Annotated in this window: 84 protein-coding genes and 1 other RNA gene (1 of these 85 only partly in view); 65 read left to right on the top strand and 20 right to left on the bottom strand. The window is 65.2% G+C overall.

Translation table 11 applies throughout. From position 1 onward, the window contains the following. Positions 1–288 precede the first annotated feature (288 nt). The 9 genes from BO1_RS02815 to BO1_RS02775 all read left to right on the top strand — a co-directional run bounded on the left by BO1_RS02815 (position 289) and on the right by BO1_RS02775 (position 11,105). A complete protein-coding gene (locus BO1_RS02815; RefSeq protein WP_028216251.1) occupies positions 289–831 on the top strand; it encodes a single-stranded DNA-binding protein in 543 nt (180 codons plus the stop codon). A gap of 133 nt (positions 832–964) precedes the next feature. Then, positions 965–2,230, top strand: a complete 1,266-nt coding sequence (locus tag BO1_RS02810) for a tyrosine-type recombinase/integrase (protein ID WP_028216250.1) — start codon at positions 965–967, stop codon at positions 2,228–2,230. Then, on the top strand, positions 2,205–3,743 hold the full coding sequence (locus BO1_RS02805; RefSeq protein ID WP_043283583.1) for a site-specific integrase: 1,539 nt from the start codon (positions 2,205–2,207) through the stop codon (positions 3,741–3,743). Before BO1_RS02810 ends, BO1_RS02805 begins: the two co-directional genes overlap by 26 nt. Then, on the top strand, positions 3,743–5,755 hold the full coding sequence (locus tag BO1_RS49425) for an integrase (protein WP_043283582.1): 2,013 nt from the start codon (positions 3,743–3,745) through the stop codon (positions 5,753–5,755). Before BO1_RS02805 ends, BO1_RS49425 begins: the two co-directional genes overlap by 1 nt. Further along, positions 5,752–6,186 (top strand): hypothetical protein, encoded by a 435-nt coding sequence (locus tag BO1_RS02795; RefSeq protein WP_028216248.1) that lies wholly within the window; start codon positions 5,752–5,754, stop codon positions 6,184–6,186. The genes BO1_RS49425 and BO1_RS02795 overlap by 4 nt, the downstream gene beginning before the upstream one ends. Continuing rightward, entirely contained in the window at positions 6,186–6,626 is a 441-nt protein-coding gene (locus BO1_RS02790; protein WP_028216247.1) for a VPA1267 family protein, read from the top strand. Before BO1_RS02795 ends, BO1_RS02790 begins: the two co-directional genes overlap by 1 nt. Continuing rightward, entirely contained in the window at positions 6,623–8,869 is a 2,247-nt protein-coding gene (locus BO1_RS49420; protein WP_043283580.1) for an ATP-dependent DNA helicase, read from the top strand. Before BO1_RS02790 ends, BO1_RS49420 begins: the two co-directional genes overlap by 4 nt. 578 nt (positions 8,870–9,447) lie before the next feature. Then, on the top strand, positions 9,448–10,140 hold the full coding sequence (locus BO1_RS02780; protein ID WP_043283578.1) for a helix-turn-helix transcriptional regulator: 693 nt from the start codon (positions 9,448–9,450) through the stop codon (positions 10,138–10,140). Beyond that, positions 10,137–11,105, top strand: coding sequence for a threo-3-hydroxy-L-aspartate ammonia-lyase (locus BO1_RS02775; RefSeq protein WP_028216245.1), 969 nt, complete (start codon positions 10,137–10,139; stop codon positions 11,103–11,105). The genes BO1_RS02780 and BO1_RS02775 overlap by 4 nt, the downstream gene beginning before the upstream one ends. Positions 11,106–11,214: 109 nt before the next feature. Here BO1_RS02775 and BO1_RS02765 read toward each other — a convergent pair whose 3' ends face one another. Then, complete coding sequence (locus BO1_RS02765) at positions 11,215–12,120, bottom strand: LysR family transcriptional regulator (RefSeq protein WP_028216244.1); 906 nt, start codon at positions 12,118–12,120, stop codon at positions 11,215–11,217. A gap of 193 nt (positions 12,121–12,313) precedes the next feature. On the opposite strand from BO1_RS02765, the gene BO1_RS49415 reads away from it, so the two are divergent. The 5 genes from BO1_RS49415 (at position 12,314) to BO1_RS02740 (ending at position 21,218) form a co-directional block, all read left to right on the top strand. Further along, positions 12,314–13,666 (top strand): MFS transporter, encoded by a 1,353-nt coding sequence (locus BO1_RS49415; RefSeq protein ID WP_043283577.1) that lies wholly within the window; start codon positions 12,314–12,316, stop codon positions 13,664–13,666. Positions 13,667–13,939: 273 nt separating this feature from the next. Then, positions 13,940–14,587 carry a response regulator transcription factor gene (locus BO1_RS02755; RefSeq protein WP_028216243.1) on the top strand — a complete coding sequence of 216 codons (648 nt, stop codon included), beginning with the start codon at positions 13,940–13,942 and terminating at the stop codon, positions 14,585–14,587. A 95-nt stretch (positions 14,588–14,682) separates the two neighbouring features. Then, a complete protein-coding gene (locus BO1_RS02750) occupies positions 14,683–15,363 on the top strand; it encodes a response regulator (protein ID WP_028216242.1) in 681 nt (226 codons plus the stop codon). 363 nt (positions 15,364–15,726) lie between these two features. Continuing rightward, positions 15,727–16,467, top strand: a complete 741-nt coding sequence (locus BO1_RS02745; protein ID WP_043283575.1) for an aquaporin — start codon at positions 15,727–15,729, stop codon at positions 16,465–16,467. A gap of 20 nt (positions 16,468–16,487) precedes the next feature. Then, on the top strand, positions 16,488–21,218 hold the full coding sequence (locus BO1_RS02740; RefSeq protein WP_245643688.1) for an ATP-binding protein: 4,731 nt from the start codon (positions 16,488–16,490) through the stop codon (positions 21,216–21,218). A 241-nt stretch (positions 21,219–21,459) separates the two neighbouring features. Here the strand turns inward: BO1_RS02740 and BO1_RS02735 are convergent, their stop codons facing one another. Next, positions 21,460–22,401 (bottom strand): LysR family transcriptional regulator, encoded by a 942-nt coding sequence (locus BO1_RS02735; RefSeq protein WP_028216239.1) that lies wholly within the window; start codon positions 22,399–22,401, stop codon positions 21,460–21,462. Positions 22,402–22,879: 478 nt separating this feature from the next. On the opposite strand from BO1_RS02735, the gene BO1_RS02730 reads away from it, so the two are divergent. From BO1_RS02730 to BO1_RS49410, 3 genes are all read left to right on the top strand, one after another. Continuing rightward, positions 22,880–24,022: a porin gene (locus tag BO1_RS02730; protein WP_028216238.1), complete on the top strand. Its 1,143-nt coding sequence runs from the start codon at positions 22,880–22,882 to the stop codon at positions 24,020–24,022. 245 nt (positions 24,023–24,267) lie between these two features. Further along, positions 24,268–24,702: a CHRD domain-containing protein gene (locus BO1_RS02725; protein WP_028216237.1), complete on the top strand. Its 435-nt coding sequence runs from the start codon at positions 24,268–24,270 to the stop codon at positions 24,700–24,702. 124 nt (positions 24,703–24,826) lie between these two features. Then, positions 24,827–25,861, top strand: a complete 1,035-nt coding sequence (locus BO1_RS49410) for an alpha/beta hydrolase (protein ID WP_063744658.1) — start codon at positions 24,827–24,829, stop codon at positions 25,859–25,861. Here the strand turns inward: BO1_RS49410 and BO1_RS02715 are convergent. Then, on the bottom strand, positions 25,831–26,697 hold the full coding sequence (locus BO1_RS02715) for an EcsC family protein (protein WP_028216236.1): 867 nt from the start codon (positions 26,695–26,697) through the stop codon (positions 25,831–25,833). The genes BO1_RS49410 and BO1_RS02715 overlap by 31 nt on opposite strands. A 110-nt stretch (positions 26,698–26,807) precedes the next feature. Here BO1_RS02715 and BO1_RS02710 point away from each other — a divergent pair, with 110 nt between their 5' ends. Next, positions 26,808–28,403, top strand: a complete 1,596-nt coding sequence (locus BO1_RS02710; protein ID WP_028216235.1) for an MDR family MFS transporter — start codon at positions 26,808–26,810, stop codon at positions 28,401–28,403. A gap of 99 nt (positions 28,404–28,502) precedes the next feature. Beyond that, positions 28,503–28,976, top strand: coding sequence for a MarR family winged helix-turn-helix transcriptional regulator (locus BO1_RS02705; RefSeq protein ID WP_028216234.1), 474 nt, complete (start codon positions 28,503–28,505; stop codon positions 28,974–28,976). A gap of 104 nt (positions 28,977–29,080) precedes the next feature. Here BO1_RS02705 and BO1_RS02700 read toward each other — a convergent pair whose 3' ends face one another. Continuing rightward, positions 29,081–30,367, bottom strand: coding sequence for an amino acid deaminase (locus BO1_RS02700; RefSeq protein ID WP_028216233.1), 1,287 nt, complete (start codon positions 30,365–30,367; stop codon positions 29,081–29,083). Between the two features lie 204 nt (positions 30,368–30,571). Here BO1_RS02700 and BO1_RS02695 point away from each other — a divergent pair, with 204 nt between their 5' ends. The 3 genes from BO1_RS02695 (at position 30,572) to BO1_RS02685 (ending at position 33,597) form a co-directional block, all read left to right on the top strand. Further along, a complete protein-coding gene (locus tag BO1_RS02695; RefSeq protein ID WP_028216232.1) occupies positions 30,572–31,540 on the top strand; it encodes a MurR/RpiR family transcriptional regulator in 969 nt (322 codons plus the stop codon). A gap of 88 nt (positions 31,541–31,628) precedes the next feature. Then, positions 31,629–33,098, top strand: coding sequence for an N-acyl-D-amino-acid deacylase family protein (locus BO1_RS02690; protein WP_028216231.1), 1,470 nt, complete (start codon positions 31,629–31,631; stop codon positions 33,096–33,098). A 109-nt stretch (positions 33,099–33,207) separates the two neighbouring features. Further along, complete coding sequence (locus BO1_RS02685; protein ID WP_028216230.1) at positions 33,208–33,597, top strand: RidA family protein; 390 nt, start codon at positions 33,208–33,210, stop codon at positions 33,595–33,597. 68 nt (positions 33,598–33,665) lie between these two features. On the opposite strand, the gene BO1_RS49405 is transcribed toward BO1_RS02685, so the two are convergent. Further along, positions 33,666–33,986, bottom strand: coding sequence for a helix-turn-helix domain-containing protein (locus tag BO1_RS49405; RefSeq protein WP_043283573.1), 321 nt, complete (start codon positions 33,984–33,986; stop codon positions 33,666–33,668). Next, positions 33,983–34,333 (bottom strand): type II toxin-antitoxin system RelE/ParE family toxin, encoded by a 351-nt coding sequence (locus BO1_RS02675; RefSeq protein ID WP_407669892.1) that lies wholly within the window; start codon positions 34,331–34,333, stop codon positions 33,983–33,985. Before BO1_RS02675 ends, BO1_RS49405 begins: the two co-directional genes overlap by 4 nt. A 478-nt stretch (positions 34,334–34,811) precedes the next feature. Here BO1_RS02675 and BO1_RS02670 point away from each other — a divergent pair, with 478 nt between their 5' ends. The 11 genes from BO1_RS02670 (at position 34,812) to pyrF (ending at position 46,492) form a co-directional block, all read left to right on the top strand. Then, complete coding sequence (locus tag BO1_RS02670) at positions 34,812–35,786, top strand: IclR family transcriptional regulator (RefSeq protein WP_028216228.1); 975 nt, start codon at positions 34,812–34,814, stop codon at positions 35,784–35,786. Beyond that, positions 35,783–36,859: a 2-dehydro-3-deoxygalactonokinase gene (locus BO1_RS02665; RefSeq protein ID WP_028216227.1), complete on the top strand. Its 1,077-nt coding sequence runs from the start codon at positions 35,783–35,785 to the stop codon at positions 36,857–36,859. Before BO1_RS02670 ends, BO1_RS02665 begins: the two co-directional genes overlap by 4 nt. A gap of 60 nt (positions 36,860–36,919) precedes the next feature. Further along, positions 36,920–37,618, top strand: coding sequence for a 2-dehydro-3-deoxy-6-phosphogalactonate aldolase (locus BO1_RS02660; protein WP_028216226.1), 699 nt, complete (start codon positions 36,920–36,922; stop codon positions 37,616–37,618). Next, positions 37,615–38,394 (top strand): SDR family oxidoreductase, encoded by a 780-nt coding sequence (locus BO1_RS02655; RefSeq protein WP_028216225.1) that lies wholly within the window; start codon positions 37,615–37,617, stop codon positions 38,392–38,394. The genes BO1_RS02660 and BO1_RS02655 overlap by 4 nt, the downstream gene beginning before the upstream one ends. A 220-nt stretch (positions 38,395–38,614) precedes the next feature. Continuing rightward, on the top strand, positions 38,615–39,616 hold the full coding sequence (locus BO1_RS02650; protein ID WP_028216224.1) for an arabinose ABC transporter substrate-binding protein: 1,002 nt from the start codon (positions 38,615–38,617) through the stop codon (positions 39,614–39,616). Positions 39,617–39,729: 113 nt separating this feature from the next. Next, positions 39,730–41,241, top strand: coding sequence for an L-arabinose ABC transporter ATP-binding protein AraG (gene araG / locus BO1_RS02645; RefSeq protein WP_028216223.1), 1,512 nt, complete (start codon positions 39,730–39,732; stop codon positions 41,239–41,241). 23 nt (positions 41,242–41,264) lie between these two features. After that, positions 41,265–42,302: an L-arabinose ABC transporter permease AraH gene (gene araH, locus BO1_RS02640; protein ID WP_028216222.1), complete on the top strand. Its 1,038-nt coding sequence runs from the start codon at positions 41,265–41,267 to the stop codon at positions 42,300–42,302. A 19-nt stretch (positions 42,303–42,321) separates the two neighbouring features. Then, the gene (locus tag BO1_RS02635) at positions 42,322–43,161 is read left to right on the top strand and encodes an SDR family NAD(P)-dependent oxidoreductase (RefSeq protein WP_043283623.1); all 840 of its coding nucleotides are present in this window, start codon (positions 42,322–42,324) and stop codon (positions 43,159–43,161) included. Beyond that, a complete protein-coding gene (locus BO1_RS02630) occupies positions 43,158–44,093 on the top strand; it encodes an SMP-30/gluconolactonase/LRE family protein (RefSeq protein WP_043283571.1) in 936 nt (311 codons plus the stop codon). Before BO1_RS02635 ends, BO1_RS02630 begins: the two co-directional genes overlap by 4 nt. Before the next feature lie 341 nt (positions 44,094–44,434). Next, complete coding sequence (locus tag BO1_RS49400; RefSeq protein ID WP_084687739.1) at positions 44,435–45,631, top strand: aldose 1-epimerase; 1,197 nt, start codon at positions 44,435–44,437, stop codon at positions 45,629–45,631. A gap of 45 nt (positions 45,632–45,676) precedes the next feature. Continuing rightward, complete coding sequence (pyrF, locus tag BO1_RS02620) at positions 45,677–46,492, top strand: orotidine-5'-phosphate decarboxylase (RefSeq protein WP_028216219.1); 816 nt, start codon at positions 45,677–45,679, stop codon at positions 46,490–46,492. A 553-nt stretch (positions 46,493–47,045) separates the two neighbouring features. Here the strand turns inward: pyrF and BO1_RS02615 are convergent. The 4 genes from BO1_RS02615 to thiL form a co-directional block, all read right to left on the bottom strand. Then, entirely contained in the window at positions 47,046–47,612 is a 567-nt protein-coding gene (locus BO1_RS02615; RefSeq protein ID WP_043283569.1) for a cupin domain-containing protein, read from the bottom strand. Positions 47,613–47,712: 100 nt separating this feature from the next. Beyond that, positions 47,713–48,213, bottom strand: a complete 501-nt coding sequence (locus BO1_RS02610; protein ID WP_028216217.1) for a CinA family protein — start codon at positions 48,211–48,213, stop codon at positions 47,713–47,715. Between the two features lie 107 nt (positions 48,214–48,320). Continuing rightward, positions 48,321–48,911 (bottom strand): phosphatidylglycerophosphatase A family protein, encoded by a 591-nt coding sequence (locus BO1_RS49395; protein WP_028216216.1) that lies wholly within the window; start codon positions 48,909–48,911, stop codon positions 48,321–48,323. Continuing rightward, positions 48,901–49,965, bottom strand: a complete 1,065-nt coding sequence (gene thiL / locus BO1_RS02600; RefSeq protein WP_028216215.1) for a thiamine-phosphate kinase — start codon at positions 49,963–49,965, stop codon at positions 48,901–48,903. Before thiL ends, BO1_RS49395 begins: the two co-directional genes overlap by 11 nt. Before the next feature lie 185 nt (positions 49,966–50,150). Between thiL and BO1_RS02595 the strand changes: the two genes are divergently transcribed. From BO1_RS02595 to BO1_RS02585, 3 genes are all read left to right on the top strand, one after another. Then, on the top strand, positions 50,151–52,445 hold the full coding sequence (locus tag BO1_RS02595) for an NADP-dependent malic enzyme (RefSeq protein ID WP_028216214.1): 2,295 nt from the start codon (positions 50,151–50,153) through the stop codon (positions 52,443–52,445). Between the two features lie 414 nt (positions 52,446–52,859). Next, on the top strand, positions 52,860–53,255 hold the full coding sequence (locus BO1_RS02590) for a ribonuclease domain-containing protein (protein ID WP_028216213.1): 396 nt from the start codon (positions 52,860–52,862) through the stop codon (positions 53,253–53,255). Positions 53,256–53,271: 16 nt separating this feature from the next. After that, positions 53,272–53,829 (top strand): barstar family protein, encoded by a 558-nt coding sequence (locus BO1_RS02585; RefSeq protein ID WP_028216212.1) that lies wholly within the window; start codon positions 53,272–53,274, stop codon positions 53,827–53,829. A 136-nt stretch (positions 53,830–53,965) separates the two neighbouring features. On the opposite strand, the gene BO1_RS02580 is transcribed toward BO1_RS02585, so the two are convergent. After that, positions 53,966–54,706: a 16S rRNA (uracil(1498)-N(3))-methyltransferase gene (locus tag BO1_RS02580; RefSeq protein ID WP_028216211.1), complete on the bottom strand. Its 741-nt coding sequence runs from the start codon at positions 54,704–54,706 to the stop codon at positions 53,966–53,968. 19 nt (positions 54,707–54,725) lie between these two features. Next, positions 54,726–55,139, bottom strand: a complete 414-nt coding sequence (locus tag BO1_RS02575; protein ID WP_028216210.1) for a VOC family protein — start codon at positions 55,137–55,139, stop codon at positions 54,726–54,728. Between the two features lie 807 nt (positions 55,140–55,946). Between BO1_RS02575 and tkt the strand changes: the two genes are divergently transcribed. Further along, entirely contained in the window at positions 55,947–57,983 is a 2,037-nt protein-coding gene (tkt, locus tag BO1_RS02570; protein WP_043283568.1) for a transketolase, read from the top strand. A gap of 162 nt (positions 57,984–58,145) precedes the next feature. Then, positions 58,146–59,156, top strand: a complete 1,011-nt coding sequence (gap, locus tag BO1_RS02565) for a type I glyceraldehyde-3-phosphate dehydrogenase (RefSeq protein WP_028216208.1) — start codon at positions 58,146–58,148, stop codon at positions 59,154–59,156. Positions 59,157–59,257: 101 nt separating this feature from the next. Here the strand turns inward: gap and BO1_RS02560 are convergent, their stop codons facing one another. Then, positions 59,258–59,989 carry a FadR/GntR family transcriptional regulator gene (locus BO1_RS02560; RefSeq protein WP_028216207.1) on the bottom strand — a complete coding sequence of 244 codons (732 nt, stop codon included), beginning with the start codon at positions 59,987–59,989 and terminating at the stop codon, positions 59,258–59,260. Between the two features lie 260 nt (positions 59,990–60,249). Here BO1_RS02560 and BO1_RS02555 point away from each other — a divergent pair, with 260 nt between their 5' ends. Continuing rightward, positions 60,250–61,593: a C4-dicarboxylate transporter DctA gene (locus BO1_RS02555; RefSeq protein ID WP_028216206.1), complete on the top strand. Its 1,344-nt coding sequence runs from the start codon at positions 60,250–60,252 to the stop codon at positions 61,591–61,593. 178 nt (positions 61,594–61,771) lie between these two features. After that, a complete protein-coding gene (locus tag BO1_RS02550) occupies positions 61,772–62,284 on the top strand; it encodes an ureidoglycolate lyase (RefSeq protein WP_028216205.1) in 513 nt (170 codons plus the stop codon). Between the two features lie 184 nt (positions 62,285–62,468). On the opposite strand, the gene fur is transcribed toward BO1_RS02550, so the two are convergent. Continuing rightward, a complete protein-coding gene (gene fur / locus BO1_RS02545) occupies positions 62,469–62,897 on the bottom strand; it encodes a ferric iron uptake transcriptional regulator (protein WP_028216204.1) in 429 nt (142 codons plus the stop codon). A 135-nt stretch (positions 62,898–63,032) separates the two neighbouring features. Between fur and bamE the strand changes: the two genes are divergently transcribed. The 9 genes from bamE to BO1_RS02500 all read left to right on the top strand — a co-directional run bounded on the left by bamE (position 63,033) and on the right by BO1_RS02500 (position 73,188). After that, positions 63,033–63,971 carry an outer membrane protein assembly factor BamE domain-containing protein gene (gene bamE, locus BO1_RS49390; protein ID WP_043283566.1) on the top strand — a complete coding sequence of 313 codons (939 nt, stop codon included), beginning with the start codon at positions 63,033–63,035 and terminating at the stop codon, positions 63,969–63,971. Between the two features lie 243 nt (positions 63,972–64,214). Further along, positions 64,215–65,012 (top strand): 4-hydroxy-tetrahydrodipicolinate reductase, encoded by a 798-nt coding sequence (gene dapB, locus BO1_RS02535; RefSeq protein ID WP_028216203.1) that lies wholly within the window; start codon positions 64,215–64,217, stop codon positions 65,010–65,012. Between the two features lie 175 nt (positions 65,013–65,187). Further along, positions 65,188–65,919, top strand: a complete 732-nt coding sequence (locus BO1_RS02530) for a MotA/TolQ/ExbB proton channel family protein (protein ID WP_028216202.1) — start codon at positions 65,188–65,190, stop codon at positions 65,917–65,919. Between the two features lie 52 nt (positions 65,920–65,971). Continuing rightward, positions 65,972–66,406, top strand: a complete 435-nt coding sequence (locus BO1_RS02525; protein WP_028216201.1) for an ExbD/TolR family protein — start codon at positions 65,972–65,974, stop codon at positions 66,404–66,406. 314 nt (positions 66,407–66,720) lie between these two features. Further along, complete coding sequence (leuS, locus tag BO1_RS02520; protein WP_028216200.1) at positions 66,721–69,315, top strand: leucine--tRNA ligase; 2,595 nt, start codon at positions 66,721–66,723, stop codon at positions 69,313–69,315. Positions 69,316–69,385: 70 nt separating this feature from the next. After that, positions 69,386–69,937, top strand: a complete 552-nt coding sequence (locus BO1_RS02515) for an LPS-assembly lipoprotein LptE (protein ID WP_028216199.1) — start codon at positions 69,386–69,388, stop codon at positions 69,935–69,937. 33 nt (positions 69,938–69,970) lie between these two features. Next, a complete protein-coding gene (gene holA / locus BO1_RS02510; protein WP_028216198.1) occupies positions 69,971–71,197 on the top strand; it encodes a DNA polymerase III subunit delta in 1,227 nt (408 codons plus the stop codon). Positions 71,198–71,400: 203 nt separating this feature from the next. Further along, positions 71,401–72,672 (top strand): glutamate-5-semialdehyde dehydrogenase, encoded by a 1,272-nt coding sequence (locus tag BO1_RS02505; protein WP_028216197.1) that lies wholly within the window; start codon positions 71,401–71,403, stop codon positions 72,670–72,672. A 99-nt stretch (positions 72,673–72,771) separates the two neighbouring features. Next, positions 72,772–73,188 (top strand): CopD family protein, encoded by a 417-nt coding sequence (locus BO1_RS02500; protein WP_028216196.1) that lies wholly within the window; start codon positions 72,772–72,774, stop codon positions 73,186–73,188. Between the two features lie 93 nt (positions 73,189–73,281). On the opposite strand, the gene BO1_RS58780 is transcribed toward BO1_RS02500, so the two are convergent. Beyond that, entirely contained in the window at positions 73,282–73,434 is a 153-nt protein-coding gene (locus BO1_RS58780) for a hypothetical protein (protein ID WP_156992090.1), read from the bottom strand. On the opposite strand from BO1_RS58780, the gene BO1_RS60100 reads away from it, so the two are divergent. Beyond that, entirely contained in the window at positions 73,420–73,881 is a 462-nt protein-coding gene (locus BO1_RS60100) for a hypothetical protein (protein WP_167338308.1), read from the top strand. The genes BO1_RS58780 and BO1_RS60100 overlap by 15 nt on opposite strands. Further along, positions 73,778–74,341, top strand: a complete 564-nt coding sequence (locus BO1_RS02485; protein ID WP_028216195.1) for a hypothetical protein — start codon at positions 73,778–73,780, stop codon at positions 74,339–74,341. The genes BO1_RS60100 and BO1_RS02485 overlap by 104 nt, the downstream gene beginning before the upstream one ends. Before the next feature lie 157 nt (positions 74,342–74,498). Here the strand turns inward: BO1_RS02485 and BO1_RS02480 are convergent, their stop codons facing one another. Beyond that, positions 74,499–75,356 carry a MurR/RpiR family transcriptional regulator gene (locus tag BO1_RS02480; protein WP_028216194.1) on the bottom strand — a complete coding sequence of 286 codons (858 nt, stop codon included), beginning with the start codon at positions 75,354–75,356 and terminating at the stop codon, positions 74,499–74,501. Between the two features lie 276 nt (positions 75,357–75,632). Here BO1_RS02480 and edd point away from each other — a divergent pair, with 276 nt between their 5' ends. The 4 genes from edd (at position 75,633) to BO1_RS02460 (ending at position 80,606) form a co-directional block, all read left to right on the top strand. Next, positions 75,633–77,534 (top strand): phosphogluconate dehydratase, encoded by a 1,902-nt coding sequence (gene edd / locus BO1_RS02475; protein ID WP_028216193.1) that lies wholly within the window; start codon positions 75,633–75,635, stop codon positions 77,532–77,534. Positions 77,535–77,605: 71 nt separating this feature from the next. Continuing rightward, complete coding sequence (eda, locus tag BO1_RS02470) at positions 77,606–78,247, top strand: bifunctional 4-hydroxy-2-oxoglutarate aldolase/2-dehydro-3-deoxy-phosphogluconate aldolase (RefSeq protein ID WP_028216192.1); 642 nt, start codon at positions 77,606–77,608, stop codon at positions 78,245–78,247. 413 nt (positions 78,248–78,660) lie between these two features. After that, positions 78,661–80,022 carry a GntT/GntP/DsdX family permease gene (locus BO1_RS02465; protein ID WP_028216191.1) on the top strand — a complete coding sequence of 454 codons (1,362 nt, stop codon included), beginning with the start codon at positions 78,661–78,663 and terminating at the stop codon, positions 80,020–80,022. Positions 80,023–80,102: 80 nt separating this feature from the next. Further along, positions 80,103–80,606 (top strand): gluconokinase, encoded by a 504-nt coding sequence (locus tag BO1_RS02460; RefSeq protein WP_028216190.1) that lies wholly within the window; start codon positions 80,103–80,105, stop codon positions 80,604–80,606. A gap of 124 nt (positions 80,607–80,730) precedes the next feature. Here BO1_RS02460 and purB read toward each other — a convergent pair whose 3' ends face one another. Then, a complete protein-coding gene (purB, locus tag BO1_RS02450; protein ID WP_028216189.1) occupies positions 80,731–82,119 on the bottom strand; it encodes an adenylosuccinate lyase in 1,389 nt (462 codons plus the stop codon). A gap of 247 nt (positions 82,120–82,366) precedes the next feature. Here purB and BO1_RS02445 point away from each other — a divergent pair, with 247 nt between their 5' ends. From BO1_RS02445 to BO1_RS02415, 7 genes are all read left to right on the top strand, one after another. Further along, positions 82,367–84,190, top strand: a complete 1,824-nt coding sequence (locus BO1_RS02445; RefSeq protein WP_028216188.1) for a tetratricopeptide repeat protein — start codon at positions 82,367–82,369, stop codon at positions 84,188–84,190. Between the two features lie 33 nt (positions 84,191–84,223). Continuing rightward, positions 84,224–85,174 carry a LysR substrate-binding domain-containing protein gene (locus BO1_RS02440; RefSeq protein WP_028216187.1) on the top strand — a complete coding sequence of 317 codons (951 nt, stop codon included), beginning with the start codon at positions 84,224–84,226 and terminating at the stop codon, positions 85,172–85,174. Positions 85,175–85,397: 223 nt separating this feature from the next. Then, positions 85,398–86,696: a Glu/Leu/Phe/Val family dehydrogenase gene (locus BO1_RS02435; protein WP_028216186.1), complete on the top strand. Its 1,299-nt coding sequence runs from the start codon at positions 85,398–85,400 to the stop codon at positions 86,694–86,696. Between the two features lie 203 nt (positions 86,697–86,899). Then, on the top strand, positions 86,900–87,793 hold the full coding sequence (locus BO1_RS02430) for a glutamate/aspartate ABC transporter substrate-binding protein (RefSeq protein ID WP_028216185.1): 894 nt from the start codon (positions 86,900–86,902) through the stop codon (positions 87,791–87,793). 81 nt (positions 87,794–87,874) lie between these two features. Beyond that, positions 87,875–88,615 (top strand): amino acid ABC transporter permease, encoded by a 741-nt coding sequence (locus BO1_RS02425; RefSeq protein ID WP_028216184.1) that lies wholly within the window; start codon positions 87,875–87,877, stop codon positions 88,613–88,615. Next, positions 88,615–89,292 carry a glutamate/aspartate ABC transporter permease GltK gene (gltK, locus tag BO1_RS02420; RefSeq protein WP_028216183.1) on the top strand — a complete coding sequence of 226 codons (678 nt, stop codon included), beginning with the start codon at positions 88,615–88,617 and terminating at the stop codon, positions 89,290–89,292. The genes BO1_RS02425 and gltK overlap by 1 nt, the downstream gene beginning before the upstream one ends. Next, positions 89,289–90,014, top strand: coding sequence for an amino acid ABC transporter ATP-binding protein (locus BO1_RS02415; RefSeq protein ID WP_028216182.1), 726 nt, complete (start codon positions 89,289–89,291; stop codon positions 90,012–90,014). Before gltK ends, BO1_RS02415 begins: the two co-directional genes overlap by 4 nt. Before the next feature lie 144 nt (positions 90,015–90,158). Here BO1_RS02415 and BO1_RS02410 read toward each other — a convergent pair whose 3' ends face one another. Next, positions 90,159–91,067, bottom strand: a complete 909-nt coding sequence (locus BO1_RS02410; protein WP_084687736.1) for a class II glutamine amidotransferase — start codon at positions 91,065–91,067, stop codon at positions 90,159–90,161. 300 nt (positions 91,068–91,367) lie between these two features. On the opposite strand from BO1_RS02410, the gene pyrC reads away from it, so the two are divergent. From pyrC to rnpB, 3 genes are all read left to right on the top strand, one after another. Next, positions 91,368–92,423: a dihydroorotase gene (gene pyrC, locus BO1_RS02405; RefSeq protein ID WP_043283561.1), complete on the top strand. Its 1,056-nt coding sequence runs from the start codon at positions 91,368–91,370 to the stop codon at positions 92,421–92,423. A 53-nt stretch (positions 92,424–92,476) separates the two neighbouring features. Further along, positions 92,477–93,400, top strand: coding sequence for a DUF3025 domain-containing protein (locus tag BO1_RS02400; protein ID WP_028216179.1), 924 nt, complete (start codon positions 92,477–92,479; stop codon positions 93,398–93,400). Between the two features lie 60 nt (positions 93,401–93,460). Continuing rightward, positions 93,461–93,871, top strand: an RNA gene (rnpB, locus tag BO1_RS56170) — RNase P RNA component class A. 114 nt (positions 93,872–93,985) lie between these two features. Here the strand turns inward: rnpB and BO1_RS02395 are convergent. Both BO1_RS02395 and BO1_RS02390 read right to left on the bottom strand, forming a co-directional pair. After that, positions 93,986–94,408, bottom strand: coding sequence for an OsmC family protein (locus tag BO1_RS02395; RefSeq protein ID WP_028216178.1), 423 nt, complete (start codon positions 94,406–94,408; stop codon positions 93,986–93,988). A 480-nt stretch (positions 94,409–94,888) separates the two neighbouring features. Next, positions 94,889–95,707, bottom strand: the 3' end of a protein-coding gene (locus tag BO1_RS02390; protein WP_167338307.1) for a fimbria/pilus outer membrane usher protein. Its footprint extends 1,542 nt past the window's final position; the window shows 819 of its 2,361 coding nt (coding positions 1,543–2,361); its start codon lies off the right edge, out of view; it ends in the stop codon at positions 94,889–94,891.

Here is a 95,707-nt window from a genome sequence, read left to right as displayed (position 1 = left end):
GAGCGCGGTGTTTTACGCGTGCTCGGGGCTCGTTCTGTGCTGGCTTATAATCGCGGCCTATATGAAGGTGCCGCTGAAGGTGCAACCGAAGCGGGCTTGATGGGGCCAGCCCTCGAACAAGCGCCGCGGGCGGGGTCGCAAGCGCGCCCGCCCTCTGCCTTGAGGCGAACCCGGCGTTCGCCGCAACATTTTTCGCGAGAGGCGGACCGCGCGCCGCGCATCGCAATGTGACGCCGATGCGCGAAATGCGTGGCCGCTCAAACGCAACGGAATCAACAGGAGAAACTCATGGCATCCGTGAACAAGGTGATCCTCGTCGGCAATCTCGGCGCCGAACCGGAAGTGCGCTATCTGCCCAGCGGCGACGCTGTGGCGAACATCCGCCTCGCGACCACCGACCGCTACAAGGACAAGACGTCCGGCGAGTTCAAGGAAATGACCGAATGGCACCGCGTGGCGTTCTTTGGCCGTCTGGCCGAGATCGTTTCCGAATACCTGAAGAAGGGTTCGTCGGTGTATATCGAAGGCCGCATCCGCACGCGCAAGTGGCAGGCGCAGGACGGCACCGACCGCTACTCGACGGAAATCGTCGCTGAGCAGATGCAGATGCTGGGCGGCCGCAGCAGCGGCGGCGCCTCGTCGGGCAGCGACATGGGCGACGACGGCGGCTACAGCCGCGAGCCGTCCGCACCGCGCGGCGGCGGCCGTGCAGCCTCGGGTGGCGGCGCGCCGCGCTCGAGCGGTGGCGGTGCGGGTGCCGGCGGCGGTGGCCGCTCGAACGCGCCGGCCGGCGGCGGCTTCGACGAGATGGACGACGACATTCCGTTCTAGAACTGATTAAACCAATTTTTGTTGGTAAAAGCCCGTTCTCCCCTGTGGAGACGGGCTTTTTCTTTACCCACATATTTTTTTGTGCTTAAATAGGATGAGAACTTAAACCTTACTTGCTGAAAATGGTGGGTAGATGGCCCAGTACATCGCCAAGCGGGTGCGTTTTCGGAACGGGGAGCACGTCTCGGTGCTCAAGGCTCCCAATGGGTTGCCGGTCCACGAAGTTACCTTGTACGTCGACAAATATCGGCGCAAAGGTCGAGCGGCCAACACGATTCACGGTGTTTGCATGGCCATGGCCTTGCTGTATCGCGAGCTTGCGAGCAAAAAGGTGAACTTGTTCGCTCGTCTGGGCGCGGGCAAATTTCTTACAATTCCGGAGCTGGACCGGGTGGCGTCCGCTGCGCAGTATCGAATGGATGACCTCGATGAGGGGGACGACGTCGAGGACAATCCCGCTGTCATCAATCTTGCGCGAATCCGTTTTCGCCGACACACGCGTGAAGCCCCCACCCGGCGAGCGGTTGATGTCGGGACGCAGGCGACGCGACTGCGATACATGGCCGACTTTCTGGAGTTCGCCGTCAACTATGTAAGCGCCGCGCTTACCGCATCCGCGCGAGTTGAGCTGAAGGCCACAAGCGAGCGGGCGCTCACAGCTTTTCGAGCAAACATTCCCAAGGACTCGAAGCGTGCAAAGCTGAATGCCCGTGTTGGTCTTAGCACGGAGGAAGCGGACCGACTACTGGCCGTCGTCAAGCCCGATTCGCCGGATAACCCATGGAAGCATGAGTTCGTCCGGCGGCGCAACTGGCTGATGATTGTGCTCCTGCTGGCGACAGGCATGCGCCGTGGCGAACTCCTCGGGATGCAGACTGGAGACCTCCTGCCAAATCAGCCCAAACTGCGCATCATTCGTCGTGCGGATGCTGCCAATGATGCTCGCCCTAAACAGCCCAACACAAAGACCAGGGACCGAGAGATTGAGCTGCGCCCTGCCATCATGAAACTGCTTTGGGCGTTTATTCAGTCGGACCGCTACGCAATCAAGGCGGCCCGGAAAATTCCCCAAATCTTTGTCTCGGACGAAGGGGATGCGCTCTCGGAGTCGAGCGTCGACCAGCTTTTTGCTGATTTGCGTGCTGCCTGTCCGGGGCTTCCGGTGCGACTGACGAGCCATGTCATGCGCCATACCTGGAATGACCGGTTCTCCGAGCAGGCCGAAGCCCTCGGACTCAGCGACGCGGTGGAAGAGAAGGCGCGTAACGCCCAGCAGGGCTGGACCGACAACTCGGCGATGGCTGCGACCTATACACGTCGACATACCGCCCGCAAAGGGCGCGAGGTAGCTTTGAAGCTCCAGGAGCGACTTGATGAATCACTCAAAAACGATAAATAACGTAGTCTCCCGCGACCTCGCGATTCGTTTGCCCGAAACTGCAGCTACAAAGCGAGGCGTCTCGTTCCGGCCGCAGGAAGATGTCTGGGAGTGGTTTGATGGGCCGTTCCGTCTTCATCTTGACTACCGGCGATTTCATGGGCAGACCGTGTTCCTGCGTGAACCACTCAAGCATGCCCTGATGGTTTTTGCGAAGGGCAGTTCGTCCAGCCATGTCTACAATCTTTTTCAGGCCCTGACCCACTTCCTCTCTTCGAGAGACGAGGCAGCTCCTTTGGCCGATATTACCATCGCGGAGGTATCCAGCTATTCGGCCCGACTCCGCCCACACGAAAAATGGCGGCTGTCGACCCTGAATGTGCTTCTTCAGAAGTGGGTGGCGCTTGCGTTGCCCGGCGTAGACCCTGAATGCGCTAAATATCTGCGCCAGCGTCGGAAGCCCGGGAACACAAAAGGAAGAGCCGTCCTGACGCGAGACCCAGAAGAAGGCCCGTTCAGCGAAGCAGAGTACACGGCACTGTACAAAGCCGTTGATACGGCCTATGGAAAAGGAGAACTGCCCCTGTGGGCCACGGTTCTGACTCGACTGTTGTTCGCTTGTGGCGGGCGCACGTCACAGTATGCGTCCCTCAAGATAATGGACTTCGGTGCTCGTGACGGCACGTTTGTTCTCAACCTGCCACAAGCCAAAACGCGAGAAGCGCACGCACGCTCGTCGTTCAAGGAATTCGACCTAAGCCCGCAGACGGGGCGGTTGGTACAGGAATACATTACCGTGCTTTCCACGTCCGGTTGGCCAGAAGACTCCCCGCTGTTTCCTGACAGTGCCGTGATGACATTTGGGCAGAAGAAACGGACGGCAGACGATATCTTTTTCGGTCACTGCACGGGCGATGCTCTGACTAAGGTCTTCGCGGCCGCCTTGAATCCCATTGCCCCACCTACGCAGCGTCTCAACTACGAGCCGATGCCGCTTGCCCCTAGGAGGTTCAGATATACCTTTGGGACGCGGCTTGCGGAAGAAGGTGCCAGTAAGGTTGTCATCGCCGACCGGCTGGGGCACGTCGACCTGCAACAGGTCGGCGTCTACGTCCAGGCTACGCCCAAAATTGTGGAAAACATCGACGCCGCGATGGGCAAGCAGTTGGCACCTCTCGCGCACGCGTTCAAAGGCCAGTTGGTTGAGGGCGAGGAACAGTCGACTCAAAGGGGTGCATTGGGCAGCAGAATCATTGATTTCCGGGTCTCGAAAGACCCCGTTGGCAGCTGTGCGGGCCGGGGCTGCGGTTTCAGCAAGCCTGACGCCTGCTATACCTGTTTCAAGTTTGAGCCGTGGCTCGATGCGCCGCATGAAAAGGTGTACCACCGCCTGATGGAGCAGAGAAATGCACACGCAGGCGACGAGCGAATCGCAGCCATCAACGACGACGCCATTCGGGCCGTCCAGGAAGTCATGGCTGAGTGTGCTGCAGTGAAGGCGCAGCGTGAGAATGCAGAACAGGAGTCTGCTTGATGGATGCACACGTTCTTCATTTCACCCCCCGCGCTGAACTCGAACCCCAAGTCAACTTGCAGGCTTTTATTGACCTGTGCAGGCAATCGGAAGTGCTCAACGCGCGCAGGCAGTTCGACCGGAACGCTTGGGACTGTGGGCAGCTGAAAGGCCACAACAAGGTTCACAGAGCGGTGTTCAGTACTCTGGAAGCTGCGTTTGCCGACTCGCCCGAGCCGTGTCTGCCTCAGCCGTTCCTTGACTTTGCCAAGGCAATGCTCGTTTATATGCAAGACACGAATGCGGTCGTCTCCCAGTCCACACGAATCGCCGCCTTTCGATGTCTTGAAGCGTCTCTTCGGGAATGGCACAAGGGCTTTCGGCCGACAGCAGTCAACGCCGATATATTGGACACGGCCGTAGAGCTTGCGCAGAAGGACCGCTCCGCGTTGGCTGCTTATCAGATAGGTGGCCAACTCCAGAAAATTGCCGGACTGATGAACTCTTTCGGTTTCATTTCGCTGTCTAAAGAATGGGTTCATCCGTTGACGAAGCCAGCGGAGCATGGGTCGAGGATTTCGAAAGAGGCGTTGACCGCCCGGCAGGAAAAGCTGCCATCGGCAGCGGCCCTGCGCGGCATAGCCGGCATCTTTCGTCAGGCCGTGGAGCCCGCAGATGTGCTGGTTTCCAGTAATGCGGCACTCCTGCTTTGCGCGCCGGAGCGCATCAACGAGGTACTTCGGCTGCAGCGCAACTGTCTCGTCGAAGGGGACGGTGAATTTCGCGGCAAGTTGGGACTGCGTTGGGCCGGGTCCAAGGGATTTGAAGACACAACGAAATGGCTACCCTCCGAGATGGCCCCGGTTGCGAGGGAAGCGGTTGGTAACCTTTTGCGGCTATCCGTCCCGGCGCAGGAGCTTGCAGCCTGGTACACCGCTAATCCCAAAAACCTGTATCTCCATCCGGCAGCAATGCACCTTAAGCACAAGGAGGTGTTGACTGCGAGAGAGATTGCTTTGGTGTTATGGGGCAATGCCGATGGGTCGCAACGTAACGCGGCGAGTCTATGGGCGCGGGACACGCATGGGCTCACAGGCGTGCCCTTGGGGAAGCGAAAGGTCGGCTATCGCTTTCAAGATGTGGAGCGCGCGGTGATTTCGATGCTCCCAGCGATGTTCCCCTTCGTTCCCGGAGCCCCCAATCTCCTCTGCAAGGACGCGATGTCTATCGCCCGGACGAACGAACTTGATTCACAAAAGGCACCCTACCTTTGCATGTTCAGTTGTGTCGATTACAGCACCATCAACTATCGTCTGCGAGCACAAGACAGCCGGGGTTCTATCTTCGACAGATTCGATTACACGGAAGACGACGGCTCCCCTATTGTGCTCAAAAGCCACAGCCTGAGGCACTACTTGAACATGCTTGCCCATATGGGCGGCATGAGCAGTACGGAGATTGCCATATTCTCCGGGCGTAAGGATGTGAAGCAGAACCGGGCCTACGACCATATGACCTCTGACGAGGTTCAGGCTCCCATCAGCGAGGCACTAAAGACCGGCTTTACCGATAATCTTGTAGTCTCGGAGCCGCGTGACCTCATAGTGCGTAGCGATTTCCAGCGAAAAGGGGCTGTTGCCGCCCACACCACCGAGTATGGATGGTGCATGCATGACTTCGCCAGTGAGCCCTGCCCGATGTACCGCGACTGCATTAACTGCGAGGAGCAGGAGTGCGTGAAGGGCGAGGCGCACAAGGAGGCGAATCTCCGTCAGCTTAAAAGTGAGTCCGAGTACCTGCTGAAGGCCGCGCGTGAAGCCCTGAACGACGAAGAGTACGGTGCCGACAACTGGGTGAAGCATCAAACCCAGACGCTTGAGCGTGTCAATTTCCTGCTATCTATCATCGAGGACCCGGCGGTTGCACCCGGGGCACGAATTCGCCTCAAGGTGGTCAATGCCCCTCTCGTTACCGCTGATGGCGAACCGTCCAGTGATGCGCTTGCAGCCTCGCAACCGGAGGTGCTCGCATGAAGAAAACGCGCGCACCTGACCTGACTGAGGAACGAATCAAGGGGGTAATCGACATCCTCGACGGCTGGACTGGCAAGCTCACGTGGGATGCGCTGCTCGATGCCGTAGAAAAGACCATTGGCATCAGGTATTCACGCTTTACGTTCTCCGAGTATCCGGAAATCGCCAACGCGTTCTCCTTCAAGAAGGACACCCTCAGAGGGACAAAGCCGGGTGGCCGAAGCGAGCCACGGGACGAACGGGTTCGGGCTGCGATGCAAGAGGCGCAAAAGTACAAGGACAAGGCGAAGCGCCTCGAGCAGGAAAACCAGCTGTTGCTTGAGCAGTTCGTCACGTGGGCGACGAATGCGGAGCGCAAGGGTGTCACCATGGCGATGCTCAATGCGCCGCTGTCCAAGCCCAAGCGGGACCGAACCGGAGGGGATGAGTGATGGCAAACGGACAGCAGCTGGCCGAGGAGTACGTGCAGCGGTTCGCGACCTGGGTTGCGTCCAAGACCGACGACGACTTCCGGAACATGGTGATGCGAGGCGTTCTGTCGCGCACGGAAATCGCCGCAGAATGCGGCTTTGCCAAATCAGCTCTGGCGCAGAATCCACGTATCCGGAAGGCGCTGAAGGACCTGGAGGACTCACTGCGTGAGCGCCACGTGCTTCCTCCAGTGGTCGAGCCTGTGGAATCTGGGACCGAGGTACCGGGGCAGGCTCGCCGTGCCGAACCCGTACGCGCGGCGCAGGATGCGGAGCGACTGTCACGTCTGGAGCAGGAAAACGCCAGTCTGCGAGCAGAAAATGCCGAACTCAAACAGCTGCTGGCTCGCTATTCTGTGCTGCATGAGGTCCTCGCGGAGACCGGGAGGCTGCCTCGATGACCGAAGCGGCCACCGTCGTACTTCGAGTGACCGGTTTGCGCTCGCAGAATCCTCGAGGATTTGGAGGCGCAATCTTTACGGGCGTTCCTATCGACATTGATGGTTCGGTTACGGATGCGCATTCATACATCGTTGTGAAAGCGAACCGGACGGTGCTCGGTGCCACGCGCGTCGAACGTGGTCAATGGTGGCATGTCAGCGGGCCACTCACGGAACGGCGTGTTGTTGTCGATGGTTTCGAGCTCGTCGAGCAGCAGGTGGATGCCGCACTTGCCCATCTCGCGATGCCTGCTGGCGAACACATCATCAAATATATAGCCGAGAATCCCGCATTTGAGGGTCTCGGCTTTGTGAAGGCCCGACGTCTTTGGGAACGGTTTGGTGAGCGCCTGTATACGATTCTGGACAAGGCGGACTCGTCGGCGCTGACGGATGTACTCACGGAAGATGCAGCGCGAATATTGGTCAGTGCCTGGGCGGCACATGGTCAATCCCAGACTCTGCAATGGCTGCAGGCCAACGGCTTCGATTTACGTATTGGCCGCAAGGTCTTGAAGTACTTCGGCCGGGAGGCGCAGGCGCGTATCGAAGAGGACCCTTACCGGCTCTTGTCGTTCTTCGGGAAATGGTCGGATGTCGACCGACTGGCAATGAGCCGGTTTGGTGTCCAGGCAGATGACCCACGACGCCTGCGTGGTGCCGTGGAAGAAGCGTGCTATCGCACGTTTGCCAACGGCCACACAGTCACGCTCAAGGCTGACCTCGAAAAGCAGCTCGCTCCACTTCTGGGTAAGCCCCTCCCCAATGCAACATGGCGTCAGCTTGCTGCTAAAGCCCTGAACGAAGGGCTGTCCAACGGCACCTTCGTAGAAAGCGCGTCTGGATTGCAACCGTTGGGCGCAGTGGTCATGGAGCGGCAGGTTGCCAAGGCGATTTGCGAGCGGCTGACAGCAAGCTCTCAAGCGTTGCTCAGTAGCGCTGCGGTGGACGGCATTATTGAGGCAGTTCAGGCGGAAGATAACATTAGCCTGAACCGCGAGCAGCAAAGCGCCATTCATCTCGCCGCCGAACACGCGTTTGCCTGTATTACAGGCGGTGCCGGCGTAGGCAAGACGACCGTCCTTAAAGCTGTGTACCGCATCTATGACGCTGCTGGCATCAAGGTACTTCAAGTCGCCCTCGCGGGCCGCGCGGCGAAACGGATGCAGGAGGCGACCGGCCGGGCGGCTGTGACTATTGCCAGCTTTCTCAAGGCAATGCGGGATTCGGATTTCGACGGCCCGACTGTGCTGGTTATCGACGAAGCGAGCATGGTCGACATCATTTCGATGAGTCGCATTTGCCACGTGCTGCCTTCCCATGTGCGCTTGCTGCTAGCCGGAGACCCGCATCAGTTGATGCCCGTTGGGCCCGGATTGGTTCTCCATTCCATCGTAGGGATTCCGTCCATCCCCGCAACAGAGTTGACGACTGTGAAGCGCTACGGCGGAGAAATCTTTACGGTGGCGTCGGCAATTCGCGCCGGAAACTGGCCGTCCGCTGGCACTGACCACACGGCTCCGGTCGCCTTTATCCCTTGCGACGACCGGCTGATTGCCGAGCGCGTGGTCGAGTTGTATGCGCTCGACCCAGCAAACACGCAGGTGTTGTCGCCATTGCGAAACGGTCCGGCAGGAACGAAAGCGCTGAACCAGTTGTGTCAGCAGCGATTCACAAGCGGGCTTGCCGAGGTCGTGCGATGGAATGACGAGTTCGAGCGGCCGGAGTATTGCGGATTCAACTTGGGCGACGTGCTTCTGTGCACGCGAAACATGTGGGACAAGGCTCTGCAAAATGGGTCGCTCGGCAAAGTCGTTCGGGTGGAAGCGCCGCCCATCGAGGCTCCAGGTGAAACGCCTGCGGTCCTCGCGTGGGTTGAATGGGACGACGGCGTCCTTCGCGCATTGACCGACGACATGCTCGAAGACATCGAGCTGGGTCGTGCGGTCACCGTTCACAAAGCTCAAGGCTCGCAATGGCCTCGAATCATTGTGCCGGTGACGGATTCGCGGCTACTGGACCGCACGTTGCTTTACACCGCTATCACTCGAGCACAGGTGCAGGTTCTGCTGGTGGGTAACATGGACGCTGCGCGACTGGCAGTGCTTGCGCCACCTAAGGCACATACGCGCAAGGTAGCGCTGGGCGACGCCTTGGCGAGATATCTCGAGCAAGCCGAAGCCGTTTCTCTCGAGCATGCGTAAAGTTGTTCGACGACATTGAATGGGTCAAGGGCGGGCTTAGCCCGGCGTAGCGAACCCTTGACGCACGCGGGAATTAATACGCTGTGGCCTGGTTGGAAGCTCGGCATTATCGGGCTTCCGACCATGCCATACGACGCGCTCGTAGCGGTACATCGCCACGATTACCTCTACCCACAAACCCCGCGATTTGACGCGCAGTGCAGCACGAAATTTGCTTCTGGCGAGCTTTACCAACAAGTATGCAGTCCGTGGAGGCGCGAAAGCCATTCACTCACTCACACCGAGGGCGTTACCAACATTTTTTAGTGTGGATAACCGTTCTAAAGCCTCGCAACCGCGAAATGCAGAGAAAACCCCGCCCTGGTGCGGGGTTTTTCTTTTCCACAGGCGGCTGCCGGCTTTCCTGAGCCGCGATTCTCCGAGTTCTTGCTGCCCGCCCTCAAACCAATGGGCGCGCATTGACACCACATTTCGACACCACGCTGCGGCGTTTTCGCCTCCCATCGATCGCAGGACAGGATCGGCACTGCCGGCAATCGTCGATTGACATTTCGTCATCAAATGTCAAAATGTCAGTCATGGTGAAACATGCAAAAGCGCTCCAGAGCCCGCTCCCGGACGCGCACTCAAGCGAAAACCAGCTTCTCCTGCGCGAGGGCCGCAAGATCGTCGAGGCGCTCGGCCAGACGCTCGCGCCGCTCGTCGAGGTGGTGCTGCACGACCTCACGGCGCCCGAGCACTCGGTCGTCGCGATCTCGAACAATCTTTCGGGCCGTGAGGTTGGCGATGCCGCCACGGAAATGGGCCTCGCCCGCATCACCGATTCCGGCTTTCCCGAAGTCGTGGCCAACTATCCGAACCGCTTCCCCGACGGGCGCCCGGCCAAGAGCACGTCGATCGGGCTGAAGAACAGCGCGGGCGACTATGTCGCGGCCATCTGCCTGAACATGGACGTGTCGCTGCTCGGCGCGGTCACGGCGGGCCTCGGCCAGCTGATGCAGACCGACGCGGCCGCGCCCGTAGCGGAAACGCTGGTGCCACGCGGCAGCAGCGAGGCGCGCGAGAGCGTGCGCGCGGCGCTCGAGCGCTTTGCCGCCGCGCGCAATACCACGCCCATTGGCATGACCCTCGCGCAGCGCCGCGAAGCGGTGCGCGAGCTGGCCGACAGCGGCCTCCTGAACCTGCGCCACGCGTTGGCCGAAGTGGCGCGCACGCTCGGCGTGGCGCGCTCGACCGTCTACACCTACCTGCCCAGCGAGCACCGACCATGAGCACACTGCCGATCTCCTTCGATGATGTCGCCGCCGCGCACGAGCGCATTCGCGGCGTCGCGCACCGCACCCCCGTCATGACCTCGCGCACGGCGAATGCGCTCGCGGGCGCGGAGTTGTTCTTCAAATGCGAAAACCTTCAGCGCATGGGCGCGTTCAAGTTCCGCGGCGCCTATAACGCCATCGCGCAGTTCACGCCGGAGCAGAAGGCGGGCGGCGTGATCACGTTCTCGTCGGGCAATCACGCGCAGGCCATCGCACTTTCGGCGCAACTGCTGGGCGTGAAGGCCGTGATCGTGATGCCGCAGGACGCACCCGCCGTGAAGGTGGAGGCGACGCGCGGCTATGGCGGCGAAGTCGTCTTCTACGACCGCTACACCGAGGACCGCGAAGTGCTCGGCAAGCGCCTCGCAGCCGAGCGCGGCCTCACGCTCATTCCGCCCTACGACCATCCGCATGTGATGGCGGGGCAGGGCACGGCGGCAAAGGAGCTGTTCGAAGACGCGGGCGAGCTCGACGTGCTGCTCACGCCGCTCGGCGGCGGCGGGCTGCTCTCGGGGTGCGCTACGGCGGCGCATGCGCTCGCGCCGCGCTGCACGGTGATCGGGGTCGAGCCCGAGGCGGGCAACGACGGCCAGCAGAGCCTGCAGACGGGCTCGATCGTCCACATCGACACGCCGAAGACGATCGCCGATGGCGCCCAGACACAGCATCTGGGCGGCTATACGTTCGCGGTGATCCGCGAGCGCGTGAGCGAGATCGTGACGGTCAGCGACGCGGAGCTTGTCGGGACGATGAAATTCTTCGCGAGCCGCATGAAGCTCGTGGTCGAGCCTACGGGCTGCCTCGCCGCGGCGGCCGTCCTGCAGCGCAAAGTGGATGTGCGCGGCAAGCGCGTGGGCATTGTGATCTCGGGTGGGAATGTCGATTTGTTGCGTTTCGCGGAGCTGACGAGCGCACAGTGATGCGGGCTGCGGCGCGCGGCTCGCTGCGCGGGCTGCTCGCACGCATGGTCCAGGCGCTTCGCGCACCGGCCGGCACAGCGCGTCGGACAAACGTGCGCCGCGCCGCCTGCTAGCCGAGCAATGCCGCGAGCGCCGCGCGCGCGTTCGTCACGTGCGCGCTCTCGCCTGGGCGCCCCGGCAGCAGGTGGAATTCAGCCGCCGGCAGCGCGGGCAAGCCGAACGACGCAGGGCAGGCCACGAGCCCCTCGCCGAGCGCCGATTCGTTCAGACAGGAAATCCCGAGACCCGCCTGCAGCGCGAGCTGCAAACCGGCGACGCCCGACGCCGAATGCGAAATCAGATACGGAATGCGCGCGCGCTCGAGTAGCTTCACGACATAGCGCTGCAACTGGCACGTGGCGGGCAGCAGCACGAGTGGCCAGGGCGGTGCGAGCGCCGCATGCTCGCGCAGCGTCTCGCGCGCACCGACCCACAGCAACGGCTCGCGCCGGATCGCGGGGCTCCTGCGCGCATCGGCCTTGTCTGCTTTTGCCTCGCTGCGCTTGCCGCGCGTGTCCACGATGCGCAGGGCGAGACCGATGTCGAAGGCGTCGTCTTCGGCGCTGCTCTCGATCACGGCGCTCGGCAACACGGTCACATGCAGCCGCAGGCGTGGATGCTGGCTCGCGAAGCGCCGGATGATCGCGGCCACGTCGTGCGGCCGGAAGTAGTCGGTGATGGCGAGGCGCACTTCGCCGTCGAGCGAGCGCCCGAGCATGTCGTCGAACGCGGCGTCGCACATCGCCACGATGCGGCGCGCGTGATCGACGAGCTTCGTGCCCGCCGGCGTGGGCGCGACGCCCTGCTTGCTGCGCACGAAGAGCGGCTGGCCGATGCGCTCTTCCAGCTTCTTCAGCTGCTCGCTCACCGAAGATTGCGAGAGAAATACGCGCTCCGCGGCGCCCGAGACGCTGCCCGCCTCCGTGACGGCGAGAAAGGTGCGCAACTGCGCGAGGTCGAGTCCGCGTGCGTTCATATCGTGAGGTTCAATGCCGGTGCCGACGGCGGCGAGATGCATCGACGATGTCGAACAGGAGGCCCCGCCGAAGGTTCTTCAATAGCGGCACGATGTTTCGGATTTTCCGATCATATCGATTGAATATTCCCGCTTTGCCGATAGATGGTGCGCTCGTAGCATGACGGCAGTCAATCCTTTTCTGGAGGCCATCATGAAGGACGTGAAGAAGCGGGGAGCGTCGCATCGCTGGAAGGTGCTGGGTGTTGGCGTGGCGGCGAACGCCAGCTTCGCTGCGGCTTTCTCGGGTATCCCGGCGACGGCGGTGTGGATCCGCTCGGATTACCGTATCGATACCGGCACGCTCGGACTGCTGCTCGGCATGCTCGGACTCGGGATCGTCCTCAGTGAATTACCGTGGGGGCTGCTCACCGACCGATGGGGCGACCGGCGCGTGCTGCTCACGGGGCTCGGTTCGACGGCGGCGGCGCTGGTCGCCATGACGGCCTGGTGCGTGCCCGAGGCGGCGCACGTGCCTGGCGCGCATGCGCTTGGGGCCGGTTTTCTTGCCATCGGCTTGCTCGGCGGTAGCGTCAACGGTTCGAGCGGGCGCGCGGTCATGGCCTGGTTCGGCCCCGGCGAGCGCGGTCTCGCGATGAGCATCCGGCAGACCGCCGTGCCCGCTGGCGCGGGCGTCGGCGCACTGTTGCTGCCGGCACTGGCCGCACACGCAGGTTTCGCATGGGTCTACGGCGCGCTCGCGGCATTGTGCATTTTGTCGGCATTCCTGACGATATGCTGGGTGCGCGAGCCGGAAGCATCCGCGCTGCGCGCACCAGCGCGCGCAGGACAGCACGACATGCCGCGCGCGCACTCGCCGTTGCGCAGCGCTCAGGTTTGGCGCATGGTGGGCGGCATCGCGGCGCTGTGCATGCCGCAAGTCGCCGTGATCTCGTTCGCAAGCGTGTTCCTGCACGACTTCGGCCATGCAGGCAGCGCCGCGACCGGTGCGGCGCTCGTGGCAGTGCAATTGGGCGCGGCGTGCATGCGCGTCTGGAGCGGACGCTGGACCGACCGGCGCGGCAATCTCAATGCGTATCTGCGCGCGTGTGCCGCGGTCAGCGTTGCGCTGTTCGCGTGGCTCGCTGCAACGACAGCGCTGTTTGCGCACGTGACGCACTCCGCGCATGCGCTCCCGCTGCTGGGCGACGCCCGTTTCGTGCGCTTTGTGCTCGTCGCGCTGCTCGTGCTGGGTGGCATCGCGGCTTCGGCATGGCACGGCGTCGCTTTCACCGAGTTGGCCACGCTTGCGGGTCATGGCCGCGTGGGGACCGCGCTTGCGATGGGCAACACCGGCGCCTTCCTGGCATTCTGGCTCGCGCCTTCGGCGATTCCGATGCTGCTATCAGTATCCGGTTGGCCCGCTGTCTGGTTTGCCGCGGCCGCATGTGCGGCGCTGGCGTGGCCCGCCTTTGCGCGCGCGCCAGGTCCGACAGATGCCACCGTCGAAATGGTCGTGCTTTCGCACAAGCCAAAGCGGCAAGCGCGTGCAGGGGCGACGGTTTGACCGTCGCCGCCTGCGGCATAGTCCGACATGCCGTAAGGTCCACGGCGTACTCGCTCAAGAAATCTCTGATTTGATTGGCATAACTGAATCAAAATCTGCGGTTAAAGGAGGTTTGACGTTTCGGAAATCTCTGATTCAGGGAATCTTTAATCGATGTTCAGATGACGGCTCCAGAAGCAATACGCTTCGCGCAACAAGCCCTCGTGAGCCCGGCTGAAAGATCGGGCACGCATAGGCCGATCCGATATCCCTACACATCGAGAGAGAGCCAACTTGAAACTACGAGTCGTCCTTGCCGACGATCACCCCTTCGTCTTACTGGGCGTTCGCTCGGCGCTCGAGGCTGCGGGAGACATCCAGGTGGTCGGCGAAGCGTCCGGCCCGAGCTCGCTCTTGCGCACGCTCGAATGCGTGCCGTGCGACATCGTGCTGACCGACCTCACCATGCCGTGCGACACAGGCGATGCGGAAGACGGTTTGCATCTCGTGAGGCGCCTGTGCCGCGACTGGGCGAAATGCCGCATCGTCGTCTTGACCAGCATCACGAACGTCGCCATCCTGCGTGCCGTGATGGACACGGGTGTCACCGCGCTCATCCGCAAGAGCGAGCCCATCGACGAACTCACTGGCGCGGTGCGCGGCGCGGGCAGCGGCCTGCGCTATGTGAGCCCCCCGATCCTCGCTGAACTGGCTGCCGCAGGCGCGGAGCGTCCGGAGAGCACGCGCGTGCCGCGTCTGTCGCCGCGCGAATCGGAAGTGGTCAGGCAGTTCGTTCATGGCCGTACGATCACGGAAATTGCCCGCGCGCTCGATCGCGACGTGCGCACCGTGAGCCGCCAGAAGCGCGACGCCATGGCGAAGCTCGGCGTGAACAACGATGCTGGCCTTTTCGCCTTCGTGCGAGCCCACGGACTCCTATGAACTCGCCGTCGACCACTCAGGCCCGTGTCTGGCCAGCACACCTGACGTCCGGGTTCGGCCGCGAGAGCGGCGTGCGCAGTCTGCAGGAGCTTGCGCTGCCAGACGTGGACGACAGGACGCTACCCGTGCGTGTCATCGTCGCGGACGATCATCCGCTCGTGCTGTTCGCGCTCGACAATCTGATCGCCACGTTGCCGAACGTGCGGATCGTCGCGCGTGCGCAATCGGTCGCGCAACTCTTTCAGGAAGCCGCGCGGCATGAATTCGATCTCGTGCTGATGGATCTTTACATGCCGGGCGAAGGACGTGAGGAAGGGCATGACGCGATCCGCAGCTTCCAGACCGAGCATGCGGGCAAGCCCATCGTCGTGCTCACCATGGAGAACGATGCTGCGGCGCTGCGCAGTGCGATCGAGCTCGAGGTCGAGGCGGTGCTGAGCAAGCGCGACCGCATCGACCTGATTCCTGTCGCCATCGCCTCGGCAATGGCGCATGAGCAATACGTCGGCCCCGTCGTGCGCGACCTGCTGGAAAAGGCGTCGCGCGCGCAGCGGCGCGCGCATGTGCACCAGGTGCTGTCGCGGCGTGAGTTCGAAGTCTTCACCCACTATGCGGCGGGACTCGGCGTGACCGAAATTGCCGGCCTGCTCGGGCGCAGCGTCAAGACCATCAGCGCGCAGAAGTGCGCGGCCATGAAAAAGCTCTCGCTCAACAGTGACATCGAGCTGTATCGATTCGCGATCGAGTGCGGTGTCGTCCAGGACGAGACGGCCTGACGAAGGCACCGCGCGCGTCACGGCTGTTGCGCGCGCGGTCCGTCTGTTTCTCCGCGGCCATTGGCGCGCGCCGCTCGCAACTTCCCGGGGCCATTCGCGCGGATCCGACGGGCGGCGCATGGGGGCGTCTGTAGGAATTCCTTGCGCTGCGTCCTGCGACGCTGTCCGACTTTTAAGAGTTGTCCTATCCGGCGATGAGACTCGTCTGATCATAATTTCTCATTCGACGCGCGAATAGTCGGACAGCGCGACTCTCATTCGATCCCGCCTCTGATATCGCTGGCGAGCCGCTCTGCACGTAGGCCTGCAAAAGGGTTGCGCACCGGTTTGCAGGTCGCATCGGCAGGGCACGGAGGCAAGGCGATGAAGCTCGGTAGGCGTTTGGCAGTTGAAGGCGCAGGCACTGCGTGGCTCGTGTTCGTGGGCTGTGCGAGCGCCGCGCTCAACGCAAGCGCGCCTGCGCAGGGCTGGAACGTCTTCGACATGGCCACCGCCTTCGGCCTTGCGCTCGCCGTCGCGAATTACGCTTCGGGGCGCCTGTCGAGCGCGCATTTCAATCCCGCTGTCACCATCGGCTACGCCATTTCCGGCCGCTTTCCCCCTCGCGATGTCGCACCGTATGTCGCCGCGCAGACCGCGGGTGCGCTCGCGGGCGCCGCGCTGCTCGCCGCCGTCGCGTCAGGCCGGCCGGGCTTCGCCTTCGTGGTGTCCGACTTCGGCAGCAATGGCTACGACGAGCATTCGCCTTCCGAGTACGCATTCGCCGCGGTGTTTGCCGTCGAATGGATCATGACGTTCGCATTCGTGTTCGTCCATCTCGTCGTGTCGGGTTCGCCACAACGTCGTGCTTCGGCGCCCGCCGCGCTCGGGGCGTGCTTCGCGGCCATCTACCTGATCGCGATTCCTGTGAGCAACGGCGGTATGAATCCGGCCCGCTCGACGGGCCCCGCGCTATTTGTCGGCGACTGGGCGCTCGATCAGCTCTGGCTCTTCTGGGCGGCGCCGATGCTGGGCGGCATGATGGCAGGCGTCTGTCACAGGCTGTCGATCCGACGTCGCGTGCGTCCGAATGTGAGCGCGGACGGGGCGCTCGGCGACGCTTGAGCGGCGCACCCGACGCCTTTATGAAAGTGACGTTGCCCGTCCCGCAGATGGCTCCAGGTGTGCCGCAACGATTGCCGCGCCGTTCGTCGTTGCGTTCGCGTTTCGTCTGGCCCTGGACCTGCCGCCCGCTTGCGCCGGTGCTCGCGCAATGGCTCCGTTTTGCGCTGCTGGCGTGCGTTCTCGGTTGTGTGACGGTGGGCGCGCTTGCGCACGCGGGGCAAGCGCAGGCGGCAGAGTCTGGTGCACCGGCTGGGTCCGCGCTGCCCCGATCCGGACCGGTGGCCGCTTCCGCGGCCCGGGCGGCCGACTCGGGCGGTTTTCCTCCGGTGCTCACGGTCGGCGTTGTCGCGGGCGGGTGGCCCCCGCTCGAAGTGCTCGACGGCAACACGCTGAGCGGTTTCAGCGCCGACTACCTGCGACTCGTCGTGGGTTCGCAGGTGAGGCTCGTGCCGCGCGTCTACCCCAATATGAGCGCCTTGCTCGCGGGCGCGTGCGCAGCCGAAATCGACGTGGTCATGAGCCTCGCGCGCGCACCGCAGCGCGAGCGCTGCCTCTCGTTCACCGTGCCTTATCTGAGCGGCAACGTCGCCTTCGTTACGCGCGTGGGCAACGAGGCGATCGCCACCACGGCGCGCCGCTTTGACCGTGCGCGCATTGCCGTCGAAAACGGCTATGTCCTCGAGCCGTTATTGCGCGAACGCTTTGCTCAGGCGGAAATTCTGTCGTTCACGAACACGGCCGCTGCGATGCACGCCGTCGCGCAGGGCAGCGCCGATGTCTACGCCGGTTTCGCGCCGGCCGTGCGCTATCAGCTCATTCACCATGACGCCTATCGCGGGCTGCGCGTCGCCTACGAGGAGCGCATCAAGGTGCGCGAGCTGCGCTTTGCGGTGCCGGTCTCCAAGGTCGCGCTGCGCGATCAGCTGAACGTGGCCGCGGGCGGCGTGCGCCCGACGGTCGCGGCTGCGCTGCGCGCGCGCTGGCTCGACGGCAGCGAGGGCGCCGGACACGGCGCGCAGCTGCGTTCGCCGCCGTTCGATCTCGACGCCGGCGAGCGCGCGTGGCTGCGCTCGCTGCCGCCGTTGCGGGTTGGCTTCGACGCGGGCTGGCTGCCCTTCAGCTACGCGAGCCGACGCGGATCTACCTCGGGCATGGCGAACGACTACCTCGATTATCTGAGCCGCAAGCTGGGCGTGACGTTCGAGCGCGTGCCGGTGACCAACTGGCCGGATGCGGACAGCGCGTTCCAGCGTGGCGAATTCGCCCTGCTCGCAACCATGGTGGACGATGGCGGGTTACCCGACACCACGCTCTATACCCAGGCTTTCGAACACTATCCACTGGTGATCGTCGGCCGCCGCGACGAGCCGATGGCGCGCAGCCTGAACGACTACGTCGAGCGCCGCGTGGTGCTGGCGCCGCATGCGCCGGCGGTGCACGTGCTGTTTGGCGCGGCACAGCCCGTTCGCGTGCTGCGTGCCGCCACGCTTGCGCAAGGGCTCGCGATGGTCCAGCGCAACGACGCCGATGTGCTGGTGGGCGATGCTGCCGCACTCGACGGACCGCTCAGCCGCCAGTACCTCGAAACGCTCAAGGTGGTGGGCGCGATCGGCACGGATGGAGCGACGGCCTTTGCGGTGCGCACCGACCTGGCACCGCTCAAGATGCTCATCGATCGCGCGCTCGACGCGATGTCACCCGTCGAGCAGCAAGAGATCCGCAACCACTGGACGGCTGTGGCCGCCGAGCGTAGCGGCGGGTGGAGCGTCAATGCGCTGCGGCTCCTGCCGCTCTTGATCGCGTTTGGCGTGGTGCTGCTCATCACGCTGCGCGCCTATGTGCTCCTGCAGCGCGAAATGCGCCGGCGCCGGCGTGCCGAACAGGTGCTCGCGAAGCAAGTCGAGCTGCAGGACACCATGACGGAGATGATTCCGTATCCGCTTGGCGTGCGCGACCTCGAAAATCGCTACCTGGCGGTCAACCGCGCATACGAAGAGATGACCGGCGTGCGCCGCAGCGAGGTGCTTGGCCGTACCGGTGCCGCGGTGGCCGCGTGGGGCGAGCAAAACAGCCAGCGCGTGGAAGAACTCTATAAAAAGACGGTGGAAGAGGGCAAGGGCCAGCGCGTCGAGTTCGCGTTCGATGGCCCCGGCGGCACAGGGTGCACCGGCGGAACCGGTGCCGCCGACGGCGAGAAGCGCCACGGCATTTTCTGGACGCGCCTGTGCCGCGATGCGCGCGGCGCGCCCTTGTGCGTGCTCGGCACGATGATCGACATCACCGAGATTCGCCGCGCCGAAATGCGCGCGCGCGCCTCCGAGCGGCTGCTCTCGGATGTCACGCGCTCGCTGCCCGCGATCGTGTTCCAGTTGCGGCGCGGGCCGGATGGCCGCTACGCGTTTCCGTACCTCGGAGGCGACACGGAGCGCCTGCTCGGCGACGCCGTCACGCAACTCATGCGAGCGCGCTCGCTCGACCTCGCGCGCGTGGATCCGCACGACCGCGCGCGGCTTGCTACGGCGCTCGAGCGCTCGGCGCGCCTGCTCATGCCGGTGAACACCGAGTTCCGCTTTCACGGCGCGGCCGGGCTGCTCTGGGTGCGCGCGGAGTTCGTGCCGCGCCGCACGGAAGATGGCGCGGTCGTCTGGAGCGGCTACGCCGTGGACGCGAACGTCGAGCATGCACGCGCCGACGAGCTCGCGCGCGCACGCGACCTTGCCGAGGCCGCGTCGCGCGCCAAGGACGACTTCCTCGCGATGATGAGCCACGAGATCCGCACGCCCATGAACGGTGTGCTCGGTCTCGTGGAGGTGCTCGAGCGCACGCCGCTCAATCCCGATCAGACGCAGATGGTCGGCATGGTGCACGAATCGGCCGGCGCGCTGCTGCAGATCCTCGACGATTTGCTCGACTACTCGAAGATCCAGGCCGGGCGCCTCGTGATTGCGTCCGAGCCGTTCGACATGCGCGAGCTCGTCGACAACGCCGTAGGCTTGCTCGCGGGACGGGCGCACGAGAAGGGGCTCAAGGTGCGCGTGGGCGTCGAGGCTGGCGTGGCGGCGCTGCTGCGCGGCGACAGCGTGCGCCTGAGGCAGATTCTGTTCAATCTGCTCAGCAACGCGATCAAGTTCACGCCGCACGGCGAAGTGAGCGTGAGCGTGGCGGCGCGCGACGTGGCGGGCGCGCGCGGCAAGCCACCGCGCCAGCGTGTCGCCATTACGGTGTCCGATACGGGCATCGGCATCGCGCCCGAAGCGCAGGCCCAGCTCTTCGAGCCGTTCGTGCAGGCGGAGACCTCGACTACGCGGCGCTTCGGCGGCACGGGGCTCGGCCTGACGATCAGCCGCAAGCTCGCGGCCTTGATGGGCGGCACGCTCGAGCTGCACAGCGAAGTCGGCCGGGGCACCCGTCTCACACTGCATATCGAATTGCCGCTCGAAGCGCAGGCCGGTCACGCGAACGCCTTGCGCGGCAAGCGCGCGCTCGTGATCTGCGACGATGCGCGCGTTGCCGGCGCGCTCATGCATTTCGGCGTCTCGCTCGGCATGAAGATGACGCGTCTCGAATCCGGCCCGCGCGTACTTGCCGCGATGCGCAAGCTCGCGGTGCACGGCGGCGTCGATCTCGTGTTCGTCGCGGAAGCGCTCGCGGGGGCGCTCGACGGGCATGGCATACCGGTCATCCGCCTGACGGACAATCCCAAGCCGAGTGGCTACCGGGTGGTGGAGAGCGGGGTGCGGGTGAGCGTCAACCCGCTTTCGTGGCGGGGTCTCGGCGCGGCTTGTGCGATGGCGCTTACCGGCCTGCCCGCGGTCGCGGCGCGGCCCGCGCACGCGGCGGAAGCCGTCCTCGCGGCACCGGATCGCGAGAAGGAGCGTGCGACGGGGCGCCTGATTCTCGTCGCAGAGGATCACCCCGTGAATCAGGAGTTGATCCGTCATCAGCTCGCGCTGCTCGGCTTCGCGTGCGACGTGGTCGACGATGGCGCACAGGCGCTGGATGCGCTGGCGAAGGAACACTACGGTTGCCTGATCACCGATTGCCATATGCCGAACGTCTCGGGCTATGACCTCGCTCGGCGCGTGCGCGAGATCGAAGCGGCCGGGACGGGCAAAGCACGCAAGACGGGCAAGGCCGCGTGCAGCGTGCCGCGCCTGCCGATTCTCGGCATTACGGCGAACACGGCGCCCGAGAACTTGCGCCTGTGCCGTGAGGCGGGCATGGACGACTGCCTCATCAAGCCCACGCGCGTCGCGACGCTGCGCGATCAGCTCGCGCGCTGGTTCGGCGCAGAGAACGCGCTTCGCACGGCGCACGAGCACGCGCTGCCGAGCCAGGTCGCCAGCGCCGTGACGTGCGACGCGGCTGCGCTACCCGACGACGGCGGCGAGTCCTGCGTGGCGGCCGTGACCGATCCGCTCGACCTCGCGCATATGATCCAGGTGTGGGGCAGCGAGGCGACGGTGAAGACCTTGCTGGGCTCGTTCGTCAGCGCGATGCGCGACGATCTGGATGCGCTGCCGCAACTGCTGGAGGACGTCGATATCGCGCGCCTGCGCGAATGGCATCACCGGCTCGCGGGTGCGGTGGGTGTGCTGCATTATCCGGCGCTGCTCAAGGTGCTCGAAACCTGGCGTCGTCACATGAACAGTCATACGCCGCAGCAATTGCGCGAGGAGGGGTTTGCGCTCATACGCACCTGTCACGCGATGCTCGACGGCATCGAGCAACAGGCCGCGCTGCTCGGCTGAAGCACGCATTCATCGCATCCTGGTCGAACGCGAAACTGGCAGTTTTGCCAGAAAAGAACGAGAGTTCGCCGAGGTCTGCTGGAGGCCTGAGTTTGAGCCGCCCGGACCGCGGGTAAGCAGCAGGCGAAAAAAAACGCGGCCGAAGCCGCGCTCAAGCTTGGAGACCCTTCGATGAAGAGTCACTTCTCGCAAAAAGAAGCATAGTTCGCACGCCGTCAGAAATCGAGACAAAAACGATCAATTAATTATTACCGGATGTATCGATAATCGTCTGGCGAGTAGCCTCCTGATTGCGGAACCAGTCGACCGTGAAGTCGACGAACGAGCGTGTTTTCGCGGGCACGTGGCGCCGCCCTGGATAGACCAGCGAGAGCTCCTTGTCGGCGTCGCGAATGTCGTAGTCGGCAAGCACACGCACGAGCGAACCTTGCGCCAGATCCGTGGCCACCTGGCTCGCCGGCAGGATCGTGATGCCCATGCCGGTGAGCGCGGCCTGACGGAGCATCACCGAATTATTGACGGCATAGGCCGGCTCGATCCGCACCAGCTCGCGCACGCCTTTGGCGCTCGCGAAATGCCATTCGTTGCCGTGAATGTCGGTGGACGGTGCGAGCAGCGTATGGTGCACGAGATCGCCCGGACGCTCGGGCACGCGGTGCTCGTCGAGGTAGGCCGGCGCAGCGACCGCGACCGGCGTGACGATGACAAGCGGACGCCGGATCAACGTGCCGCCGCTCACCTGGCGCGGCGCCACAATGCCGACGTCGTAGCCTTCTTCGATCAGGTCGACGGGGCGGTGCAGCAGCGTGAGCGCGAGCCTGACTTGCGAGAATGCGGCGAGATACTGCTTGAGCAGCGGTGTGAGGTCGTGCAGCGAGAACGACGCATGCGCGACCACGCGCAGTGTGCCCGAGGGCACGGAAACGCCGTGTGCGATCTGCGTTTCAACGCGTTCCAGATCTTCGAGCATGTGTCGGCATGCCTGGGCATACGCGCTGCCTGCTTCGGTCAGCGAAATACTGCGTGTATTGCGGTTGATGAGGCGCGTATGGAGATGCGCCTCGAGCAGCGCGACATAGCGCGTGACTACGGCGTTCGAAAGATTGAGGCTCGCCGCGGCGCGGCCGAATGAGCCGTGTTCGGCAACGCTCACGAACACGCGCATCGCCTGGAGCTGATTCATGGTTTTGGGACGCATCGACATGGAACAGGCGGGATTTACAGCGTAGGGGCGAGGTTAGCCCGCGCATGGACGGCGCTCGACGCAGGAATGCGGCGCGAGCGTTGCCGGATAGTACCGACAGGGATTGCCCCAGGGAATGAGACAGTTCCGAAACCGCTATTTGTCTCGAATTGACGGTGTTGCCTCATGGCAACGCTATATCGGGATATAGCGCGATCCTTGCCCATGCACGGGAATTCAAGATTGAGCGGACGCTTTGACGGTCAAGCGATTGCGGGGTGTATCGCTGAAGCATTCGACTTCTTCGAAAAGGCTTTTGCCATAGCACGGGATGGCCGCCTTGAAAGTGACGACCATAAACTTTGGCCTGCATATCAATGCGGCGCTGTGTTTGCGGTGCCAAGGGATCAAGCGAGCCGGCATGACGCCGGCCGCGGCGTCCACTTTTTGCCGAAAGGCTTTGCATCGAAGGAAGTCTATGAAAAAGAGTCTCGCTATTGCGGCCGCAGTCGCCGCGACATTCGCATCGGCGTCATACGCGCAAAGCAGCGTGACGCTCTACGGTATCGTCGATGCCGGTTTTACGTACACGACCAACGTGAACAACAACGCTAACTACGCGTTGACGAGCGGGAACATTCAGGCAAGCCGTTGGGGCTTGCGCGGCGTGGAAGATCTCGGTGGCGGCCTGAAGACGATCTTCACGCTCGAAAGCGGCTTCAACGTCGCGAACGGCCAGCAGAATGGCGGCCTGTTCAATCGGCAGTCGTTTGTCGGCCTCACGCATCAGAACTACGGCACGCTCACGCTCGGTCGTCAGTTCGACTCGATGATCGATTACGTCGGCCCGCTGACGGCGGTCGGCACCTGGGGTGGCAACTACATGGCCCACCTCATGGACAACGATGACCTCAACGGCACGTTCTCGCTCAACAACTCGGTCAAGTACACGAGTCCGAATCTGTCGGGCTTCCAGTTTGGCGGCCTCTATGCGTTCTCGAACAACGCCAACGGCTTCGCGGTCAACCGCGCATATAGCGCCGGTATGAGCTACGCGTTCGAAGGTCTGCGCCTCGGTGCGGCCTACACGCAGGTCAATGGCGCGGACGCCGGCGGTACCGGTGCGGTCCAGGGCTCGCCGCTCGTCAGCGCGTTCGGTGCGGGCAATGGCGTCATCGGCGGTGTCGGTGTGAACAACCGTCAGCGCAACTGGGGTGCAGGTGCAAGCTACACCTACGGTCCGCTGGTGGGCGGCGTCGTGTTCACGCAGTCGCGCCTGAACGACTCGTTCGGCAACTCGGTGCGCTTCAACAACATCGAAGCCAACGCGCGCTACAACCTGACGCCGGCGCTCGGCATCGGCGCGATGTACACGTACACGAACGCGAACGGCTCGATGCTCGACGCGAACGGCAGCAACTCGGCGCACTGGCACCAGTTCGCGCTGCAGGCCGACTACGCGCTCTCGAAGCGCACCGACGTCTATCTCGAAGGCGTCGGCATGTGGGGTGCTGGCGAGAACGCCGTCGGCATCACGCAGGTCGGCTACCAGGGCTCGAACAACTTCTCGTCGTCGAAGAACCAGGGCATCGTCACGACGGGTATCCGTCACCGCTTCTAATGAGGCGGGCGGCCCGGCGCCAGGCCGGGTCGTGGAATCAATCAAGAAGTGAAGTAGTAGAAGGTAGTACTTGGGTTAAGAGCGCCGCTCCCGGCGCTCTTTTTTTTCGCCTGTCATTTTTTCGTCTGAAGCCTTCGCTACCGTTCGTCATGTCGTATCGGACGCTTTTATCGGATTTGCTCTAGCATGTGACGAGGCGGCTGTCGCCTGATGGTGCAGCGCGTCACAACAAACGGAGAAAACCCATGAAAGCGCTTCGTCCGCTGCAGTTTGCTCTCGCTCTGTGTGTTCTTGCTTCCAGCGCCGCGTTCGCCGACACTGTCGCGCTGAAGGCCGATCTCGAACCTTCCAGCGAAGTGCCGCCGCGTGTGAGCCAGGGGCACGGCATGGTCAATGCGACGTTCGACACATCCACGAAATCGCTGAACTGGACCATTACTTACGAAGGCCTGTCGGGCCCGGTGGTGGCCGCGCATTTTCACGGACCCGCGCCGGTCGGCCAGAACGCAGGCGTGCAGGTGGGGATTCCGAAGGATGAACTCGCCAGCCCGATCAAGGGTTCCGCAACCCTCAACGAAAAGCAGGTCACCGATCTGATGGGTGGCCAGTGGTATTTCAACATTCATACGCAACAGAACCCGTCTGGCGAGATTCGCGGCCAGGTGCTGCCGGCGAATTGAGCACCGGCGGGTTGCGCGTCGCCTGGGTTGAGCACCGCGTGAGTGCTTGATGAGCGCGTGGGCGCGCGTCATGTCGATGGCGATGCGTCCGAGGGCAAAGCGCGGTGCGAGGAGCCCATACTCCATGAGTCTGCAAGGCAGGTTGATATGCTGGTTCTTGCGCCGCCGCTTTCTTCCGGCGACGCGCGGGCCCATCGACGTCGCACGCGTGCGCGCGCAAACTGCGAAGCGCGTGTGGCTGCCTCCGGTACCCAAGGGTTGGCAATTGCGCGAGCAGTATCGCGTTGCGGGCGCTCCCGACGCTTCCGATGCTCCATTGAGTGGCGAATGGTTCGTGCGTGAAGGCGGGGCGCCGCGCACGATCCTCTATCTGCATGGCGGCGGCTACTACTTCTGCTCGCCGAAGACGCACCGTGCAATCGCGTTCGGCCTCGCCGCGCGCGCCGAGGCGGACCTCTTTTCGCTCGACTATCGTCTCGCGCCCGAGCATCCGTTTCCAGCGGCGCTCGATGACGCACTGGCCGCCTACCGTCGCTTGCTGGCCGACGGCGCGCCTGCGCAGTCGCTCGTGATCGCGGGCGACTCGGCGGGCGGCGGGCTTGCGCTGGCTACGCTCGTCGCATTGCGCGACGCTGGCGATCCGCTGCCGGCCGGCGCCGTGCTCTATTCGCCGTGGACCGACCTGGCGGTCACTGGCGCGTCGATTCACGAAAACGACGGTCGCGACCCGATGTTCTGCGGCGACGTATTCGCGCGCATTGCGCCGCTCTACCTGGGCGCGGCGAGCGCGACCGATCCTTATGCCTCGCCGCTTTACGCCGACCTGCACGGCTTGCCGCTGCTTTTCATGCTGGCGGGCAGCACCGAGACGCTGCTCGACGATACGCGTCGGGTCGCGCAGCGCGCCCGTGCGGCAGGCGTGAGCGTCGAGTGCGGGATCGAGCGCGATCTGCCGCATGTCTGGCCGATTTACGCGCCGTTCATGCCCGAGGCGCGGCGGGCGCTCGACGACTCCGCGCACTTCGTGAAGCGCGTGACGACGGCCGACGACAGTGCCCGCTCGCAGCGGTCCGTGCACGGGCAGGCGGGACCCGGGGCGGATGCGCAATCGAATGCGCAGCGCGCGGCTCAATCGAGCGCAACGTCGAGCCCGTCGTAGGCCGCGTGCACCGCGGCCTCGCCATAGCGGCGCTCGAGCTTGCGCACCGTGAAATGGCCGTGCGCGACGTTCTGGAAGTGATCGATGAACACCGTGTTCACCATGGCGCCGAGTACCGCGCCGATGGCCGGAATCGACTTCGCGGCCACCTGCTCGCTGACCTGCACGGAAAAACGCGCGGCCACGGTTTGCATGAGCTTGAGCAATGCGGTCGAGCCGTGCGCGGCGAAGCCCTTGGTCGCCATTTCCGATGAAGCTTTCGATACCGCCTGCGCGAGCGCGCCACGCACGATGAAGTAGCCGAAGTCGGCTTCGTCGTCGGTGGCCGAGCGTCCGCCCATGCCGAATACGGTCAGGCACTGGAGCTGGGTGTCGGCGCTCGCGAGGTCTTCGCCTTCGCTGCGCGCGATATCGCAGATCGAGCGGAACATCAGCGTCGTCGTGACGGGGAGCTCGACCGGCAGCGCGAACAGGCCGAACGCGCCCCCCGCCGCGCCCGTCGTGGCCACCGCGAACTTGTGCAGCAGGTTGCTCGGCCTTGCACCTGGCTTCGAGCCCGCTGCCGCCCCAATGGCACCCGCACCGGCGATCTCCAGCGTGCCCTCGGCCTGTTTGCCGAGTGTCTTGAGCGCAATCTGCAGGCATTTGCGCAGCGCCGCCTGGGTCGCGTCGTTGACCTTGTCGTTCGCCGCGCCGGGGAGCTTCGCGATCAGCTTCTCGACCGGCGCGCCCACGATCGCGGCGAGCTTCATGCCGAGCGGCGGCGTTTCCAGCTCGTGCTTCGCGTGCCTGAGCGCGGCGAGATCGGCTTCGGAAAAATCGGTATGTGACCCCATAAATCTCCCGGAAAAACGGTTCGGCAATTGCCGCTCGACGCCCAGTGTAGAGGATCGCACCGTGCTATGATTTCAATTATTTGACGTATCAATCGTTGCGGGATCAAAAAATGGCCGTCCATACTGCCGCCCATCACTCAAGCGGGCAGGTGCTGCCGTTCCGGGAATCGCTGATGGCGATGCTCGGCATTTCCTTCGTGACCATGCTGGTCGCGCTGGATCAGACTGTCGTCGGCACTGCGCTGCCGACCATCGTCGCCGAACTGCGCGGCTTCGAGCTTTACGCGTGGGTCGCCACGTCCTATCTGCTGGCCTCGGTCATCACCGTCCCCATTTTCGGGCGACTCGGCGATTATTACGGTCGCAAGCCGTTCGTGATCGCGTCGATCGTCGTCTTCACCGGGGCCTCGGTGCTGTGCGGCGCGGCCAACAGCATGATGTTCCTCGTGCTCGCGCGCGGCCTGCAGGGCATCGGCGGCGGCATGCTGGTGGGCACCGCGTTCGCCTGCATTCCCGATCTCTTTCCCGATTCGGTCGTGCGCCTGAAATGGCAGGTGCTGATGAGCTCGGCGTTCGGCATCGCCAACGCGGTGGGGCCTTCGCTTGGCGGCTTTCTCACGCAGTACTGCGGCTGGCGCTCGGTGTTCTACGTGAACCTGCCGGTCGGGCTGCTTTCACTCGTCTTCGTCTGGCGCTATCTGCCGCATTTGCGCCATGTGGCGCACAAGGAGCGCATGCGGCTCGACTGGCCCGGCGCGCTGCTCATCGCCGTGACGCTCGGCAGCCTGCAGCTGTTCGTCGAGCGGCTGCCGCAGCACGGCGTGACGTTCTCCGCACTCGGACTGCTCGCGCTGGCCGGGGCCGCGGGCTGGGCGCTCTGGCATTGGGAGCGGCGCTGCCCGCAGGCGATCCTGCCCGTCGACATGTTCCGCAACGCGAGCCTCAATGCGCTCTTCACGCTGGCGGTGCTGGGCGGCTTCACGATGTTCTCGCTGCTGTTCTATGCGCCGCTGCTGTTCCAGGGCGGCTTCGGCATGACGCCGAACGAGGCGGGCATGGTCATCACGCCGCTCGTGGTGTTCATCACGATCGGCAGCATCGCGAACGGGCGCATCGTCTCGCGCATCCGCAACCCGAACCAGATGCTCTACATCGGCTTCTCGATGCTCGCGTTCGCGTGCTTCGCGGTCGCGCTCGCCTCGCACAACACGCCGCACGCGCTGCTGATGGCGGTCATGATCGTGGGCGGCCTCGGGCTCGGCTTCGTGATGCCCAATCTGACGGTGTTCGCGCAGCAGACCGCGGGCCGCGAGCATCTGGGCATCGCCACGGCGCTGCTGCAATCGCTGCGCATGATCGGCGGGATGTTCGGCACGGCGCTGACCGGCACGATGGTCACGCAGCTCTACACGAGCGGCGTTCAGAAGGCGCTGGATGCCGATCATGCGATGCACTGGTTCTCCCAGCTCTCGGACCCGCAGATTCTCATCAATCGAGACGCGCAGCACGCGCTCATTGGCGAACTCGCGCAGGCCGGGCACAATGGCGCGCCGCTGCTGGAAGCCGCGCGCGAGGCGCTGGTGGGTGCGATTCATTTGGGCATTGCGGTGGCCGCGGTCATCGCGGTCGTGTCGATCTGGCGCACGCGCCGCGTGCCGCCCATCAAGCTGCAGCGCAAGGTCGAGCCCGTGATCCACGCTGACTGAGCGCGAGCGCCGCGCGGCCAGCGCACTATATGCAGAGAAAGGCAGTGAGGCACGCAAGGCACGCCGCCAGAGACAGGAAGACAGGCAGGAAGACACAGCATGGAAACACAGGACCGCATCGCGATCGTCCAGCAATTCGGGCGCACTTATCGCACGTTCATGTCGGCGTTCGAGGCGCAGGTGGGGCATCCGTTGCCGCGCTGGCGCATTTTGCTCGCGCTACATGACCAGAATGGCGAGTCGTCGCAGAAGCGGCTTGTCGAGCGCCTGCGCGTGGATCCGGGTGCGCTCACGCGGCAACTGAAGTCGCTGGAGGCGCTCGGCTGGATCGCGCGCAGCACGGACGCGCGCGACAACCGCATCACCAACGTCCAGCTCACGCCGGCGGGGCACGAGGCCGTCGAGGCGGGCCTGCCGCGGCGCAACGCGTTCCTGAACCAGACCATGTCGCTGCCCGATGACGCGCTCACGGCGCTTTCGGGGGCGTTGCGGATGATGGAGGAGCGCATCGGTGTGGCGGTGGCTGCGCAAGCCGAAATGGCCGCGAGCGCCGAAGCGAAGGACGGGACGTAAAGAGCGGGCCCCGTAAAAGGAAGCGGATCGGGCACGGCCAGACTGCAAGCGCCTGGCCGGTACGCATCCGCGTGTCATACGCCGTCGATCGAACGGCAGAACGATCAGAAGAACGTTTCGATCACTTCCGTCACGCGATATTGCCCGTCGACCATCAGCACCTGGCGCCACTTGTCGAACGTGAGGCAGGGGTGCGAGATGTCGAAGCCGATCATGTCACCGACCTTGATGTCCGCGCCGGCCGGGATCTGCAGATAGGCATGCTGATCCATCATCTGGAAGATTTCCCAGCCCTCGCTCGCGGCGATCTCGCGCGGCATGCTGCCCGCGCCGCTCGAAGGACGATAGTGGCGGCTCGGCTCCGGAAAGCCCGCATCGAACGCGGCGTCGCGCTTGCCGAAGCCGATGATCGCGCGGCCCGGCTCCGGAATCGACTGCACGCAGGCCCACAGCTGCAGCGCCGGCAGGAGCGCCACGCCCATCTCACGCGCGACCGGATTGCGCGTGAGGATCTCCGACTGCGCCTGCTTGTAGACGCCCACGTCGTGGGTGAGATAGCAGCCGGGGCGCAGCACGACGTCGATCGTGCCCGCCTGTGTGGCCTTCGCGAATTCCTCGGCCACCACGTCGTACCATGCCGATCCCGCGCCCGAGAGCAGCGCAGGCGTGCGGGCAAACTTGCCCGCCGCGGCGAGCTCCTCGGTGACATTGAGGGCGTCGCGCAGGAAGGTGCGCACCTCGCTTTCTTCCTTGAGGACGCCCTCGTAGATCTCCACGCCCGCGAGCTTGAGCGAGTCGGGATAGCGCGCGATCGCGTCGATCACGGTGCGGCGCGTATCCGGATCGCGCACGCCGGTGCGCCCGCGCGGCACGCCCAGTTCGAGCAGCACCTGCAGCGTGCGCCGCGAGGCGCGGAAGAATTCGCCGAGCTGCTCGACGCCTTCGACCGAATCCACGAGGCAGAAGAATTCGAAGTCGGGATCGCTCAGCAGCTCGGCGATGATGGCCATGTTGTGGCGGCCGACGAGCTGGTTCGCCATCAGCACGCGCGTGATGCCGCCGCGATACGCGGCCCGCGTCTGGTGCGCCGTGGCGAGCGTGATGCCCCATGCGCCCGTGTCGATCTGGCGGCGAAAGAGCTGCGGCGCCATCGTGGTCTTGCCGTGCGGCGCGAGCTTCACGCCGTAGCGCGTGACGAACTCCTGCATCCATTTGAGGTTATGCTCGACGCGGTCGGCGTAGAGGACCGCCGCCGGCAGGCTGACGTCCTCGGCGAGCAGATTCCACTCGAGGCGTGACGCGTCTCCCAGCGGCACGCTCGCGCCCGGCAGGTTGCCGAGGCCCTTGCTGTTCGGGTCGATCGTCGCACTCTGATAGTTTGTAACTTTCATTTCCGTTCGCTCCATCTACTCTCCATTGCGCCTGCCTGCAGGGAAACTGCGCGTGTATCGCAGGTTCGGCGTTGACTCGGAGATAGTACACAAAGTACCATCTCTTCGGGAAATGTTATTTATTAACAGCGTTTCGGCGCTGGTTCATCCACTTGCTGTCCTGAGCCCCAGGTTGAGCCCTACGTTAAGCACTTTGCGCCCTTCATGAATTCCGCCGCCGAACCGGGTCGTTTCGATATCGTTGCCCGAATCGCGCAATGCGTGCCGGATCTGCGTCCGGCCGAGCGCGATGTCGCCGCCCTGATTCTGGACGACCTCGCCGCCGCCGCGCGCGCGAGCATCGGCGAGCTGGCGCGGCGCGCGGGTGTCAGCGTGGCCTCCGTCACGCGCTTCGCGAAGGCGGTGGGTTGCCACGACGTGCGCGAGCTCAAGCTGCGGCTTGCTCAGGCGGCCGCCGTGGGCGAGCGCTTCTTGCGCGCCGCGCCGGACGATGGCAGCGGCTCGCGCACGGGTAAGGGCGGGCGAGGCAAAGCGCGTGGCGGAGAAGGCGCGCAGGCGCCCGCCGAAGACGCGCTTGCCACGCGGGTCTACGACGAAATCCATGCCGCGCTCGCGCGCAACCACGAACTGCTGCGCCAGGCGCCGTTCGCCGAGGCCGCCGCTGCGCTGGCCCAGGCGCGCATGATCTATGTGTTCGGCATGGGCGGCGGCTCCAGCGCGCTCGCCGACGAAATGCGCTTTCGCCTCGTGCGCCTCGGCCGGCCCGTGGCGTCGTATCAGGACAGCCTGCTGCAGCGCATGGTTGCGAGCACGCTCTCGCCCGATTGCGTGGTAGTCGCGCTTTCCGTGACCGGGCGCGTGCCCGAGCTGCTCGATGCGTGCCGCATCGCGTGCGGCTATGGCGCGAAGCTGGTGGCGCTCACCGCGCCGGCGTCGCCGCTTGCCGCGCTCGCCGACTGGCTCGTGCCGATCGTCGCGAGCGAGACCGATTTCATTTACAAGCCGTCGTCATCGCGTTACGCGATGATGATGGCGCTGGACGTGCTCGTGACGGAGCTTGCGCTCGCGCAGCCCGAAGCGAGCCGCGAATTGCTGCGCCGCATGAAGCTCACGCTCGACACGCATCGCGGTATTGCCGGACGCGGGGGCGCGCGCCAACCGCTCGGCGATTGAGCAGATTGAGCAGATTGAGCCGATTGACCAGATCGACAACATTGGACGGGACCGGAGCACACGCTCCGGATCGACAGGAGAACAAGCCATGCATTCGCATCCGGAAGCTGCCGACACCCTGATCTTCGGCGCCACGCTCTACGACGGCACGGGCGCGCCGAGCGTCGAGCGCGACGTCGCGCTGCGTGACGGCCGCATCGCCGCCATCGGCAATCTGTCGAACTGGCTCGCGGAGGAAGTGATCGAGGCCAACGGGCGCGCGCTCGCGCCGGGTTTCATCGACGTGCACACGCACGACGACACGCACGTGATCCGCTCGCCGCAGATGCTGCCGAAGATCAGCCAGGGGGTAACGACGGTGATCGTCGGCAATTGCGGGATCAGCGCTTCGCCGGTGTCGCTCAGGGGTGAGCCTCCCGATCCGATGAACCTGCTCGGCGAGCGCGATGCGTTCCAGTACCCGACCTTCGCGGCCTATGTCGACGCCGTAAACGCGGTGCGGCCCGCGGTGAACGTGGGCGCGCTGATCGGCCATACGGCGCTGCGCAACAACCATATGGACGATCTCAAGCGCGCCGCCACCGGTGACGAGATCGCAGCGATGCGCGCGCAGCTCGAAGAGGCGCTCGCGCACGGCGCGCTCGGGCTCTCCACCGGGCTCGCCTATGGCAACGCCTTCGCGGCCTCGACCGAGGAAGTCGCCTCGCTTGCCGAGCCGCTCGCCGCGGCCGGTGCGCTCTACACGACGCACATGCGCACCGAGTTCGACGCGATCCTCGAAGCGATGGACGAGGCGTATCACATCGGCAAGCACGCGCGCGTGCCGGTCGTCATTTCGCATCTGAAGTGCGCGGGGCCCTCGAACTGGGGGCGCAGCGCGGAAGTGCTCGCGTCGCTCGAAGGCGCGCGCAAGTATCAGCCGGTGGGCTGCGACTGCTATCCGTATAGCCGCAGCTCGTCCACGCTGGACCTCAAGCAGGTGACGGGCGACATCGACATCACGATCACGTGGTCGACGCCGCATCCCGAGCAGGCGGGCAAGCTCATCAAGGACATCGCGGCCGAATGGGGCGTCTCGCAGCAGGAGGCCGGCAAGCGTTTGCAGCCGGCCGGCGCGGTCTATCACAACATGTTCGAGGACGACGTGCGCCGCATCCTCTCGCATCCCGCGACCATGGTGGGCTCGGACGGCCTGCCGAACGACCCGCTGCCGCACCCGCGCCTGTGGGGCGCGTTCCCGCGCGTGCTCGGGCACTACGCGCGCGATGTGGCGCTGCTGCCGCTCGAAGAGGCGGTGCGCAAGATGACGGGCTTGTCGGCGCGGCGCTTTGGCCTCACACAGCGCGGCGAGGTGCACGTGGGCTGGCACGCCGACCTCGTGTTGTTCGATCCGGCGAAGGTGCGCGACGCCGCGACCTTCGAGAAGCCACAGCAGGTGGCCGAAGGCATCGACGCGGTGTGGGTGAACGGCGTGCTCTCGTACCGCGACGGCCAGCCGACGGGCGAGCGCGCGGGACACTTCGTTGCGCGGGGCACGCGCGATGCACAGGCGTTCTAGGTAAAGCGCGTCAGTTTTTTACGCACACACTATTTCGACCCCAGGCGTGCGCGGTTTCCTGCGTCAGTCGCGAAGCCGCATGCGCCGCACGAACTCAAAGGAGCAAACGATGAAACGAATTGGAGCGGAAGGCGGCAAGGGCCAGGGCGGACAACATCTGCCGTTCGCGCGCGCGGTGGAAGCCGACGGCTGGCTGTACGTCTCGGGCCAGACGCCGATGGAAGGCGGCGAGGTGATCAACGGCGGTATCGTCGAGCAGTCGCACAAGGCCATCCAGAATCTTTTCGCCATCCTGAAGGAAGCCGGCTACGGCGCGGAGCACGTAGTGCGCTGTGGCGTGTGGCTCGACGACGCGCGCGACTTCCAGTCGTTCAACAAGGTGTTCCGCGAATACTTCGGCGAGCATCCGCCGGCGCGCGCCTGCGTGCAGTCGAGCATGGTGGTGGACTGCAAGGTCGAGGTCGATTGCGTCGCCTATAAGGCGCCGGCCGGGAAGTAAAGGCTGGCCCTGATTGGCGCAGGGGCGTGTGAGCGCCTCGCGAATGCTGTGGAAAAACGGCTGCCGGGCTATCTGGCGGCCGTTTTTTTATTCGCGTCGCCGCCGCGCGGCGTGCCTTGCGTGATGCGCAGCTCGATCTTCATGCCGGCGGCGACGGCCATGTTGATGAGCGAGTCGAGCGAGAACAGCTCGATCTTGCCGCGCACGAGATCGGACACGCGCGGCTGCGTCACGCCGAAAAGCTGGGCCGCCTGCGCCTGGCTCATCTTGTTGCGCTTGATGTATTCCTCGAGTGCGATCATCAGGTCGCTGCGCAGCGTCATGTTTTGCGCGGCTTCGGGCGTGTCTTCGATGGCGTCCCAGACACTGTCGAATTGCTGGATCTTCACGGTTCGGATTCCTGTATCAGGGCCGCGCGGTAACGCTGCCTGGCGAGAGAAAGGTCGGTGAACGCCGTCTTTTCCGTCTTCTTGCTGAAGCAGTGCAGCACGTGGATGGCGTGGCGAATGCGCGCCACGTAGAACACGCGAAACGCACCGTGCTCGTCGCGAATGCGAATCTCGCGCACGCCAGGACCCACGGGATTCATGGGTTTCCAGTCGTGCGGATCGAGCCCGTGCTGGATGCGGCGCAGCTGACGCCCCGCTTCGCGCCGCGCCTTCTCGGGAAAACGCTTGAGATCGGCTAACGCACTGCCGCAAAACTCCAACGGCTTTACATCGCTGATGTTATACAAAATTTTATATGCCCTCCAGAGGTTTGAGCCACCCGGCGCGCGCCGGGAGTGATATGGCTCAAGTTTCTGAACGGACGTGGCTTTGCGCCCCCGATTACATCAACGCTCAACGCATTTCCAGGCCCCGTTAGCCATCCGGCCAAGGGGTGAAATTCCCAATATTTGAACGAGCAATCACATATTGGAGATCGCGGAAAAACCGCCCTACAATCCGATCCATCCGACATGACGCGCCATGCGCTTCAGACAAGCACGCAACGCGCAGTCGGCTGCACACATACAAAAGCCCACGCTCGCGCAAGACGCGCGCTGCAGCGGGCAAAAATCGGAGACGTCAGCCATGTTCCAGCCTGCGAAGTGCGCGGCCTCGTGCCGTCCGCCGTCAAGCGCGAAAGCGCGTGCTTGCTCTCCGAACCATGGCCCGCTGGCTGTCGTTTGACGCCGTGCCCTTATTTCCGTCCTTCTGATCGGCCTCGCCATGAACAAAGCGATGTCCCCGAATCTTGCCGAGCGCTTCGAGAGCGCCGACGCCATGCCAGCCGCTGAATCCGCCGCGCCCGCTCAGGCGGTGCCTGCCGCCGGCCGCCCGCAGCCGCAAGCCAAATCGCGTTCCGGCGCCGACGAGATCGTCGGCCTGCCGGGCGCGCTGCTCGACGGCTCGGCGCAAGCTGGCACGCAGACGCTGTTGCGCGGCCTCGCCATCCTCGAAGCCGCCGCTGCCGGCGTGCGCGATCTGCGCTCGTTCGGCGCGGTGCTCGGCACGACGCGCAGCACCACGCACCGGCTCGTCTCGAGCCTCGTGCAGGCGCGCTACCTGCGCCAGGTGCAGGGCGGCTATCTGCTCGGGCCCAAGCTCATCGAGCTCGGCACGATCGCGCTCGAGCAGATGCCGCTCACGGCCGTGGCGCGCACGCACCTCGAAGCGCTCGCCGAGGCGACGCTCGACACGATCCACCTGGGCGTGCGCGACGGCGACGACGTGCTCTACATCGACAAGATCCCCGGCCAGCGCGGCCTCGAAATGCGCTCGCGCGTCGGGCACCGCATGCCGCTCGCATCCACGGGCATCGGCAAGGCGATGATGCTCGACCTCGCGCCGCAGTCCTGGCGCGACTTGTTCGAGGCGTCGCGGCGCGCGCTCGCGGGCGTGAGCTTCCGTCCCGATCACAACCTCGATCCCGACACTTTCCTCAAGCGCATGGCCACGTACTCGGCCGGCGGCTACACGTTCGATCTCGAGGAGAACGAAATTTCGATCCGCTGCGTGGCCGCGCCGGTGCGCGACGCGTCGGGGGCGATCGTGGCGGCGCTATCGGTGGCGAGCACGATTCCCTACATGCCGCTTGAACGCATGGACGAGCTGATCCCGGTCGTGCAGCGCGAGGCGCGTGCGATCTCGCAGGAACTCGGCTGGCGTGTGCCGCAGCCCGCAGCGCGCAGGATTCGCCGATGACCGCGCGCACGACAGCCGCGCACGGCGTACGGGGCAAGCCGGATGCCGCCAAAGCGAAGCGCGCCGTGCTCATCGGTCTCGACTGGGGCACGACTTCGCTGCGCGCGTATCTGTTCGACGCGGCGGGCGAGGTGCTCGACACGCGCATCTCGACGGCCGGGATCATGAACTTGCCGGTGCCGGCCGAAGAGGGCGGCTTCGACGCCGCTTTCGACGAGGCCTGCGGTGTGTGGCTCGCGCAGGGCAGTGCGCTGCCGGTGCTGGCGGCGGGCATGGTCGGCAGCGCACAGGGCTGGGTGAGCGCGCCGTACGTGGAAACGCCCGCGAGCGAAGACGCGCTCGTGGCGAGCATCGTGAAGGTGCGTGCGGCGTGTGGCGTGGAGCTGGCCGTCGTGCCGGGCGTGCTGGAGCCGGGCGCGTTGCCCAACGTCATGCGCGGCGAGGAAACGCAGATCTTCGGTGCGCTTGGCGCGCAGGCCGGTGCTCACGCGGCGCCTGCGAGTCGACCGGCGGCGCAAGCACAGACACAAGCGGTGGCGCAAACGCTGATCGGCCTGCCCGGCACGCACGCCAAATGGGTGGTGATGGAAGGGGCGAGCATTGCGCGCTTTTACACCTTCATGACGGGCGAGGTCTACGCGGCGCTCACGGCGCACACGATCCTCGGCCGCACGATGAAGCGGCCCGTCGTGCCCGATACGGCGGCGTTTCTGCGCGGCGTGACGGTGGCGCGCGAACACGGCTGCGCCGGTGTGCTCGCGACCGCGTTCAGCACGCGCACGCTCGGCCTCACTGATCAACTGGCCGCCGACGAGCAGCCCGATTACCTCTCGGGCCTCCTGATCGGTCACGAGCTGGCCGGGCTCGAAGCGGTGCTCGCACGTCGCGACGTGGAGCTGGCGGCATGCGCGCCGCGGCTGATCGGCGCCGACGCGCTCTGCGAGCGCTATCGCCTCGCGCTCGCGCAATTCGGCTGCGGCGGTGCGCAGATCGTGCACCGGGCGACCGAGCGTGGCCTGTGGCGCATCGCGGTGCGCGCGGGCCTGGTCGTCGGCGCGGGCCAAACGGCGTGAACGGCGCGAAGTGCACAGCACACGCGGAATGCACAGAACGCAAACCACAGGACTAGCACGATGGAACCCGAATTGAATTTGCCCGCCCCGTACACGCCTCACAAGGGCTTCATGGCAGCGTTCGGTGCGTGCCCGATGATCGCGATCGTGCGCGGCATCAAACCCGCCGAGGCCGCCGACCACGGCCGCGCGCTCTACGAGGCGGGTTTCAGGATCGTCGAGGTCCCGCTCAATTCGCCGTCGCCGCTCGAGAGCATTGCGGCGCTGCGCGCGGCGCTGCCCGCCGACGCCATGATCGGCGCGGGCACCGTGCTCACGACGCAGCGCGTGTGCGACGTGAAGGCCGCCGGCGGCGAGCTGATCGTGATGCCGCACGCGGACACCGACGTGATTCTCGCGGCCAGGCTGCAGGGCCTCGCCTGCGTGCCGGGCGTGGCGACGCCGACTGAAGCGTTCGCGGCGCTCAAATGCGGCGCCGACGCACTCAAGATGTTCCCCGCCGAGCAACTGGGCCCGGCGGTGACCAGGGCGTGGCGCGCGGTCATTCCTGGCGTCGTGCCGCTCTTGCCCGTGGGCGGCGTGAAGCCGGACAACATGGGGCCGCAGCTGGCCGCGGGTGCGAGTGGGTTCGGTCTGGGCTCCGCGCTCTACAAGCCGGGGCAGGACGTGTCGGCAACGCGCGCGAATGCGCTTGCGTTCATCGCGGGATGGCGCGCCACGCAAGGCGCGACACCGGGCGCGCAGGGAGCGAAGCCATGAACCGTCTGGCGGGCAAGGTAGCGCTCGTGACCGGCGCGGGACGCGGCATTGGCGCCGCGATCGCGCGCGCGTTCGCGGCCGAGGGCGCGGCGGTCGTGCTCGCCGAGCTCGACGGCGCGAGCGCCGAGGCGACGGCGTGCGAGATCGAGGAGACGCTCGAGGGCGCATGCACGCTCGCCGTGCCGACCGATGTCACGCAAGCCGCCTCGGTGCAAGCCGCCGTGGTCGAGGCCGAGCGCGTATTCGGCCCCGTCGACGTGCTGGTGAACAACGCCGGCATCAACGTGTTCGCCGACCCGCTCACGATGACCGACGACGACTGGCGCCGCTGCTTCGCTGTCGATCTGGACGGCGTCTGGAACGGCTGCCGCGCGGTGCTGCCGGGGATGGTCGAGCGTCGCGCGGGCAGCATCGTGAATATCGCCTCGACGCACGCGTTCCAGATCATTCCGGGCTGCTTCCCGTACCCGGTCGCCAAGCATGGTGTGATCGGCCTCACGCGCGCGCTCGGCATCGAGTACGCGCCGAAGAACGTGCGCGTGAACGCGATCGCGCCGGGCTACATCGAGACGCAGCTCACGCACGACTGGTGGAACGCGCAGCCCGACCCCGAGGCGGCGCGCCGCGCGACGCTCGAGCTGCCGCCGATGAAGCGCATCGGCCGCCCGCAGGAAGTCGCGATGACGGCCGTGTTCCTCGCGTCGGACGAGGCGCCGTTCATCAACGCGAGCTGCATCACGATCGATGGCGGGCGCTGCGCGCTGCATCACGAATGAGGCGGTTTAAGTAGCAGTGCAAAAGAATAAGAAAGCGACAAAGACAAGAGCAGCACGCGCGATCAAGCTGCATGGGACCAGAGTAAGGCACTAAAGCGCCAACTCTGGTCGACAGGCTAACAAACGCAGCACCTTCGCAGCAGCGCTGGCCGCGCGCGGGCGGATGAAGAAAAAGCGGCCGCCACCTTCCCGTGACTGAAGAAGACAGGAGACAGACACCATGCAACGCAGGATTTTCCTCACGCTGTTGGCCGCCGCGACAACCGCCGTGCTGGCCCAGGCACCCGTCGCCCAGGCCGCCGACCAGGTCAAGATCGGCTTTCTCGTGAAGCAGCCCGAAGAGCCGTGGTTCCAGGACGAATGGAAGTTCGCCGAGATCGCCGCCAAGAAAGATGGCTTCACGCTCGTGAAGATCGGTGCGCCTTCGGGCGAGAAGGTCATGAGCGCGATCGACAACCTCGCCGCGCAGAAGGCTCAGGGCTTCATCATCTGCACCCCTGACGTGAAGCTCGGGCCGGGCATCGTCGCCAAGGCCAAGGCCGACAAGCTCAAGATGATGACCGTCGACGACCGCCTAGTCGACGGCTCGGGCAAGCCGATCGAAGCGGTGCCGCACATGGGCATTTCCGCCTACAACATCGGCAAGCAGGTGGGTGACGGCATTGCCGCCGAGATCAAGAAGCGCGGCTGGGACATGAAGGACGTGGGGGCCATCGACGTGACCTACGAGCAGTTGCCGACGGCGCACGATCGCACTACGGGCGCGACCGACGCGCTCGTGGCCGCGGGCTTCCCGAATGCGAACATCATTGCCGCGCCGCAGGCCAAGACCGATACGGAAAACGCCTTCAACGCCGCCAACATCGCGCTCACCAAGAACCCGCAGTTCAAGCACTGGGTGGCGTACGGCCTGAACGACGAAGCCGTGCTGGGCGCCGTGCGCGCAGCCGAAGGCCGCGGCTTCAAGGCCGACAACATGATCGGCATCGGCATCGGCGGTTCGGACTCGGCGCTGAACGAGTTCAAGAAGCCGGAGCCGACGGGCTTCTACGGCACCGTCATCATCAGCCCGAAGCGCCATGGCGAGGAAACCTCGGAGCTGATGTACGCGTGGATTACGCAAGGCAAGGAGCCGCCGATGCTCACGCTCACGACCGGGATGCTGGCCACGCGCGAGAACGTGAACCAGGTGCGCGAGCAGATGGGGCTCGCCTCGAAGTAACGGCACGAGGCGCGCCGTGTGAAAGCGGTGGTTTGAAGTGTTTCCCGCTGCAAGGCGGCCGGCGAGCGAAACGCGCCGGCCGCGTGCGGCGAATCGAATGAGAGGAAACCGAAGTGTCAGCGACACTGCGTTTTGACAATATCGGCAAGGTATTTCCCGGCGTGCGCGCGCTCGACGGCGTGTCGTTCGACGTGCACGCGGGCGAGGTGCATGGCTTGATGGGCGAGAACGGCGCGGGCAAATCGACGCTGCTCAAGATACTCGGCGGCGAGTACCAGCCCGATTCCGGCCGCATCCTGATGGACGGCAACGAGGTGCGCTTCTCCGATGCCGCGGCGTCGATCGGCGCGGGCATCGCCGTGATTCACCAGGAACTGCAGTACGTGCCCGACCTCACGGTCGCGGAGAATCTGCTGCTGGGCGCGCTGCCCAATGCCTTCGGCTGGGTGAGGCGCGGCGAAGCGCGCAAGTTCGTGCGCGAGCGCCTTGCCGCCATGGGCGTGGATCTCGATCCCGCCGCGAAGCTGCGCAAGCTCTCCATCGCGCAGCGCCAGATGGTGGAGATCTGCAAGGCGCTACTGCGCAATGCGCGCGTGATCGCGCTCGACGAGCCCACGAGTTCGCTCTCGCACCGCGAGACCGACGTGCTGTTCAAGCTCGTGCGCGAGCTGCGCGCCGACAACCGCGCGCTCATCTACATCTCGCACCGCATGGACGAGATCTACGAGCTCTGCAACGCCTGCACGATCTTTCGCGACGGCCGCAAGATCGCCTCGCACGAGCAGCTCGCCGAGGTGAAGCGCGCGACACTCGTGGCCGAAATGGTGGGGCGCGAGATCAGCGACATCTACAACTATTCGCCGCGCGAGCATGGCAGGGTGCGCTTCGCGGTGCATGGCGTAGAGGGGCAACCGCTCGCGCAGCCGGCGAGCTTCGAGGTGAAGGCGGGCGAGATCGTCGGCTTCTTCGGGCTCGTGGGCGCGGGTCGCAGCGAGCTCATGCAGCTGATCTACGGCACGCACAAGCGGCGCGCGGGTGCAATCGAGCTCGATGGCAAGCCGATTCGCGTGAAGAGCGCCAGCGACGCGATTCGCCAGGGCATCGTGCTGTGCCCGGAAGACCGCAAGGAGCAAGGCATCGTCGCGATGGCAACGGTCTCGGAGAACATCAATATCAGCTGCCGCCGCCATTTCCTGCGCGCCGGCATGTTTCTCGACCGCAAGAAAGAGGCCGAGACGGCCGACCGCTTCATCAAGCTCCTGAAGATCAAGACGCCGAGCCGCCGCCAGAAGATCCGCTTTCTCTCGGGCGGCAACCAGCAGAAGGCCATTCTTTCGCGCTGGCTCGCGGAGCCCGATCTGAAGGTGGTGATTCTCGACGAGCCCACGCGCGGCATCGACGTCGGTGCGAAACATGAGATCTATAACGTGATCTACCAGCTCGCCGCGCGCGGCTGCGCGATCGTGATGGTGTCATCGGAATTGCCGGAGGTGCTCGGCGTGTCCGACCGCATCGTGGTGATGCGCGAAGGCCGGATTTCCGGAGAGTTGCCGCGCAGCGCGGCGAACGAACACGCGGTGCTGGACCTCGCGCTGCCGCAAGGCGCGCAGGCGAGAGCCGCATGAGTGGACGGGGAGGAGTGACTGAAATGCAAGCCAGAGAGAACCTGGCGGCCGACGCCGCCGATGCAGCGAAGAGCGTGGCGCAAAGCGCCGCCGACGCGCTGATTCCCAAGAGCAGCGACAAGCAGAAGTGGTGGCAGCAGATCACCGATTACAGCCTCATCGTGATCTTCGCGATCATGTTCATCACGATGTCGCTGACGGTCGACCACTTCTTCTCGATCGAGAACATGCTCGGCCTCGCGCTGTCGATCTCGCAGATCGGCATGGTGGCCTGCACGATGATGTTCTGCCTCGCCTCACGCGACTTCGACCTTTCCGTGGGCTCGACGGTCGCCTTCGCGGGCGTGCTCTGCGCGATGGTGCTCAACGCCACGAACAACACCTTCATTGCGATCGTCGCCGCGGTAGCCGCGGGCGCCGCGATCGGCTTCGTGAATGGCGCGGTGATCGCGTATCTGCGCATCAATGCGCTGATCACCACGCTCGCCACCATGGAGATCGTGCGCGGGCTCGGCTTCATCGTCTCGCATGGCCAGGCGGTGGGCGTGTCCTCGGATACCTTCATTGCCATGGGCACGGCGTCGTTCTTCGGCGTGCAGTTGCCGATCTGGGTCACGCTCGTCTGCTTCATCGTGTTCGGCGTGATGCTCAATCAGACCGTGTATGGGCGCAACACGCTTGCGATTGGCGGCAATCCGGAAGCCTCGCGCCTCGCCGGCATCAAGGTCGAACGCACGCGCGTGTGGATCTTCCTGATCCAGGGCGCGGTGACGGCGCTCGCAGGGGTCATCCTCGCCTCGCGTATCACCTCGGGCCAGCCGAACGCCGCCGAAGGCTTCGAGCTGAACGTGATTTCCGCATGCGTGCTGGGCGGCGTCTCGCTGTTGGGCGGACGCGCGACGATCTCGGGCGTCGTGATCGGCGTGCTCATCATGGGCACGGTCGAGAACGTGATGAACCTGCTCAACATCGACGCGTTCTATCAGTACCTCGTGCGTGGCGCGATCCTGCTTGCGGCGGTGCTGCTCGACCAGTTGAAGAACCGCGGTGCGCGCGATTGAAGATGAGGAGCCTTTGACGATGTCGTCGTCCGCCAATACACCAGCTACACCAGCTACACCTGCCACATCTGCCGACGCAAACGCGCGCCACGCGCACGAGAGCTTCGCGCGCTATCCGAGCCTTGTGGACCGTGTCGTCCTCATCACGGGCGGCGCGACCGGCATTGGCGCGTCGTTCGTCGAGCACTTCGCCGCGCAGGGCGCGCGCGTCGGCTTTCTCGACATCGACACGAGCGCGGGCACGGCGCTTGCCGATTCGCTCGGGGACTCGCGGCACAAGCCCGTGTTCGTGTCGTGCGATCTCACCGACATTGCTTCGTTGCGCGCCGCCATCGCGGACCTGAAGGCGGCACTCGGGGCCATCGGAGTGCTCGTGAACAACGCCGCGAACGACCGCCGCCACACGCTGGCGGAAGTCACACCCGAGTCGTTCGACGCAGGCGTTGCCGTGAACTTGCGGCATCAGCTGTTCGCGGCGCAGGCCGTGGCCGAGGACATGAAAGCCGCGCGTGCGGGCTCGATCATCAATTTGGGCTCGATCAGCTGGATGCTCAAGCAGCCTGAAATGCCGGTCTACACGATGAGCAAAGCGGCAGTGCAGGGCCTCACGCGCGGGCTCGCGAAGGACCTCGGACGCTACGGCATCCGTGTGAACTCGCTCGTCCCGGGCTGGGTGATGACGGAGAAGCAGCGTCGCCTGTGGCTCGACGACGAGGGCCGCGAAGCCATCAAGCGCGGCCAGTGCATCGACGCCGAGCTGCTGCCCGCGGACCTCGCGCGCATGGCGCTCTTTCTCGCGGCCGACGACAGCCGCATGATCACGTCACAGGACATCGTGGTGGACGGAGGCTGGGCATGACGAACGGCGCTTCTGAAAAAGGTGCGGCGGACAAGTCCGCGGACGAAGCGGTGGCCGAACTGCTCGTGCACGCGAAATGCGAGCTGGGCGAAGGCGCGACATGGTGCGCGCGCAGCGGCCGGCTCTACTGGGTCGATATCGAAGGCAAGCGCCTGTCTCGCTACGACGCACGCGACGCCAAGCACGTGAGCTGGGACATGCCGGAGCGCCTCGCGTGCTTCGCGCTGTGCGAGGACGAACGCACGCTGCTGCTGGGCCTCGAATCGCGGCTCGCCTTCTTCGACCTGGAAACGCGCGCGATCGACACCATCGTCGAGGTCGAGCCGGGCGTGCCCACGCGCCTCAATGACGGGCGTTGCGATCGCCAGGGCCGCTTCGTGTTCGGCACGAAGTACGAAGGCGCGCCGATGCAGGCGATCGGCGGCTTCTACCGCCTCAATCACGATCTCACGCTCGAGCGCCTGCCGCTGCCCGCGCCCGCGATCTCGAACAGCATCGCGTTCAGCCCGGACGGCTCGACCATGTATTACTGCGATTCGCTCACGCGCGAGATATGCGCATGCGACTATGGCGCGGATGGAACGATTGCAAACGAACGCACCTTCGTCGTGCTGACCGATGAGACCGGCGTGCCGGACGGCTCGACCGTCGATGCCGAAGGCGGCCTGTGGAACGCGCAATGGGGCGGCGAGCGCGTGGTGCGCTACGGCGCCGATGGCAGGGAAACCGAGCGCGTAAAGATTCCCACAGCGCAGCCAAGCTGCGTTACGCTCGGCGGTGCGCTGCTGGACACGCTCTATGTGACGAGCGCGCGGGCCGAAATGGAGGAGGCCATGCTCGCGCACGAACCGCATGCCGGCGGCGTCTTTGCAGTCCGAGTCGGCCGCGTGGGCCTTGCCGAACCGCTGTTTCAGGGGCATCGGCGCAATTGATGCGGTGCACTAAACGTTGCATGAAGGGTCTTGCAATCGTTTCGCAAGGTGGCGTGCGCGCGTGGCCATCGGCGGCGGCGCGAGCCGCGGTGGAGATCACCCACCCGCGTGCGCACGCAAAGTCGTTGTAGTTCGGCAACAGATGCAGTCCATCGGAAGTGCGCAGTCGGCCTTGCCCGTGATGACCAGGGCGGCCAGAACGACCAGGAAGAGAAGGGCGAACACAAGAAGCGGCCGCTGGCCTGTGCACAGCCATCACCATGAGCGAGCACAACGCCGACAGGCCACCGGTGAGCCGCCTGTTGCGGCGGCAATCGAACATGCCTCTCCAGGAGCATTTCATGAGTGTCGCGAATTCCGCTGTGCGTCGATCCCCCCGTTCCACCCTGAACCCAGCCGCGAGCGCGGCGAGCGTACCGTCTGGCGCCTCATCCGCATCGGCTGCATCGGCTGTATCGGCGGCTTCACCCGCCGCCGCGCGGCGCGCGCGCCTCGAGGCCGCCACCCATCCCGTCATGGCGGGGCCGAGTACTTCGGCGGTGGCGATCGGCGCGGCGGGGACGAGCGACGTGTCCTGCGTGACGCTCGCGAACGCGTATTTGAGACTCGACGTCGCGCCCCAACTGGGCGGCGGCATCACGCGTTTCGACTGGCGCAGCGAGGGGGCGCTCGAGCCGGTGTTTCGACGCTGCGAGCGCGTGAGCGCGCGCATGGATCCGAACGAGCTCGCCTGCTACCCGCTGCTGCCGTATTCGAACCGGATCGGCGAGGGGCGCTTTCACTTTGGTGGACGCGACGTCGAAGTGCCGCGTAACCGGGCGAGCGAGCCGCTGCCGATCCATGGCGATGGGTGGCTCGCGCACTGGGCCGTCGAAGAAGCCGATCGCGAACGCGTGCGCCTCGTGCTCGATCATAGCGGCGGCGATCCTTACGCCTATCGCGCCGAACTGACCTATGCACTCGATGGCGCGACGCTCGTCATGACGCTCGAAGTGGAGAACACGGGGCGCGAGGCGCTGCCGTTCGGTCTTGGCGTTCATCCGTTCCTTGCGCGCGACACGAGCACCGAGCTTTCGGCGCCGGCGAGCGGCCTGTGGCTTTCGGGCGCCGACTGGCTGCCGGTGCGCCACGTGCCCGCGCCGCCCGCATGGCAGTTCGGCGTGGCGTATCCGCTGCCGGCGCAGATGGTGAACCACGCCTTCAGCGGCTGGAGCGGCCGCGCGGCCGTGGTTTGGGAGCGGCGCCGGCTCTCGCTCTCGATCTGCGCGAACACCGACTACTACGTGCTCTACACGCCGCCTGGCGAGCGCTTCTTCTGTTTCGAGCCGGTCGATCATCCGATCAACGCGGTCAATCTCGAAGGCGGCGGCGGGGCGCACGGCATGACCGTGCTTGGCCACGGCGAGCGGCTCGTGCGCACGTTCAGCTTCACGGTCGAGCGCATGGACATGCGCGCGGCGGCGAATCCGCACCGCCAGGGCACACGTGGCGTGCGGCGACGGGCGCCGCGGCGCGGCAGTGCTTCCCAAGCCGGGTAAAATACGCGCCGTTTTCCTTTCAACGGCTCGCCGCGAGTTTTCATCATGACCTCCTTCATCCAGACCCTCGACGCCGCCTGGCAGCGCACCGGCTCGCTGCTGTGCGTCGGCCTCGACCCCGAGCCCACGAAATTCCCGGCCGCGCTGGCGGGCCGCAGCGACGCGATCTTCGAGTTCTGTCGCGACATCGTCGACGCCACGGCGCCCTATGCGTGCTCGTTCAAGCCGCAGATTGCCTACTTCGCCGCGCACCGCGCCGAAGACCAGCTCGAAGCGCTGATCGCGCATATCCACGACAAGCATCCGGGCTTGCCCGTGATCCTCGACGCCAAGCGCGGCGACATCGGCAGCACCGCGGAGCAGTACGCGCGCGAAGCCTTCGAGCGCTTCAAGGCCGACGCCGTGACGGTCAACCCCTACATGGGCTACGACTCCATCGAGCCGTGGCTCGCGCACAAGGGCAAGGGCGTGATCGTGCTGTGCCGCACGTCGAACCCCGGCGGCTCCGACCTGCAGTTCCTGACCACCGACGGCAAGCCGCTCTATCAGGTCGTGGCGTCGCTCGCGGCGCAGAAGTGGAATGCGAGCGGTGAGCTCGGGCTCGTGGTGGGCGCGACGTTTCCGAAGGAAATCGAGACGGTGCGGGCGCTCGTCGGCGACATGCCGCTGCTGATTCCGGGCATTGGCGCGCAAGGCGGCGATGTCGAGGCAACCGTGAAGGCCGGCCGCACGGCCAACGGCACGGGCATGCTGATTAACTCGTCGCGCGCAATCATCTATGCGAGCAAGGACGAGGATTATGCGCAGGCGGCGGCAAAGGCAGCTGAACAGACGCGCGACAAGATCAACGCGTATCGCTGATGCGGGAGCGGTCCGGCGCACATCGCGCCGGACCGCTTGAATGTCTCAGGTCGACGTGAATCGCGCGGCCGGAGACGTTCAGATTGGTATCTGTCTCCTCGCGTCAAAATTAAGATATTTCCTTGTTTCTCTTAAATAATTAAGAGAATTCCTATTCGACCTCCGACATTCCATCAGTAATATCCGTAGTAATCGCTGACGAGCTGTAGGAAGGACTCCGAATTTCCTACGCTTACCCATCGCGGTTCTGCTGCGGGCATGGGTAGGCGCCCGGCACGGCAGTCAGCGCACGGGTTGCCTTTGCTCGCTTCGGCGAGCGGGCAATTCAGTCAGGCAAACATTTCGTTTTCAATCGACGAATGGAGATCGCCGCCTGTCAGGCGGCGGTTCGACGGAACACGCTGTAGGGAGCGTGCGCGGACGGTCGGCGCGACCATCCGCATTTGGCAGGGCTTTTGCGGCGCGTCCTCGGGTTGGAGCGCCGCTTCTTTTTTGTGGACGGTGTTCGAACGGGCGTGGCGGCAAGGCCACTCATGCTCCCGAAGCGGAGCGCTCAGTCCTTCTTCGCGGCCGCGACCATGGCCGGCTTGCCGAATAGCTCGATGATCGCCCGATGCAGCGGATACTTTTCGGCCAGCGCATTCACATCCGCAATCTCGAATTCGCTGAACTCGAACCCCGGCGCTACCGTGCAGCCCACGAGCGCATACGTGGACGGATCGCAGCAGCGCGCCGCGAACCAGTGTCCCGCGGGCACCACCGCCTGAAAAACCGTGCCTGGATGGTCGAGCGCATGGCCGAGCTTGCGCGTGGAAAGCACGCCACGCTCATCGATCGAATGGATCTCGATGGGCGAGCCCGCGTAGAAGTGCCACAGTTCGTCCGACCGGATGCGGTGCCAGGCCGAATAGGCGCCGTTCGCGAGGAGGAAGTAGATGGCGGTCGAGGCGGTGCGCGCCCCGTCGGTGGCCGGCGCGCCGTCGCGGCGGATCAGCTTGTCCGAACGGTAGGTCTCGCTGTAGTAGCCGCCTTCAGGATGGGGTTCGAGCCCGAAGCGGCGGATCAGCTCGTCGACGGGGCCGCCGGCGCTCGCCGGCTCGGTTGACTTCGCAGTGGTCATGGATTCGGGCCTCCTGGTCCTTGTCGATCGCACGAAGCTGTCGGGTTCCGGTAGGGTAGGTCATCTCCGGACGTCCGGCGTTCGAGGAGGCCAGACGTCCTCAGCGTTCCTTTTCGTCGATCAGTGCCAGCAGCCCGCGCAGCGCGTGCACGGCGGCCTGCACACGGATCTGCTCCCGGTCGCCCTTGAAGACCAGCGTCTCGACGCTGGTGTGCAGCCGGTTGCTCCAGCCAAACGACACCATGCCCACCGGCTTTTCCGGTGTGCCGCCGCCTGGGCCGGCCACGCCCGTGATGGCGAGCGAAATTTGTGCCCGGCTGTTGCGCAGCGCACCTTCGGCCATGGCGCGCGCGACCGGCTCGCTCACCGCGCCGTGCTTTTCGATGAGATCGGCGGGCACGCCGATCATCTCCGTCTTCGCCTGGTTCGAATACGTGACGAAGCCGCGTTCGAACCAGCCGCTGCTGCCCGAAATGTCGGTGATGGCGGTAGCGACCATGCCGCCGGTGCAGGACTCGGCGGTGGCGAGCATGAGCCGGGCGTCGCGCAGTTTGTTGCCCGCGCGGATGGCGAGTTGGTGAACGACCGAATCGGTAGGCATGGGTGAGTGTCCGTGGCGGTGTGGCGGTTGTGATGCTGGTTGCGTTCCCGGCTGCGTTCCTGGTGGCTTTCCTTCTGGGGGCGTGGCGGTGGCGGCCTGCGCGGCGCTCAGACCGACATGCGCCAGAGCGCGATCACGAGCAGCGTGAAGAACGCGGCAACTAGGTCGTCGAGCATGATGCCGAAGCCACCCTTGAAGCGCCGCTCGAGATAGCGGATGGGCGGCGGCTTCACCGTGTCGAAGAAGCGAAAGACGAGGAACGCCCAGAGTTTGCTCATGAAGTCGATGGGCGTGATCATCAGCAGCACGAGCCAGAACGCGACGATCTCGTCCCAGACGATGGCCGAGGGGTCTTCGGTGCGCAGCATCTTCGCGGTGTATCCCGTGATGCCAATGCCGGCGAGATAGCCCACGATGATCAGGACGCCCCAGTCGATCACCGTGAAGTAGCGGTTGAGCACCTCGAAGGCCGCCCACGCGAAGAGCGTGCCGGCTGTGCCCGGCGCGAGCCGCGAGAGTCCGGAGCCGAAGCCGAGCGAGATGATGTGCAGCGGATGCGTGAGCATGAACGGCGCGTCGGCGCGGCGCGGCCCCTTGGGCGCGGCGCTCCCGGTACTCGCGCCGCTCACGCCGGCAGAGGCGGGCTGGCCGGCCGTCGCGAGTTTGTCGGCGGGCGAGGGCGTAGGGTCAGTCTGCATGAAAGTGATCGAAGCCTTGCAACGTCAGGTTGAGCGGCGCACCGGACGCGTCGCGCCATGCGATGGCCGGCCACGCTTGCGCTTTGTGCTTTGCGTGCGCGCCGTCCTGGGCCGCAACGGCAGCCTCCGGCGATGCGGAGGATGCGGCCATATCGGGAGAAGTTATTGTACCGATGCGCGTCACGCGCACGCCCGCCTGTTGCGCCGCTGCCTCGACGGCCCCGCGTTGTGCTTGCGCTGCCGTGAAGCAGAGCTCGTAGTCGTCGCCGCCCGCGAGCGCGCACTGCAACTGTAGCGCGCGCGGCAGGCGCGCGAGCGCCGCGGACAGCGGCAGCGCGTCCACGTCGATCTCGGCGTTCACGTGCGAGCGCTCGAGGATGTGCAGCAGGTCGCCGGCGAGTCCGTCGGAGACGTCCAGCGCCGCGCGCGCAATGCCCGCGAGCGCGAGACCGAGCGCGATGCGCGGTTCGGGGAATTCGAGCGCGCGGAGGAAATGGGCGGCGTCGGCGCGGTCGATTTGCACTTGTGGCCACTCGCCACGCAGCACGCCGAGACCCGCGCGCGCGTCGCCCGGCGTGCCTGACACCCAGACGTCGTCGCCGGGCCGGGCCGCGTCGCGCCGAAGCGCGTCGTCCTGGCGGACCGAGCCGAACACGGTAATGCACAGATTGAGTGGACCGGCGGTGGTGTCGCCGCCGATCAGCTCGCAGCCGTATCGGTCGGCCAGCTCGAAAAGCCCGCCGCTGAACGCCTCGAGCCAGTCCTCGCGGGGCTTGGGCAGCGCGAACGCGAGCGTGAAGCCGAGCGGCGCGGCGCCCATCGCGGCGAGATCGGAGAGATTGACGGCGAGCGCCTTGTGGCCGAGCGCACGAGGATCGACATCGGGAAGAAAGTGACGGCCCTCCACGAGCATGTCCGTGGAGACGGCCAGCATCTCGCCGGCGGCGGGCGCGATGAGCGCGCAGTCGTCGCCGATGCCGAGCGCGGCGCGGCGCGTGTTCGTGCGTGCGCGTCGCGCAAAATAACGGTCGATCAGGGAGAATTCGGAAAGCATGACGAAAGGTCTATGGCGAATGGCCAGGTTGGTCCGGCGCGAGCCGCGCCGGCGGGGCGTTGCCCTCATTCCGGTCGTGGCAGCTACGCCCGATCTGTAAGGAATGCTGCCAGAGATTGGCGCTACAATGCGTCCGAATCAGCGTTTGAATTGCCATTCTAATCCGCACTTGGGGCCTGCCTGTCATGTCGAATTCCGCCACGAACAAGCTTCGCGAAGCTGCCCTCGACTATCACGAATTTCCTGTGCCTGGAAAGATCGCGATTGCGCCGACCAAGCAGATGATCAACCAGCGCGATCTCTCGCTCGCGTACTCGCCGGGCGTCGCGTTCGCCTGCGAGGCGATCGTCGAGAATCCGCTGAACGCCGCGCGCTTCACGGCGCGCAGCAACCTCGTGGGCGTCGTGTCGAACGGCACGGCCGTGCTCGGCCTCGGCAACATCGGGCCGCTCGCCTCGAAGCCGGTCATGGAAGGCAAGGCGGTGCTGTTCAAGAAGTTTGCCGGCATCGACGTGTTCGACATCGAGCTCAACGAGTCGGACCCGCACAAACTCGTGGACGTGATCGCCGCGCTCGAACCCACCTTCGGCGGCATCAATCTGGAAGACATCAAGGCGCCGGAGTGCTTCATCGTCGAACGCGAAGCCCGCAAGCGCATGAAGATCCCGGTCTTCCACGACGACCAGCACGGCACGGCCATCGTGGTGGCGGCGGCCTTCACCAACGGCCTGAAGGTCGTGGGCAAGGACATCAAGAAGGTGAAGCTCGTGGCGTCGGGCGCGGGCGCGGCGGCGCTGGCGTGCCTCGACCTGCTCGTCGACCTCGGCCTGCCGCTCGAGAACATCTACGTGACCGACCTCGCGGGCGTGGTCTACAAGGGCCGCACCGAGCTGATGGACCCGGACAAGGAGCGCTTCGCACGCGAAACCGACGCGCGCACGCTCGCCGAAGTGATCGAAGGCGCCGACATTTTCCTCGGCCTGTCCGCCGGCGGCGTGCTCAAGCAGGACATGGTCAAGCAGATGGCCGCGAAGCCACTCATTCTCGCGCTCGCGAACCCCACGCCGGAAATCCTGCCGGAGCTCGCGCTCGAAGTGCGTCCGGACGCCGTGCTCGCCACGGGCCGCACCGACTACCCGAACCAGGTCAACAACGTCCTGTGCTTTCCGTTCATCTTCCGCGGCGCGCTCGACGTGGGCGCGACCACCATCACGCGCGAGATGGAGATTGCCGCCGTGAACGCGATCGCGGAACTGGCGCGCCAGGAGCAGAGCGACGTCGTGGCCACGGCCTACGGCATCCAGGATCTGCAATTCGGGCCTGAATACCTGATTCCGAAGCCCTTCGATCCGCGCCTGATCGTGAAGATCGCGCCGGCCGTCGCCAAGGCGGCGATGGACTCGGGTGTGGCGACCCGTCCGATCGAGGACATGGACGCCTACACGCAGCATCTCCAGCAGTTCGTCTACCACAGCGGCACGACCATGAAGCCGATCTTCCAGATCGCGCGTGCCGTGGAGCCGGAGCGGAAGCGCATCGTGTTCGCCGAAGGCGAAGAGGAGCGCATTCTGCGCGCGGTGCAGATCGTAGTCGATGAAAAACTCGCGAAGCCTATCCTGATCGGCCGCCCCGCGGTGATCGAGCAGCGCATCGCGCGCTACGGCCTGCGTCTGGTCGCGGGCCAGGACTACACGGTCGTCAACACCGACCACGACGAGCGCTACCGCGACTTCTGGCAGAGCTACGCCAAGCTGATGGCGCGCAAGGGCATCACGCAGCAGATGGCCAAGCTCGAAATGCGCCGCCGCACGACGCTGATCGGCTCGATGCTGGTGCAAAAGGGCGAGGCCGACGGCATGCTGTGCGGCACGGTCAGCACGACGCACCGCCATCTGCACTTCATCGACCAGATCATCGGCAAGAAAGAAGGTTGCAGCGTCTATGGGGCGATGAACGGGCTGGTGCTGCCCAATCGCCAGATCTTCGTGGTCGACACGCACGTGAACGTCGACCCGACGCCGGAACAACTCGCCGAGATCACCATCATGGCGGCGGAAGAGGTGCGCCGCTTCGGTATCGAGCCGAAGGTCGCGCTGTGCTCGCATTCGAACTTCGGTTCGAGCAACGCGCCTTCGGCGCAGAAGATGCGCGATCTGCTCGAGATCCTCAAGGAGCGCGCTCCGGACCTGCAGGTGGACGGCGAAATGCACGGCGACGTCGCACTCGATCCGAAGCTGCGCAAGGAAATCCTGCCGGAGTCGACGCTCGAAGGCGAGGCGAACCTGCTCGTCATGCCGAACATCGACGCGGCGAACATCTCCTACAACCTGCTGAAGACGGCGGCGGGCAACAATATCGCCATCGGCCCGATGCTGCTCGGTGCGGCCAAGCCGGTGCACGTGCTGACGGCTTCGGCCACCGTGCGCCGGATCGTCAACATGACCGCGCTGCTGGTCGCGGATGTGAACGCGACGCGTTAAGCCACTCAAGTCACTCGCATCAAGTTCCGGATCGGCCGCGCTCCCGCGGCTTCATGCCTCGCACCGGCGGCGCTACCCGCCGCCGGTCTCCCACCGCCAGTCTCCCGGCGTGCTCCGGGATCGTTGCCTGACGTTGTCCGGGCACCATTTTCTCGTTGTAAAATTTACCGGTTTTCCCCTTGTGCGCGGTCAAGCCCCATCTGCCATCGCGGGCGCGAGATTGCTTCCAGGGGCCATTAGCGATACCCTTACATCTTTCATGGTCGTCGAACGCGTGATCCGAGAGGCAGGAATCCGTAGATGGTACGTATAGGACTGCCTGATGATACGGCCACAAAAAACGCTGATGCATTAGCCGGATCGGCAAATGCAAGCCATTGTTTTCGTGGGGATTCTGGAAGGCGTTCGAGCGGTATCCGTCGTTTGGCACTGGCTGCGTCAGGCGTTTTTCTGGCGGCAGTGCTCGTGTGCTCGCAAGGCGCCGCGGCACGGACTCAGGCGCCGGACGATGCCGGAGCGTCGCCTGGCACCGTGAGCGTGGGCGAGTTGCCGCGCGAAGCGGTCAACACGCTCAGTCTGATTGGCGCGGGCGGACCTTATCCGTTTGAGAAGGACGGCGTCGTGTTCGGCAATTACGAGCGTCAGTTGCCGCGGCATCGGCGTGGCTACTACCACGAATACACCGTCCCGACGCCCCGTGCGCACAACCGCGGCGCGCGTCGCATTGTCTGCGGCGGTCCGCTCAGGCAGACGGACAACTGCTATTACACCGACGACCACTACGCAAGTTTTAGACGAATTGTTGAATGACACCGGGAAAAGCGGCATGAGCGATAACACTTACGCGCACGACCCGCGGGTCGCGAGCGATCTGTTCGCGTCCGGCGAGGGCAACCTGTTCCAGCGCGTCATGCAGATGCATCACGACGACCAGCAGCGCGAAGCCGCGCGCAGGGACGAGGCGAATCCATCGAACGAGGAGGCCATGGACCTGTTTGCGACCGTCAGGCCGAATATCGTCCAGTCGATCCGCGCGTTCCGCGTGCAGGATCTCGCCGACGAGGCGCAGCGGCTGCAGCAGCATTTCCTCTACGCGTTTTGCGCCAATGCGCAGACCAAGCAGGAAGTGCTCGAAACCATTGCCACATCGTTTCTGTTTCCGAAGCATTTCGGCAAGAACTACGATGGTTTGTACGACTGCCTGACCGATCTGGTGCAAAAGGCCGGCGAGCAGCCGGGCTTCGTGATCGTGCTGGAAGGCCTGCCGATCGCGCAGAAGTTCGACAAGGACGGGCGCGAGACGCTGCTCGACGTGTTCCGGGAAGCTTCGGAGTACTGGGCCGAGCGCAAGGTGCCGTTCCGGGTCTTTTATTCGTTCGCCTGAGCGGTGCGTGGCGCGACGCTGCTAGAAGCGTCGGCCGCCGTCATTTGCCATTCGAGTGCCGTCGCATTCTTGCGACAAAAAAACGCAGGCCCGCTGCATGATGAAATGCCGCGGGCCTTGTCATTTTTACCCGTTCTTACCAGCCGCCCCAGCGTGCGGCGAGTGCCGCGAGCACGGCGATGCCGGCCGTTTCGGTGCGCAGGATGCGCGGCCCGAGCCCAACGGCGATAAAGCCGTGATCGAGCGCTGCTGCTTCCTCCGGCGATGAAAAGCCGCCTTCCGGGCCCACGAGCACGGTGATCTCGCCTTGCGGCGGGTTGTGAGGCAAGGTGGCGAACGACACGTTCGCGCGCGGCGAAAGCAACACGCGCAAGTCACCTTCGCCGGGCGTTTTGGGTAATGAGCCGAGCCAGGTGCCGATCTCGCGGGTGGCGGCGACTTCGGGCATGCGGTTGCGTCCGCACTGCTCGCACGACGCCTGCACGATGCGCTGCCAGTGAAACTGGCGGCGCACGGCGCGCTCGCCTACGAGGCGCACGACGCTGCGCGAGGTCGTGAGCGGCACGAAGTTCGTCGCACCGAGCTCGACCGCCTTTTCGATCAGCCAGTCCATCTTGTCGCTGCCGGCGATGCCTTGCGCGAGCGTGAGCCGGTAGGGCGGCTCGGTTTCGATGTCGCGGAAGGGGCCAACGCGCACCTGGGTGTCGCGGCGCTCCATCGCGATGATTTCGGCGCTGAATTCACCTCCCATGCCGTTGAAGAGCACGATGGTGTCGCCGGGTTGCAGGCGCAGCACCTGAACGTGTCGCGTCACATCGTCAGGGAGCGTGAAGACGTCGCCGGATTGCAAGGAGTTTCCGACGAAAAAACGGGGCATAAGACAAGTTCTCATTGCGTCATGACAGATGGCGAGCAAGCGCCCAGCGGTAGCCGTCGAGATCTTCGACCTGAGCAAAACGGTCACCCCAGAACTGGTCCTGCGGCTCGCTCAACGATTTCGCGCCAGCGTCCAGCGCTCGCGCATACACCGCGTCGACATTGTCGACGTAAAGGTAAAAGGATTGGGGGGCGATCGCGTCCGAGCTCTTCGGCGTGCGCGCCGTCGAACCGAATGCGCCCTCCGGCGCGAACATCACGATCAGTTGATCGTGATACGTCATTTCCACGTGCATCACCGCACCGTCGTCCTCCACGCAATCGCGCACCGCAAAATCAAATGCCGCCCGGAAAAATTCGATGGTGGCGCGCGCGTCGCGCACCGCCAGATACGGCGTTAGCCACGGCACGCCTGCGGGGCGGGGTGGGGTCATCGAATATCTCCAGGTTCGGGTTTCGGGCGAGGCGGGTTGCTGGAGGGTGCCCGGGTTGGATGGCACGCAAAATAATGTAACGAACCCAACGATTCTCCAACGTTGCGCTTCCTAAAGCTGTAGGAATTGGCCTAGTTTATCTCGGGCCAACTGAGGAGCCGCCAAGCGTGACGCATGCGGCGTGCATCGTGCAAGCCCGGCCCCGTCAGCCGCGGCGCTGTTGCACGTGCATCGGAAAAACCGTACAGCGCGTCAGTGGCGGGATGAAAGTGGCGCTCTGTGATCACGGCGGTCTCGAGCGTCGGTGGCGGACCAACCCGGGGTTGCGATGCGTTGCGGGCGGTCACGCGCCATCTCCGCAAAGTCGGCCAACAGCAGGTCGGCGCCAAGCACAGAATTGAATTTAAAACGGGCCTGATTACGCTAGAAATAAGGGTAATAGCGGCATTATACGGGCGGGCGCCCGGAACGCCGCCGTCCTGCACCGCGCTCAGGCGAGCGTCCAGGCGGCGCCCGGCCGCGCGCCGCGCGCGGCGAGGCAAAACTGGGGTCGTATACACACCGGATTCCAGCTCCGCCCTGGTCCTGGACAGGTCCTACAGCCAGGGAAAGTCCTCACGATCTGTTAGAATATCGCCCTTTGCAGCCCTGTCCGTTTGCTCTGGCCGTTTGCGTCTTCCTGGCGCCGCATCGCGCGCCGCAGCGAACGTTTTTGCCGAGCTTCCGGAACCGTACGCTGCTGTGCGCCCGCTGCTGAACGCAGCCGCCGCCCAAGCCGCTTTTTGCACTCGTTTCCCCGGACTCGACATGACGACCTCGTCCTCCCCCGCTACCACCCAGTTGATGGCCAACGCGATCCGCGCGCTGTCCATGGACGCCGTTCAGCAAGCGAACTCCGGCCACCCCGGCATGCCCATGGGCATGGCCGAGATCGCCGTCGCGCTGTGGTCGCGCCATCTGCGCCACAACCCGACCAATCCGCACTGGAGCGACCGCGACCGTTTCGTGCTGTCGAACGGCCATGGCTCGATGCTGCTGTATTCGCTGCTGCATCTGACCGGCTATGACCTGCCGATGGCGGAGCTGAAGAACTTCCGCCAACTGCACTCGAAGACGCCGGGCCACCCCGAGTACGGCATCACGCCGGGCGTCGAGACGACCACGGGCCCGCTCGGCCAGGGTCTGGCGAACGCGGTCGGCATGGCGCTGGCCGAGGCGCTGCTCGCGGCCGAGTTCAACAAGGCCGATGCGAAGATCGTCGATCACCATACCTATGTCTTCCTCGGCGACGGCTGCCTGATGGAAGGCATCTCGCACGAAGCCTGCTCGTTCGCCGGCACGCTCAAGCTGAACAAGCTGATCGCGTTCTACGACGACAACGGCATCTCGATCGACGGCGACGTGGTCAACTGGTTCCACGACAACACGCCGGAACGCTTCGAAGCCTATGGCTGGAACGTGATCCCGCACGTGGACGGCCACGACGTGGACGCTGTCGACGCGGCCATCCAGAAGGCGAAGGCCTCGGACAAGCCCACGCTGATCTGCTGCAAGACGATCATCGGCAAGGGCGCGCCCACCAAGCAGGGCGGTCACGACGTGCACGGCGCGGCGCTCGGCGCCGATGAAATCGCGAAGTGGCGCGCAGCGGCTGGCTGGACGTGGGAGCCGTTCACGCTGCCGCAGGAAGTCTACGCAGACTGGGACGCGAAGGCTGCCGGTGCGAAGTTCGAAGCCGCATGGAACGAATCGTTTGCCGCGTACCAGTCGAAGTACCCGACTGAAGCCGCCGAATTCGAGCGCCGCATGGCCGGCAAGCTGCCCGCCGACTGGGCGCAGAAGGCTGCCGGGATCATCGCCGGTGCGGATTCGCGCAAGGAAACGGTCGCTACGCGCAAGGCCTCGCAGCAAGCCATCGAAGGGCTCGCCGCGGTGCTGCCCGAGCTGCTCGGCGGCTCGGCCGACCTGACCGGCTCGAACCTCACCAACTGGAAGGCCTCGAAGCCCGTGCGCGCGGCCAAGGAAGGCGAGACCGGCATCCAGTGGGGCAACCACATCAACTACGGCGTGCGCGAGTTCGGCATGAGCGCGGCGCTCAACGGCATCACGCTGCACGGCGGCTACAAGGCGTTCGGCGGCACTTTCCTGACGTTCTCGGATTACAGCCGCAACGCGCTGCGCGTGGCTGCGCTGATGAAGTGCCCGTCGATCTTCGTGTTCACGCACGACTCGATCGGCCTTGGCGAAGACGGCCCGACGCACCAGTCGATCGAACAGGTCGCGAGCCTGCGCCTGATCCCGAACATGACGCTCTGGCGCCCGGCCGACACCGTCGAAACCGCGGTGGCCTGGACCGAGTCGATCGCGCATCATGGTCCGTCGAGCCTCGTGTTCAGCCGTCAGAACCTGCAGTTCAACGAGCGCACGGACGCCCAGATCGCCAACATCGCGAAGGGCGGCTACGTGCTCAAGGACTGGAACGACGACATCCCGAGCCGCAAGATCATCCTGATCGCGACGGGCTCGGAAGTCGAACTGGCGATGAAGGCCGTCGAGGCGCTGCAGCGCGAAGGCATCGGTGCGCGCGTGGTGTCCATGCCGTCCACGAACGTGTTCGACAAGCAGGACGCCGAATACAAGGAACGCGTGCTGCCCAAGGGCGTGCGCCGCGTGGCGATCGAAGCTGGCGTGACCGACTTCTGGCGCAAGTACGTGGGCCTCGAAGGCGGCGTGGTCGGCATCGACACGTTCGGCGAATCGGCTCCGGCTGGCGTGCTGTTCAAGCACTTCGGCTTCACGGTCGATCACGTCGTCGCGACGGCCAAGGCCGCGCTCGACAACTAAGCATGCTCATGGGCCCGCCTTGCGCGGGCCCGTTGTTTTCGAAACTCGTTTTCGGAATTCGCTTTTGGATTTCGTTGTGCGCGCGTCGCCATGCCGCCCCAGCGAGGTGGGCCGCGCCAACCGCATCGGTATCAGGATTTTTCAGCCCTCAGGAGATAAACCATGACCATTCGCGTCGCTATCAACGGCTACGGCCGCATCGGCCGTAACACGCTTCGCGCGTTCTACGAGAACGGCAAGAAGCACGACATCCAGATCGTTGCGATCAACGACCTGGGTGACGCGAAGACCAACGCGCATCTGACGCAATACGACACGGCACACGGCAAGTTCCCGGGCGAAGTCTCGGTGGACGGCGACTACCTCGTCGTGAACGGCGACCGTATCCGCGTCCTGGCCAACCGCAACCCGGCTGAACTGCCGTGGGGCGAGCTGGGCGTCGACATCGTGTTCGAATGCACGGGCTTCTTCACGACCAAGGAAAAGGCCAGTGCCCACCTGAAGGGCGGCGCGAAGAAGGTGATCATCTCGGCGCCGGGCGGCAAGGACGTCGACGCAACGATCGTCTACGGCGTGAACCACAACGTCCTGAAGGCTACGGACACGGTCATCTCGAACGCATCGTGCACGACCAACTGCCTGGCACCGCTCGTCAAGCCGCTGAACGACAAGATCGGCCTCGAAACCGGCCTGATGACGACGATCCACGCGTACACGAACGACCAGGTCCTGACCGACGTGTACCACGAAGACCTGCGCCGTGCGCGCTCGGCCACGCAAAGCCAGATCCCGACGAAGACGGGCGCTGCCTCGGCGGTCGGCCTCGTGCTGCCGGAACTGAACGGCAAGCTCGACGGCTACGCGATCCGCGTCCCGACCATCAACGTGTCGATCGTCGACCTGTCGTTCATCGCCAAGCGCGACACGACCGTCGAAGAAGTCAACGCGATCATGAAGGAAGCTTCGGAAGGCGCGCTCAAGGGCATCCTCGGCTACAACGAAGCACCGCTGGTTTCGGTCGACTTCAACCACAACCCGGCATCGTCGACGTTCGACGCCACGCTCACGAAGGTCTCGGGCCGTCTCGTGAAGGTGTCGAGCTGGTACGACAACGAGTGGGGCTTCTCGAACCGCATGCTGGATACGGCAGTGGCTTTCGCGAACGCGAAGTAAGCACGCCTGGTTTTGAGCTTGTGCTCCGCTGGGTCTCGTGGCCCGGCGCATGCCACTCGAGCCACGAAGAAACCGCCCTTCAGGGCGGTTTTTTTTCGAGCTTATTTTGCGGCGGCGATGTCCGTCGCCTGCGCGAGGGAGGGGACCGGCGGCGTCGGGAAATAGACACCCGCGCGCTGCGCGGCGCTGGCGATATGCGCTTCGATGGCCGCGCCCGCCGCCGCGCTGTCGCGTGCCTTGAGCGCCACCACGATCAGGCCGTGCTCGCGGTGCGTGGAGAGCACGAGCTCGCGCCGGTAGAACGGCATGCGCTGGCTCTCCTTCATGATGTCGGCGCTGCTGCGCAGGATCGATTCGATCGCCGCATTGCCGGCGAGGCTCACGATGCGCATATGGAATTCGAAGTCCAGTTGCGCGGCCTCGTCGAGCTCGTCGCAGGCGAGCGCCTCATGCAGCGTGTCCGTGTTGTGCTCGAGCCAGGCGACGTCGGCGTCGCCGATCGCGAGCGCCGCCATGCGTGCGGCGAAGCCTTCGAGCGCATAGCGCATCTGGTAGGTGTCGGGCAGCGACGATTGATCGGCGAAACGCCACGGATGGACGCTCGTGGCCTGCGCGCTCGTTACGTAGACGCCCTTGCCCGCGCGGATCGACAGCATGCCGAGCGCTTCGAGCGTCGAGAGCGCCTCGCGCAGCGAAGCGCGGCTGATCGCCAGTTCCTCGGAGAGTTGCCGCTGCGCGGGCAGCAGGCTGCCGACCGGGTACAGGCCACCTTCGATCCGCGCACGGATCGTGGCGACGGCGGCGTCGGTGACGGTATGCGGAACGTTCTTCATCGGATGGCGCAGGGCGCTCGCGTGGTCTGACCTGTATTGTAGTCCCGCCCGCCGCACCTGCATGGTGCGTCGCATCAAAGCTCTTCTGGCGCAGCGCGCGCCACCCCGTGCGGGTTTGCGAACTGGTCTGACCGCACAAGGGTAAACACCGCACGTTCCAACCTTGACTCTACTATATCGGCTTCCTACTATTGGCCATAACAGTACTGGTCTGACCAGTCAGAACAGTTACTCGATTCCCTCGCCCGTAGGAGACAGTCGTGACGAAGTTCTTCAATTCGCTGTTTGGCCGCGTAGTGATTGCCCTCGTGCTGGGCATCGTAGTCGGTGCGGTGTTTCCCCATTTCGCCCAGTCTTTGCGGCCGCTCGGCGACGGCTTTCTCAAGCTCATCAAGATGGTGATCGGTCCCATCGTGTTCTGCGTGGTCGTGAGCGGCATGGCGCACGCGGGCGACCTGAAGAAGGTCGGACGCGTTGGCTTGAAGTCGGTGGTCTACTTCGAGGCGATGACGACCGTCGCGCTCGTGATCGGCGCCGTGCTCGCGTATCTCACGCGTCCGGGCGCCGGCATGAACGTGGACTTGCATTCGCTCGACGCGGCCTCGCTCGCGACCTACACCGAGCACGCGAAAAGCCTGAAGGACACCGCGGGCTTCCTGCTCAAGATCATTCCCGACACCGCGTTCGACGCGTTCGCGAAGGGTGACATCCTGCAGATCCTCGTGTTCTCGGTGCTGTTCGGCAGTGCGCTCTCGCTGCTCGGCCCGAAGGCGCAGCGCGTGAACATCCTCATCGACGAGCTCTCGCAGGTGTTCTTCCGCGTGATGGGCTTCATCATCAAGCTCGCGCCGCTCGGCGTGCTCGGCGCGATCGCGTTCACGACCGGAACCTACGGCGTGGCCTCGCTCAAGCAGCTCGGCTTCCTCGTGGTGGTGTTCTACGCGAGCTGCTTCGTGTTCGTCGCGGTGGTGCTCGGCATCGTGATGCGGCTGGCGGGCTTCAGCGTCTTCAAGCTGATCCGCTATCTGCGTGAAGAACTGTCGATCGTGCTCGGCACCGCGTCGTCCGACGCCGTGCTGCCGCAGATCATGCGCAAGCTCGAATGGATGGGCGTGAAGGACTCCACCGTGGGTCTCGTGATCCCGACCGGCTATTCGTTCAACCTCGACGGCTTCTCGATCTACCTGACGCTCGCCGTGATCTTCATCGCGCAGGCCACCAATACGCCGCTCTCGGTGCACGACCTGATCGTGGTGGTGCTGGTGTCGCTCATCACGTCCAAGGGTGCGCACGGCATTCCCGGCTCGGCGATCGTGATTCTCGCCGCCACGCTCTCCGCGATTCCCGCGATCCCCGTGCTCGGCCTCGTGCTGATCCTGCCGGTGGACTGGTTCGTCGGCATCGCCCGCGCGCTCACGAACCTGATCGGCAACTGCGTCGCCACGGTGATCGTTGCCGTCTGGGAGCGTGACATCGACAAGGCGCGTGCGAAGCGTGTGCTGAACCTCGAGCCGGGCTACCTCTACGTGCCCGCCGGCGAAGACGACACCGACGCGCAAGCCGACGACCCGGCGCTCGGCGGCAAGCCCTTGCACGCGCTCTGAATCCGGTGCACCGCCCGCACGGCATTGCCGGCGCGGGCATACCGGCGCGGGCATACCGGCGCGGGCATACCGGCGCGGGCGGTGTTCGACGCGCTACGCGGCGCTGCCGCTTTCCTTCGATGAACTGAACGACATCATCATGTCCCTCCCAATTCTGGACCCCGATCAAGGAGCACCCATGCGAACCCTGCTGATGGAACCTTTGACGCGCGAGGCCTTCGCGCCATTCGGCGACGTGATCGAGCTCGACGGTGCGCGCCATTTTCCGATCAACGGCGGCACGACCGAGCGCTTTCATGACCTGGCGTCGATCGACGTGGCGCAGGCGGGTGGCCGGCCCATCGTCAGCGTGTTTCGCGCCCAGCCGCGCGCCTGGCCCGTCGAAATCGCGATGATGGAGCGGCATCCGCTCGGCAGCCAGGCGTTCGTGCCGCTCGGCGACGTGCGTTATGCGGTGGTCGTCGCGCCCGCGGGCGAACTCGATCCGACACAGCTGCGCGCGTTCTGGGTCGATGGCGGGCAAGGCGTCAATTATGCGAAGGGTGTCTGGCACCATCCGCTGCTGGCATTCGACCGCGTGAGCGACTTTCTCGTGATCGACCGGGGCGGCCAGCAGCCCAATTGTGATGAGATCGCGTTGGACGGGACCTGGCGGCTCGTGCACGCGAGCGAGCCCGTCGCGCTTGCTTGAGGTCCGCGGCGGCCGCGGCGCTGCCCTCGCGGCGAGGCCTGGCGGCGCACGAACCGGGCGCCGCCAGCCCGCCCGATTCTCGAAATTGGTGCCCCAAATGAAAAACGCCACGGCAACCCTGCCGTGGCGTTTTTTCGTCTGCGCGTGCCCGGGGGAGGCCCCCCCACGCCCGCGCGCTGCCCGCTCAGTGCTTGCGGTGCGGGCAATTTTCCTTGGTGCAGGCGCCGTACAGCGCGAGTGCATGCTCCTGCAGCTTGAAGCCACGTTCGTTAGCAATTGACTGCTGGCGCTTTTCGATTTCGGGGTCGAAGAATTCTTCTACGAGGCCGCAATCGAGGCAGACGAGATGGTCGTGGTGGCTGCCTTCGTTGAGCTCGAAGACGGCCTTGCCGGATTCGAAGTTGCTGCGCGTGAGCAGGCCCGCCTGCTCGAACTGCGTGAGCACCCGGTAAACCGTGGCGAGGCCGATGTCGAGCTCCTCGTTCAGCAGGTTGCGATACACGTCTTCGGCGGTGAGGTGACGCACGGGGCTATGCTGAAAAATCTCCAGGATCTTCAGGCGAGGCAGGGTCGCCTTGAGGCCGATGTTCTTGAGATCGGTTGGATTGGTCATGACTATAAGTCCCTGGAGTACAATGCTGGGTTCTTATGTTAATGGGTTTTTGCCGTTCCGGGCAGTTTCGGCGGAACTCGATCGAACGTCTACAGAATACGCGCGGCTTCGCGACAAGCCCGCACGGTGAGGGAAATGATTCCAGAATTCACAACGATCGGCCGCCGCCTGAGCGGCCGCCGCGTGGCGTGCACCCTGCTGGCTGCGGCCGCGTTCGCGACGCTCGCTGGCTGCGGCACTTACGACAGCGTGACGCAGCGCATTGCGCAAAGCATCACGCCGTACCGCATCACCATCGTGCAGGGCAACTTCGTCTCGAAGGAAGCCGCGGCGCAGATGCACGTGGGCATGTCGCGCGACGAAGTCAAGAAATTGCTCGGTACGCCGCTCCTGACCGACATGTTCCACGCGAACCGCTGGGACTACGTCTTCTACTTCAAGCGCGGCTCGACCGCCGTGGTCCAGCAGCGTGACTTCATCGTGATGTTCGAGGGCGACCGCGTGTCGAGCTGGTCGGGCGGCGAAGACCTGCCGTCGAATCTCGAATTGCTCGCCGAAATCGATGGCGATAAATCGGGCAAGAAGAGCCAGGCCGTCGCGGCTGCGCCGGCTTCGGGTGCGTCGGCCCCTGTAACCACACAGGCCTCGGCCTCGAGCGCCACGGGTCCGACCGTCGGCGACACGGCGCGCACGCCGTCTTCGGAACTCGGCACCGCCACTGCGCAGTTGCCGCTCGACGCGAACGCGCAGGCCGCCGCCGCCGCGAACCGCGCCACGGAAGCCGTGCAGACGCCCGCGGGCCTGACGCCGTCGGTGCGTGCGGGCACGCCAACCTCGTCGGCGCTGCCGCCGGGCGTGGGCACGATGCCGTCGCAGATCCAGTTGCATCGTCAGCCGCCGCCGCAGATCCAGGGCGTGCCGCAGTCCAACCCGGTCGGCCCGGCTCCGGGCGCGCAGGGCACCGGCGACACCGAAACGAATCCGCTGCCGCCGGCCCAGAATGCGCCGCTCACCGCGCCGCCGCAAACGCCGTCGCAGGCGCCGGCGAGCCCGAATGCGGCGTCGGGCGGCTGATCGCGCTGGCGCAAGAGACGTCAGCGGGTTTGTTGGCGCATTGGCCAGCGGATTTGCCTGACTTCGGGCAGGTTCGCCCCGGATAATGCATACAGGGCCTGGCGCCGTGCGCCGGGCATTTCATCGGCGGCTTCGGGCCGCCGCGTTTTTTGGCAGTGTCCCGCAGCTTCCACCCGGCGGCCGCCCGGTCACCGACCGGTTTTCGCTGGCGGCGCTGCCGGTTTCACGTTTTCAGGAAGAGTCATGAAAATCGCAATCGCCGGAGCATCGGGCCGCATGGGCCGCATGCTTATCGAAACCGTCCTGAACTCCCCCGACATCACGCTCTCGGGCGCACTCGCACGCAAGGGCGAGGCTGTCATCGGCCAGGATGCGGGCACGTTCCTCGGCAAGCAAACCGGCGTGCTCATCACCGACGATATCGAGCAGGTTTTCGCGCAAAGCGACTGCTTGATCGACTTCACGCGCCCCGAGGGCACGCTCGTGCATCTGGAAGCCGCGCAGCGCCACGGCGTGAAGATGGTGATCGGCACGACGGGCTTCGACGCGCAGCAAAAGGCGCAGCTTGGCGCAGCCGCGCAGAAGATCGGCGTCGTGTTCGCAGCCAACATGAGCGTGGGCGTGAACGTCACGCTCAAGCTGCTCGAATACGCGGCGCGCTTTTTCGAGACCGGCTACGACATCGAGATAATCGAGGCACACCATCGCCATAAAGTCGACGCGCCCTCGGGCACTGCGCTGGCGATGGGCGAGGCCGTGGCGCACGCGCTCGGCCGCAATCTCGAAGAATGCGCCGTGTATGGTCGTGAAGGCGTGACCGGCGAGCGCGATCCGTCGACGATCGGTTTCTCGGCGATCCGCGGCGGCGATATCGTGGGCGACCATACCGTGCTGTTCGCGGGGATCGGCGAGCGCATCGAGATCACACACAAGTCGTCGAGCCGCCAGTCCTACGCGCAGGGCAGCGTGCGCGCCGCGCGCTTTCTGCAAGACAAGGCCACGGGCCTGTACGATATGCAGGACGTGCTCGGCTTGCGCTGAGCGTCATTTCCCTGCCCGGCGGCCCGTGTGTGCCGCGCCGGGCCTGCGCCGCAGGCGCGCGTGAGGCTTTCGAGCCGGACCGCGCAGCAGATGGCGGGCGCCGGATCACGGTTCGGAGGGCAGGGGACAGAACGTAAGCGACAGAACGTAAGCGATACGAGGCAGGCGAGGTTCAATGGCAGCGGGTACCGGAGTCATCCATTATTTGCAGACGAGCGACGCCGTGACGCACGCCGTGGCCTGGGTGCTGCTGGCCATGTCGATCGCGAGCTGGTGCTTTCTGCTGGTGAAGACATGGGTGCTCGTGCGGGCCAAGCGTCAGGGGCCTCGCGCGGTCGCGCGCTTCTGGCAGGCGCATTCGCTGGCCGATGGCGTGAGCGCGATGCGCGCGCTCGACCGCGAGCGCGTGTTCCTGCCACTCGCCGAGGCGGCGCTCGCATGCGCCGAGGCCGACGCGCCGGGCGCGCTGCTCGCGCGCGTGGACCGGGGCGAGCGCGTGCTGCGGGCGCTGCGCGGTGCGCTGCAGGCGTCGCAGCGGCGGCTCGAGTTCGGGCAGGTGCTGCTCGCTTCGATTGGCAGCACGGCGCCGTTCGTCGGGCTGCTCGGCACGGTCTGGGGCATCTATCACGCCCTCGGCAGCATCGCGACAAGCGGCCAGGCGATGATCGAGAACGTGGCCGGGCCGGTGGGCGAGGCGCTCATCATGACCGCGTTCGGCCTTGTGGTGGCAATTCCCGCGGTGCTCGCCTACAACGTGCTTGGCCGTCTCGTGCGCCAGCTCGGCGACGATCTGGACGGCTTCGCGCACGATCTGCACGCGTACGCCTGCGCGCCTGAAGGTGCGCCGCCGCGCCGCGAAGGCGCACAGGGTGCGCCGCGCGAAGACGTGCGCGCCGGGTCGTATTGACCTGCGCAGCGGCGTGCACTGACTGACCGGCAACTCGCGAGGAACGACGCACATGGCATTCGGCGGACTCGAGAAGAAGCGCGATTCGGCGCCGATGGCCGATATCAACATGACGCCGCTCATCGACGTCATGCTCGTGCTGCTCGTCATCTTCATCATCACCGCGCCGCTCTTCACGCACGCCATCCGGCTCGACTTGCCGCAAGTCGCGGCCGAGCCCGTGCAGCAAACGCCGCAGACCGTCACGCTTTCGATCGATGCCGCGGGCAAGCTCTACTGGAACGCCCAGCCCATTTCGCTCGGCGAGTTGCGCGCGCGCTTCACCGCCGCGGGCAAGGCGCCCGAGGCGCAGCAGCCCGAGCTGCAATTGCGCGCCGCGCGCGAGACGCGCTACGAAGTCATCGCCCAGGTGATGGGTGCCGCGCAGCAGGCGGGACTCGCGCGGATCGGCTTCGTGACCGAGCCTCCGCCGCCAGGCCAGCATTGACGTGGCGGCTGCCGGCGCCGGTCGTGCCGGCCGTGGCATGCGGCGGCCATCCGGGCCGGCCCTGCTCGCCATTCGCGCCAGCCGGCCGCCCAATCCCGCCACACGAAACGGCAGCGCGGAGCGCGGCCAACTCAACGGTATAATCACCGTTTCCCTGTAAAAAAGCGGGGCTGCTGAAGCTGGCTCAGCCTGTGAGCGTCGCGCCCCGGGCTGGTGCCCGAGCCGCGCAAGACCGGCCCGGCAGCGCCCTGACTGGCTGAACCCCGGCTGTACCCAGGCCCAATCCGCCCGAATCCGCGTTCCCCATCCACACCATGCTCGAAAAATACGTTCCCTCCGACGTCGAATCCGCCGCGCAAGGCGAATGGCGCGCGTCCGACGCTTACCGGACGGCCGAAAAGGCCGACAAGCCCAAGTTCTACTGCGTCTCGATGCTGCCGTACCCGTCGGGCAAGCTGCACATGGGCCACGTGCGGAACTACACGATCAACGACGTGATGTACCGCTATCTGCGCATGAACGGCTACAACACGTTGATGCCGATGGGCTGGGACGCGTTCGGCATGCCCGCCGAGAATGCCGCGATGGCCAACGGCGTGCCGCCGGCCAAGTGGACCTACGACAACATCGAGTACATGAAGGGCCAGATGCAGTCGATGGGTCTCGCGATCGACTGGTCGCGCGAGCTCGCCACCTGCAAGCCCGATTACTACAAGTGGAACCAGTGGTTCTTCCTGAAGATGCTCGAGAAGGGCATCGCGTACAAGAAGACCGGCACGGTGAACTGGGACCCGGTCGATCAGACCGTGCTCGCCAACGAGCAGGTGATCGACGGACGCGGCTGGCGCTCGGGCGCACTGGTGGAAAAGCGCGAAATCCCGATGTACTACCTGCGCATCACGCAGTACGCCGATGAGCTGCTGGGCGACCTCGACGGCCTCGGCTGGCCCGAGCGCGTCAAGATCATGCAGCAGAACTGGATCGGCAAGAGCTTCGGCGTGAACTTCGGCTTCCCGTACGAGCTCGACGGCGAAAAGAAGCTGCTGCGCGTCTTCACCACGCGCGCCGACACCATCATGGGCGTGACGTTCTGCGCGGTCGCGGCCGAGCACCCGCTTGCCACGCGTCTCGCGCAGGACAAGCCGGAGCTGCTGCCGTTCATCGACGAATGCAAGCGCGGCGGCGTGGCCGAGGCCGACGTCGCAACAATGGAGAAGAAGGGCGTCGACACGGGCTTCACGGTCACGCACCCGATCACGGGCGAGCAAGTGCCGGTGTGGATCGGCAACTACGTGCTGATGAGCTATGGCGAAGGCGCGGTGATGGGCGTGCCGGGCCACGACGAGCGCGATTTCGCGTTTGCGAAAAAATATGATCTGCCGATCAAGCAGGTGATCGCGGCCGAAGGCGAGACCTACTCGCTCGACGCCTGGCAGGAGTGGTACGGCGACAAGGACCGTGCGGTCTGCATCAACAGCGGCAAGTTCGACGGTTTGAACTACACGGCGGCCGTCGATGCGGTCGCGGCGGACCTCAAGGCGCATGGTTACGGCGACAAGCAGGTCACGTGGCGTCTGCGCGACTGGGGCATCTCGCGCCAGCGCTACTGGGGCACGCCGATCCCCATCATCCATTGCCCGAGCTGCGGCGACGTGCCGGTGCCCGAGCAGGATCTGCCGGTCGTGCTGCCCGAAGACCTCGTGCCGGACGGCACAGGCAACCCGCTCGCGAAGTCCGAGGCGTTCCTGAACTGCAAGTGTCCGAAGTGCGGCGCCGATGCGAAGCGCGAAACCGACACCATGGACACCTTCGTCGACTCGTCGTGGTACTTCTACCGCTACGCGGCACCCAATGCTGCGACCATGGTCGACGAGCGCACCGACTACTGGATGCCGATGGACCAGTACATCGGCGGCATCGAGCACGCGATCCTGCACCTGTTGTATTCGCGCTTCTGGGCGAAGGTCTCGCGCGACCTCGGCCTCGTGAAGTTTGGCGAGCCGGCGAAGAACCTGCTCACGCAGGGCATGGTGCTCAACGAAACGTTCTACCGCGAAGACGCCGCGGGCAAGAAGACCTGGTACAACCCGGCCGACGTGACCGTCACGCACGACGAGAAGGGTCGTCCGGTTGGCGCGACGCTCAATAGCGACGCTCAGCCCGTGGTGCTGGGCGGCATCGAGAAGATGTCGAAGTCGAAGAACAACGGCGTCGACCCGCAGGTGCTGATCGACCAGTACGGCGCCGATACCGCGCGTCTGTTCACGATGTTCGCCGCGCCCCCCGAGCAGCAGCTCGAATGGTCGGGTGCGGGCGTGGAGGGCGCGAGCCGCTTCCTGCGCCGGGTCTGGTCGTTCGGCTACGCGAACGCCGAGGCGATCAAGTCGCGCGCGTCGTTCGACGCCGCCGCGCTTGCCGAGGTCGAGAAGACGCTGCGCCGCGAAGTCTACGGCGTGCTCAAGCAGGCCGACTTCGACTATCAGCGTCTGCAGTACAACACCGTCGTTTCGGCGGCGATGAAGATGCTCAACGCGATCGAAGCCGCCAAGGGCGCCGGCGCCGGCGTGCAGCGCGAGACCTTCGGCGTGCTGCTGCGCGTACTGTATCCGGTCGTGCCGCACCTCACGTTCGAGCTCTGGAAGGCGCTTGGCTACGCCGACGAATACGGCACGCTGCTCGACGCGCCCTGGCCCAAGGTGGACGAAAAGGCGCTCGAGCAGGCCGAAATCGAACTCGTGCTGCAGGTGAACGGCAAGGTGCGCGGCGCCGTGACGGTCGCCAGGGATGCGGGCAAGGACGCGATCGAAGCGGCCGCGCTCGCCCACGAGATGTTCGCGAAGTTCGCCGAAGGGCGCGCGCCGAAGAAGATCATCGTCGTGCCGGGCCGTCTCGTGAACGTCGTGGTCTGACATGACGTGCTGGCGGTGGCGCTTGATCGACGCATCGCGCGCCGCCGCTGTTCTGAACCAGGGAGTCCAGGTGATTCGCAGATCGTTCCTGTTACTGGCGGGCAGCGCGCTGATGCTTTCGGCGTGCGGATTCCAGCTGCGTGGCGAGCAGAACTACGCGTTCAAGCGCCTCGCTGTCGTTGGCGCGTCGGCGCCCGTGACGGCGCGTCTTACGCGCATGATCGAAGGCGGTAGCGATTCGGTCGTGGTCGATTCGGCGGCCAATGCCGACGCGGTGCTGCGCGTGAGCGAGTCGCGCAGCTTCAGCACGCTCACGCTGAACTCGTACGGCGTGGTCGAGGAATATCAGGTCAACTATTCGCTGAACTACACGCTCACGGCGCCGGACGGCTCCCCGCTGATCCAGTCGAGCTCGATCGCGCTCAATCGCGCGATGACCTATAGCGACCAGTACTCGACCGCGAAGGTGTCCGAATCCGATCTGCTTTTCGCTGACATGCAGAACGACGCCGTCGACCAGCTCACGCGCCGTCTCGCAGTCCTGAAGACGCTGCATCCCACGCCGGCTCAGGTCGTGCCGGGCGTCGCGCCCCGCGCGCCGCTGCCGCCACCGCCGCTGTGATGCGCTTATCGTCCTTCTTCTAAAGCGCTCTTCATGCAACTGCGACTGGACGCACTCGAGCAGCACCTCGCGAAAGCGATGGCGGGTTTATACGTCGTCTACGGCGACGAGCATCTGCTCGCCCAGGAAGCGTGCGACCGCATCCGCGCGAGCGCGCGCGCCGCGGGCTTCACCGACCGCTCGGTGTTCACGGTCGAGCGCGGCTTCGACTGGAGCGCGCTGATTGGTGCGAGCCAGTCGATGTCGCTATTCGGCGATCGCCAGCTGGTGGAGCTGCGCATCCCGTCGGGCAAGCCCGGCAAGGAAGGCGCGGACGCGCTCAAGACGCTCGCCGCATCGGCTAAATCGGCGGCGAATCCCGACGTGCTCACGCTCATTACGCTGCCGCGCCTCGACGCTGCCACGCAAAAATCCGCGTGGTTCACGGCGTTGACGGACAGTGGTGTGGCGATCAAGATCGACCCGGTCGAGCGTACCGCGTTGCCGAACTGGATCGGGCAGCGTCTGGCCCAGCAGGGCCAGCGCGTCGCGCCCGGCGAGGACGGCCGGCGCGCGCTGCAATTCGTCGCGGAGCGGGTGGAAGGCAACCTGCTCGCGGCGCATCAGGAAATCCAGAAGCTCGGGCTGCTCTATCCCGAAGGCGTGCTGAGCTTCGAGCAGATTCACGACGCCGTGCTCAACGTCGCGCGCTACGACGTCTTCAAGCTCAACGAAGCGATGCTCACCGGCGACGCCGGGCGGCTCGCGCGCATGCTCGACGGGCTGCAGGGCGAAGGCGAGGCTTCGGTGCTGGTGCTGTGGGCCGTCGTCGAAGAGATCCGCACGCTGCTGCGCATCAAGCGCGGCGTGGCGGCGGGCAAGCCGCTCGCGATGCTGCTGCGCGAGAACCGCGTCTGGGGGCCGCGCGAGCGGCTCATCGGGCCGGCGCTCTCGCGCCTGACCGAGGCGACGCTCGAGCGCGGCCTCGCGCTCGCGGCGCGCCTCGACCGCCAGGTGAAGGGGCTTTCGGGGCAGTCGCGCGCAGACTGGCGCAATGCGCTGCCGCCCGATGCCTGGGACGGCCTGTTCGAACTGGCGATGACGGTTGCCGCGCCGCGCGAGACCGGCGCGCCGGCGCGTTTGGCTGGACCTGCGCGCGGCGCCGCAGCTTCGGGGCGCACACAACCAGGCGGCGCGGCCACAAGCCCAGCCGCGGCGGCCGCGGCAGCAGCTGCCGCGGCCCGACCGCGCACCGCAGGGCCGGGGCGCAGGCCAGGCTAGTTGTGCTGGCCGGGCCCATGCTCCGGCACTGCTATCGGCATCGCCAGAGGGCGCGGCGTGCCGCATGCGTGCGTGTGGCGCGGCTCGCGCCCGACATCTGGGCGCGCTCAGCAAAGCCGGCCCGCTGGCCTTAAAATCGACCTAACCTGAACCGCGCAGCCCCACACCGCATCGACCGGGCGCGCCGCATCACGACAGAAACCATGGATATCGACCAGTACATGACCGACCTCGGCCGCCGCGCCCGCAAGGCTTCGCGCGCGATGGCCCGAGCCTCGACGGCCGCAAAGAACGCTGCGCTCGAAGCCGTTGCGCAGGCGATCGAACGCGAGACGCAGCAACTGAAGGACGCCAACGCCCGCGACCTCGCGCGCGCGAAGGAGAAGGGCCACGACGCGGCGTTCATCGACCGCCTCACGCTCTCGGACAAGGCGCTCAAGACCATGGTGGAAGGCCTGCGCCAGGTGGCGGCGCTGCCCGACCCGATCGGCGAGATCAGCAACCTCAAGTTCCGCCCGAGCGGCATTCAGGTCGGCCAGATGCGCGTGCCGCTGGGTGTGATCGGCATCATCTACGAATCGCGTCCGAACGTGACCATCGACGCCGCGGCGCTGTGCCTGAAATCGGGCAACGCCACCATCCTGCGCGGCGGCTCCGAGGCGCTTGAATGCAACACGGCGCTCGCGAAGCTGATCGGCGAGGGGCTCGCGGCGGCGGGCCTGCCGCAGGACGCGGTGCAGGTGGTGGAAACCGCCGACCGCGCGGCGGTGGGCAAGCTCATCACCATGACGGAATTCGTCGACGTGATCGTGCCGCGCGGCGGCAAGAGCCTGATCGAGCGCCTGATGGCCGAAGCGCGCGTGCCGATGATCAAGCACCTCGACGGCATCTGCCACGTCTACGTGGACGACCGCGCCGATCTCGCGAAGACGCTCACCGTCTGCGACAACGCCAAGACCCACCGCTACGGCACCTGCAACACGATGGAGACGCTGCTCGTCGCGCGCGGCATCGCGCATGAAGTGCTGCCGCCGCTTGGCCGCCTCTATCGCGACAAAGACGTGGAGCTGCGCGTGGACGCGGCCGCGCGCGCGATTCTCGCGGATGCGAACGTCGGCCCGCTCGTGGACGCCACCGAAGAGGACTGGCGCACCGAGTACCTCGCGCCGGTGCTGGCGGTCAAGATCGTCGACAACCTCGATCAGGCCGTCGAGCACATCAACCACTACGGCTCGCATCACACCGACGCCATCGTCACCGAAGACCACGACCGCGCAATGCGCTTCTTGCGCGAAGTGGATTCGGCCAGCGTGATGGTGAACGCCTCGACGCGTTTCGCCGACGGCTTCGAGTTCGGCCTTGGCGCGGAGATCGGCATCTCCAACGACAAACTGCACGCGCGCGGTCCGGTTGGCCTGGAAGGGCTGACCTCGCTCAAATACGTCGTGCTGGGCCACGGCGAAGGGCGCCAGTAAGCGGGCGCTGCGCGTGCCACACAAGGCACGCGCATCTCGCTCGCGCCACGCCCTGTGCAGTTCCCGTATTCACTACGCCGATAACAACAAGGATCGCCGATGCTCTGGGTCAAGACGTTTCACATCGTTCTGATCGCCTCGTGGTTCGCGGGCCTGTTCTACCTGCCGCGCATCTTCGTGAATCTCGCGATGGAAACCGAGCCCGCGGCCATCCAGCGCCTGCTCATCATGGCGCGCAAGCTCTATCGCTTCATGACGCTGATTGCCGTGCCCGCGCTGCTCTGCGGGCTGTGGCTGTGGCTCGTGGTGGGGATCGGGCGCGGCCAGGGGTGGATCCACGCGAAAGTGGGCGTCGTGGTCCTGCTCATCGTCTATCACGCGTATTGCGGTCGTTTGCTCAAGACCTTCGAGCGCGGCGAGAATCGCCGCTCAGACAAGTGGTACCGCATGTTCAACGAACTCCCGGTGCTCGGCATGCTGGCCGCGGTGGCGCTGGTCGTCATCAAGCCTTTCTGACGCGCGCTTTTTCCCTTCCTTCCTTGATGGGCGGCCGGTTGCCCCGGAGTTAGCGCTTTAGTGCTCACTCCGGTCCCATGCAACATGGCAAGCTCAGATGCTGCCCGATTCCTTGCGGCGCATGCGCGCGCCCACGACGCGCCAACCGTCATCCCGCTTCATGAAGACGTCTGCAAAGCGGTATTCGATCGGCCGATAGCCCTGCGCAGGCGTATAGCGGTTGATGCCGGTATGATCGCGGCGCAAGGTGGCGTAAGCCAGCAGTCGGTCAGGCTGCTCCGCGCCGGCGCGATGCTGGGTGCTTCGTCGTCGGGTTCCGGGGTTGATACCTCGGCGGCGGTTGGGGCGCCGTACAAAACCGCGGCCTACTATTCGCAGGTCCGGGGTATCGCCAACGCAAGCGGCTCGTATTCGCCGAGCGACGTTGCGCGCGCGAACGGCGCCGGCAGCATCGCCATTGGCTCGAACACGGAGGCGGACGGCAGCGGGAGCACGGCAGTCGGCATCCAGGCGCTGGCATCGGCCAACGACTCGGTGGCGCTGGGCTCGGGTTCGGTGGCGACCGTGGCGAACACCATTTCGGTGGGCAGTGAACGGCGCGCAACTCTACGGTCTGGCTTCGAGCACGGCGGCTGCGCTGGGTGGCTCGACCTCCGTCAATGCGAACGGCTCGATCAGTACGCCGACCTATAACCTTTCGGGTTCGACTTACACGGATGTCGGATCGGCACTGACTGCCATCAACGCAAAGGCGAGTGGCGGCTCTCCTGATGCTGTGATTTACGACACATCGGCGCACGACAAGGTGACGTTCGGTGGCACAGGTCATGCACCGGTTCAGCTGACGAATGTGGCGAACGGCACGCTGAACGCGTCGAGTACCGACGCGGTGAACGGTGCACAACTGTACGCGCTGGGTGCGACGACAGACAGCTCGGGCAATATCACGAATGCGTTCGTTGCGTACGATGACACGTCGAAGGGCTCGGTGACGCTCGGCGGCAAGGGTTCGACCAAGCCGGTCGCACTGCATAACGTGGCGAATGGTGCAAGCTCGTACGATGCGGTGAGCTGTCCGTCGTCGCACCCACTATGCCTCGGGTGGCGGTGCTACGTACGGCGGCGGTATGGCGTACCAGTGGTAAGCGTCTGATCGCAAGCCAGGAGCGGCGCGGCCGCCTCTGGTGAGCCCGGATCCTTGTCATTGCCCGGCTGCGTAGTTCAGGCCGGAACGCAAAGCGGGCTCCTTCGGGAGCCCGCTTTTTTTATTCAGGCGCGAGATTTTCGGTGCGCCCGGCCGCGCGACGCGTTCAGCCGTTCGCGTCCAGCCTCCGCCGCGCGATGATGTCCTTCGCGCCGGCGAGCTTTTCCGCAAGCTCAGGTCCACGCTGCAGCGCCACGCCCACCGCAAGAATGTCGCCTATCGCGAGATGTGAAGTACGCGAAGTCATCGGCGAGAACACGTCGGTGTCTTCGTCGACGTTAGCGTGCAATCCCACGCTCGCAAGGCGTGCGAGCGGCGAAGTGCCGTGCGTGATGGCGATGACCTTCGCGCCCCGGTCGAGCGCCGTTTGCGCCGCATCCACCACATCGCGTGTACGCCCCGTATTCGAGATGGCGACGACCACGTCGCCCGGCCCGAGCAGCGCCGCCGACATCAGGAACGTGTGTGGGTCCGAGTAGGCGACGCTCGGCATGCCAAGCCGAAAGAACTTGTGCTGCATGTCCTGCGCCGCGATGCCTGAGCCGCCCGCGCCATAGAACTCGATGCGCGAAGCCTTGGCGAGCAGGTCGATGGCGGCGCCGAGCGCGTCCGTGGACAGATTGTTGCGCACCTGCACGAGTGCGCCGATCGTCCGGTCGAGCACTTTTGCGGCGACGCCGGGCACCGGTTCGTCCGGGCGCACGTCGCGGTAGACGGCGGGCATCTCCGTGGGCAGATCGCTCGCCACGGCCTGCGCGAGCCGGATCTTGAACTCGCGAAAGCCCGAGAAGCCAAGCGCGTGGCAGAAGCGCGCGATGGTCGGCTGGCTCACGCCGGCGCGCTGGGCGACCTCGGTCATCGAAAGGTCGAGCAGCTCGCGCGGCGCCTCGACGATGTAATCGGCGAGCTTGCGCTCGGAGGGGCGCAATTGCTCGCGTATGGCCTTCACCTGGGACAGCAGCATCGGGAAACTCGCACTATGCTGAAAGATCCGTGGACTATAGCGGATCGATGGATATGTACAAAAACTACAAGAATCGACGTAAAGATGCAAGGCTGATTTAACTGAAGCGAGAAAGATCCCGGTAAACACGGGAATTTTCAGCGTTCACATGGTTCAATCCCAGGGCAAAACCGGGATTGCGATCTTGTAGTTTTTCTACTAACATCGCTCCATCGCTGACCGGATCGCGTGATGCGTCCCCGAGCGCCCCGCGAGATAAAAAAGGAAGGAGATTCGATGGTTTCCCCGCATTCGCAGTTGATGAAGGTCACGCGGCGCGTGATCGAGCGCAGCAAGCCGACGCGCGAGGCCTATCTCGCACGTATCGCGGCGGCGCAGGACCGTTTCCCGGCGCGCGGCGCGCTCTCGTGCGCGAACCTCGCTCACGGCTTCGCCGGTCTCGAGGGGCGCGACAAGATCGCCATCAAGGCGATCCGCGAACCGAACGTCGGCATCGTCTCGGCCTATAACGAGATGCTTTCGGCCCACGCGCCCTACAAGGATTTCCCCGACATCATCAAGAAGGCGGCCCGCGAAGTCGGCGGCGTCGCGCAGTTCGCGGGCGGTGTGCCCGCGATGTGCGACGGCGTCACGCAAGGCAACGCCGGCATGGAGCTGTCGCTGTTCTCGCGCGAAGTGATCGCGATGAGCACGGCCGTTGCGCTCACGCACAACATGTTCGACGCGGCGCTGTGCCTTGGCGTGTGCGACAAGATCGTGCCGGGGCTTCTGATCGGCGCGCTGCAATTCGGCCATCTGCCCACAATTTTCGTGCCCGCCGGTCCGATGACGAGCGGTATTTCGAACGACGACAAAGCCAAGGTGCGGCAGAAATTCGCGACTGGCCAGTGCGACCGCGAGGCGCTGCTCGAATCCGAGGCCGCCGCGTACCACGGCCACGGCACCTGCACGTTCTACGGCACGGCCAACAGCAACCAGATGCTGATGGAAATCATGGGCCTGCATCTGCCGGGCTCGGCCTTCATCCATCCGCATACGCCGCTGCGCGACGAGCTCACTGCCGCGGCTGCGCGCCGCGTACTCGAGCTGACCGTCGAGCGCGGCAACTACACGCCGATCGGCCACGTGGTCGACGAGAAGGCGGTGATCAACGGCATCGTCGCGCTGATGGCGACGGGCGGCTCGACCAACCACACGCTGCACCTCGTGGCGATGGCGCGCGCGGCGGGCATCCTCATCGACTGGAACGATTTCGACGAACTGTCGGCCGCGGTGCCGCTGCTCGCGCGCGTCTATCCGAACGGCAAGGCGGACGTGAATCATTTCCACGCGGCGGGCGGCATCGCCTTCCTCGTGCGCGAGCTGCTCGACGGCGGTCTGCTTCACGAAGACGTAAAAACGGTGGCGGGCGAGGGCCTGCGCCACTACACCGAAGAGCCGAAGCTGCTCGACGGCAAGCTCACGTGGGTGCCGGCGGTCGAGAAGAGCGCCGACACGGCCGTGCTGCGCCCGCTTCCCGAGCCGTTCCAGCCGGACGGTGGCTTGCGTCTGATGCAAGGCCGCATTGGCCGCGGCGTCATCAAGATTTCGGCGGTGGCGCCCGATCATCGCCTGGTGCGCGCGCCGGCCGTGGTGTTCGATTCGCAGGAAGCCGTGCAGGAAGCCTTCGACCGCGGCGAGCTCGAGCGCGATTTCGTGGCCGTCGTGCGCTTCCAGGGCGCACGCGCCAACGGCATGCCGGAGCTGCACCGCCTCACGCCGCTGCTCGGCGTGCTGCAGGACAAGGGCTTCCACGTTGCGCTCGTGACCGATGGGCGCATGTCGGGCGCGTCGGGCAAGGTGCCGGCCGTGATCCACGTCTCGCCGGAAACGCTGCTGCACGGGCCGATCGGCAAGGTGCGCGACGGCGACATCGTCGTGATCGATGCGGTCGCGGGCGTGCTCGACGTCGAAGTGGACGAGGCGGAATGGAACGCGCGTCCGGTCGCGCAACCCGCCCATCAGGAAAGCAATGAAGTGGGCTTCGGCCGCGAGCTGTTCGGCGTATTCCGCGCCGCTGCCGCGCCTGCGGAGCTGGGCGCGTCGGTGTTCGGCCCGCTCGTCGGCGAAGTGCCGGCCACGTCGCACGCGAGCGCGTCGGCAGCCGCGCCTGTGGCCGCCTCACAAACGACGCACTGAGCGGCACACTGCGCGACGAACTGCTCGACGCACTGAGCGACAAACTGAATTCATCATCAAGGAGCCTGATCATGGCAACAAGCACGGTGGCCGACATTGTCCGCCTCGGCCCGGTGATTCCGGTGCTGGCATTCGATACGCCCGAGCAGGGCGAGCACGTTTCGCGCGCGCTGCACGCGGGCGGCGTGAAGGTGCTGGAGATCACGCTGCGCACGGCGGCGGGCCTCGAGGCGATCGAGCGCGCGGCGAAGATCGCGCCGGATATCGTCGTCGGCGTGGGCACGATCACGAAGCCCGAGCACTGCGCGCTCGCGAAAAAGGCCGGCGCGCAGTTCGGTGTATCGCCGGGCCTCACGCGCGACATCCATCAGGCGTCGCTCGACGCGGGCCTGCCGCTGTTGCCCGGTGTCATGACGCCGTCCGACATCATCGCGGCAATGGAGTTTGGCTACGAGATCGTCAAGTTCTTCCCGGCGGTGCCCGCGGGCGGCATCAACATGCTGCAGGCTTTCCACGGCCCGTTCCCGACGCTCAAGTTCTGCCCCACGGGCGGTATCACCGCCGAATCCGCGATCAACTTCCTCGCGCTGCCCAATGTGGTCTGCGTGGGCGGTTCGTGGCTCACGCCGAAGGCGGCAGTTGCCGCCCAGGACTGGGCCGAGGTGACGCGCCTCGCGCACGCCGCGAGCGAGCTGGCGCGCCCGCTACGCTGAGATCGCGTGCGGTGGACGGTATTCCGGGCGTTCAGGCCCTGAATGCCAGCGCTGCGCGAGTGACTTGAACGCTGGTCTCAACTCGAGCTAAAGGCAACTAACTGACGAACGTTTGAAGAAGATCGGCGTGCCGCGCAGGATGGCTTGGCCCATCTGGGTTGGTCCATTGGGGCTGGCCCATCTGGACCGCTCTTCATCCTGTCGGATCTACGAGCCGCGCAGGCCGCGCCCTTTGGGCGTATGGCTTGCGCGGCTCGCTCGTCTTTCGCTCGTTTTTCAGGCACATGGCGCCGAAAGCCGCTATAACCTCTACAATCTCGGCCCTTCGAATGCCGGGCCCTTCCGCGCGCAAGGCACTGACGTTCTAGTGTTGCCGTGGAAGGACAATGAACAACTCACTGGAGAAGAGCCTCATGGGAGTGGCCCACGGCAGCATGCTGCTGATTTATGCGCTCATCGCGATTGCCGCGCTGATCTTCATGATCACGCGCTGGAAGGTCTATCCATTTCTCGTCCTGATCATCGTTTCGCTGCTGCTCGGCCTCGCTGCCGGCATGCCGATGGATCAGATCGTCAAATCGTTCGAAACCGGCAACGGCAACACGCTCGGTCACATCGCGATCGTGGTGGGCCTTGGCACCATGCTCGGCAAGATGATGGCGGAATCGGGCGGCGCCGAGCGCGTCGCCACGACGCTGATCCGCTGGTTCGGCGAGAAGAACATCCACTGGGCGATGATGTTCGTCGCCATCATCGTCGGCTTGCCGGTGTTCTTCGAAGTCGGCTTCGTGCTGCTGATTCCGATCGCGTTCAACGTCGCCAAGCGCACCGGCAAGTCGCTGCTGCTCGTCGGCTTGCCGATGGTGGCGGGGCTTTCCGTCGTGCACGGCCTGATTCCGCCGCACCCGGCCGCCTTGCTCGCGGTGCAGGCCTATCACGCCGATATCGGCAGGACCATCGCCTACGGCCTGATCGTCGGGATTCCAACCGCGATCGTTGCCGGTCCGCTCTTCGCGCTGCTCATTCACCGCACGATCAAGCTGAACGAGAACAATCCGCTCGCGGCGCAGTTCATCGGCGACATGAAGGTCAAGGCCGATAGCGAATTGCCGAGCTTCGGCATCACGCTATTCACGATCCTGCTGCCCGTGATCCTGATGCTGATCGGCAGCTGGGCCGACCTCGTGTTCGCGCCCAAGACCCTGCCGAACAATCTGCTGCGTTTCGTAGGCACCTCCGATGTCGCGCTGCTGATCGCCGTGCTGGTGAGCTTCTGGACTTTCGGCGCGCGACGCGGTTTCAACCGCGCGCAGATCCAGAAGTTCTGCGGCGACTGCCTCGCGCCGATCGCAGGCATTACGCTCATCGTGGGCGCGGGCGGCGGCTTTGGCCGCGTGCTGATGGATAGCGGCATCTCGAAGGAGATCGTCGGCGTGGCGCAGTCGGCGCATCTCTCGCCGCTGCTGTTCGGCTGGTTCGTCGCGGCGCTCATTCGTCTCGCGACCGGCTCGGCCACCGTTGCCATGACGACGGCCTGCGGCATCGTCGCCCCGGTGGCCGCCGCGAGCGGCGCGGCGGTGAGCCCCGAGCTGCTCGTGCTCGCGACGGGCTCGGGCTCGCTGATCTTTTCGCACGTCAACGACGGCGGCTTCTGGCTGATCAAGGAATACTTCGGCATGACCGTCGGCCAGACCTTCAAGACCTGGTCGCTCTGCGAGACGATTATTTCGCTGATGGGCCTCGGGCTGACGTTTGCGCTGGCGACCGTGGTGTAAGGCGCAACGATGTTGCGACCATGTTGGATGGGACCGGGGTTAGTGCTGAAGCAGCCACTCCGGTCGACAAGGAGCAGTCCATGATTCTGATCGCAATGGGTGTGTCGGGTGCGGGCAAGACACGCATCGGCGAGTTGCTTGCCGAGCGCCTGCACTGCAGCTTCACCGACGGCGACGCTTTCCATAGCGAAGCCAACAAGAAGAAGATGCACGACGGCATCCCGCTCACGGACGACGACCGCTGGCCGTGGCTGCGCACGATCCGCGTGGCCATCGAGGAAAAGCAGCGCGCGCACGAGACGGCCGTGTTCACGTGCTCGTCGCTCAAGCGCTCGTATCGCGCGATTCTGCGCGGCAGCGACCGCGACGTGTGCTTCGTGTACCTGAAGGGCACCTTTGCGGTGCTGCACGAGCGCCTCGCGTCGCGCACGGGTCATTTCTTCGATCCGTCGCTGCTGCAAAGCCAGCTTGACACGCTCGAAGAGCCGGGTGCGGATGAGGCGATCGAGGTCAGCATCGCGCTCACGCCCGAGCAGATCGTCGATGAAGTGATCAAGCAACTGGCAACGCGCTACGCGACTTGATCGTCGGGCGCGCCGTCCAGCGCGGATGCAAAAAAAGGCGCTTCGTTCGCGATGAACGAAGCGCCTTTTTGCTGCGTGTGGCTGGCGCCGACGCGGCAAATGCCGCCGGCGCCACGCAACGTGCTTACGAAATGCGCTTGGCCAGTTCCGCCGCCTTGCCGACATACGACGCGGGCGTCATCTCGAGCAGACGCTGCTTCGCGTCCTCGGGAATCGCGAGGCCGCCAACGAAGGTCTGCAGCGCTTCGCGCGTGATGCCCTTGCCGCGCGTGAGCTCCTTCAACTGCTCGTACGGGTTCTCGATGCCGTAGCGGCGCATGACCGTCTGCACGGGCTCGGCCAGCACTTCCCAGGTGGCGTCGAGGTCGTCGTTGAGGCGCTGCGGGTTCACTTCGAGCTTGTCGAGGCCGCGGATCAGCGCGTCGTACGCGAGCAGCGAGTAGCCGAACGCGACGCCGATGTTGCGCAGGACCGTCGAGTCGGTGAGGTCGCGCTGCCAGCGCGAGACCGGCAGTTTATCGGCGAGATGGCGCAGCGTGGCGTTGGCGAGGCCGAGGTTGCCTTCCGAGTTCTCGAAGTCGATCGGGTTGACCTTGTGCGGCATCGTCGACGAGCCGATCTCGCCGGCCTTGGTCTTCTGCTTGAAGTAGCCGAGCGAGATGTAGCCCCAGACGTCGCGGTCGAGGTCGAGCAGGATCGTGTTCGCGCGCGCGATGGCGTCGAACAGTTCCGCCATGTAGTCGTGCGGCTCGATCTGGATCGTGTACGGGTTGAACGTGAGCTTCAGGCGCTGCTCGACGACTTCCTTCGAGAACGCTTCCCAGTCGAATTCCGGATACGCGGAGAGGTGCGCGTTGAAGTTGCCGACCGCACCGTTCATCTTGCCAAGCAGCTCGACCTTCTCGATGCGCTGGATCGCACGCGCGAGACGCGCAGCGACGTTGGCGATTTCCTTGCCGAGCGTGGTCGGGCTCGCGGGCTGGCCGTGCGTGCGAGAGAGCATCGGCTGGTCGGCGTGCGCGTGCGCGAGTTTCACGAGACGCTCATAGACCGAGCGCAGCGCCGGCAGGATCACGTGCTCGCGGGCGCCCGCGAGCATCAGGCCGTGCGAGGTGTTGTTGATGTCTTCCGAGGTGCAGGCGAAGTGGATGAATTCGCTCGCGCGCTCGAGTTCCGGCTGGCCCTTCACCGATTCCTTGAGCCAGTACTCGACGGCCTTCACGTCGTGGTTCGTCACGCGCTCGATGTCCTTGATGCGCGCGGCGTCGTGCGCCGTGAAGTTCTCGGCCAGCTTGAGCAGGAACTGCTCCGAGGCTGGCGAGAAGCGCGGCACTTCCGCGAAGCCGGCTTGCGAGAGCGCGATCAGCCAGTGGATTTCGACCGTCACGCGGTTACGCATGAACGCGGCTTCCGAGAGCCAGTCGCGCAGGGCTTCGGTTTTCGAGGCGTAGCGGCCGTCGAGCGGGGAGAGCGCGTTGAGCGCGAAGAGCGTATCGGGACGAGTGTCGGACATGATGGGGACGTAACGTGTGGCGTTACGATCAGAAAGGAACCGGGGGGAGCCGCATATTTTATCACCACGCTGACAGGGGCCGGAGCGATTGCCCATGCTGCGCGCGACGAGGCGCGGGCTCGGGCCGGCGCTATTGCGCTGCTGGCCGCGTGGGCCATCCCGGCGACTTAATGCGATGGCGATATACGAGACGGGGATAGAGTGCTGCGTTCTGCCGCTACGGCCGCTTCCCGTTTCTCCACGTCGCATGAACCACGATTCCCCTTCTGGGCAGCACAATGAGATTGCCACGCTCCTCGAAACCGGTCTCGCGCATCACCGCGCGGGGCGGCTCGACGACGCGCAGGTCTTCTATCGGCGCATTCTCGAACTGCAGCCCGAGCATCCCGCCGCGCTGCATTACTTCGGGGTGCTGGCGCTCGGTCAAGGCGACCCTGCACGCGCCGCTCAACTGATGGATTGCGCGCTCGCGCAGGCGCCCGGCGACGCCGAATTGCTGGGCAACCGCGGCGTGGTGGCGGCGCGGATGGGCGATCACGCCGCTGCTGCCGCGCTGCAGCGCAAGGCCATCGAGTTCGCGCCCGACTTCGCGAACGCGCACAACAATCTCGGCAACGCGCTGATGGAACTCGGCGATCTCGCCTGCGCGGAACAGCACTACCGGCGCGCGCGTACGCTCAACCCGCGCTCGGCGCATTTCGCGTTCAATCTGGGCCGCGCGCTCGAGAAGGCCGGCCGTGCGCCGGAGGCGATCGCGCAATACCAGGATGCGCGCGCCCTCGAGCCGGACGACACGCAAACGCTCATGCATCTCGGCAAGCTCCTGCGCGCGGCCGCGGAGCACGCACAGGCGGCAGCCTGCTTCGAGCGGATCGTGCTGCATGAGCCGGAGAACGCCAACGCGCACTTCGAGCTGGGTTATGTCTACGACGCGATGCACCGGTATGAGGAAGCGATTCCTCACTATCAGCGCGCCGTGGCGCTCAAGCCTGAGGCAGCCGGCGCCGTGAACAATCTCGCGTTCGCCCTTACGGCGCTTGCACGCTACGACGAAGCGGAGGCGTACTATCGCCGCGCGCTCGAGCTCCGGCCGGGCCTGCCGGAATCGTTGTTCCAGCTCGGCATGCTGCTGCTGCGGCGCGGCGAATATGCCGAGGGCTGGCCGCTCTTCGAGAACCGCAAGACCACGACGACCGGCAAGCCCAACTACCGCAAGCGCTCGTGCGCCGAATGGCAGGGCGAGCCGCTTGCAGGCAAGCGCTTTCTGATTGCGCGCGAGCAGGGCGTGGGCGACCAGATCCAGTTCGTGCGCTACGCGGGTCTGCTTGCCGGGATGGGTGCGCAGGTCGACGCGTGGGTCGCGCCGGAACTGGCCTCGCTTGCCGCGACGGTACCGGGGGTTGCGCGCGTGCTCGACGCCGCGCCCAGCGACGAAAGCGTCGCCGCGCACTACGACTACTGGTGCGATGTGATGAGCCTGCCGCTGAAGTTTCCGGGCCGGCCGATCTATGCGCCGGTGCCCTACATGCGTGCCGACGCCACGCAGGCCGCCGCCTGGCGTGAGCGGGTAGACGCACTGGCGGGCGGTGCGCGGCGGCGCATCGGGCTCGTCTGGGCCGGCAACCCGCGCCACCATTTCGACGCGTTCCGCTCCGTGCCGCTCACGGCCCTGTTGCCGCTTGCGGCGCTCGAGGGCATTGCGTGGTTCGCTATCCAGAAGGGACCGGGCGCCGCGCAACTCGCCGACGTGGCGGGCCGCTGGCCCCTGCACGCGCTCGGCGACGAGCTCCACGATTTCGCGAGCACCGCTGCGCTCATCGAAAGCCTCGATCTCGTGATTACCGTCGATACCTCGGTTGCGCACCTCGCGGGTGCGCTCGGCAGGCCCGTGTGGGTGCTGCTCGCCGCGCAGCCCGACTGGCGCTGGGGCATGGGACGCTGCGATTCTGTCTGGTACCCGTCGGCGCGGGTGTTCCGGCAGCCAGAGCTCGGCGACTGGAGCGCGGTGGTTAGCGCGCTGGAGGCCGCGCTTGCGACCGAAAGCGACCCAGCGGGGCGTGCGCGGGCCTAGAATGCGGACTTCTCATCCGCACAGTGGCTCCGCATGGAACTCAAATGGCTCGAAGACTTCGTTTCGCTCGCGGAAACGCATAGTTTCAGCCGCTCGGCCGAACTGCGGCACGTGACGCAGCCGGCGTTCTCGCGCCGCATTCAGGCGCTCGAAGCGTGGCTCGGCACCGAACTGATCGATCGTTCGGTCTATCCCACGCGCCTCACCTCGGCGGGCCAGGTCTTTTACGAGCAGGCGCTCGCGATGCTTTCGCAGTTTCACGAGGCGCGCACGCTGCTACGCGGCCACACCGACACGCCCGCGGCGACGATCGAATTCGCGGTGCCGCACACGCTCTCGCTCACCTATTTCCCGCGCTGGCTCCAGCGCATCGAAGCGAAGCTCGGCCAGATCCACACGCGCTTGCGCGCGCTGAACGTGCACGACGCGGTGCTCTCGCTGGTGGAGGGCGGCTGCGATCTCGTGATGGGCTATCACCATCCGAGCCACCCGGTGACGCTCGATCCCGCGCGCTACGACACGCTCACGCTCGGCATCGAACCGATCAGCCCGTACTCCGCGCCGCAGCGCGCGGGCCGCGCGCGCTACACGCTGCCCGGCACGGCCGATGCGCCCACGCCGTATCTCTCCTATACGCCGAACGCCTATCTGGGCCGCATGACCGAGGTGATCGTCGCCAATGCGCCGATGCGGCTGTACCTCGACCGCGTCTACGAGACCGACATGGCCGAGGGCCTCAAGGCGATGGCGCTCGCGGGACACGGCATCGCGTTCCTGCCGCACAGCGCCGTGGAGGACGCCGTCGCGCAAGGCAAGCTGATCCGGCTCGATCGCGGCACGCGCGGCGTGCCCGAGGGCCAGTTCACGCTCGACATGGAGATTCGCCTCTACCGCGACAAGCTCGCCTCTCAAGGCAACGACGCGCGCGAGGGGCTCGTGCGCGCGCTATGGGACGTCGTGAGCGACGAGGTCGCGCGCGCTTAGTACACGCCTGGCACGACGCGCCTGGTATGCGGCTGGCACGCGCCAAGGACGGCCCGCCTGCGGGCCTGGAGCTTACTGCGCCGTCAATACGGTCGTCCGCGACACATTCTTTCGATTTCGCGAACGTTATGCACGAAAAGCATAACGGGATGACCAAACGGCATTGGATTTCGTGTGGGCGTTTTCTGACAATGGCACCACTTCATCGATAGCTGGAGCATAAATGTCCTCCCAAACGCAGTCCGCAGTGTCTTCGGTTCCGTCCTACCTTCACGCGGACGATCTCGGTCCGTGGGGCAACTACCTTCGTCAGGTCGATCGCGTGGCGCCGTATCTCGGCTCGCTCTCGCGCTGGCTCGAGACGCTCAAGCGTCCGAAGCGCATCCTGATCGTCGACTGCCCGATCGAACTCGATAACGGCACCGTTGCGCACTTCGAAGGCTATCGTGTCCAGCACAACGTTTCGCGCGGTCCCGGCAAGGGCGGCGTGCGTTACCACCAGGACGTTACGCTCTCCGAAGTGATGGCGCTGTCGGCCTGGATGTCGGTGAAGAACGCAGCAGTGAACGTGCCGTACGGCGGCGCGAAGGGCGGCATCCGCGTCGACCCGCGCACGCTTTCGCGTGGTGAGCTCGAGCGCGTGACGCGCCGCTACACCAGCGAAATCGGCATCATCATCGGACCGAACACCGACATTCCCGCGCCGGACGTGAACACGAACGAGCAGATCATGGCGTGGATGATGGACACGTACTCGATGAACCAGGGCCAGACGGCCACGGGCGTCGTGACGGGCAAGCCCATCTCGCTCGGCGGCTCGCTCGGCCGTCGCGAGGCAACCGGCCGTGGCGTGTTCGTCGTGGGCTGCGAAGCGGCGCGCCGCAAGGGTGTGTCGATCGAAGGCGCACGCATCGCCGTGCAGGGCTTCGGCAACGTGGGTGGCATCGCCGCGCGTCTGTTCCAGGAAGCGGGCTCGAAGATCGTCGCCGTGCAGGACCACACGGGCTCGCTCTACAAGTCGACCGGCCTCGACGCAGCGGCGCTGCTCGAGCACGTGGCGAAGACGGGCGGCGTGGCGGGCTTCTCCGGCGCGGACATGCTCAGCAACGAAGAATTCTGGACCATCGAAACCGATATCCTGATTCCGGCCGCACTGGAAAACCAGATCACCGAGCACAACGCGGGCAAGATCCGCACGAAGATCATCGTGGAAGGCGCAAACGGCCCGACCACGACGGCCGCCGACGACATCCTGCACGACAAGGGCGTCCTCGTGATTCCTGACGTGGTCGCGAACGCGGGTGGCGTGACCGTTTCGTACTTCGAGTGGGTGCAGGACTTCTCGAGCTTCTTCTGGACCGAGTCGGAAATCAACGAGCGTCTCGAGCGCGTGATGCGCGAAGCGTTCACGGCGGTCTGGCAAGTCGCGAGCGAGCAGGGCGTGTCGATGCGTACCGCGGCGTTCATCGTGGCATGTAAGCGCATCCTGATGGCGCGCGAAATGCGCGGTCTGTACCCCTGATCGACGAGCAAGGCGACCAAGCCGAGCGAGCCATCTTGCGGCGGTAAAAGTTACGCTTTAGACCGTTGCTGAAAGTAAGCGGGCGGCCCCCAAAAGGGGCCGCCCGCTTTTGCATTTCACGGCTGCAACGCCAGGGTCCACCTTAATTCTTTCAATAGAATTACTTTGCTACACTGGCGGCGATTCTTGCCAAGGAGATCAAGATGAAAATCAAAAAGGCCGCGCTCGTTCTCGCCACCCTCGGTTTCGTTGCTGCGAGTGCCTGGGCGCAGGACTCGGGGACGCTCAAGAAGATCAAGGACACGGGCGTGATCGTGCTGGGCCATCGCGAATCTTCGATTCCGTTTTCGTACTACGACGACAAGCAGAACGTGGTCGGCTACTCGCAAGAATTCGCGATGAAGATCGTCGAGGCGGTGAAGCAAAAGCTCAACATGCCTAACCTCAAGGTCAAGATGGTGCCCATCACCTCGCAGAACCGCATTCCGCTCGTGCAGAACGGCACGATCGACATCGAGTGCGGCTCCACGACCAATAACGCCGAACGTCAGCAGCAGGCCGCCTTCACGAATACGATTTTCGTGATCGGCACGCGCCTCATGACGAAGAAGGATTCGGGCATCAAGGACTTCGCCGATCTCAAGGGCAAGACGGTCGTGACGACGGCGGGCACGACGTCCGAGCGCATCTTGCGCAAGATGAACCAGGACAAGAGCATGGGCATGAACATCATCAGCGCGAAGGACCACGGCGAGTCGTTCATGACGCTCTCCACGGGCCGCGCGGTGGCGTTCATGATGGACGATGCGTTGCTCGCGGGCGAGCGCGCGAAGTCGAACAATCCGGGCGATTTCGTGATCGTCGGCACGCCGCAATCGCGTGAGGCTTACGGCTGCATGCTGCGCAAGAACGACCCCGAGTTCAAGAAGGTCGCCGATGACGCCATCGCGAAGGTCGAGACCTCGGGCGAAGCCGACGCGATCTACAAGAAGTGGTTCGAATCGCCGATTCCGCCCAAGGGTCTCAACCTGAACTTCCCGGAAAGCGAAGACATGAAGGCGCTCTTCAAGAGCCCGAACGACAAGGCAATCGACTGATTCAGGGCACCAGCCTGATCGGCGTGTAAAACGGAACGGAAGAAGCCGCGCTTCTTCCGTTCTTTTTGTTGGAGGCTCTTCATGTCCTACCACTGGAACTGGGGCATTTTGCTCAGCCCGGTCTCGACGGGCGAACCCACCACCTATCTCGGCTGGCTCATCTCGGGCCTCTGGGTGACGGTCTCGGTGTCGCTCTGCGCGTGGGTGATCGCGCTCATCGTCGGCTCGTTCTTCGGCGTGCTGCGCACGCTGCCGAACAAATACGCCGCCGGCGCGGGCACGGTCTATGTCGCGATCTTCCGCAACATACCGCTCATCGCGCAGTTCTTCATCTGGTACTTCGTGCTGCCGGAAATCGTGCCGCCCTCGCTCGGCAACGCGTTCAAGCAACTGCCGCCCGGCGTGCAGTTCTTCTCCTCGTCGGTCATTTGCCTCGGGCTCTTCACGGCGGCGCGCGTGTGCGAGCAGGTGCGCTCGGGCATCAACGCGCTGCCGCGCGGTCAGCGCGCCGCCGGCCTCGCGATGGGCTTCACGCAGTGGCAGACCTATCGTTACGTACTGCTGCCGGTTGCCTATCGCATCATCGTGCCGCCGCTCACTTCCGAGTTTCTCAACATCTTCAAGAACTCGGCGGTCGCATCGACGATCGGCCTGCTCGATCTTTCCGCGCAGGCGCGCCAGCTCGTCGACTACACGGCGCAAAGCTATGAGTCGTTCATCGCGGTCACGCTCGCCTACGTGCTGATCAACCTGATCGTCATGGCGCTGATGCGCTGGGTCGAAGCGAGATCCCGGCTACCCGGCTATATCGGAGGCAAGTGATGCATCATTTCGACTGGAGCGGTATTCCGGGCGCGCTGCCGACCTTGTGGACCGGCGCCATCGTCACCTTCAAGATCACGGTCTGCGCGATCGTCGTAGGGATTCTGTGGGGGACGCTGATCGCGCTCATGCGCCTGTCGGGCGTGAAGCCGCTCGCGTGGTTCGCCCAGGGCTACGTCACGGTATTCCGCTCGATCCCGCTCGTGATGGTCCTGCTGTGGTTCTTCCTGATCGTGCCGCAGTTGCTGCAGAGCCTGCTCGGCCTGTCGCCCGACATCGACATCCGTCTCGCTTCGGCGATGATCGCGTTTTCGCTGTTCGAGGCCGCGTATTATTCGGAGATCATCCGCGCGGGCATTCAGGCGGTGCCGCGCGGGCAGGTGAATGCGTCGTTCGCGCTCGGCATGCGCTATGGCCAGGCGATGCAATACGTGGTGCTGCCGCAGGCGTTTCGCGCGATGGTGCCGCTCCTGCTCACGCAGGCCATCGTGCTCTTTCAGGACACCTCGCTCGTCTACGTGATCAGCCTCGCCGACTTCTTCCGCACCGCCACCAATATCGGCGATCGTGACGGAACGATGGTCGAGATGGTACTGTTCGCGGGCGCATGCTATTTCGTGGTCTGCGTGATCGCGTCGAGCCTTGTGAAAGGTCTTCAGAAAAAGGTCGCAAGATGATTTCAATTAAGAACGTTTCGAAGTGGTACGGCCAGTTCCAGGTGCTGACCGACTGCACGACGGAAGTGAAAAAGGGCGAGGTGGTGGTGGTGTGCGGGCCATCGGGCTCGGGCAAATCCACGCTCATCAAGACCGTCAACGGGCTCGAGCCGTTCCAGCAGGGCGAGATCCTCGTGAACGGCCAGTCGGTGGGCGACAAGCGCACCAATCTCTCGAAGCTGCGTGCGAAAGTGGGCATGGTGTTCCAGCACTTCGAGCTGTTCCCGCATCTGTCGATCACCGAGAACCTCACGCTCGCGCAGATCAAGGTGCTCGGCCGCGGCAAGGACGAAGCCATGCAGAAGGGCCTGAAGCTGCTCGACCGCGTGGGCCTGCGCGCGCATGCCGATAAATACCCGGGGCAGCTCTCGGGCGGTCAGCAGCAGCGCGTGGCGATCGCGCGCGCGCTTTCGATGGACCCCATCGCGATGCTGTTCGACGAGCCCACCTCCGCGCTCGACCCCGAGATGATCAACGAGGTGCTCGACGTGATGGTGGAGCTCGCGCAGGAAGGCATGACCATGATGTGCGTGACGCACGAAATGGGCTTCGCGAAGAAGGTCGCGCACCGCGTGATCTTCATGGACAAGGGCTTTATCGTCGAGGACGACCAGAAGGATGCGTTCTTTGCCAGCCCGAAGTCGGACCGCGCGAAGGACTTTCTCGCGAAGATCCTGCATTGAGGGTCGCGCCTGGCGCGCGATGCGCCGGGTATAAAAAAACCGCGCAGGCTTTTGGGCCTTGCGCGGTTTTTTCGTTTGAGCGGCGAGGGCGGCGCGCACGTCTCGCGCGCGTCGGACCGGCGTCATGCCGGCATTATCGTCGCGTCATTCGCCCCAGGTCTGCAAGGCGGCAACGGCTTCCGGGTCCACCTCACCTGGCTGGGCCACGCGCGATGCGCTGGCCGAGGCATCTGTCGACGGATTCCTGAGCTTGTCGAGCACCTTTTGCGGCACCGGCACGCTCGTGCGCGCGGCGACGTCGCCGTGCTGGAACATCAGCAGGTCGCCGGGGGCGAAGCGCGTCCAGACTTCGTTGTCGGTGAGCGGCGCGGTGGCGATCACGGACACGCGGTCTTCGGGCGTGGTGTACTTCGCGAAGTCGATCGAGACATCGGCGTCGACCAGATGCGCCGTCGAGAACGGCCAACTGCGCACGAGGTAGTAGAGATGCGTCGAGCAATGTGCGAACAGCGCCTGGCCGTTCGACAGCAGGAAGTTGAACACGCCGAACTGCGTGATCTCGCGCGTGAGCGACTCCAGTGTCGCGAAAAGCTCCTGCAGCGGCGGCTGAGATCCCGGAAACGCCTTGCGCAGCCCTTCCAGCAGGGTGCAGAAGGCCCGCTCGCTATCGGTCGTGCCGACCGGCTGGTAGACGCCCGACATGACCGGATTGAAGTCCTGCAGGTCGCCGTTGTGCGCGAAGATCCAGTGCCGGCCCCACAGTTCGCGCTGGAACGGGTGGGAGTTCTCGAGCGACGTATGCCCCTGCGTGGCCTTGCGGATGTGCGCAATGGTGTTGCGCGACTTGATCGGGTAGCGCTTGACCATCTCGGCGATCGGCGAGCGCGCCGAGGCCTCGTGATCGATGAAGAGGCGGCAGGCCTTGTCCTCGAAGAATGCGATGCCCCAGCCGTCGGCGTGGTGGTCGGTGGCGCCGCCGCGCGCCGCGAATCCTGTAAAGGAGAACGTGACGTCCGTTGGCGCGGCGCAGTTCATTCCGAGAAGTTGGCACATGGTGCTTATAGTACGTAATACGGGTACCCGGTACGGCGTATGAGGCAGGGCGCGCGACCCGGTACAATGATGATTTTCCAAGCATATCACCGGGCCGCGGCGCGCCAATACGAATTTTGTCGGATGCATTCCCGGCAGGCGCGAATGCGCGCCAGCGGGACATTCGCGCGTGGCGGCTGTCGTGCGCGCGCGACGCCGCACCGGCCGTTTCACCGCCTCGCCGCCTCGTTGCTTCGCAGCCCGAGCTTTGCTGGCCCATTTCGCTGTCCGATCATCCGCTGCGCAACGCGCCTACTAGCCATGAACGCTTCCACTCCCACGACTCTCACGCTCGCCCGCCCCGACGACTGGCACCTGCATGTGCGCGACGGCGCGATGCTCGCGGCGGTGCTGCCGCATACGGCCCGCCAGTTCGGCCGCGCGATCATCATGCCGAACCTGAAGCCGCCGGTCACGACGACCGAGCAGGCCGCGGCGTACCGCGAGCGCATTCTCGCGGCACTGCCCGCGGGCGCGAAGTTCGAGCCGCTGATGACGCTCTATCTCACCGACAACACGCCGCCCGAGGAAATCCGCCGCGCGAAGGCGAGCGGCTTCGTGCATGGCGTGAAGCTTTACCCGGCGGGCGCGACCACCAACTCGGACGCGGGCGTGACCGACATCCGCAAGTGCGCGCCGACGCTCGAGGCGATGCAGGAAGTGGGCATGCCGCTGCTGGTGCACGGTGAAGTGACGAACGCCGACATCGACCTGTTCGACCGCGAGAAGGTCTTCATCGACCGCGTGATGATCCCGCTGCGCCGCGACTTCCCGGCGCTGAAGGTGGTGTTCGAGCACATCACGACGAAGGACGCTGTCGACTACATTCGCGCGGATCACGCGGCGCCTGGCCTGCTGGGCGCGACGATCACGGCGCATCACCTGCTGTACAACCGCAACGCGATCTTCCAGGGCGGTATCCGTCCGCATTACTACTGCCTGCCGGTTCTCAAGCGCGAGACGCATCGCGTGGCGCTGGTCGAGGCGGCGACGTCGGGCGACGCGCGCTTCTTCCTCGGCACCGACAGCGCGCCGCATCCGAAGGGCTTGAAGGAGCACGCATGCGGCTGCGCGGGCTGCTATACGGCGCTGCACGCGCTCGAGCTCTACGCCGAGGCGTTCGACAACGCCGGCGCGCTCGACAAGCTCGAAGGCTTTGCGAGCTTTTTCGGCGCCGACTTCTACGGCCTGCCGCGCAGCGCGGAAACGGTCACGCTGCGCCGCGAAGAGTGGACGCTCCCGGCGGAAGTGAGCGCCGGCGATGCGCCCATCGTGCCGCTGCGTGGCGGCGAGACGATCGGCTGGAAGCTCGATTGAGCGTTGCGATGCCCGGCGTGGCCAGCCAGGCGGCGGTCGATGCAGACACACCGATGCGCACGGGCGCGCCGCGCCGGACCTTGCCCGAGGGCAGTTTCGCCGACATCGACTGGGCGCGCCCCTGGTTCGCCCAGCACGCGGTGCGCGGCCGGCGCTGGCAGCAGGCCGCGCTGGCGGGCTACGCGCGCTATCTCGGCGAGCTGAACGCCGACGCCCACGCCGCGCAGCATCGCACGGGCCGCGGCCAGACGCTCGGCTTCATCGCGCAGGACGATCTGCCGGAGGGCGCAGCCTACGAGGCGCACATCGCCGCGACGGGATGCGTGCCCACGCGCCACAACCTCCACGACTTCTTCAACGCGCTTGCCTGGTTCGCGTTCCCGCGCATCAAGGCGACGCTCAACGCGCGTCAGGCCGCGGCGATCGACGTGCTGGGCGTCGGGCCCACGCGCGGCGGCGTGCGCGACGCGCTCACGTTGTTCGACGAAAACGCCGTGCTGTTCGTGAGCGCCGATCCGGCGCTCACGCAGGCGCTACGCGGCTTCGACTGGCACGCGCTGTTCGTCGCGGGACGGGCGGCATGGGAGACGGCGGACGGCGCGACGGCGGGGACGGCAGGGACGATGGCCGCCGTCGCACACGACCTGGCGCATAACCTGACGCACAGCCCGGCGCGCTGCGAAGTCCACGTCTTCGGCCACGCGCTGCTGGAAAAGCTGATCGCACCCTATGCGGCGTGCACGGCGCACGCCTGGGTGGTCGACGTGCCGCCGGCGTACTTCGCGTGGCCGCGCGCGCAGCGCAACGCCTGGCTGGATGAAACGGTCAGCGCGGCGCTTGCCGCCAGCGCCCATCTGAATGGGCGCAGCTTCTCGCCGCTGCCGGTGCTGGGCATTCCGGGCTGGTGGGCGCCCAACGAAGACCCGTCGTTCTACGACGACGCGACAGTCTTCCGTCCGGGGCGGCGCGCGCGCTGAGTGCCCGACACCTCGCGCGTCCGGCGCGATGCATCGACCCGTGCTAATATCGCGCCTCGCAAAGCAGGCCAGGCAGTCGCGGCCCCGAGGCTCACGCCGAGGGGGCGAGGAAAGTCCGGACTCCACAGGGCAGGGTGATGGCTAACGGCCATCCGTGGCGACACGCGGAACAGGGCAACAGAGAACAGACCGCCGATGGCCCGATTTCGGTCGGGATCAGGTAAGGGTGAAACGGTGCGGTAAGAGCGCACCGCGTCTGCGGTGACGTAGACGGCACGGTAACCTCCACCCGGAGCAATTCCAAGTAGGCAGGCGCGCATCTTCGGGATGCAGGATGGGGCCCCCATTCCGTCTGCGGGTAGGAAGCTTGAGCGCGTCAGCAATGGCGCGCCTAGAGGAATGGCTGCCACGCGCGGCGTGCCTTCGGGCGCGGCGTGTGCACAGAATCCGGCTTATCGGCCTGCTTTGCGGCCTTATTCCCGCCGCGTTTTCCATCAGGACGACGGCAAAAAAAGAGCCGGCGCACTCCATCGGAGCGCGCCGGCTTTTCTTTTACGCCGATCCCGCGAGTGGCGTGAGCGCGACTTAAACCGCGACGATCTCGAACGTGTGCGTGATCTCGGCCGTCTTGCCGATCATGATCGACGCCGAGCAATACTTGTCGTGCGAGAGATTGATCGCGCGCTCGACGGTGGCCGGGTTCAGGTTCTTGCCGGTCACGGTGAAGTGGAAGTGGATCTTCGTGAAGACCTTGGGGTCTTCGCTCGCGCGCTCGGCCTTGAGCGTCACGTTGCAGCCGGCCACTTCCTGGCGGCTCTTTTTCAGAATCAGGACCACATCGTAGGCCGTGCAGCCGCCCGTGCCGAGCAGCACCATTTCCATCGGACGCGGCGCGAGATTGTGACCACCGCCTTCCGGCGCGCCGTCCATGTTGACGAGGTGGCCGCTACCCGTTTCGGCAGCGAACGCCATGCCGTCCTGACCCATCCAGCTCACTTTGCATTCCATGCGTTTGCCCCTGCGCAAGTTTTCAATTCAACAGGCATTGTAGCCCGTGCCCTACTGGTATGTCCGGGGGGGACAGGGCGCATGCAGACGATGCGTCCTGCTTGAATGTTGCGACGCGACATCTTACGAACAAGCCCGATTTCCCTCGCGCAATTAGGGGTTTTGCTCTAGTCAATGTGGGACGTTTGTTTCTGCGCTCATCGTAATTCGTTGATTTTTATATGGAAATCATTCTTTCGCGCGTGATTTTTTGATTTCATATTGCGGTGTTAGTTTTCATAATGCAAATCTTCTTGCGTCGCACAAGGTCGATCCGTATAATTCGTCTCATTGGTTGTCGTGCTTCACGACACCTCAGCATGTCTCCTCCACCCTCCTCCAAAGAGTGGATTAAGCCCGAACAAACGCGTTCGGGCTTTTTTTATTTCTCCAGCCGCGGCTTCCTGAGGCATCCGATTCGCTCTGCGCCCATCTCGGCTTTCAGCCTGGCGGGAGCATGCGTTGCGGACGGATCGGCACGTAGATCACGGCGCCCAATGTGGGGGCGACTTCGCGAAACAGCGAGGTGTAGTCGAGGTCGTCGCCGAGCTCGAGCCCATCGAGCCCGACCCGATTGACCCGGTAAGGCGTCAGATGCGAGATGACCGCGCGGCCGGACGAATTTGTTCGCGTTCCGAGCTGGCCGTCTACGCTCGCGTCCGCATAGCCCGGAGCATCGACCACGGCAAGGGTCTCGCCGAGCGATTGTCCCGCCACCACGCCGCCGCGATACCCAACCACGCCGCCCGCGAGCGCAAGGTCGGTCTTGCGGTAGCCGCGTCCATTTTCATAGCCGGCGTCGATACGGCCGGCATTGGCCTGGTAACCCAGGCGCGCGCCGTATTGATGGCCCGTGTCGGAAGAACGCTGCTGGCTCAACGAATAGCTCAGCCGGTAGTCGCGCAGGGCGGAGCCCGACAACTGGTTGCCCCATGCGAGCGCGCCGTCGTCGTCGCGGTTCACCGACGCGGCGTAGCGCAGAGCGCCTCTTTTCCAGCCGATCGATAGCGTAATGGACAGCGTGGCCATGAACGCCACGTTGCTTTGATTCGCGAAACGATTCCATCCGGCCTGCACGTCGATATCGAAGCGCTCGCCGTACCAGCTCGCGCCAATTTGCGTCGATAGCCGCGAAGGCGAGCTGCCGGTGTAGCGGTAGGCGCTGAGGGTTGCGTACAGATTGGCCGTATCGCCGAAATTCTGCCGGACATCGAGCCGCAACTGGCTTCGGCGTTTGGCCTCGGCTGGCGCATCCGGGGC

The organism is Paraburkholderia oxyphila NBRC 105797, from assembly GCF_000685075.1.
In the GTDB taxonomy this organism is placed as follows: domain Bacteria; phylum Pseudomonadota; class Gammaproteobacteria; order Burkholderiales; family Burkholderiaceae; genus Paraburkholderia; species Paraburkholderia oxyphila.
This window is presented reverse-complemented; position numbering and strand designations above follow the sequence as displayed.

Bases quoted from the DNA above. Each gene is read 5' to 3' on its own strand.
- BO1_RS02815 (WP_028216251.1), top strand. From the start codon at position 289: ATGGCATCCGTGAACAAGGTGATCCTCGTCGGCAATCTCGGCGCCGAA.
- BO1_RS02810 (WP_028216250.1), top strand. From the start codon at position 965: ATGGCCCAGTACATCGCCAAGCGGGTGCGTTTTCGGAACGGGGAGCAC.
- BO1_RS02805 (WP_043283583.1), top strand. From the start codon at position 2,205: ATGAATCACTCAAAAACGATAAATAACGTAGTCTCCCGCGACCTCGCG.
- BO1_RS49425 (WP_043283582.1), top strand. From the start codon at position 3,743: ATGGATGCACACGTTCTTCATTTCACCCCCCGCGCTGAACTCGAACCC.
- BO1_RS02795 (WP_028216248.1), top strand. From the start codon at position 5,752: ATGAAGAAAACGCGCGCACCTGACCTGACTGAGGAACGAATCAAGGGG.
- BO1_RS02790 (WP_028216247.1), top strand. From the start codon at position 6,186: ATGGCAAACGGACAGCAGCTGGCCGAGGAGTACGTGCAGCGGTTCGCG.
- BO1_RS49420 (WP_043283580.1), top strand. From the start codon at position 6,623: ATGACCGAAGCGGCCACCGTCGTACTTCGAGTGACCGGTTTGCGCTCG.
- BO1_RS02780 (WP_043283578.1), top strand. From the start codon at position 9,448: ATGGTGAAACATGCAAAAGCGCTCCAGAGCCCGCTCCCGGACGCGCAC.
- BO1_RS02775 (WP_028216245.1), top strand. From the start codon at position 10,137: ATGAGCACACTGCCGATCTCCTTCGATGATGTCGCCGCCGCGCACGAG.
- BO1_RS02765 (WP_028216244.1), bottom strand. From the start codon at position 12,120: ATGAACGCACGCGGACTCGACCTCGCGCAGTTGCGCACCTTTCTCGCC.
- BO1_RS49415 (WP_043283577.1), top strand. From the start codon at position 12,314: ATGAAGGACGTGAAGAAGCGGGGAGCGTCGCATCGCTGGAAGGTGCTG.
- BO1_RS02745 (WP_043283575.1), top strand. From the start codon at position 15,727: ATGAAGCTCGGTAGGCGTTTGGCAGTTGAAGGCGCAGGCACTGCGTGG.
- BO1_RS02740 (WP_245643688.1), top strand. From the start codon at position 16,488: ATGAAAGTGACGTTGCCCGTCCCGCAGATGGCTCCAGGTGTGCCGCAA.
- BO1_RS02735 (WP_028216239.1), bottom strand. From the start codon at position 22,401: ATGAATCAGCTCCAGGCGATGCGCGTGTTCGTGAGCGTTGCCGAACAC.
- BO1_RS02730 (WP_028216238.1), top strand. From the start codon at position 22,880: ATGAAAAAGAGTCTCGCTATTGCGGCCGCAGTCGCCGCGACATTCGCA.
- BO1_RS02725 (WP_028216237.1), top strand. From the start codon at position 24,268: ATGAAAGCGCTTCGTCCGCTGCAGTTTGCTCTCGCTCTGTGTGTTCTT.
- BO1_RS49410 (WP_063744658.1), top strand. From the start codon at position 24,827: ATGAGTCTGCAAGGCAGGTTGATATGCTGGTTCTTGCGCCGCCGCTTT.
- BO1_RS02715 (WP_028216236.1), bottom strand. From the start codon at position 26,697: ATGGGGTCACATACCGATTTTTCCGAAGCCGATCTCGCCGCGCTCAGG.
- BO1_RS02710 (WP_028216235.1), top strand. From the start codon at position 26,808: ATGGCCGTCCATACTGCCGCCCATCACTCAAGCGGGCAGGTGCTGCCG.
- BO1_RS02705 (WP_028216234.1), top strand. From the start codon at position 28,503: ATGGAAACACAGGACCGCATCGCGATCGTCCAGCAATTCGGGCGCACT.
- BO1_RS02700 (WP_028216233.1), bottom strand. From the start codon at position 30,367: ATGAAAGTTACAAACTATCAGAGTGCGACGATCGACCCGAACAGCAAG.
- BO1_RS02695 (WP_028216232.1), top strand. From the start codon at position 30,572: ATGAATTCCGCCGCCGAACCGGGTCGTTTCGATATCGTTGCCCGAATC.
- BO1_RS02690 (WP_028216231.1), top strand. From the start codon at position 31,629: ATGCATTCGCATCCGGAAGCTGCCGACACCCTGATCTTCGGCGCCACG.
- BO1_RS02685 (WP_028216230.1), top strand. From the start codon at position 33,208: ATGAAACGAATTGGAGCGGAAGGCGGCAAGGGCCAGGGCGGACAACAT.
- BO1_RS02670 (WP_028216228.1), top strand. From the start codon at position 34,812: ATGAACAAAGCGATGTCCCCGAATCTTGCCGAGCGCTTCGAGAGCGCC.
- BO1_RS02665 (WP_028216227.1), top strand. From the start codon at position 35,783: ATGACCGCGCGCACGACAGCCGCGCACGGCGTACGGGGCAAGCCGGAT.
- BO1_RS02660 (WP_028216226.1), top strand. From the start codon at position 36,920: ATGGAACCCGAATTGAATTTGCCCGCCCCGTACACGCCTCACAAGGGC.
- BO1_RS02655 (WP_028216225.1), top strand. From the start codon at position 37,615: ATGAACCGTCTGGCGGGCAAGGTAGCGCTCGTGACCGGCGCGGGACGC.
- BO1_RS02650 (WP_028216224.1), top strand. From the start codon at position 38,615: ATGCAACGCAGGATTTTCCTCACGCTGTTGGCCGCCGCGACAACCGCC.
- araH (WP_028216222.1), top strand. From the start codon at position 41,265: ATGCAAGCCAGAGAGAACCTGGCGGCCGACGCCGCCGATGCAGCGAAG.
- BO1_RS02635 (WP_043283623.1), top strand. From the start codon at position 42,322: ATGTCGTCGTCCGCCAATACACCAGCTACACCAGCTACACCTGCCACA.
- BO1_RS02630 (WP_043283571.1), top strand. From the start codon at position 43,158: ATGACGAACGGCGCTTCTGAAAAAGGTGCGGCGGACAAGTCCGCGGAC.
- BO1_RS49400 (WP_084687739.1), top strand. From the start codon at position 44,435: ATGAGTGTCGCGAATTCCGCTGTGCGTCGATCCCCCCGTTCCACCCTG.
- pyrF (WP_028216219.1), top strand. From the start codon at position 45,677: ATGACCTCCTTCATCCAGACCCTCGACGCCGCCTGGCAGCGCACCGGC.
- BO1_RS02615 (WP_043283569.1), bottom strand. From the start codon at position 47,612: ATGACCACTGCGAAGTCAACCGAGCCGGCGAGCGCCGGCGGCCCCGTC.
- BO1_RS02610 (WP_028216217.1), bottom strand. From the start codon at position 48,213: ATGCCTACCGATTCGGTCGTTCACCAACTCGCCATCCGCGCGGGCAAC.
- BO1_RS49395 (WP_028216216.1), bottom strand. From the start codon at position 48,911: ATGCAGACTGACCCTACGCCCTCGCCCGCCGACAAACTCGCGACGGCC.
- thiL (WP_028216215.1), bottom strand. From the start codon at position 49,965: ATGCTTTCCGAATTCTCCCTGATCGACCGTTATTTTGCGCGACGCGCA.
- BO1_RS02595 (WP_028216214.1), top strand. From the start codon at position 50,151: ATGTCGAATTCCGCCACGAACAAGCTTCGCGAAGCTGCCCTCGACTAT.
- BO1_RS02585 (WP_028216212.1), top strand. From the start codon at position 53,272: ATGAGCGATAACACTTACGCGCACGACCCGCGGGTCGCGAGCGATCTG.
- BO1_RS02580 (WP_028216211.1), bottom strand. From the start codon at position 54,706: ATGCCCCGTTTTTTCGTCGGAAACTCCTTGCAATCCGGCGACGTCTTC.
- BO1_RS02575 (WP_028216210.1), bottom strand. From the start codon at position 55,139: ATGACCCCACCCCGCCCCGCAGGCGTGCCGTGGCTAACGCCGTATCTG.
- tkt (WP_043283568.1), top strand. From the start codon at position 55,947: ATGACGACCTCGTCCTCCCCCGCTACCACCCAGTTGATGGCCAACGCG.
- gap (WP_028216208.1), top strand. From the start codon at position 58,146: ATGACCATTCGCGTCGCTATCAACGGCTACGGCCGCATCGGCCGTAAC.
- BO1_RS02560 (WP_028216207.1), bottom strand. From the start codon at position 59,989: ATGAAGAACGTTCCGCATACCGTCACCGACGCCGCCGTCGCCACGATC.
- BO1_RS02550 (WP_028216205.1), top strand. From the start codon at position 61,772: ATGCGAACCCTGCTGATGGAACCTTTGACGCGCGAGGCCTTCGCGCCA.
- fur (WP_028216204.1), bottom strand. From the start codon at position 62,897: ATGACCAATCCAACCGATCTCAAGAACATCGGCCTCAAGGCGACCCTG.
- bamE (WP_043283566.1), top strand. From the start codon at position 63,033: ATGATTCCAGAATTCACAACGATCGGCCGCCGCCTGAGCGGCCGCCGC.
- dapB (WP_028216203.1), top strand. From the start codon at position 64,215: ATGAAAATCGCAATCGCCGGAGCATCGGGCCGCATGGGCCGCATGCTT.
- BO1_RS02530 (WP_028216202.1), top strand. From the start codon at position 65,188: ATGGCAGCGGGTACCGGAGTCATCCATTATTTGCAGACGAGCGACGCC.
- BO1_RS02525 (WP_028216201.1), top strand. From the start codon at position 65,972: ATGGCATTCGGCGGACTCGAGAAGAAGCGCGATTCGGCGCCGATGGCC.
- leuS (WP_028216200.1), top strand. From the start codon at position 66,721: ATGCTCGAAAAATACGTTCCCTCCGACGTCGAATCCGCCGCGCAAGGC.
- holA (WP_028216198.1), top strand. From the start codon at position 69,971: ATGCAACTGCGACTGGACGCACTCGAGCAGCACCTCGCGAAAGCGATG.
- BO1_RS02505 (WP_028216197.1), top strand. From the start codon at position 71,401: ATGGATATCGACCAGTACATGACCGACCTCGGCCGCCGCGCCCGCAAG.
- BO1_RS02500 (WP_028216196.1), top strand. From the start codon at position 72,772: ATGCTCTGGGTCAAGACGTTTCACATCGTTCTGATCGCCTCGTGGTTC.
- BO1_RS60100 (WP_167338308.1), top strand. From the start codon at position 73,420: ATGATCGCGGCGCAAGGTGGCGTAAGCCAGCAGTCGGTCAGGCTGCTC.
- BO1_RS02480 (WP_028216194.1), bottom strand. From the start codon at position 75,356: ATGCTGCTGTCCCAGGTGAAGGCCATACGCGAGCAATTGCGCCCCTCC.
- edd (WP_028216193.1), top strand. From the start codon at position 75,633: ATGGTTTCCCCGCATTCGCAGTTGATGAAGGTCACGCGGCGCGTGATC.
- eda (WP_028216192.1), top strand. From the start codon at position 77,606: ATGGCAACAAGCACGGTGGCCGACATTGTCCGCCTCGGCCCGGTGATT.
- BO1_RS02465 (WP_028216191.1), top strand. From the start codon at position 78,661: ATGGGAGTGGCCCACGGCAGCATGCTGCTGATTTATGCGCTCATCGCG.
- BO1_RS02460 (WP_028216190.1), top strand. From the start codon at position 80,103: ATGATTCTGATCGCAATGGGTGTGTCGGGTGCGGGCAAGACACGCATC.
- purB (WP_028216189.1), bottom strand. From the start codon at position 82,119: ATGTCCGACACTCGTCCCGATACGCTCTTCGCGCTCAACGCGCTCTCC.
- BO1_RS02445 (WP_028216188.1), top strand. From the start codon at position 82,367: ATGAACCACGATTCCCCTTCTGGGCAGCACAATGAGATTGCCACGCTC.
- BO1_RS02440 (WP_028216187.1), top strand. From the start codon at position 84,224: ATGGAACTCAAATGGCTCGAAGACTTCGTTTCGCTCGCGGAAACGCAT.
- BO1_RS02435 (WP_028216186.1), top strand. From the start codon at position 85,398: ATGTCCTCCCAAACGCAGTCCGCAGTGTCTTCGGTTCCGTCCTACCTT.
- BO1_RS02430 (WP_028216185.1), top strand. From the start codon at position 86,900: ATGAAAATCAAAAAGGCCGCGCTCGTTCTCGCCACCCTCGGTTTCGTT.
- BO1_RS02425 (WP_028216184.1), top strand. From the start codon at position 87,875: ATGTCCTACCACTGGAACTGGGGCATTTTGCTCAGCCCGGTCTCGACG.
- gltK (WP_028216183.1), top strand. From the start codon at position 88,615: ATGCATCATTTCGACTGGAGCGGTATTCCGGGCGCGCTGCCGACCTTG.
- BO1_RS02415 (WP_028216182.1), top strand. From the start codon at position 89,289: ATGATTTCAATTAAGAACGTTTCGAAGTGGTACGGCCAGTTCCAGGTG.
- BO1_RS02410 (WP_084687736.1), bottom strand. From the start codon at position 91,067: ATGTGCCAACTTCTCGGAATGAACTGCGCCGCGCCAACGGACGTCACG.
- pyrC (WP_043283561.1), top strand. From the start codon at position 91,368: ATGAACGCTTCCACTCCCACGACTCTCACGCTCGCCCGCCCCGACGAC.
- BO1_RS02400 (WP_028216179.1), top strand. From the start codon at position 92,477: ATGCGCACGGGCGCGCCGCGCCGGACCTTGCCCGAGGGCAGTTTCGCC.
- BO1_RS02395 (WP_028216178.1), bottom strand. From the start codon at position 94,408: ATGGAATGCAAAGTGAGCTGGATGGGTCAGGACGGCATGGCGTTCGCT.